Genomic DNA, 115,343 nt, shown 5'->3' on the forward strand with positions numbered 1-115,343 from the left:
AGAGCTCCGCCGACTGCACCGGAAAGCACCATCTCAGTGATCCCGCGAAATGCTGGTCTGGCTTCTTCGCCAGCAGAGAGGCCACATGGACCTGATAGGCTCTTTCGAGCAGGCGACGGCCGCGAAGTTGTCCGATCTCGAAGGAGAATAGGATCAGGAAGGCCAGGCGAGGCGGCAGAAGGTTCAGAAGGCTGGCAGCCCAAGCGTTCAGGATGCGCGCCCATCGCTGCGCCTGCAGCAGGGCCAGCTCTCTCGAACGCACAAGTCCGGCCGGCAAATCCTCTGGTGCGGGGAACAGCTCGACGATTCCGCGTCTACGCATTAGGCCCAGCAGATCAAACGACGCTTTGAAGCGCTGCATCGATACCCCAACTCCGCCTCACACGGCGCCATGTCCGCGTTCTGAAACCCACGCGGCCTGCGACAGACCAGGAGAAAGGCTATGCTGTTCGTATCCAGAACCTCTCGAATTGACGGCCAGCAACACAGGCGGCCTATCTGTTAGAACCGTCAAGTCAACCCACGACCAATGATCGTGATGACCCCATGAACCCATTCGGCGATCGGCAAGAGCCCTGCCTTGTCGACAATCAGCAGAATTGTGGACCACAAAGCCAGCCACTCGAGCACGATCCGGCCAAGCCCCACCGAACTGAAGACGAAAGCCGTAAATCCCGCCAGCACGGAGTTGAGGAACCCTGCGCCGGCCGCAAGAAGAACAAAGAAGAAGACCGTACTCACGCAGATGATGCGCAAGATCGACCTTAGGACTTGAACCATATCTTTCACACCGGTGCCCCCCTCTTACCAACGTCAAATTATGTAACGAAACAGTTGTCGGTAAACGCTCCCAAGTATCGTGTGCAGCATCTCACCTAAACGGATGTACGATCTGAATCGGGAAAGCTCCGAGTCGCCGGTCCGATTCGGGACAAGCTCATGCGAGCGTGATTTTCGCATCGGGCCATTACGGTGCAACCCAAAAGTGAGTTCCTTCGTGCAGCGAATTCGACGTCCGCGTCCCCTCGCCGCGGCACTTCTATCCGCTCATTTCGATCCGAAGCTGCACCAGCTGCTGTTCCCAGGCCGCCAACATTCGCCGAATGGCATTCCAGAAGGGGCAAATCTTGGCTATCAGCGAGCACTCGCGCGAAGTTCATAGACGACGCGGATTTCTGTCCTACCTACACACCCGTTCGCGTCTGTTGCAGGCCGAATATTTTACGTTGTATTGTTCCCAAGTACACTGCTATTGCGGTTGCCTGCGGATGGCAACATCCTTTGCGCGGCCGGCGCCCTGGATACAGTGGCGACCGAGCCAGTCTTTTTGTTCGAGCAATCCAGCTGAACCATGCCCACCCGATCATCGTCCAGCTGCCGACTGTGCGGTCAGCCGATCACCACGCAGGCGCTTTCGTTCAGCGCCCTCCCAGTCTGCAACCGGTTCACGCCTGACGGCCGCGTCGAACACCGGATGACACTCGACATCGTCGAATGCGACACCTGCCGGCTCGTCCAGCTCCGCGAGGCCCCGCCCTCAGATACGCTGGTCCCGACGGTTCCCTGGATCCGATACCGCGAGCCGGAAGGCCATCTCGATGTATTGGCCGGCGAACTGCTCGCGCTGCGGCCTGAGGCCCGCAACGTCCTCGGCACCGGTCCGTTCGAGCAACCCCTGTTGTCGCGGCTCGGTGCACGCGGTCTCGCCGCAAGCGCGCTGGCGCTCGACCTTCCCGCCGTCGAAGGCCGTTTTCCTTATCTGGAAAGCTGGCAGGCCATGCTCAACGGTTCCGACCTCGCAGCTCGCGCGGCGCAGCTCGGCACCTTCGACATCGTCTCCTGCCGCTACATCCTCGAACACGCGCCGGAACCGGTTCGCGCACTCCAGGCGCTGAAGCAGCTGCTTTCCAACAATGGGCTGCTGCTGATCGAAGTCCCGGACAGCAGCAAGTTCGTGGCCGCTCGCGACTACTGCTTCCTGTGGGAAGAGCACAGCAGCTATTTCGTCGAGGAAACTCTGCGCGACCTGGCCGCGGTCAGCGGCTATCGGGTGGCGGCCCTGCTGCGCTACCCGGGGGTGCTGGAGGATGCCTTGGTGGCCGTCCTGGAGAGAGCGGATACGGCCGCCCTGCCGCCAGCAGCCCGCGGCCCCTCCGCCCTGTTTCAGGTCTACCGTGACAATTTTGCAACCACCCGGGCGCAGCTGCGCAGCAGGCTGTCCGCCTTTGCTGGTCCGGACCGGACCGGCATCGCCCTGTTCGGCATCGGCCATCACGCCATCATGTTCGTCAACGCCTTCGGCCTCGCCGACCTGATCGCGCTGGCGGTCGACGATGATGCGGATAAGTCCGGCTTTTTCCCCCCAGGCTTCCACAGGCCTGTGGTAGGCTCCGAACGGCTGCTGGCCGACGAACGGATCAAGCTGTGCCTGTTTGCGGTCGCTCCGCATATCGAAGGCAAGGTGCGCGACAAGCTCGCCCCTCTTGCCGCCAGGGGCGTGCAATTCCGCTCGATCTACGCCGCGCTCGACAATTCGATCCTGAAGGACCCCGCATGACGCTCGTCCAGAAATCCCCCGAGGTCTTCCTCGCCGAGGGCCCGATTGCCGCCGTGGGGCCGGCCGAGATCGAGACGCTGAAGGCCGCAGTCAAGGCCAGCCCGAAGCGGCGGGCGCGGATCAATGCGCACCCGGACGGCGAAGACACGCTGCATGAGATGATCATCGCGATCGACGCCAGCTCCTACATCCGGCCGCACAAGCACCCCGGCAAGAGCGAGGCCTTCCACATCGTGGAGGGCGAGGTCGACATCGTCGTATTCCGCGACGACGGCGAGATCGACCGCGTCGTCGAACTCGGCGCCCCCGGTGGCCGCCGGCCGTTCTATTACCGGATGTCGAATGCGTTCTTCCACACCCTGATCATCCGCAGCGATCTTCTGGTCGTGCACGAGATCACCAACGGTCCGTTCCGCCCTGGCGCGTCGGTGTTCGCCGATTTCGCGCCCGAAGACAGAGACACCGCCAAGGCTGCGACCTATCAGGCCGAGCTGGTCCGGCGGGTCGCGGCCCTGCAGGACGCCGCGGCATGACCCCGCATGCCGTCGTCGTCGGCGGCACCCGGGGTCTTGGCCGGGTGGTGGTCGAACGTTTCTTGGCCCGCGGCTGCGCGGTCAGCGTGGTGTCGCGGCAGCGCCCCGCGGACTTTCCCGATCAGGCCGGACTGCGCCACTTCCCTGCCGACCTGGAACGCAGCGAGGGCTTCGCCGGGTTGTGGGACCGGGTCGCCGAGGCCGGTGGCCCCATTCGCTATCTGGTGTTGAGCCAGCGCTTCCGCGGCCAGGGCGACCCCTGGGCCGGCGAGATCCAGGTCGGCCTCACCGCATCGCGCGACCTGATCGAGGGCTTCGCCAGGCATTTTGCCGATGCGGGAGACCGCGGAATCGGCGTGGTCAGCTCGGTCTATGCCGAATTCGTCGGCAGCTCGCAGCCGGTCGGCTACCACGTGGTGAAGGGCGGCCTCAATGCGATGGTCCGCCATTATGCCGCAACCCTCGGCCGGCGCGGCATCCGCGTCAACGCCATCATGCCGCTGACCTATCTGAAGCGCGAATCGCGGGTATTTTACGAGCAGAACGAAAAGCTGATGGACACCTATCGCCGGCTGGTGCCGCTCGGCCGGCTCGGCACGGCCGAAGAATGCGCCGATGCGCTCGATTTCCTCTGCAGCGAGCGCGCCTCCTTTATCAACGGGCAAAGCCTGTTTCTGGACGGCGGGGTCTCCACAGTCTGGCAAGAAGAGGTCGCCAAGAGCTTCGCGGGCCTGTAAAAGCGGCCGCGATTTTGCTTCGGCCGACCGTCCCTTGCCTCTCAAGGGATCGCCAACCAAGGACACGACATGCAGCACGTCAAGCACAAGACCGATTGCCGCCTGTGCGGCTCGACCCAGCTCGAACATGTGCTGCCGATCAGGCCCTCAGCGATCGGCGACGCCTTCGTCACCGCCGAACGGCTGAGCGAGAAGCAGGATCTGTATCCGCTCGACTGCTACCTCTGCCTCGACTGCGGCCACCTGCAGAATCTCGACGTCGTCGATCCCGACATCCTGTTCCGCGACTACACTTATCGCACTTCGGTCTCGTTGGGCCTGGTCGAGCATTTCAAGCGCTATGCGCAATCGGTGGTTTCGACACTCGGCATCCCCAAGGGCAGCCTCGTGGCCGAGATGGGCAGCAATGACGGCTCGCTCCTGAAAGCGTTCAAGAACGAAGGCATGCGGGTCCAGGGCGTGGACCCCGCGCGCGACATCGCCGCGGCCGCCACCGCCGACGGCATCCCGACGATTCCCGACTTCTTCACCAGCGCACTGGCTGCCAAGATCAAGTCCGACCAGGGCGAGGCTAAGCTGTTCTGCGCCAACAACGTATTCGCGCATATCGACAACATGTCGGATGTGGTGAAGGGCATCCGCCTGCTGCTTGCCGACGACGGCGCCTTCGTGTTCGAGGTCTCCTACATCGTCGACATGATCGACAACATGGTGTTCGACACCATCTATCACGAGCACGTCTCCCATCACGCGCTGATCCCGCTCGAGACCTTCCTGAACAAGCACGACATGACGCTGTTCCAAGTCGAGCGTACCGCGACCAAGGGCGGTTCGATCCGCGCCTTCGCGCAGCCGAAATCGACCGGCAAGCGCCCGCGCTCGGCGGAGCTGTCGAAGCTGATCGCCGAGGAAGAGCGGCGCGGCATCACCAAGCCCAAGATCTACCAGGACTGGTTTGCGGCGATCGAGCAGTGCAAGCGCAGGACGCTGGCCTATCTCGACAAGGCGATCGCCGAGGGCAAGCTGGTCGCAGCCTATGGCGCCTCGACCACCACGACCACCCTGCTCTACCACTTCGAGCTGGAAAGCCGCGTCAAGTTCATCGTCGACGACAATCCGCTCAAGCAGGGCCGCTACAGCCCGGGCGCCCATATTCCGGTGCTGCCTTCGACAGAGCTTGCGACCAGAAAGCCCGATATCGTCGTCATTCTCGCCTGGATCTACGCCGACCCGATCCTGAAGCGGAACCAGGCCTATCTGGAGGCCGGCGGCCGTTTCCTGGTGCCCCTGCCGGAGCCGCGGGTCGTCGAGGCATCCGGCTCGGTCGCGATCTGAACCGCTTGGCAAGCGCTGCGCCCCCCGGGCCGCCGCGCTTGCGCACGCTTCGCGGAACGGTTGACAGTCTCTCCGGAACATGGTCCAGCAAGCGCCGTGGCAGCGCCGCCGGCGAGACTCCGGGTTTGGCATTTTCGCCCGGCCAGCCAAAGACTTACGACACTTGACGAGGTAGCAGGATGACCTCCGTGACCGATGGACAGGTCGAACGGTTTGTGGTCGCGGAAAGGCCGCGCTTTTCCTGGGCGCGCTGCCGCGCCGATATTGCCCCTATCGTGACCCGTCACGTCACCTGGCGGGCGCTCGCCATGGGCGACATCCGCTCCAAATACCGCCGAACCCTGCTGGGACCGTGGTGGATCACGGCCACCAACGCGATCACGGCGCTGATCATGGGCACGGTCGCCGGCCGCTTCCTCGGCGCTGACATGAAGACCTACCTTCCGCACTTCATGATCAGCATCACCATCTGGAATTTCATTTCCTCCTCGCTCAGCGAGGCCTGCTACACGATGATCAATGCCGGCGGCATGATCAAGGCAGTGGATATGCCGATCGTGATCCACGTGATGCGCATGGTTCAGCGCAACCTGATCATCTTCCTGCACAACATCGCCATCATCCCATTCATTTGGCTCGTCTTCCCGTGGTCGATCGGCTTTGCGAGCCTGCTCAGCGTGTTCGGGCTGGCGCTGGTCTACGTCTTCATCGTCAGCGCATCGATCATCGTTTCCATGATCTGCGTGCGCTATCGCGATGTGCCCCCGGTGATGGCCGCCGTGCTGCAACTTCTGTTCTTCATCTCACCGATCATCTGGGAGCCATCGCGAATCCAAGGCGGCGATCTGATCGTCGGGATCAACCCGATCGCCTACCTGCTGGCGATCACCCGCGATCCCCTGATGGGCACCGTCCCGAGCCTGACCAGCTGGGCCGGCGCCGTTGGATTCATCGCTGTACTGACCGGTGCCATGGTCTACATCTACACGCGCTATCGCGCGCGCGTCGTCTACTGGGCCTGACCCGCCCGCGAGGATTGTTGGACTCGTCTATCATGACCTTGATTGAAGCCAAGAATATCGGCATCGAGTTTCCGGTGGCACCGCCGAACGCGCGTTCGTTCCGCCACCTCGCCATCAAGGCCGCCTCGCGGGTCGGCGGCAAGGTGTCGAAGAACGAAGGTTCGTTTCAGTTCGTGCAGGCCCTCGACGACATCAGCTTTACCCTGAAGCAGGGCGATCGTCTCGGGCTGGTCGGCCATAATGGCGCCGGCAAGACCACCCTGATCCGAGTGCTGGCCGGAATCTATGAGCCGACGCGAGGATCGTTACGCGTCGTCGGCCGCAATGTCCCGATGTTCGATATCGGGCTCGGCATGGACGAGGAGGCATCCGGCTACGAAAACATTCGCACTCGCGGGCTCATCCTCGGCCTCAGCCCGGAAGAGATCGAGGAGCGCGTGCCGGAGATCGTCGAATTTGCGGAGCTCGGCGACTATCTCGAACTGCCGATTCGCACCTATTCCTCCGGCATGCTGCTGCGGCTGGTCTTTTCGATCGCCGTCTCCATCCACGGCGATATCATCCTGATGGATGAGTGGATCGCAGTGGGCGATGCGCAGTTCCGGAAGAAGACGCATGAGCGGCTGCAGGACATGACGATGCGCTCCGGCATCGTGGTACTGGCTTCGCACGATCACAGCCTGTTGCGCGACACATGCAATCTCGGCCTCTATCTCGAGGGCGGACGGCCGCGCGCCTTCGGGGCACTCGAAGACGTGTTGAAGGAGCTGCCGGCTGCCTGAGCAGTCCAACGCCTGAACGATGCGGCGGGATGTGACGTGATGACCACCAGGACTGCATCGCTGTCGCCTCCGCGCGTCATGCTCGTCGTTCCAAATTACAATCACGCGCGATATCTGCCGGAATCCCTCGGCAGCATCGCCAGACAGACCCGGGCTCCCGATCGCGTCCTGATTATCGACGACTGTTCGACCGATGACAGCATCGCCGTCATCTCGCGATTCCTGGTGGACAATCCGACCTGGCAGCTCATTCGGCACCAGACGAATCAGGGTGTGGTGCGTGGCCAGAACGAAGCCCTGGCCATTGCGGATACCGACTGGATCGGTTTTCTCGGCGCCGATGATGCCCTGCATCCGAGCTATCTGGAGAAAGCGCTGGCGCAGGCAACGCGCTTCCCCGAGGCCGGCCTGATCTGCGCCTGCTGCGAAATCATCGGGCCTACAGGAGCGTCGGATGCCCGCATGCTGCGGCCGATCATGCTGCCGGCGCCGCAATCGACGATGCTGCAGCCGGCTGACGTCCGGCGCATTCTGCTCGCGGGTGACAATTATTTCTCCGGCACCGTGTCGCTTTACCGGCGCGAGGCGCTGCAAGCACTCGGCGGCTTCGACGTCAGCCTCGGCTCCTTCTCCGACGCGTTCCTCGCGCGCCGGCTCGCCCTCACCTATGGCTTCTATTTCATCGCGGAGATCCTCGGCTACTGGCGGATCCATGGCCAGAACTACTCGACGGCTACCGCAACCGATCCGACTGCTCTGGAAACCAAGCTGGCCGAGATCAGCGCCCGCATCTCCGACAGCATTCTGTTCCCGCCCGGCTACGGCGCGCTGTTCGCGCGCCGCAATCGCTTTGGCGCGGTACGGATGGTGCTGGGGACGGATGCGCCTGCGTCTGCCAAGGCGGCGCATGCGGCCGCCCTGCTCGATGGCGGCCCGTTTGATGCGCATCTGCTGCGGCTTCTGCTCGGCTTGGGCTCTCCCGGCCGCCTCGCCGCGTTGGCTTGGGCCACGCTCCGGACCCGACCGATGTCGCTGATGCGCCTGCTCGCCCAACGCGCGAGGCGCAGTGCGATCGTCGCGGCAACGCCGGCCTATCGTGCCCCATGACCGCGCGGGCCCCCATCGGCACTCTCCGGCATCGCCTCACCAGGCTCCAAACGAGCCACGCCGCCGCCGAGCCAGGCCCGGTCATGCCAAGTTCGCCCGCTCAGACCGACGAGAGACAAGGCAGACGATCGACCAAAGCTTGGCTGACGGGGCTTGCCTTTCGCTTCTACGGCTTTCTGAGCGCACGCCGGCGGCAATTGCTGCCGCTCACGATTCGTGCGGCCAACGTCATCGATCGCAGGATGATCGCGGCACCTGCAGGCCCAGCCCTTTTGCGCTTCACGGAGCACAGGCTGGCGCGTGGCTCTCGGGTGGGCACGATCGCCGCACGGCTGATTCTCATAGCGCTGGCGGGCGCGGCCCAGATGCACCTTGCGGCCAGCCGCAAGCCGAGCGCGCTGCGCGCGGTGCGGCTGCTCAACCTGATCTTCCGCGCCCAGGTCCGCGCGCGGCGCGGCCTCGGTACCCAGGCCTATTTCACAACGCTCGCGCTCTGCAGCGCCTACGACCGCATCGTCCGCGAGGTCCCGCATGTGGAGGAGATCGACAGCTTTGCGATCAATTTCGCCGTCGGCGTCGCACACATGTACCGCGGTAATTATCCGGTCGCGGAGCATTTCCTGAAGCGAGCGGCGGCCTCGGGCGACAGCAACGCCCTGCGCAAGCTCGGCTGCGTTTATGTGCTAATGCACGATCATGCGAGCGCGGCCGAATGCTTCGCCGCGTCGGTGAAGCGCGATCCCCACTCGGTCATGGCGCATCAAAACTATGCGGGCGGCTATGATCCATCGGCTTACACGCCAAGCACCTGGGAGCTACAGCATGCCGGCGAGCTCCTGATCTATGACAATCTGATCCAGCTCGGCGAAAACTTCTATCATCAGGGCCGCTACGAGGACACCTTCCGCTGCTATCAAGCCGCGCTCGACCATCAGGACACGCTGGCTCAGAGGTGGTCGATTCCGGACGAACTCCTGGAGCGGATCAAGGGCGTAAGCATCAACTTCAAGCCCAACCTGCCGGTGCGACTGCTCGGCTACGAGTGGGTGACCTTGATCGGCCATATCGGCTTCATCGACTGCCATCTGCGTATGGCCGAGCTCGGCATCGTGCCGGCAGCCAATTACGTGCTGCTGGCGCCTCCGGCGAAAGTCATCAATCAAGCGTTCCTAAGCCTGTTCGCCCCGCATCTGACGATCATCGAAGATCCCGCGCTGGTCGATGACCTGCTTCCCTATCAGCGTCTGGTCGGCGATCAGTTCATCGCAGTGCGGGGCGAAGATGGTCTCGCCGAGCCTTGGGCGCATGCGGCGGCGCGTGCTCAGGTCGCCTGGGCGGAACAGCGGCGCGCTCCAATTGTCACAGTCCCGCAACACCTTCGCGAGGCAGGTCGTGCCAAGCTGCGCAGCGCCGGTGTCACCGCCGACTGGTTCGTTGCGATGCACATCCGCGAGGGCGGCTATCACGGCGACGGACCCGGCACCACACGACAGCATCGTTCAGCCAATGTCGGCGATTATCTGGAGGCCATCGGCCACATCACCTCGCGCGGTGGTGCGGTGGTCAGGCTCGGCGACCGCAGCATGACGCCGCTGCGCGGCCTGCCCGGCGTGTTCGACTATGCCCATAGCGACATCAAATCGGCCGAGATGGATCTTTTTCTCTGTGCGGAGGCACGCCTGTTCGTCGGGACCACCTCAGGCCTCACCACTGCTGTGCAGGCGCTCGGCACACCGATGCTGCTCGTCAACTGCATCTCCAATGACTGCCAGTTCTGGCACGAGAAGACGGATTTCACCCTGCGGCCGGTCTACGACCGCCGGGCGCGACGTTATCTCTCGCTGCGGGAGACCTATCGTCAGCCGTTGCAGGCGCTCCTGATCGATACGGGCGTGCTGGCACGGCACGGGCTTGAGATCCACGCCAACCGACCCGAGGACATCACCGCCGCCGTCCGTTACAAGCTTGATTGTCTGGACGGAAGCACGCGGCCCTTGCGCGAGGGCGGCGCGCTGCTCGATCGGTATCTCGTTACACTTGCCGACAATCCCTACAATTTCGGCGCTGCACTTCCGGTGCCGGCCTTCCTCGCGCGGATACCGGAGTTGCTGGACCCAATCGGCTAAATCCGCATAATCGGCCGGGTGGGGATCAGGGGTGAGAACCAGACTTTAATTTCTCGAAAAGACTCTCCCTCTGGTAGGTAAGGGCACGACGGTGCGATTTATTTTGCTTCACCCGTGATCGTCGGGCGCAAATGCGCCCTCATCATGCGTGAGCTTTGCGAGCATCTGGAACCAGAGCGATGACGGGGCTGACTTCTGCAGACAACAGCACGGCCGACATGCCTCCAAGCACGCCGGTCAACCTTCCGGAAGAGGCCGTCCAGGCTCAGCCTGCGCAAGGCAGTTTCGGCGGTATCGGTTCCGTGGTTGCCGTCACATCCGGCGGATTGACCATCAATCTGCTTTTCGATGCGGCCGCGATGGCTGCTCCTGCCGCGTTCCGCGCCGGAATCCAGCAGGCGGCCGCGATCCTGAGTTCAACCATTTCCGACCACATCACGGTCAATCTCAAGATCGATTACAGCGGCACTGGTGGCGGCGCGGGTGCGACCCCAGACGTCGGGCAGTGGCAGACCTATTCGAACGTCCGAGCCAATCTAATCAATAATGCAAGTCTCGGAGATACGACGTTCAACGCACTGCCATCAGGATCGACCTTCCAAGGGCAATCCTACGTTGCAGTTTGGAACTCGCAGCTGAAGCTGTGGGGAGTTCTTGGCGCCAACGACACAACGACGGACGACGGCAGCGCCACCTTCGCCACCGATATTGATCCGAACCTTCTCGTCGGCGTCGCACTGCATGAGCTGACCCATGCGTTCGGCCGCGTGCCCTACGGATCGCAGCCTGACATTTTCGATTTCTATCGGTTTTCGAGCCCAGGCGTGGCGCTGCTCACGGGCGGCGCAACCGCTTCGCCGGCCTATTTTTCCCTCGACGGCGGCTACACCAAGCTTGCCGACTATGGTCAGAACTCCGACGCGAGCGACTTCCTCAACAGTGGCGTGCAGGGCCCAAACGACCCGTTCAACGAGTTCTACACGGGCAGCACCCTGCAGATGCTGACCGCGGTCGACCTGAAGCAATTGGACGCGCTGGGATTTCATCTCACCTCCGCTACGCCGGTGACGATCGAATCCTTCGGGTCAACCAGCTTGCTGCAGTCCAGCTTTGGCTATTTCCTCAATCCTGTCGCCGGCGGCACCGGACCTCAGCTTAAGTTCGGCGGCAGTGCCTTGGCCCCAGGGCAACTGGGTGGTTGGACACCGATCGGCGCGGAAATTACGGGCAGCGGCTACCAGATCGCATGGAAGATGGCCGGCGCCGACCTTTATACGATCTGGAATACCGACAGTAATGGCAACTACACGGGCAATGCGATTGGCGCAGTTGCGGGTGGCAGCGCTGCTCTGGAAGGATTCGAGACCAGCCTCCATCAGGATCTAAACGGTGACGGCATCATTGGCGTTACGACGACCGTGATCGAATCCTTGGGGTCGACGAGTCTCGTTCAAGTGGCCAATGGCTATTTCCTCGATCCGGTCGCCGGTGGCGCCGGACCGCAGTTGAAATTCGGCGGGGCCAACTTGGTGGTCGGCCAGCTTGGTGGCTGGACTCCGATCGCCGCCGAGACGACGGGTAGCGGCTATCAGATTGCATGGAAGATGGCCGGCGCCGATCTCTATACGGTCTGGAACACCGACTCCAACGGCAATTACATCGGCAATGCGATAGGTGCTGTCCCGGGCGGCGACAGTGGGCTCGAGGCGCTGGAGACGACGTTTCATCAAGACCTCAATGGCGACGGCACCATCGGGGTAGTCAGCACCGTGATCGAGGCTCTGGGCTCAACAAGCTTGGTACAGGCGGGCTCGAACTATCTTCTTGACCCGGTCGGCGGCGGCAGCGGTCCGCAGATCAAGTTCGGCGGGTCCGTGCTCTTGGCTGGGCAGCTAGGTGGATGGATGCCCATCGGCGCCGAGATCACAAGCAGCGGCTACGAGGTCGCCTGGAAATTTCAGGGCTCGGATCTTTATACCGTCTGGAACACCGATAGCAGCGGCGCATACACCGGCAATGCGATCGGCGCTGTCAGTGGAAGCAACGCGTCTTTAGAGGCGTTGGAAATCAGCTTCCATCAGGATCTGAATGGCGATGGCGTTATTGGCATTCCAACCACCGTCATCGAAAGCCTTGGTGCAACGAGCCTCGTCCAATCAGGCACGACATATTTTCTGAACCCCGTCGGCGGCGGCACCGGCCCGCAGATCAAATTTGGCGGTTCTGCCGTGGTCGTTGGCCAAATGGGCGGCTGGATGCCGATCGGCGCAGAAGCTGCTGGCAGCGGCTATCAAGTCGCTTGGAAGATGACGGGCGCAGATCTGTATACCGTCTGGAACACGGACAGCAGCGGAAATTACGTTAGCAACGCCATCGGCGCAGTGCCCGGAGGCACCGCTTCGCTGGAAACGCTGGAGACGAGCTTCCAGCAAGATCTCAATGGCGACGGCACGATCGGGATCCCCGCCCATACTGTCATGGCCGCCGTGCAATCGGCAGCAGCTGCTTCCCCTGGCGCCGCACTGCCGTTCGTGCAACCTGTCGCTCAGGATAATTTCCATTTCGCAGGCGATGGCGCAAGCGGCGCGCTTGAATACGGGACAGCAGCATCCGGGCCGACGATCAGCGGCAGTGCTCCCCAGAACTCCATCTCTGCAGCAGTGTTTGCATCCCTTCCGACTCCCGCGCATTTCGGCCAGATCGCCGAATTTAATTTTGCCTCCACGGGCAATCCGACCATGTCAGCGACTCAGCCGGCCCCACTTCCGACCCTTAGCCACGACATGGCGATCGCGGTGATATCGCATGCGGTGCATGACGCGATCACGATCGAACCGATGACGACAGCAGAACTGCTCGCGCATTTCTCGAATTTCCATTTGCTCTGAGCGGGCCGATCCCCCTCGCCGAACGCACCGGCTTGCCGTATATGGCGCCTCCGAGCACCGTTATCGTGAACCGAATGCCCCCGCCCACCCCTATCCCGCCGCGACGGCTCCTCTATGTCGCGAACGAGGATTACGCGTTTCTGATGCATCGCCTGCCGATGGCGCGCGCCGCGCGCGACGCCGGCTACGAGGTGCATGTCGCCACCAATGTCAACGCCGGCGCGGGCGCGATCGAGGCCGAGCGCTTCGTCCTGCATCCGATCCCGTTCCAGCGAGGCGGCCTGTCGCCCTCGGCCGCACTTCCGACGGTCCGGGCGATCCGGGCGGTTGCGACAAGGGTCAAGCCCGATGTCGTTCACCACTCCGGCCTGCAGGCGAGCGTGCTCGGCTCGCTGGCGGCGCTCGGCAGCTCTACCCCCGCGGTCAATGCCATCACCGGGCTGGGCTATGTCTTCACCTCGACCACATTGCGCTCGCGGCTGATGAAGCAGGCCATGGTGGCGTTGCTGCCTCGCCTGATGAACCGGGCATCCAGCGTCGTGCTGGTGCAGAACCCGGACGATCGCGATGCCTTGCGCGCACTCGGAGTCCGGACGGACAAGATCACCCTGATCCCGGGTTCCGGCGTCGATACCGATCGCTTTCAGCCACTGCCCGAGCCGGAGGGACCGATCAGCTTCGGCTTTGCCGGACGCCTTCTGACCGACAAGGGTGTCCGCGCCCTGGTCGCGGCGCATAGGCTCCTGCACTCCGAAGGCCTCGATTTCAACCTCCTGATCGCCGGCAGCCCCGACCCGGCCAATCCAGCCTCGGTCTCGCCCCAAGAGATCGAGCAATGGCAGCGAGAGCCTGGGATCACGCTGCTCGGCCATGTCAACGACATCGCCACATTATGGCGGCGCTGCCATATCGCCGTGCTGCCCTCGCACCGCGAGGGCCTGCCGGTGAGCCTGCTGGAGGCGGCTGCCTGCGGCCGGCCGCTGGTCTCGACCGATGCGCCCGGCTGCCGTGAGATCGCGATCAATGGCGAGACAGGATTATCCGTGCCGATCGAGAATCCGGCCGCGCTGGCGCAAGCAATGAAACAGCTGGCGCAATCGCCGGAGCTGCGGGCGCGCTATGGCCAGGCTGCGCGGCAGTTGGTCGAAGACAAGCTTTCAGCCAAGATCATCGGCCGCTCGGTCGTCGCACTCTACGACCGGCTGACGTCCCGCTCACCGGTTGCATCATGACAGCCGGTCTTCCTGCCCTTCTCGTCGTCGCGCTGAGCGCAGCCGCGATCTGTGCGGCCCTGATCGTCCTGCTGCGCCCGCTGCTCCAGCGTTACGCGCTTGCCCGGCCGAACACCCGCTCCTCACACAAGGTGCCGACGCCACAAGGTGCGGGAATCGCCGTGATCGCGGCCACGCTTCTGATCGGAGGCGGCTACGCGTGGACGACCGGCGCCGCTCCGCCCGTACTGCTGCTTGCCGCCACGCCGCTCATCGCCCTGGTCGGGCTGGTCGATGACATCAGGCCGATACCCGTGCTGCCGCGCTTGCTCTTGCAGGCGATCGCGGTCGGCCTCGTCGTTCTCATGGCTCCGAGCGAGCTCAGGCTCGTGCCCGTCTTGCCGCTCGCACTGGAGCGCGCGGTTCTGCTGATCGCCGGGCTGTGGTTCGTCAACCTGGTCAATTTCATGGATGGGCTCGACCTGATGACGGCGGCCGAGGCGGTGCCGATCACGGCGGCACTCACGGCGCTCGGCGTGTTCGGCCTGATGCCGTTGCCGGCCACGCTCGTCGCGGCCGCGCTGTGTGGCGCCCTGCTCGGATTTGCGCCGTTCAACCGGCCGGTGGCAAAGGTGTTTCTTGGTGATGTCGGCAGCCTCCCGATCGGGCTTCTGCTCGGCTGGTGCCTGCTGGAGCTCGCCTGGCGCGGTCATATCGTGGCTGCACTGTTGCTGCCGCTCTATTACCTCGCGGACGCGACCCTCACATTGCTGCGGCGGATGCTGCGTGGCGAGCCATTCTGGGCGGCGCACCGCACGCATTTCTACCAGCGCGCGACCGACAACGGCTTTACGGTCGCTCGCGTGGTCAGCGACGTCTTCGCGCTCAACCTCGTGCTCGCTGCTCTCGCGGGCCTATCGGTGGCACTCGCATCATGGACGGCAGACGTTGTGCTGTTGATGCTCGGAGCCGGTGCGGTCGCCTTCGCGCTGCACCGGTTCGCGCGACCGCGGGCGATGGAAGCCTCACGCCGCGGTTGACCCGAACTCCGGCACCGCGTCCTTCAGGATCGCCTTGATCGCCACAGGATCATGCTGACCGATCGCCTGATCCAGGCTCGCGATCCACGCCTTCAGCACCTGCATCGGCGGCTCGTTCGGTTTGGCGGCCATGATGCCGGCCACGCCGATCTCGACCGGCGGCTCCTCGCTCGCGAACAGGATTTCGTTCAGGCGCTCGCCGGGCCTGATCCCGGTGAAGACGACCTCGATGTCATAGCCGGGCTGCAAGCCCGAGAGCCGGATCATGCGTTCGGCGAGTTCGACGATCCGCACCGGCTGGCCCATGTTGAGGACGTAAACCGAGACGCCCGGCCGCTCCGGCGCGAGCGCATGCGAAGCCGCGGTGATCACGAGATCGCAGGCTTCGCGGATCGTCATGAAATAGCGCACCATGTCCGGATGGGTGACCGTCACCGGGCCGCCGGCCTCGATCTGCGCCTTGAATTTCGGCACCACCGAGCCGTTCGATGCCAGCACGTTGCCGAAGCGGACCGAGATCAGCCGCATCGGCGACCTGCCGCCGTGCCGCTCGGCCAACTCGCGGTCCAGCGCCTGGCAATACATTTCGGCAAAGCGCTTGGTGAGCCCCAACATCGACACCGGCTCGATCGCCTTGTCGGTCGAAATCATCACCATCGCTTCGGCGCCGGCCGCCACCGCCGCATCGGCGACGTTGATCGAGCCGAAAATGTTGGTCTTGACGCCCTCGCTCCAATCGCGCTCGAGGATCGGCACGTGTTTCAGCGCCGCGGCGTGGAAGACGAGTTCCGGCTTGAACTCGGAGATCAGGCGGAAGACCCGTTCGCGGTCGCGGATATCGGCGATGCGGCCTTCCACGGCGGCATTGCCTTCGTTCGCGGCGGCGAGCGCCTCGGTGATCGCATAGAGCGCCGGCTCGGAGTTCTCCAGGATCAAGAGCCGCGCCGCGCCGAAGGTGACGGCACGATGGCAGATCTCCGAGCCGATCGAGCCGCCGCCGCCGGTGACGACGACAGCCTTGCCTCTCACCAGCGCTTCCAGCCGCGCATAGTCGATCTTCTCGCTCGGCCGCAGCAGGAGATCCTCGACCGCCACTGGCGCGAGCCGCGGCGCATCGCCGCTTTCGAGCGAGGGCAGCCGGCTCACGATCAATCCAAGCCGGCGCGCCCGCATCAGAAAGGTTTCCGGGTGCAGTTCCGGCTCGAACGCGGACGGTGCCATCAGGGCGCGTGCGATCGGCTTGCCGCGCCGGGCGAAATCGGCCGCAACATCCTCGATGTCGTCGATCCCGCCCAATACCGGAACGTTGCGGATGATCTGGCCGCGATCGGAAACCGCCGGCGACAAGATCCCGATCGGCCAGATTCGCTTCACTGCGCCGCTTTCGATGCCGCGCAGAACCACCTCGGCATCTGCCGTGCGCCCGACCAGGAGCGCGGGCGCGGCATCGTCGGTCCTGGCGTGATGGCGCACACGCGTGTAGCGGAAATAGCGATAGGCAAAGCGCAACGCGCTGAGGGCAAAAATCTCCAGAAACCAAAACAGGATGATGGTGAGCTTGCCGAGGAAGAACGTGCCGCGCACGTTCGGGGCGACAATGACGTAGTCGAGCACCAGGAGCGCAAGCGTCAGCACGGTGGCGACACGGACGATGTTGAGCGCATCGGGCAGCGAGATGAACCGCCATTTGGTGGTCATCAGCCTGGAAACATAGAAGACGATGAAGCTGAAGACGACGAAATAGGGTACGATCTGCAGAAGCAGCGGAGCCCGGTCCCAGAACGCGCTGGCGCCCTCGAAGCGGATGTAGAATGCAGCGAACAACGCCGCCACGCTGGCCAACAGGTCATGCGCCGCAATCAGGATGTTGCGATACGTCAGATGGGACAGACGTGTCATGCCGTGACCGACCCGTGAATCAAACCCTGCGTCATGCCGCGGCACTCTTCGATGACGTATCCTGCAGCCGGGCTTTCAGCATCATGCCGCCGGCAACCCCCACCCCCATGACATACATCCAGCCCTCGTGGAAATCGAAGATGTGCGAGTTGAACAGCGAGGTGAAGACGTTCTGCACCACGACCAGAAGACCGATCCAGGCGACGAGCCCGTCGCCCCGGAACAGCAGCAGATGCGACAGCCACATCGCATAGAGGATAATGATGCCTAGCAGGCCCCATTGCACGGCGACGTTGAGGGTCTGATTGTGCGGATTGCTGATCACCTGCCCCGAGGCGAGATCGGAGCGCCCGCTGGCCGCCAGCTCGAACAGATGCCGCGTCGATCCGCTGCCGTGGCCGATCACCGGGGCCTCCGCAAAGAAGTGCAGCGACTTGCGCCAGAACTCGAGGCGCTCGCCGATCGAGGTGGTGGCACGGTCTTCCTTATAGGCCTGGTATTCGCTCGTGAAGGTCGCGACCTTCTGCCTGAGCTGCGGTGAAACCGTCCAGGCGGCAGCGCCGAGCGCAACCGCTCCCAGCAGGATCAAAAGGTTTGCTCGCCACCTCAGATGCATGAGGCCGAAGACTGCGAGCATGATCGGAATCGTCACCAGCGCGGTGCGTGAGGTGACGACGAAGAGCATGTTGGCGAGGAAGGCCAGCATGAGCACGAGCATCAGCAAGGCAAGGAGCCAGCGCTTCTCGCCGACGAAACGCGCCATCGGATAGGCCAGCGCCACCGCGCAGAGCGAGAATTCCTGGCTTTGATCGATATAATTCTTCACGAAGATGCCACGATCCGCGTTCGGCTTCAGCGCCAGTGCCGGATCGAACGCGACCGCGGTCGACATCACGACCATCAGCGCGCAGGAGCCCAGGAAGGCGACAAAGACCCAGACGCCGCGCTCCGACCGTTCGAAATGATAGAACAGCGCCGGCAACACCAGGAGCTTGGCCGCGGGGCCTACCGCATAGAGGCGCGCCCCCCAGGGGACGTCCGACCACAAGGTCCCGACCAGCGCGAGCCCGAACAATGCAAGAGGTGCGATCGAGATCGGCCGCCGCAGCGAGCGCCAAAAGGCGTCGCGATCGAGATGCGGCAGCATCGTGATCACCATGACGACGCCAAGGATGGACACCAGCGAGGTCGACCAGGGCAGCGCGGCCGCGAGCAGGACCGCGACCACATCCACCGTGGTCCGCCAGGCGGCGGGATCGCGCCAGCGCCGCAAGGGCAACACGGCTGCGGAATGGCTGGTCAGCGCCGTCATCGCTTGGTGCCCCGGGCGCGATCGACCAGGGCGGTCGTCGAAAAACCTCTGACGATATCGACCAGCATGACGTGGCCGCCCGCGGCCTCGACGATTTCGTGCCCGACCACCTGCTCGCGGGTGTAGTCGCCACCCTTGACCAGGACGCTCGGCTTCACCAGCTCGATCAGGCGGATCGGCGTGTCCTCACCGAAGATCGCCACCGCATCCACCGCCTCCAAAGCCGCCAGCACTTCGGCGCGCGCACGTTCATCCTGCACCGGGCGGTCCTCGCCCTTCAGCCGCTTCACCGACGCATCGCTGTTCAGGCCGACGACAAGGCGGTCGCAGGCAGCACGCGCGGCCGCGAGCACCTTGACGTGACCGGGATGCAGAATGTCGAAACAGCCATTGGTGAAGCCGACCCGCAGGCCCTGCTCCCGCCACGCCGCAAGCCGCCTCTCCAGATCGCCGTCGTCGCGAACGATCTTCTCCTCGGCCGCCAGATAGGCATGCGGCAAGACCTTTCGCCGGAGTTCGGCAGCCGTCACACTGGCTGTGCCCTGCTTGCTCACCGCAACCGCTGCTGCGGCGCTCGCCATCCGCAGGGCGTCCTCCCATTCAGCCCCCGCCGCGAGCGTTGCGGCCAGCACCGCAACCACCGTGTCGCCCGCGCCCGAGACGTCGCACACTTTCACCGGATAGGCCGGCACGTGCACGGGCGCGCCGTCGCGCGGCACCAGGGTCATGCCGCGCTCGCTCTGGGTGACCAGGATCGCTTCACAATCTGCGAGCCGGATCGCATCCTGTGCCGCAGAGGCGATCTCCTGCTCGGTGTCGGCGCGGCTGCGCGTCGCTTCCGAGAACTCCTTGCGGTTCGGCGTCAGCAGGCTGACGCCGCGATAGATCGCGAAGTTCGCGCTCTTGGGATCGACGATCACGCGCTTGCCGGCTTTGCGCGCCGCGTCGATCGCGTGGCGGATCACGCGCGCGGTCAGCACCCCTTTGGCATAATCGGACAGCAGCACGATATCGGCACGCTCGATCAGCGGCAGGATCGCATCGATCAGCTGCTGTTCGATCGCGGCGGACGCTGGCGCCGCGCGCTCCCAATCCGCACGCAGCATATGGGTCGAGAAATGTTCGGACACGAAGCGCACCTTGCGCGTGGTCGGCCGCGACCGATCGGCGACCAGCACGCTCTCGATGCCGGCTTCCCGCGCCAGCTCGGCCCGGAGCTGCTGACCGGCCTCGTCGTCACCGATCAGCCCGACGAAGATGCAGCGCGCGCCGAGCGAGGCGATGTTGCGCGCGACATTGCCGGCCCCTCCGATATTGATCTCGCTGCGCTCGACCGCGATGACGGGCGCCGGCGCTTCCGGCGAAATCCGCGACACCTCGCCGTAGACGAATTCGTCCAGCATCAGGTCGCCGACGCAGAGCACGGTCTGGCGGGCGATCGCTTGCGACAGGGCATCGAAATCGAACATTGCTTGGCGTCTTCTGTACCGGAATCAGCGGAAGCGATCGGTCGCGTCGAGGTAGCCTTTGACGTAATGGCCAACGGCATCTTCGAGCGGCGTGAAGCCGCCGTTATAGCCGGCCGCAAGCAGCCGATCGACCTCGCTCTGGGTGAAATACTGGTAGCTATCGCGAATCGCCTCGGGCATGTCGATGTATTCGATATTGGCCGTGGTGCCGAGCGCCGCATAGGCCGAGAGCATGAGGTCCTTGAAGCTGCGCGCTTGGCCGGTCCCCACATTGAACAGGCCGGACACCGAGGGCGTGGCGAGCAGCCACACGATCACCCGGACGACGTCGTCGACATAGATGAAGTCGCGCCGCTGGTCGCCATCGGCGATGCCCTCGCGATGCGACTTGAACAGCTGCACGGGCCGGCCAGCCTTGATGTCGTCGAAACGACGGGCCAGCACGCTCATCATCGAGCCCTTGTGGTATTCATTGGGCCCGAACACGTTGAAGAATTTCAACCCGACATGCTGCGGCGGCAGTTTTTCGTGCCGCTCGGTACGGGCGGCGATCACCATGTCGAACAGGTGCTTGCTCCAGCCGTAGAGATTCATCGGGCGCAGGGGCTTGAGCGCGTCAAGCGACGGTTCGTCTTTAAAGCCCTGCGCGCCATCACCATAAGTGGCGGCCGAGGAGGCGTAGATGAACGGCGTTGCGTTGGCGGTGCACCAGTCGAGCAGCCGCAGCGAGAAGCGGAAATTGGTCTCGATCACCAGATCGCCATCGATCGCGGTGGTCTCGGAGATCGCGCCCATGTGCAGGACGGCGTCGAGCCGCCGCCCCTTCAGCCATTCCGGCAGGTCGGCCGGCGGAATGAAATCGGCGAGCTGCCGCTTGGCCAGATTGCGCCACTTGCCCTCTTGGCCGAGCCGGTCGCACACAACGACGTCGGTCCGTCCGGCATCGTTGAGCGCGGCGACCAGATTTGACCCGATAAACCCCGCCCCGCCGGTCACCAGCAACATTCTTCACCCGTCCCGCAGTCAATGTCCCTTGTAAGGCCCCTTGCCGTAGCGCATGCGTGGGCAAAGTGTAAGCGGTTTGCGCGACGGCTTTACCTTGCGCAGCCGAGCGGCTACCAGCGCAGCCGGAGTGCAAGCGAACAAAGAATGAATCTCAATTCTAAAGAGATGAACATTGCAGCGGAACCGGGCGAGACCGGCCCGATCCTCATCATTCCCTACATGTGGATCGGCGATTTCGTCCGTGGCCATACCGTCGTGCGGGTGTTGAAGGAGCGCTGGCCGAATCGGCCGGTGGATTTCCTGACCACCTCGCTTTGCGCACCGCTCATCGATTACATGCCCGGCGTGCGCGCTGGGGTTGTCTGGAACCTGCCGCGCAGCCGGCTGGCATTGGCGCAGCAATGGCGACTCGCCGCCATCCTGCGGGAGCGACGCTACCAGACCGTCCTGATCATGCCGCGTACCTGGAAGTCGGCGATCGCACCCGCGCTGGCCGGTATCCCGGAACGGGTAGGCTTTGTCGGCGAATTCCGCTTCGGGCTGCTCAATCGCTGGCGCTGGGGTGAAAGAGCCCTGCCCCGCCTGATCGACAAGAACGCCGCCCTGGCGCTGCCCGAGGGCGCGCCGCGGCCACCGGAATGGCCGGTGCCGCAACTGCGCGTTCCGCCCGAGGAGGTCGAGCGCTGGCGGCAGGCCAATGGCGTCGGCAACGGCCCCGCCGTCGCGCTGGCGCCCGGCTCCGTCGGTTCGGGCAAGCGCTGGCCCTATTATGGCGAGGCGGCCCGCCTGCTGGCGGAGCAAGGGCTCGACGTCTGGGTGGTCGGCGGCCCCGGCGAAAAGGGGCTGGCCAACGAGATCGTGGCGACCGGGGGCCCGCGGGTGCGCGACCTGACCGGGACGGACCTTCGCAACGGCGTGCTGGCGCTGGCGGCCGCACGCGTCGCGATTTCCAACGATTCGGGGCTGATGCATGTCGCCGCGGCCCTGGGCACGCCGACCATGGGGATTTTCGGTCCGACCAGCCCGCAGCTCTGGGCGCCGCTCAATGAGCTTGCGGCGATCGTGCAAACCAAGACCCACGTGCCCTGCCAGCCCTGCCATCGCCCGGTCTGCCGCATGAACGATCATCGCTGCATGCGCGATATTCCGGCCGCCGAGGTCGCGGAAATCGCCACGCGCGTGCTGTCGGAAGTTGGCGCGCGCGCCGCGCGCTGAAAAGGTCGAGCATGTACGGACGAGAGAGCCAAGAGCATGGGTGAGATCAGCGCGACGCACAAACCCGCCGCGTTTCTCGATCGCGATGGCGTCATCAACTACGACGACGATTATATCGGCACGCGCGAACGCATCCGCTGGATGCCGAACGTCGCCAAGGCGATCCGGCGGCTCAACGCGTCGGGCTATCACGTCTTTCTCTTCACCAACCAGTCCGGCGTCGCCCGCGGCCTGTTCACCGAAGACGACGTCGTGACCCTGCACGACTGGATGTGCGCCGAGCTCGCCGCGCAAGGCGCTGTGATCGACGACATCCGCTACTGCCCGCATCACACCGAGGGCACGGTCGAGCGCTATCTGCAGCCGCATCCCTGGCGGAAGCCGTCGCCGGGCATGATCCTGGACCTGATGGCGCATTGGCCGGTGCGGCACGAGGGCAGCTTTGTGATCGGTGATCGCGCCTCCGACATGCAAGCCGCACAGGCGGCCGGATTACCTGGCTTCCTATTCGCAGGCGGCGATCTCGACGCTTTCGTCGCCGACGTCATCGCTCAAACCAGCGTACGGTAGACGGCTGCGATCTTGTCGGCTTCAGCCTCAAGGCTGAACCGCGCGACCACGCGCGCGCGGGCGCGCTCGCCCATCGCCTGCGCTGCGGCGGGATCGCGCATCAGCGGCTCGAGCGCGGCCACGAGCGCGTCGACGTCGCCCGGCGGGACCAGCACGCCCGTGACGCCATCTTCGACCACGATCTCCGCCGCACCGGCACGTGATGCCACCAGCGCCGCACCGACCGCCATCGCCTCGATCAGCGTGAGGCCAAAGCCCTCGTTGCGCGAGGTGAAGGCATAGATCGTGAGGCGCTGATACCAGCGTTGCACCTCGGCGATCTCGAGCTCGCCGGTGATGACGATGCGTTCGTTAAGGCCCGCTGCGACGATCTTCTTCTTCAACTCGTTTGCAAACGGCATCTGCTCCGGCGTCACCGCGCCCACGAGGACGGCTGAGAAGTCGGGATAATGCGGCAGCAGCCGGCACATCGCCTCCACGAAGACGTCGCTGCCCTTCTGCGCGCGGACCCTGCCAAAACATCCGATCGCGTAAGCGCCCGGCAACCCACTCTCGGCAAAAGCCGCCGCACGATCAGTCGGCGGCGCATAGACGTCGGTGTCGACGCCATGCGTGATCACGGTCGCCTCGCGCTTGAGGTAAGAGGCGGAGATGTCGCTGGTCGCGATGATCGCGTCCATCTGCCGGATCAGCCAGCGCGTGATCCAGGTGTGGTGGCGCTGCGCGGCCGAGGTGAAAACGAGCTTGAGCGGCCACCCCAACGCGCGCAACAGCACGCCCACGATCATCTCGTTGTTGCGCCTCGCATGCCAGATCAGCGGCCGCCGGCGGCCCCACAGCCGCAGCAGATCCGCCAAGCCCATGCGCGCGATGCCCTCGGGCGCATGGGAACCAAACCACGCCGCACTGCAGCGCATCGCCAGTTTCGGTGCAACCATGCGATTGGTCGCCGTGACTCCGGAATAACGCCTGTGCAGATTTGGCACGATGACGTCGACATCAGCCGACGAAACGGGTTTTGCGGGCACGTTGAGCTCCAATTCGGCAAGGCCCTATACGCAAGATTAAGCATAGAAGCCAGTTCGCGGCTCTCGAAACCCCTCCTTCACCGCGCAAGCGTTAGTTTGCGGCAAAACAACAGGGATCGGGTCAAACAATGACCGTGCTCGTGACTGGCGGCGCCGGCTATATCGGCAGCCACACGGTGCTCGCGCTGGTGGAAGCCGGCGAAAGCGTCGTGGTGATTGATAATCTCTCCACCGGCTTTTCCAACTTCGTCCCGGACGGGGTGCCGCTGTTCATCGGCGATTGCAGCGACGAGAATCTCGTCGATGGCGTGATCGGCCAGCATGGCATCAGCAGCATCATCCACTGCGCGGGGTCGGTCGTGGTGCCGGAATCGGTGCGCGACCCGCTGCTCTATTATCGCAACAACACGATGACGACACGCAGCTTGCTCAACGCCGCCGTGCGGCGCGGCGTCGGCCGTTTTGTCTTTTCGTCAACGGCCGCGGTTTACGGCGATCCGGACCAGGTGCCGGTTCCGGAGACGGCACGGACGCGCCCGACGTCGCCTTATGGATCGTCTAAATTGATGGCGGAGATCATGCTGCACGACGCGGCCGCCGCGTATGAGTTGAGTTACGTCGTGCTGCGCTACTTCAATGTGGCCGGCGCCGATCCGATGGGCCGGATCGGCCTCGCCACGGTGGGCGCGACGCATCTGTTGAAGGCTGCGGTGGAGGTGGCCACCGGTCAGCGGGCGAAGATCGACGTCTATGGGACGGACTACCCGACTCCCGACGGCACCTGCATCCGCGACTTCATCCATGTGGCCGATCTTGCGGATGCGCATCGTGCGGCGCTGGCTTATTTGCGCGGCGGTGGCGGCTCAGTGACGATGAACTGCGGCTATGGCCGCGGCTATTCCGTGCTGGAAACCATCGAGGCCGTCAGGAGGGTCTCGGGCCGCAACATCCCGCTTCAATACGCATCGCGCCGCCCCGGTGACGTCATGACCATGGTTGCCGATCCCAGCCAGATGCGGCAGCACTTGGACTGGGCCCCGCGTTACGACAATCTGGACACGATTGCGGCCCATGCCCTCGCCTGGGAGGAGAAACTGCTCCGCGAGCGCAACGGCGAGGTCCAGCATCTGGTCTCCGCGTAAATTGACCGCCCGCGCAAGCCCTTATTGGGCTTGAAAAAGCCGTCCCAAGCGGGCATGCAGCCCGTTGCTGCCCCGGCGATTTGCCCGGGGCAGCGAGGGACCAGAATGGCCGAATTTCCGAAGAAGATCACCGACGATCCCTATGGCGCCGCGATCCTGATCCGCCGGCTGATCATGGAACAAGGCGTCGCCTATTGGCGGCGTTATCTGGCTGCCTTCTCGCTGATGGCGATCTCGGCCGGCGCGAGCGCGGGCGCCGCCTACATCCTGGGACAGGTGATCAACAAGGCCTATGTCGACAAGAGCATTCCCGGTATCGCCGTGCTCTCCGGCGTTACCGTACTTCTGCTGTTCGTCAAGGGCGTGACGACCTACGGCTACGCGGTCATCCTGTCCAAGATCTCCAACGCCATCCTCGCCAACAATCAGCGGCGGCTGTTCGGCAAGCTGATGAACGAGAGCATCGGATTCTTTTCGGAGCGGCATTCGTCCGAATTCCTGGCCCGGCTGACGGCTGGCGCGAAATCGATCACCGACGTGCTCAACATGCTGATCAACGCGATCGGCCGCGATCTTTTGCTCCTGATCAGCATGATCGCCGTGATGGTGGCGCAAGACCCGCTGATGTCGTTTTTGGGATTGGTCGCGGTGCCGCCGGCCATGCTGGTGCTGCGCAAGCTGGTCAAGCGCATCAAGGGGCTGGCCTATCACCAGTTCACGGGCACCGCCGACATTCTCGAGACCATGCAGGAATCGCTGCAGGGCATCCGCACCGTCAAGGCATTCACCCTGGAAGAGACGATGCGCGCGCGCATCGACGAGAACATCGCCGTCGTCGAGCGTAACGCGAACAAGATGGCGCGGGTGTCCAACCGCTCCAATCCGCTGATGGAGATGCTCGGCGGCTTCGCAGTGGCCGGTTGCCTGATGTATGGAGGTTATGCGGTCGTGGCGCTGAACGCCACACCGGGCCAGTTCTTCTCCTTCATGACGGCATTCCTGATGGCGACCGAGCCGGCCAAGCGGCTTGCCCGGCTCAACATCGATCTCAACAGCCAGTTGGTCGGCGCCCGCATGCTGCTCGAGGTGGTCGACAGTCCCGCGACCGAGCAGCCCGACGACGACAAGCCGGTGCTGAAACTGACGGAAGCCCGGATCGAGCTGCGCGACGTCAGCTTCGCCTATCGCAATAAGGAGCCCGTGCTCAACCGCATGAGTTTCGTTGCCGAGCCGGGCAAGGTCACGGCCCTGGTCGGCCCATCCGGCGGCGGCAAATCCACCGTGCTGGCGCTGTTGTTGCGCTTCTACGACGTGGCCGAAGGCGAGATCCTAATCGACGGGCAGTCGATCTCGCAGGTATCGCGTCGCTCGCTGCGCGAGCAGGCTGCCTATGTCGGTCAGGACGTCTATCTGTTCCGCGACACCATTCGCGCCAATATCGCCTTCGGCAAGCCTGGCGCGACCGAAGCCGAGATCATCGAGGCGGCGAAGGCGGCCTGCGCCCATGACTTCATCATGGGCTTCCCGCTCGGCTACAACACGCCGGTCGGCGAACTCGGCACCCAGCTCTCCGGCGGCCAGCGCCAGCGCATCGCGGTGGCGCGGGCGCTGATCCGCAACGCGCCGATCATCCTGCTCGACGAGGCCACGGCGGCGCTCGATTCGGAATCCGAACGTCAGGTGCAGGAAGCGATCGAGCATCTCTGCCGGAACCGCACCACGATCGTCATCGCCCATCGGCTGCACACGATCATGCATGCCGATGCCATCCTGGTGGTCGAGGCCGGCGAAATCGTCGAGCGGGGCCGGCATGACGACCTGTTGCGCCGGGGTGGCCGCTATGCTTCGTTCTTCCGCCTGCAGCAGCGCGACATGGGACCGAACGTGATCCCGTTGAGCGCGACCTCCTGATCGTCCGTTCCACCGCACCGAGATACTCCCATGAGCGCCACGTATGTCATCCCGGCTCTGCCGCAGCCGTCCCTCTCTGTCGCCGGCGAGACCGGCGCGTTTCCTGTGCGCCGCATCTGGTGCGTCGGCCGCAACTATCTCGAGCACATCCGCGAGATGGGCAATGACGAGCGCGACCCGCCCTTCTTCTTCGCCAAGCATGCGGACATGCTGGCGCCCGACGGCGCCGTGATCCCCTACCCGCCTCTGACCAAGGACCTGCATCACGAGGTCGAACTCGTGGTCGCCTTGAAGAGCGGTGGCCTCAACATTCCGGCCGAGAAGGCGCTCGATCACGTCTATGGTTACGCCGTCGGCATCGACCTGACCCGGCGCGACCTGCAGCTCGCCGCGCGCAAGAAGGAGCGTCCCTGGGAGGTCGGCAAGTCTTTCGACCACTCCGCGCCCTGCTCGGCCGTGCTGCCTGCCGCGAAGATCGGCCATCCCGCCAAGGGCAAGATCTGGCTCTCGGTCAACGGCACCGAGCAGCAGAAGGGCGACCTCACCGAATTGATCTGGAGCGTGCCGGAGATCATCTGGAAGCTGTCGCAGCAGGTCGAACTCGGCGCCGGCGACATCATCATGACGGGCACGCCGGCCGGCGTTGCGGCCGTGGTGCCGGGCGACAAGATCGAGTGCGGCGTCGACGGCGTCGGCACGCTCAAGGTGTCGATCGGCGAGCCAGCCTGAGCGGCAGACGGACTCAAACAAAAGGGCCGCGCGGATACCGCGCGGCCCTTTTGCTTTGATCGGTTCGCTGCGAGGTCAGCGAAACGCCGACGCCACGATCAGCCCGACGATCGCCACCGTCAGCGTGTACTTCACGGCGTAGTAGACCGTCCGATTCCATTCCTTCGCCTTGCGGGTGGCGAGGTGGAATTCGTAGAGCTTGCCGAACACCTTGTTCAGCACACCGACATGCTCGCCATCGACATTCTGCGTCGCCGAGGCCTTGACGATGTGATGGCTGACCCAGCGGTTGATCGCGGTCATGAAACCATATTTCATCGGACGCTCGACGTCGCAGAACAGGATGATCCGGTTCTGGTCGGTCGCGTTCTCGGCGCTGTGGATGAAGGTCTCGTCGAACATGAAGGCTTCGCCGTCGCGCCAGACGCAAGGCACGCCGTCGACCAGGATCCGGCACTTGTCCGAATTGGGCGTCACCAGTCCGAGGTGATAGCGCAGCGAGCCGGCGAATGGATCGCGGTGGGCGCCAAGCTTGCCGCCCGGCGGCAGCATCGCGAACATCGCGCCGTGTACGCTCGGGATCGAATTCAACAGTTCAACCGTCTTCGGACAGAGCGTGCGCGCCGACGGAAGAAAGTCGTCGTACCATTTGAGATAAAAGCGTTTCCAGCCACTCTTGAAGAACGAGTAGAAGCCCCAATCATTGTTCTTGGCCGCCGCGCGGATGAAGCCCTCGTCGAACAGGCGCACCGCCTCCTCGCGAATCGTCTCCCAATTGTCGGTCAGCTTCTGCAGCTCCGGAAACTGCTGGACCGAGATGACGGGCTCGTTCGGCACGGCGGAACCGGCATACATCAGCACGTTGTAGGGCGCGAGGTAGGTCGAATGGTCGCCGAGCTGGCGGGCGAAGCGCAGCCGCTGCTTGCCCCGGAAATGTACATAGATCGTCGAGCCGATGAGGATGTAGAGGGCTATGAGCTGTGGCGCGAAAAGTTGTTTCAGCATGTCCGGTTCCATCAACCGGCCGGCTCAGAGCGAGGAGCAGGACCCAATCCGCTCCAAACGGGGGTGATCTGATGCTGGCCGCGAGGCGCAACATAGCCGGAAGCGCGGAGTCCTGCACCCCCTGGGGAGCGTCTTGTGATCACGGAAGCCACGCAAAACTCCCAGCGCGTGCCCTCAGGGCAACAGCTCGCCCCTCGATTGACGCCGGCCCGGCGCGTCGCTCAGCCGCGCGCCAGTTCCTGCAGGCCCTTGAAAGTGAGTCGCTTGGGGTCCCTGACACCGGCCAGATACAGCCGGCGAATGAAAGCGGCGACCGCCTCGCGTTCGCAACCGGTCAACGCGACGACGGCATCCACCGCGGTCTTCTGAGCGTCCATCGCAGTTCTCCTGCCGTGGGCACCCGGCAGGCCAAGGTTTCACGATTCGCTTAATGCGGCGTTAACCATGTGCATGAGGCTCCCCACCTCGGCGTCAGAGCGTGCGGAACTCTTCGCCACGTCCCGTCGGCTCGTGATCCGCGACATACAGCTTCGACCGTCTCGGACGCCACGGTGGCGTGATCACCCGCCGCTCGAGATCACCCATGTTGCCCATGCGCTCCGCGAACCTGACGGCAAATCCGTCCGGAAACACGCGGGTGACACGCCCCACGCAGCTGCCCACCGCAAGCGGGGTTCCGATCGGAGGCTGCAATTCGGAGGACACTGCGGCACCCGATAGCGAGGCATCGATCACGAAACACGGCACACTGCTGCCATCGGCCAGCGTCAATGCGGAGTGCGGCGAGTTCGGCACAAAGCGCGCGTGCCTGCGCGCGTCTTGGATCGTCGGGTCCTTCTGCTTCTTCTCCAGCCAGACCAGCTTCTCGGCGAACTTGGCGCGCTGAGCGCGCGTCATCTCCAGTTCGAGCAGGAAGCCGCCATGAATGGTGTCGCTGATCTCGCCGTCGAATTTTCCGAAATCGCGGAAATACGAACTCAAGCGATCGCCGATCTTGCCGACCACGGGAGCATCGAGCAGCATGCGAAACGGCGACACGCGCGTGGTACGACAGGCGAAGCTCCGCGGCTTCCCTTGCGGATCATACCAGTTTCCCAATGTGTAGGAGCCTGCAGCCTGAAGCCTGACTGCACGCTGTTTAAGGAATCGGGCAACCGACATTGCGCCCCCTCGCCTCGCGAAGAACTGGAATGGTTTCCTTCCGTCAACGCGCTGTCGCTTGCTGCTTGCGGGATGGCTTGCTGCGCGATGGCGACCACGGCCCGCGCCGAAGACATTCGGGATGGGACTGCATTGACGCGCAGATGCTGCGCGCAAAATACTAACGTACGCTGAAAATGAAGATTCAGATTTGCCCCATGGGATCATACGTTCGATCCCTTTCCATTTCCTGAAAATCAGGCTCCGTTCAACTACGGATTCGCGAACTTTGGCGATCTGCAATCCGTCTCGCCAGGAAATGGCGTCACATCCCTGAACGCTGCACAGGCCGGCACCGCACATCGATAAGCGCTGCTTGCGTCGATAGCGCCGGACTCATTCTCTCGTTGAGTATCTGCACTGAGATGAGAACGCCACAACCTATGAAGCGCTCGCGCCGGCGCATCACCTACCCAGACGCGCAGTTACAAATTAGCACAACTAATAACACGCTCACATGGCTGTACGGGCCCTCGGAAATAACGCCACGTTCACCATCGCTGCAATCGCCATGAGTGGCAACCTCGGTCGGTCCAGGATTGCAAGTTCGCTTATACTATTGGCCCTTAGTCCTACGAAAAGGGGGCCGTCAGCCGGCTTGGTCGCATCCCCGGCGCAATGAGTTAAGAGTAGTAACGCGTATGATGACCGCACGCATCGTGGTGCTGACCATCGCCCTCGGCGCGGGCGGCATAGCGGCTTACCTCGTCAGTAGTGCCGATAAGCAGCAGGAGCCGCCGGCCGCACCCGTCGTGCAACTGCCGACCGTAGAAGTACTGGTCGCGAAGGCCGATATCGGATTAGGCCAAGCGATCAAGCCCGGCGATCTGGTCTGGCAGACTTGGCCGGAAGCCGCGAGCAACATCTTCATCCGTCGCAGCGACCGTCCCGATGCGGCCAACCAATTGGTCGGCGCGCTTGCGCGCACTCCGTTCCTCACGGGCGAGCCCATCCGCGAGCAGAAACTGGTGAGGGCCGATGGCTCCGGCTTCATGGCCGCGATCCTGCCCGCCGGCATGCGCGCGATCTCGACCGAGATATCGCCCGAGACCGGCGCGGGCGGCTTCATCCTGCCGAACGACCGCGTCGACGTCATCCTGTCCAGGCGCGACCGGACCCCAGACCGTCCCGGGGCCGAGTCGGTCAGCTCAGAAATCATCCTCTCCAACGTCCGCGTGCTCGCGATCGACCAGGCGCCGAAGGAAAAAGACGGCCAGAACACGGTCGTCGGCAAGACCGTCACGCTCGAATTGAAGCCTGACCAGGCAGAAACGCTCGCCCGCGCGCGCCAGTCCGGCACGCTGGCGCTGGCGCTGCGCAGCATCGCCGACGTCAACGCGACCGACGTCGGCCCAGACACCAAGGCACCGCGCCGCGGCGCAAGCATCGAGATCGTGCGTTACGGCATCCCAAGCTCGCAAACGGCACAGAAGTGACCGAAAGGAAGCAACAGATGAACTGCGGGCAAATTCCCTCGAAGCTGCGGGCCGCAATCGCCCGCGCTTTCGCCGCCTCCGCCATCGTCGGCTTGACCCTCAACCCGGCGCTCACGCCGGCCATCGCTGCGGACGAGCATGCGGATGCGCCGGTCGTTTCGGCGGGATCGTCGAAGGTGCGCTTCCTGTCACTCGGGATCGGCAAGTCGATCGTGATCGATTTTCCGCAGGACGTGAAGGATGTGCTGGTCGCCGATCCGAAGATCGCGAATGCGGTCGTACGCTCGGCACGGCGCGCCTACATCATCGGCGCCGCGGTCGGCCAGACCAACGTCGTGTTCTTCGACGCCGACGGCCAGCAGGTCGCCGGCTACGATATCGCGATCAAGCGCGACCTCAACGGTGTACGCCAGGCGCTCAGTCAGAGCGTGCCGGGCGTCAAGATCGACGGCGTCGGTGACGGCGTGATCCTGACCGGCTCGGTGGCGAGCCCGGTGGAGGCGCAGCAGGCCGGCGACATCGCCGCAAGGCTGGTCGGCGGCGCCGACAAGGTCGTCAACTCGATCGTCGTGCGCGGCCGCGACCAGGTCATGCTGAAGGTCAACGTCGCCGAAGTCCGCCGCGAGATCGTCAAGCAGCTCGGCATCGATCTCAGCGCCAGCATGACCTACGGCACCGCGGTCGTGAATTTCAATAACAGCAATCCGTTCACCGCCTACGGCAAGTCGCTGGTCAATGGGAATGGCTTGAACGTCGCCGGCGGAGGCCTGTCCTCGGTCAGCGCGACCATGCGCGCCATGGAGACGGCCGGCGTGGTCAGGACATTGGCCGAGCCGAACCTGACCGCAATCTCCGGCGAGTCCGCGACCTTCATCGCCGGCGGCGAATTCCCGGTTCCGGGCGGCTATGCCTGCGACCCCAACACCCGCGTCTGCACGACGCAGGTCACCTACAAGAAGTTCGGCATCTCGCTGAATTTCACGCCGGTCGTGCTCAGCGAGGGCCGGATCAGCCTGCGCGTGATGACGGAAGTCTCCGAACTGTCGAACGACAATGCGATCACCGTCTCCTATGCGCTGACCCCGAGCCAGACGTCGTCAGTGACGATCCCCGCCCTTCGCACCCGGCGCGCTGAAACGACGCTTGAGATTCCGTCAGGCGGCTCGATGGCGATGGCCGGCCTGATCCAAAACCAGACCAAGCAGGCCATCAATGGCCTGCCGGGCGTCGATCAGCTGCCGGTGCTGGGTCAGCTGTTCCGCAGCCAGGACTATGTCAACGACGAGACGGAGCTGATGGTGCTGGTGACGCCCTATGTGGTGCGCGCCGTCGCCCAGAACGAACTGTCGCGTCCTGACGACGGCTTCGCGCCGGCGACCGACTCGGAGTCGGCGCTGCTCGGCCGGCTCAACCGCCTCTACGGCGTCGCCGCGCGGATCGAGCCGGTCTCCGGCCGCACCGCCGGCTTCGGCTTCATCATCGATTGAGATTGACGGCTTGAGGGGACGGGGGATCCACCATGTCGAAACCAGCAGCAAGCACAGGCCATAGGACCTTGCGCCTGGCCGGCAGCCTTGGCGCAATTGCTCTCGCGCTCGGCGCCTGCACCTATACGGGCAATGAGGTCGTCGCGACGATCCCGGATGACTACAAGATGCGGCATCCGATCGCGATCGAAGAAGGCCAGCATGCGATGGTCGTGTTCGTCGGGAGCGGCCGCGGCGGGCTGACCGCACCGCAGCGCAACGACATTGCGGGCCTCGCGCGCTCCTGGCGCCGCGAGGGCACCGGCGCCATCGTCGCCGATGTTCCGGTCGATACGCCCAACGCGCGCGCCGCCGCTGACACCTATCGTGAAATCCACGCGATGCTCGCGGCCGGCGGCGTTCCCGCCCACGCCATCAAGCTGCACCACTATCAACCTGACGACCCACGCCTGCTCGCGGCGATCAGGTTGAGCTATCCGAAGATCCGGGCGGTTGCCGGCCCGTGCGGATTGTGGCCCGACGATCTCGGGCCGAACTTCAACAATCCCGGCTACAGCGACAACCTGCATTATCAGAATTTCGGCTGCGCCACGCAGCGCAATCTCGCCGCGATGATCGACAACCCGGCTGATCTCGAACAGCCGCGTTCCGAGAGCGCCGCCTATACGCCGCGGCGCTCGGCTGCGTTCGAGAAATATCGCAAGGGCGAGCCGACCGGGATCACCTATCCGGATGCCGAAAAGGCAAAGCTGAGCGACGTAGGCAAATGATCAACGCTTCCCATCAAAGCCAGGATGAGCGGCCCGGCTCGGCCCATCCGGCCGCCGACGATCACATCGCACCGGTCCCGCGCGTCTCCGTGCAGGCCTTCTGCGAGACCGAGCAGACCTCGGCCGCAGTTCAGGCCGCAAGCCAGGATCGCCGGCTCGGCAAGGCCCATATCACGATCAAGATGGGCGGCATCGCCCGGGCCATCGAGACCTATCACTCGCAACCGACACCGAACGTGATCGTGTTGGAGACCCGAACAGGCGGCGACATTCTCGGCGGCCTCGACGAGCTCGCCGGCGTTTGCGACCCCGGCACCCGTGTCGTGGTGATCGGCGGCCCCGACGATACAGTCGCCTATCGGGAGCTGGTCCGTCGCGGCGTCAACGATTATGTGGTCGGGCCGGTCGAGACGCTCGACATCATTCGCTCGATCTGCAGCCTGTTCTCGGCCTCCGAAGCCGTGATCACCGGCCGCATCGTCGCCGTGGTCGGCGCCAAGGGCGGCGTCGGCGCCTCGACGGTCGCGCACAATTTGGCATGGACGATGGCGCACAATCTCGCGCTCGATTCGGTCGTGATCGATCTCGACATGGCGTTCGGCACCGCGGGGCTGGATTACAACCAGGACCCGTTGCAAGGCATCGCCAACGCGGTGTTCCAGCCCGATCGGCCGGACACCGCGCTGATGGAACGGCTGCTCGCCAAATGCACCGAACGTCTGAGCCTGCTTGCGGCACCAGCGACGCTCGAGCGTGTCTATGATTTCGGCGCCGAGGCGTTCGATGCGATCTTCGACACGCTGCGCATGACCCAGCAATGCATCGTGCTCGACGTCCCGCATCAATGGTCGGCCTGGACGCGTCACGCGCTCATCAACGCCGACGACATCCTGGTGGTCGCCGAGCCTGATCTGGCCAATCTGCGCAACGCCAAGAATCTCTTGAGCGTGCTCCAGGCCTCGCGCCCGAATGACCGACCGCCGCTTTATTGCTTGAACCAGGTCGGCATGCCGAAGCGCCCGGAGATCGACCTCAAGCGCTTTGCCAAGACGGTCGAAGCCGAACCGGTGGCGACCATTCCGTTCGACTGCAAGCTGTTCGGGACCGCCGCCAACAACGGCCAGATGATCGCGGAAATCGCGGCGCTCAGCCGCACGCCGAAACTGTTTCTCGGCATCGCCAACCGTCTGACCGGCCGTGTCGATCCGAGGCCGGCACGTGGCTCGCTGCTCGCGCCGATCGCAAAATTGCTCGGCGCCAAATAGCTCAGTCGGTACGACTGAGCATCTTGGCCAGCTCCTTGTCGGGCTGGCTCGCCACAGGCCCCTTCGCGACCGCCTTCTGCGCCGTCTGCTTGCGGGCGAGCAGTCGCTTCAGATAAGTCACATTGGCGTTCGCCTGCTCGGCCGGTACGCCGGCCCGCATGATGTCTTCAGCTTCGCTGACCCGCCCCTGCAGGCCGACCACCACGGCGAGGTTGGTCCTGACCCGCTGATCGGCGTCCGGGCGAGCGTAGGCCTTGCGCAGAGTCTCCTCCGCCCTCGGCAAATCGTTGGAGAGCGCATAGGAAAGGCCAAGATTGGATAGCACGGACGGATCGCCGGGCGCGATCTTCAACGCGGTCTCATAGTATTGCCGCGCTTCCTCCTGCCGCCCGAGCTGATCCAGCACGGCGCCCTGCGCCGACAGGATGCGCCAGTCCGGATCATCAGGCGAATGCGCCCGGCTTAACACGTCGAAGGCCTGTTGGAAGTCGCCGTTGTCGGCGAGCGCGCGGCCATAACCCGCGAGCAGCGCCTTGTTGGCGGGATTGGCAAGGGTCGCCTGCTCCAGCACCGCGACCGCCTGCGAGCGCTGGCCGGTGGCACGCAAGGCACTGCCATATTTCAGCGCGATCTCAGGATCGCGCGGATTGCTGCGGTAACGCTCGCGATAGAGCTCGACGTCGGCCCGCGGATCGGAGCTGCTACTCTTTTCTGCATTGCCTCCGAGCGATCCCGTCACCTCGCCGAGATCGACGGTCTGGCAGGAGGCAAGACCCAGCAGCACGACCGCGAACGCCGTCGCAAAGACGGCCGGTCTGACCAGATGTTCGGAGCGGAGCGGCCGTGAGCGCATGCGACTGATCAATCGAGGACGACAGGTCAGGCACGCTCACATATTAACCCTAAGGGCTCGTTAAGATGTTCCGGGATGGCCAGCCCATCCCGGGTCTAATCGATGAACTCGGCCCCGAACTCGCAGCCGATCCGCCACGCCAGCCGGCATTTGCGCGAATGATCCGGCCCGAAGATGATCGTAAACTGCGGCGGCACCTCGACGAATTCGGCGATGACCTTGACGCCGCCGTTCGAAATGTCGGTGATGGTGCAATCGCGCGGCAGATTGCCCGTCCCCCAATGGATCTTCGCAAGCCTTCTGCATAGACGGCGTTCGCTCCTGCGACGGTTCGCCAACATCTCGATCTCTCACCCGCTCACCAGTCCATCCGATGACGACAGTTTTAGGAGCGAAACGTTGGGATCTCGCTAGCGTGATGTCGCGGAATGCAGCCATCGGCTTCGTATCTTGTTTACCATCGTGATCGGCTAGTCACCTCATTGCATGAAGCGGTCGAAATAGGCGGCGAGCTCATGGTGAGTGTCGAGCGGCAGCACGTGGGCGACATACTGGTCCGGCCGGACCACCACCATGCATCCCGCCTGCCGCGCGATACCGCGCATCGCGAAAATATCCTGGCCGCTCTTGAGGTCGGGGCAGAACATCTTCTCGTAGTCGCGTAAGCCGTAGCGGCCCTTGCGCGGCAGCAGCAGCGCCGGCATCGCCTCGATCGCGAGTTCGCGATGGCCTTGCTGGAACACAGCGCGAAGATCGATTACGGCATCAGGATCGGCACCGGCCGGCGTGTATCTCTTGATCGGCGACTCCGGGCTCTCGCTCAGGAACGCGCACAGCGCACGGATCGCCGAATTGGGCGCGGTCGGATCCTCCGTGCCGGCAAAGGCGAAGATGCGGAAGCGCCCGTCGGCTTCGACGACATGGCCAAGCTGCACCGGCTTGGCGTCACCGAGCCGGATCACCGGCGCGGAATGGAAACGCTTGCCGATCACAAATCCTTCGGCGAGGCGCTGATAGGTCGCCTCACCCGTGAGCAGTGAAGGTCGATAATGCGTCGCGGTGCCGGCCGTATAGCGCCCATGACGTACGAAATAGCTCTGGGTCTGCGCCGGGTCGAACCCGCCGCCCTTGGCGGCCGAGGCGAGAATTCCAGCCCATTCGCGGTCGAAATCGATCAGCTCCTTTGCGATCGCCTGACGTTCGGCGGAATAGCTGTGCAAGAGCTCCGGCTTGGCACGCTTGCGCAGCACGGCAGCCAGCTTCCAGCCGAGATTGAAGGTGTCCTGCATCGAGACGTTCATCCCCTGCCCCGCCTTTGGACTATGCGTGTGGCAGGCATCGCCGGCGATGAAGACCCGCGGAAGCCTGGTCCCAACCTCCGCATCCGGCACGTCGTCGAACTTGTCGCACAGGCGCTGGCCGATCTCATAGACCGACCACCAGGCCACCTCCTTCACCTCCAGCGTATAAGGCTTGAGAATCCGCTGCGCCTTTGCGATCAGATCCTCGACGGTGATGTTGCGGTTGGCAACGCGTTCGCCGACGTCGAGCTTGGCCAATTCGACATAGAGGCGGACCAGATAACCGCCTTCCCGCGGGATCACCAGCAGGCTGCCGTCCTTGGCCGACTGGATCAGCGACTTGAATCTGATATCCGGGAAGTCGGTGACGACAAGCACATCCATCACGCCCCAGGCGTGATTGGCGGAATCGCCATGCAACTCACGCCCGATCGATTTGCGCACCGTGCTGCGCGCCCCGTCGCAACCGACCACATAGCGCGCCTTCACCGTCTCGCTCTTGCCCTCATGGGCGGGATCGATCCGCTCGAACCGAACGGTGACGGCATGGTCGTCCAGGCCGACGGCCCGGTCGGTGGAAAGATCGGCGAGCCGCCTGGAGTAGTAGGGTTCGAGCTTGGCCGCTGAGCGGCGCATCACCTCGAGAAAGAAGTCGTGCACGCGAGCCTGGTTCAAGACCACATGTGGCATCTCCGACAGCCCGTCCTCGACGTCCTGGACCCGCCCGCTGCGGGCGATGTGCTCGCTGCGCACCTCATCCGGCTTCCAGAACGTGGTCTCGTTGATCCAGCAGGCTTCCTTGAGCACCCGCTCGGCAAAACCATGGGCCTGGAACATCTCCATGGTGCGGCAGGCGATGCCGTCGGCCTGGCCGAGCTGCAAAGGACCGGCCTTCTGCTCAACGATGCAGGTCTTGATGTCCGGAAACGCCGCGAGCTGGGCGGCGAGGTTCAATCCTGCCGGCCCGCAGCCGATGATCAGCACGTCGACCTCGTCGGGGATCGCGCCGGCTGCGCCGGGCGCTGGAATACGCGCAGCGGGATCGGCAATTTCCGGGTCGCCCGGCTGGAATCCATTGAGATGAAACTGCATGAGACGTTCCTCCCCGCCTTCCGATATTGATCAGTATGCTGATCATCAGTATACATGTCAACCAGCTCCTGGAGAGATCAGGTGACAGACACAAACGACATGCCCGGCCACCTGGCCCGCCGCTTCCAGCAGATCGCGGTGGCGGTGTTCCTGAACGAGGTCGAGCACGCCGGCTTCGACCTCACCCCGGTGCAATATGCGGCGCTGGCCGCGATCCATGCCAATCCGGGCATCGACCAGATCACCCTGGCCGGCCTGATCGCCTATGACCGCACCACGATTACCGGGGTCATCGACCGCCTGGTGCAAAAGGGGCTGGTACTGCGGCAGGCGTCCAGCCGCGACCGTCGTGCACGCGAGCTCAAGATAACCGACCAGGGTGCGCGGACCTTTCGCGCCATCACGCCGGCGGTCGAAACCGCGCAGCAGATCATGGTGCGCGGACTGACCGGGGCGGAAGCCAAGGAACTGGTCCGCCTGCTGCAGAAGGCGATTGCCGCCGGCAACGAGCTCAGCCGCGCGCCGCTGCGGGAGGGATCGGGAGAACAGAGCTGACCGGGCTGCGCCAGAAGCTCGAGTTCCAGGTGACGGTATCTGGAGCGAACGTCATGAATACCGCATCACGCCGTCATCGACCTTGCCGAAGCGTAGCGAGACGATGTCGAGCGCGTAATTCTGATAGAGCCGCCACGGCCGTTTCGAGCCCTGCTTCGGCAGCTTCGCGATCGAGCGCTGCACATAGCCGGAAGTGAAATTCAGCGACGGCATCGGCTCGACGGTGGGATCGTCATTGTGCGGCCGGCACTGCTTGTAGCCGTGACGGTCCATGTAGTTGAGAAGGCGACAGACATAGTCGCAGGTCAGATCGCATTTCAGCGTCCAGGATGCGTTGGTATAGCCGAGCGCGGCAGCGAAATTGGGCACATCGGAATACATCATGCCCTTGTAGTTCAGCGTATCAGCGAAATCGACCTTGCGCCCGTCGACCACGACCTCGATGCCGCCCAGCACCTGCAGCACCAAACCGGTCGCGGTGACGATGATGTCGGCCTCGAGCTCGCTTCCGTCCTGCAGCCGGACGCCCTTCTCGGTGAAGCCATCGATCTCGGCCGTGACGACAGAGGCCCGCTTGTCCCGGATCGCCCTGAACAGATCGCCGTCCGGCACCAGGCAGAGCCGCTGATCCCAGGGATTGTAGCGCGGCGTGAAATGGGTGGCGATGTCGTAGTCGGGCCCGAGCGCGGCGCGCACGCCGCCCAGGATCAGCTCCTTCACCTGGTGCGGCTTGCGCCGGCTGAGCTGGAAGAAATACATCGAGAACAGCACGTTGCGCCAGCGGATCAGGTGGTAGGCGAGGCTCGCCGGGAGATTGCGGCGCAATCTGTTGGCGAGCGGGTCCTGTGCCGGGCGCGACACCACATAAGTCGGCGAGCGCTGCAGCATGGTGACGTGGGCGGCCGTTTTCGCCATCGCCGGGACCAGCGTCACCGCGGTCGCGCCTGAGCCGATCACGATCACGCGCTTTCCGGCGTAATCGAGATCCTCCGGCCATTGCTGCGGATGCACGAGGCGGCCTTTGAAGTCCACAGTGCCTTTGAACTCCGGCAGATAGCCGGCCTCATATTTGTAATATCCGGCACACATGAACAGGAAATTGCAGGTGAAACGCACAATCTCCGGAGCGCCCTCCCCTGCACTGCGCTCCGCCTCGACGGTCCAGCGCGCCTCCTCCGACAACCAGGTCGCGCGCGTGACGCGATGATTGAAACGGATCTTCCGGTCGGCGCCGGTCTCGGTCGCGGTTTCGCGGATATAGTTCAATATCTGCGGGCCGTCGGCGATCGCCTTTGACTCTTTCCAGGGCTTGAACGAATAGCCCAGCGTGAACATGTCGCTGTCGGACCGGATACCGGGATAGCGAAACAGGTCCCAGGTGCCGCCGATTGCGCCGCGCCCTTCCAGGATCACGAAGCTCTTGGCCGGGCATTTGTGCGTGAGGTGATAAGCAGCACCGATGCCGGACAGGCCGGCGCCGACGATCAGCACGTCGAAGTGCTCTGCGGACATGGGGTTTCCTTTGGGGTTTCCTTCAGGTTTCAGGCTGTTCTGCCCTTGTTTGCCGTCAGACTGACGATACGCATCCGTCCTGTCAAATCGGCGAGCGAGGCCATTCGTATTCGGTCAACCCTCCTGATCTATGGATGGCGTGTCCGATGGCTTTGCGCAGGACTGGAGCTGAGATCGTGACGAATGAGGCTGATCGGCCCGAGAAAGCACGCGAGGCTCGCGAGCGCGAGCTTGCACGGTCGCAGCGGCTTGCTGCCGGATCGACGGTCGCAGCGATCCTGATCGCGCTGGCCTCGCTGTTCGGACCGCAGCCCGATGGCATTCTGCTTGCGCTCCTGGTCGCGCTGCCCCTGATCGCAGCGCTGCTCGTGGTCGCATGGCGCGACCGGTTCCGGATCGGGCTCGGCACCGGCTCCGCACAGGCCAACCTGGCCGGGGCCTGTGCCGTAGCGGCCGGCGCCCTGTTCGCCCGCACCTGGCTCGATCTCAATCTGGTGAGCTGGCTGCCGCTGATCGCCTTTGCATTCGCGGTCGCGGTGATCTTCCTGCTCGCCGCCGCTCGCTTCGAGCCCAACCTGGCACGGCGCTGGTGGCGCCTCATCGCCGCCGCGGCCTTCGTGGCGGCCTACGCCTTCGGCATGCTCGGGCAATTCAATCAGCGGCTCGACCGCTCGCCGCAATCGGTGTTGCGCAGCCAGGTGCAGGGCAAGCATCTCGGCCATGGCCGGATGGCGACCTATCATCTCACGCTGGCGCCCTGGGGACCGTTCGCCAAGCCCAACGACGCCACGGTGTCGCAGGATCTCTACGCGCGGCTGCAAATCGGGGATTCCGTCTGCATCAGAGAACGCGACGGCGCGTTCGGGATCGCGTGGTTCACGGTCAGCGCGTGCCGCTAGGCGCAATTGGAGAGGAGCTTTCGATCAACGAGACTCCACGATAGCCAGCCTGGCCGCGAACCCGCCGAGGCCGGTTCGGATGAACAGCGGCCGGTCCGCCTCCTGCGATCGGAAGGAACGGACCGCCGTCAGAGAGTCCTATTTCAGCGGCAAGAACAACTCCGCGACCGTCTCATGCTCAGGCACCTCCGGGAAGAAGCTCAGCCGCTGACAGTAGATCGGGAAGTCGCGTGCTTCCTCGCCGCTAGCCGGAAGCCAATCGCGATAGAGGTAGAGCGCGGCGGGCTCCAGATTGTCGGTGTTACCAACGACGCGCAACACCGCGCAGCGTCCGCCAGGAATCTCGCCCGCCTTGATGGGCTCGCCGTTCGCTTCGATTGTTTGATCCGTCCCCACGCAAAGATCCACGCTATAATCGGCAGGCGACGCCGGACGCCGCTCGGAACGCCAGACATTGAAGGTCGGGTGGCTCTTTGGATGCAGGCCAGCGGCTGTACGCCACGCGATGAACCGCTGGATGGTGGCGCCGAGCATCGCCGGGTCGCCCCGATGTTCCATGATCGCCACCGGCGTCGTAGGCACATCGCGAATCGTCACATCGTCAGCGGTAAACGTCTTCTGCATGAGCTTGCTCCTTGCATTGTCGAGAGGCCCGAAGGCGGCAAGCCACGGCTCCCAGTCGGGAGACTTCCGGAACGATGAAGGCGATTGCCCGAACCTTTGCCGGAAGGCGCGGGCGAAGGCGTCCGGCGCGTCGTAGCCGGCATCCATCGCGATGTCCGTGACGCTTTCGGCATCCCTATAGGCCAGCCGATATGAAGCGCGCTTCAGGCGGGCGAGCTGGATGTAGCGATGCACGGACAGTCCGAAGGTTGCCGTGAACTGCCGGTGGAAGTGATACTTCGAGTAGGCAGCGACACTGCTCAGCGCGTCCAGGTCCAGATCGTCATCCAGATGCCGGTCGATGTGATCGAGCACCCGCTGCATCCGAGCATGGTAGTTTTGAAGCGCCGCCTTCATCTTCCATCCTCCGTGGCAGCACCAGCTAAGCGGATGCAGACATGACGCGCCCGACCGATCTTGCGGTTTTGTCATTGCGGTCGCAGGCCGTCACCAGGGGCGTTTGCGGGCTGGTGCCTTCATATCGTTCCGGACAAGGAGAATGACCGCCGAGCCGAGTCGTGCAGAGCTGCGATCAGGCGTTGCATTTCGGCAACGGTTCCCCGAAAACGCCGGCTGGGGCTAGCCTGTGCTATTGCGCCCCCCTTCCGTGATCCAAACAATCGACCCGCATCGCAGGCTCGGCTTGCGAGTCTGGCCCATGTAGCCCTCAGGAGGCTGGGATCATGAACGCACGATTTGCGGCGGTTGCGTTGACGTCTTGCCTGTCGGTCCTGCTCGCTAGCCAACTTTTTCCGTTGCCGACCTTGATGAGCTTGATGGATACCAGCGAGGGAGGCGAGGCACCAATCCCCGGCCGCAGCACATCGACACTGGACAGTGCGGCCACGTTTGCTCTGGCGCTGCAAGCCAACGCCGCGCCGCAGGCGAGCGATGCACCCCAACTCATAGAACCACTGCGGGTCATTGATGCACCGAGGGCTGTCGATGCTCCGCGCTCCGCAGCAGCACTGCAATCGGTCGGCGTAGCGACCGCCGCCGCAGCACCGCAGTTCGGGGCCGCAGAGGTCGGCGAGATCGCGTCAGCAACCGTGACGCCCCCGGTTGTCATGGACCGCCATGCCGGCACAACATCCGCGGCACCGGTCGCGGCGGCTGTGGATGTGGATAATACAGCCACCGCGGAGCAAGGACGCACGCCCGAGCCCGCAGGATCGCTCCGAATGGCCTCCGCCGATCCGAGTGAGATGCTGCCAGCCGAGACCGCGGCGACGCTGGACACGCCCGCCAGCGTGCGGGACCATACGCCCGAGACCCCGACGGCTGACGACCGCACAGCAAGCGTAAACGCGACGGATGTCGCCGACGAGTGCTTCATCATCGAGACCTGCGTCGACCGCTATCTGTGGGCGCTGTATCAGCGCGCGCCCAAGGAGGACTCGATCAAGGTGCATGAACGCCGCAGCGTGACGGTCAAGCGGAAGGGCCGGACCGTGACCGTCGCCAGGACCTTCACCAGGCTGGTCGACGAAGACTTCACGTGGAAGGACCCCAAGGCGGCGGACAAGGCCAGCCTGTCGCTGATGGACTACGTGATCGGCGGCATGGACCGCGGCTTCAAGCTGAAACTGTTCTACACGCTGCACGCCGCGGAGGCCGCGGGCCTCTCGCCCGGCATCACCAGCGCCTTCCGTGACGACTACCGGCAGTCGATCGCCAGCGGGCTGAAGGCGGCCTCCGACAGGTCCTATCATGGCGGCAGCTTCCGTGGCGGCTATGGCCATGGACTCGCGGCGGATATCGTCAGCGTCAAGGGCGCAACGCGCGCAGAGCGCTGGACTTCGACCGAACAGCTCTGGAAGTGGATCGACGTGCACGGGCAGGAATTCGGCATCGGCCGGCCCTATCTCGATCGCGATCCGCCCCATGTCGCCCCGATCGACGGCCAGGAATATGCCTCGCATCGCGGACCGGCCGTTCGGCACGTTGTCGCCGAGGCGAATAGACGCAAACATCTCGCCGCGCGTCGCGAGCACGGTGCAGGTAAGCATGTCAGAGCGGCAAGAGCGACCGCCATCCGATCCGCGCGGGCGGCGCGCTCCCGCGCGACCTAGAGCGGTTTGCGATCGAGCTGAATCGAGAGGGATTCCCAAATTGGCTCTGGTCTGCTTCAAATTGCTTGCAGGCAAAGGAGGCAGGCAAGCGATGGCAGGCTCTTGCTCGGTCGATCTTCGGAAGCGGGTTGTCGCAGCGGTCAAGGGCGGCATGTCGCGGCGGCAGGCAGCGGCCCATTACCAGGTGAGCGCATCAAGTGCGATCCGGTGGGTCGCGCAGGGAGAGGAAACTGGCGATGTCGCGCCAAAGAAGCTGGGCGGCGATCAGCGTTCGAAGGCGATTGAGGCGCAGGCCGATGTCATTCTGGCGCTGGTTGCTGACAAGTCCGATATGACGCTGGAGGAATTGAAGATGGCCCTCGTGGCCAAAGGGCACAGCTTCAGCGTCTCTGCACTGCACCGCTTCTTCGCCCGTCGAAAAATCACGTTTAAAAAAAGACAGCGCACGCCGCCGAGCAAGAGCGGCCTGATGTCCTGAGCAAGCGGGAAGAGTGGGCGTGCAAGCAGACCGAATTGAGCGCCACCAAGCTTGTCTTCATCGACGAGACCTGGGCCTCGACCAATATGGCTCGGACCCGCGGTCGCGCCCCTCGCGGCGAGCGCCTGCGGGCTTCAATTCCACATGGTCATTGGAAGACGACGACCTTCGTCGCTGGCCTGCGTCAATCGGGAATGACGGCACCGATGGTGCTCGATGGCCCGATCAACGGCGAGGCTTTCCAAGCCTATGTCGATCATGTTCTCGTTCCCGAATTGCAGCAAGGCGACATCGTCGTGATGGACAATCTCAGCAGCCACAAAGGCGCGGGCGTACGAGCGGCGATAGAAGCCGCCGGAGCGCACTTGCTCTATCTTCCGCCCTACAGTCCGGACTTCAATCCCATCGAAAATGCCTTCTCCAAGCTCAAAGCGCTTCTCAGGGCGGCCGCAGAACGGACTGTTGATGGCCTATGGGACGCCATCGGGCGCTGCCTCGACTGCTTCAAACCAGCCGAATGCGCCAACTACTTCAAAGCTGCAGGATACGAACCAGCTTGATCGAAAAATGCTCTAATGTCCCGCGCCGGCAGTCGTATCAGTTTGCGGCCGGCTCATTTGCGAATGTCAGTGCCTTGCCCGCCTGCCGTTGCGCGCGATCGTACCCCACGGCCAAGCGGACCAGCAGCGCGAACACCGGGATCAGAAATGGCGGGCCGAAGGTCAGGTCGGTGTTCTTGCCGATCGAAGCTGCGACCAGCGGCAGCAGCAGCACCGCGGCCATGGCCGCCCGGATCCAGGCTACCGGCGCCTGCGGCCGCCTCTCCTCCGTGTGCAGCCAGACCACGACGAAGGCGCCGACCACCAGATCGTAGTGCTGCAGATAGGGAATCGCGAGCCAGGTGCCGACGATCAGCAGGGCGTAGCGGATATGCCGCGGATGGTCGCGCCACCATGACCATGCCACGACGCTTGTCGCGATGATGGCGGAGACGGCCTGACAGCCGTAGGCGAGTTCGAGGCTTGCGCCGAAGCGGCGCGCGAAGACAAACACCGAGACCATCAGGCGCCAGATATCGGTGCTGTCCTCCAGGATTGCGACGCGCAGGATCGGCAGGTTCCTGAGATAGTCGGTCCACGGTTCCAATCCGAATGCGATCACGCTCGCGGCAACGAGCATCAGCACGGTGACGCCGCTGGACACGAGCGCGCGCCATTGCCGACCAGCAAGCAGCGCCACCGGCAGCATCAGCGCCAAATGCGGCTTGAAGGCGAGCAGGCCGAACAGCATGCCCGCCAGGACCGGCCGGCGCTCGAGCAGCACCAGCCCGCCACCCAGCAGCGCGGCGGTCAGGGCGCCGTTCTGCCCGAGCATCGCGTTGATGAATACCGCGGGCGTCGCCAACGCCAGCAGCAGCACGCCCTCGCCGCTCGCGGCCTTGAGCGCGCGATAGAATGCGTACCAGGTGCCGATCAGCCACAGGCCCAGCGCCGGCACGTAAGGCAGCAGCGCCAGCGGCAAGGTCAGCAGCAACATCACCGGCGGATAGGAATAATGATAGAGGTCGAGCGTGGGCCCCACCACGGACTGCTCGAAGGCATGGAAGCCCAGGAAATCGTAAGCCCTGGCCGCATGGCCTTGCAGCGCCACCGCCGCACCGGACCAGTAATTGATGAAATCGTCGCCTAACGGGCGCTGCACGCCGTCGGTCAGACCGAGGCGTGTTTGCCGCAACAGGTCGACGACATAGACGACGCTGGCCGCAGCGATCCATACGCGCGCGAGGCGGCGCAGCCGGTTGAGATCGCCCAAGGCTCCAGCGGCCTGCGGCGCCCCGTGAGCCGAATAGTCGAGCGAACTCATGGCCGTACTCCCGAGCGATTGACGCTGAGGAGCCATGCTAGCGTGAGGGTTTTAGGAGTCCCTTAACTTGGTGGGCGAAGGCGTGGCGCGCGAACGCCGACACGCCACCGATCAACGCGCCGGCACCGCTTCGGCCGAGATCTGATCCCTGACCGCAGCCTCGAACCGGCTGGCGGAGGGGGCAAACGTCACGCGTGTCTCTTCGTGGAACGAGGAGAAGATGCCGATCACTGCAATGGTTCCGTCGATATCGGCCAGGATTGGCGAGCCGGAATAGCCATGGTTCGCCAGGCAGTGGAGGATCAACAGCCGCTCGTCATTAGTGATGTCGGCGCGGCAATTGCGCTGCTCGGTCGGCGAGTAACGCCGTTCCTCGCCGTAGCCGATCTCCGAAATCCTCCCGGCCTCGGCCACGGTGCGCAGCTGCTCTCGCGTCAGCGCCTTCACGGCAATGGGCCGCGACGGCAGCGCCTGTTTGAGAACGATCAACGCCCAATCCGCCGGGGCTCGATCCAATGTCCACTGGTCCAGCGGGGTCGGAACGAAATCCCTTGCGACGATCAGCCGCTCTGCCGCCGCCGACGCGGCCGGCGTCCCCTTGTCCATGCCGAGAAGAAAATGGACGTTGCCGGGACTGACCGGCGCGGTGCCGTTGAACAGGCAGTGCGCGGCCGTCAGCACCAGCCGGGGCGCCACCAGCGTGCCGGTGCACCAGGCGCCGTTCGAATAACGGGCCACCGTGACGACGCCGATCGCGGATGCCGGCCAGGCGGTGGGATCGACGATCGCGCCGAGATGCCGGTCTAGGCCGAGCAGATCCTCACTGCGCGGACTGGCGATGCTCGCGACGCTCGATTCGAGCTTCGGCTTCCATTGCGTCATGATGTCCTGGGCCTGCGCGCGCTCGGCTTCGGTCAAGGCGAGCCGCTGTACCGCGCGGCCGGCCGTGCGCACCCCGGCCTGGCCGGCCATGACGACATAGGCATAGCCATGGACCACATCCTTGGACACGCCGCGGCCATCCAACAGCATCAGACCGAGCATGTATTGCGATTGGGCAAATCCCTGTGCGGCCGCGCGTGCGAACCAGCGCGCAGCTTCCGCGTCATCGATCCGCACGCCTTCGCCGTTCACATAAGCCAGGCCAAGGAAATGCTGGGCGATGGCAAGCCCCTGCTCCGCGGCCTTGCGATACCAGCCGGCCGCCACGGTCGGATCGCGCGGTAGGCCCCAGCCATTGGCCTGCATGAAGCCAAGATCGAACTGCGCGCGCGCATCACCCTTTTCGGCCAGCGCCGACAGGACTTTCAGCGCGGGCGCATAGTCGCCGCCGTGGGCCGCAGCCACGGCAACGTCGAGCTCGGCGGCGTGCACTGGTCCGACGAGGCCGAGAAACAAGATGAGGAGTGCGAGAGCCCTGTTCTTCATATTGCCTACCAGCCGAACACACACCTTTCTCGGCACCGAGATTGACCAGTTCATGTCAATGCGAGGCGACTTGCAATCGATGGAGGAAGATTATGTGAATCCGGGCACCAAGGACACCGATACGGCGGCGCAGCGGCGCCACCGCCACGCCTATCACGCCGCGCCGCCTGGCCGCATTGCGCATGTCATCGGCCGATAGCTCTGCTCGCCGGGATGGAGCTGCGCCAGCCAGCCGCGCGTCATTCCACGGCCGCAGCTACATCGCGATTGCGACTTATTTGCAATCGTCCCATGACGCTCAGCTTCACCTGGTTTGCACATGAGGTGAAGCTACCTTCACTGTGGCAGAATTGATCCACCGGCACAGGAGTCCACGAAGCCTCGCGTGCTCCATTGCCAATTCGATGCGCGCTCCTGTAGGAAAATTCGAAGGGGGAGCGTCAGTCAGTGGCTCGACGGGGGCGTCAACTACACAGGATCGAAACAGTGAGGCGCAAGGCACGCTTGCGCACGCTGTGGCGTCGCGAGTTGGTCGCGTCCGCTCTCGCGCATATTTCGATCCTACGAACGGCGCGATCGCGGCTGTGCAGTTCACTCGTATGGTTCGCGGCATGGGCGCTGATCTTCCAGTCGACCCTGGCGTTCTGCGCGATGAGCGCGGCCGTTTCGGGCCCCGACGTCACCGCCGCAATCATTTGCCAGAGCAGCGCTGATCATTCGGCGGCCGACGATAGCGATGCAGCCGCCAAGCAATGTGCGAGCTGTCCGTTTTGTGCGCTCGGACGCAGCGTCACGCTCCCTCAAGCCTCGATCATCGCTCTGCCGATCCCGGTTGTGGTGGCGATTCTGGTCGGGCGCATCGATGTCATATCGCCGCTCCCGCCTGCGCATGACCTGCCTGTCGCCCGCGGGCCGCCGGCGACCGCCTAGGCTGTCTCTTCCACACATCTGAACGCGTGACGATGCGGCCGGCATCAGCCGGACGAGCTGACTGCTGCTGTCTCGCGGCAAGCTCGGCCATGCCTGCAGCCGCGATGTCGCGACCACTTTTCACGAAGGCCACAACGCGCCTGCCGCCCTGCGCCTTCCTATCCGGAATCCGAGATCCCATCATGCACCACCGTTCCACACCCGCCCGGCGCCGATTGCTCCGTTCGACCGCCGTGCTGACATCGCCGGCACTGCTGGCCTTCGCCATGCCGTCCCCTGTGCTTGCGCAAGACGAACCGCGGGGTCGCGCCGCCGCGACACTGCCTCAAGTGATCGTCACAATGCCCCAGCACGGCCCGGCCCGCCGACCGGCGATCCGCCGCCGGGGCGCGCATGCCACAGCAGCAAACCCGGCGAGCCAGCCCAATCCGACACCGCCGCCCGCGGTCTCGCCCGACGGCATCGCCACCCCACCCGGCAGCACCTCGGTTGCAGCGGGCGACATCCTGGCGAAGCGCGCCACGACGAACGACACCGCCGCCCTGTTCGCGGACGTACCGGGCGTCAGCCTCTACTCGGCGGGCGGCGTGTCGAGCCTGCCCGCGATCCATGGCCTCGCCGACGACCGGCTGCGCATCAAGGTCGACGGTATGGACACCATCGCCTCGTGCCCCAATCACATGAATCCGGCGCTGTCCTACATCGATCCGAGCCAGATTGCCGCAGCCAAGGTCTGGGCGGGCGTCACGCCGGTGAGCGTCGGCGGAGACTCGATCGGCGGCACCGTGGCCGTCACCTCGCTCGGGCCAGCCTTCGCCGCGCCAGGTCAAAGCCTGCTGACCAAAGGCAGCATCGGGACGTTCTACCGCAGCAACGGCAATGTGCGCGGCGCCAACCTGTCGGCGACCATGGCGACCGAGAACTACAGCGTCAGCTACAGCGGCGCTGCCGTCAAAGCGGACAACTACACGGCCGGCGGCAACTTCAAGAACTTCGTTCTGAGGAGCTCCATCACGCCCGTGCTCCCCCTCGACCAGGTCGGCTCATCCGCCTACGAGACCCGGAATCACCTGCTGGGGATCGCCTGGAACAAAGACGGTCAGCTGATCGAGTTCAAGGCCGGCATACAGGAGGTTCCCTACCAGCTCTATCCGAACCAGCGCATGGACATGCTCGGCAACGACGCCTACAGCTTCAACCTGCGCCATCTCGGCAGGTTCGACTGGGGCGATCTGGAGACCCGGATCTATCACCAGTCCGTCCATCACTACATGGATTTCGGCGGAGACCGGCTGTTCTCGTACGGCACGCTAACGCCGCCGAACACGACCGGCGCGTCCTACCCGGTCAATGGCATGCCGATGTACACGCGGACCAAGACCAACGGCGCATCGTCCAAAGCCGACATCGAGCTGTCGCCCCGCGACGTGCTCCGGGTCGGCGTCGATCTGCAGACCTATCGTCTCGATGACTGGTGGCCGCCGGCGCCCGATTGCGGCGTGGGCAACTGCATCGGCGGGATGGCGCCGCTGACGTTCTGGAACATCAACAACGGCAAGCGGGACCGAGCCGGCGTCTTCAGCGAGTGGGAAGCCCGATGGAGCCCGGCCTGGCTCTCGCTCCTGGGCGTCCGGTTCGAGCGGGTCGAGAGCGACACCGGCCCCGTCGTCGGCTACAACACCAGCAGCACGCCGCTGACATCCGGCTTCATGTCCGGCATGTATGAGACGAGTTCGGTCGGCTCGCGCGCGGCGTTCAACGCCATGGATCGTGCCCACAAGGACAACAATGTCGATCTGACGGCTTTGCTCCGGAACACGCCGAACGCCAATCTCACCTTCGAGTTCGGCGCGATGCAGAAGACACGTTCGCCCAACCTCTATGAGCGCTATTCGTGGTCGCGCAACGTGATGGCGCTGGAGATGAACAATTTCGTCGGCGATGGGAACGGTTATCTCGGCAATCCCTATTTGAGGCCGGAGGTCGCCCACACCGTGAGCTTCACGGGCGCCTGGCACAGCGCCGACCACGAGGCCGAGATCCGGTTCACGCCTTACTACACCCATGTGCGCGACTACATCGACGCCGTCCAGTGGAGGACCGCCACGAATACCGCCGCCGTACCTGCCGTCGCCAATCAGTTCGTGATCCTGAAATATATGAACCAGCAGGCGCGCCTGTACGGGTTCGATCTGTCCGGCAAGCTCCCGCTCGGCCGGACTGAGATCGGCGAGTTCGGCCTGAAGGGGGTCCTCAGCTACACGAACGGCAGGAACCTCGATACCGGAAGCGGCCTCTACAACATCATGCCGCTCAACAGCAAGCTGACGCTCACGCACCGGCTCGACGGCTGGGACAATGGTGTCGAGCTCGTGATGGTGAGCAGCAAGTCCGACGTGTCAACCGCCCGCAACGAGCTCAAGACCCCGGGCTACAGCCTGGTCAACCTGCGCAGCAACTACACCTGGCAGAAGCTGCGCATCAGCTTCGGCGTCGAGAACCTGTTCAACAAGCTCTATTACCTGCCGCTCGGCGGCGCTTATCTGGGCGAAGGCGCATCGATGTCGTTCAACAGGGAGGCCGGGACTGTCGGCCCTAGCGGCGGCGGTGTATCGGGCACCGCGAGCATGTGGGGCACTGCCGTTCCCGGTCCTGGCCGGTCGTTCTATCTGGGTGCGAACCTGGAATTCTGACCTGACCATTCGGACCAATCCGGACCGTTACCGTCACGGACCTGACAGAACCGAATGAGATCGGCAAAAACGCCGATGGCCGGGACGAGCCCGGCCATCGTGAGAAATCGTTCCGGGGTCGCTTCGCGCCCCGGAACGACGATCACCTGATCAGTAGCGATAATGGTCCGACTTGAACGGGCCTTCCTGCTTGACGCCGATATAAGCCGCCTGGTCGGGGCGCAGCTCGGTGAGCTTGACGCCGATCTTGGCGAGATGCAGCCGCGCCACCTTCTCGTCGAGCGTCTTCGGCAGCACGTAGACCTTCTTCTCGTACTTGCCCTGGTTGCAGAACAATTCGATCTGCGCCAGCGTCTGGTTGGTGAAGGAGGCCGACATCACGAAGGACGGATGGCCCATGGCGTTGCCGAGGTTTACGAGGCGGCCTTCGGACAACAGGATCATGCGCTTGCCGTCGGGGAAGGTGATCTCGTCGACCTGCGGCTTGATGTTGGTCCACTTCAGGTTCTTCAGCGAGGCGACCTGGATCTCGTTGTCGAAATGGCCGATGTTGCAGACGACGGCGCGATCCTTCATCGCGCGCATATGCTCGATGGTGATGATGTCCTTGTTGCCGGTCGCGGTGACGAAGATGTCGGCGCGCGGCGCGGCGTCTTCCATCGTCACGACCTCATAGCCTTCCATCGCCGCCTGCAGCGCGCAGATCGGATCGACCTCAGAGACCAGCACGCGGCAACCGGCCTGGCGCAGCGAAGCGGCCGAACCCTTGCCGACGTCGCCGAAGCCCGCGACCATCGCGACCTTACCCGACATCATGACGTCGGTGCCGCGGCGGATGCCGTCGACCAGCGATTCGCGGCAGCCATAGAGATTGTCGAACTTCGACTTGGTGACGCTGTCGTTGACGTTGATCGCCGGGAACAAGAGCGTGCCGGCCTTCTCCATTTCATAGAGGCGATGCACGCCCGTGGTGGTCTCCTCGGAGACGCCCTTGATGTTCTTGGCGATCTCGGCGAACCAGCCCTTCGGCTTTTCCTTCAGGAGCCGCTTGATCAGCGCGTAGAAGATCTCTTCTTCTTCTGAGCCCGGCTTGTCGAGGAAGGCGGTGTCGCCCTTCTCGGCGCGCAGGCCGGCATGCACCAGCATGGTGGCGTCGCCGCCGTCATCGAGGATCATGTTGGGCGTGCCGCCGCCGTGCCAGTCGAACAGCTTGGCGGTGTAGTCCCAATATTCGGTGAGCGTTTCGCCCTTGACCGCGAACACCGGAATGCCGCGTGCGGCGATCGCTGCCGCGGCGTGATCCTGCGTCGAATAGATGTTGCAGGAAACCCAGCGGATGTCGGCGCCGAGCGCTGCCAGCGTCTCGATCAGCACCGCAGTCTGGATGGTCATGTGCAGCGAGCCCGCGATGCGCGCGCCCTTGAGCGGCTGCTTCGGGCCGTATTCTTCCCGCGTCGCCATCAGACCGGGCATTTCGGTCTCGGCGAGCGAAATCTCCTTGCGGCCGAATTCGGCGAGCGAAATGTCCTTGACGATGTAGTCGGTGAAGGCGGTCATGTGGGTTCCCTATATTCTTCCGAGCGGCTCTTGCTGCGCGACCGGACTGCAATCCGTTCTCGTCATGCCCGGCCTTGTGCCGGGCATCCGCGTCTTGGCTGCAACAGAAGAAAGACGTGGATGGCCGGGACAAGCCCGGCCATGACGGCTTAGGTGTGTTGCAGCGGTCTTCTCAAACGACAAAGTCACAACTGCGCTTCCTGCAACCCTCCCCACCGGGGAAGGGTCGCAGCGCGAAGACTTACACCGCGCGCTTGAACGGCTCGACGAGGTCGGTCTTCTCCCAGGAGAAGCCGCCCTCATTGTCGGGCGTGCGGCCGAAATGGCCGTAGGACGAGGTGCGCGCGTAGATCGGACGGTTGAGATCGAGATGGCTGCGAATGCCGCGCGGCGTCAGATCCATCACCTGCGCAGCCGCCTTCTCGAGCTGATCCTCGGAGACCTTACCGGTGCCGTGGGTGTCGATATAGATCGACAGCGGCCGCGCCACGCCGATCGCGTAAGCGAGCTGCAGGGTGCAGCGTTCGGCAAGCCCGGCGGCGACGATGTTCTTGGCGAGATAGCGCGCGGCATAGGCCGCGGAGCGGTCGACCTTGGTCGGGTCCTTGCCGGAGAAGGCGCCGCCACCATGCGGGGCCGCACCGCCATAGGTGTCGACGATGATCTTGCGGCCGGTGAGGCCGGTGTCGCCGTCGGGACCGCCGATGAAGAACTTGCCGGTCGGGTTGATGTGCCAGATCGTGTCCTTCGTGATCCAGTCCTTCGGCAGCGCCTCGCGAACGTAAGGTTCGACGCGCTCACGCACCTGCGCCGAGGTCATGTCCTCGACCAGATGCTGGTGCGACACCACGATCTCGCGCACGCCGACGGGCTTGCCGTTCTCGTAGCGCACCGTGACCTGGCTCTTGGAGTCCGGCCCCAACACCTTCTCAACTCCGGAGTGACGCGCTTCGGAGATCAGGCGCAGGATCTTGTGGGCGTAGAAGATCGGCGCCGGCATCAGATCCGGCGTCTCGTTGCAGGCATAGCCGAACATGATGCCCTGGTCGCCGGCGCCCTCTTCCTTGGCTGCGCCCGGCTGCAGCGCGTCGACGCCCTGCGCGATGTCGGCCGACTGCGGATGCAGGAGGATCTCGATATCGCAGGTGGCGTGATGGAAACCTTCCTGCTCGTAGCCGATGTCCTTGATCGCCGCGCGCACCACGCCCTCGATCTGCTCGTTGGTGACGGACGCAGGCCCGCGCGTTTCACCCGCGATCACGACCTTGTTGGTGGTGGCGAGCGTCTCGCAGGCGGCGCGGATCTGCCACGGATCGATGCCGGCCTTCGGCCCCTCGCGGTAGAACAGGTCCACGATCTCGTCGGAAATCCGGTCGCAGACCTTGTCCGGATGGCCCTCGGAAACCGACTCCGAGGTGAACAGATATGACGCGCGCATCAAGCAACCCCTTCTTCGCCGCCCACGGCGGTCATTGATATTGATCCCGAACCGTCAGTCGCGACGCCGCGAGATGACGTAGGACTCGTCGTAGAACCACAACCCGTTATGCTTCCGCAGCACCTCCCTGGCGGCATCGAGCGCACGCGCGCTATTGGCGATCTCCGTCAGGCGGTCTTCCTCGATCTGGGCGACATACACCGCCGCGTTCCAGGCTGCAAAGGCCGTCGAGGTTCCGATGGCGCCGGTGACCTCGTTGGGCAGAGCTTCCATCTCATACCTGAAAATCGAGCGATTGTCCGCATAGGCATTAAAATTTAAGTCTCGCCCACTGGACCCCAGCTCGTATTTGACCGCCCGCAGCAGTTCATGGCGGCTGACCGAGAAAGGATTTTCTCCGGGCCACACCGCCTGGATGATTTCCAGGCCCGGATCCTGGCCATGGGAGTGGATTCCGATCAGCCGGCCGCCCGGTTTCAAGGCACGCGCCAAGGGGGCGATGATCCTTTTGGCGCGGAAGTTCACCGAGGACCGGGCGCGATAAGGCTGCGAGGCGATGACGAGGTCGAAATTGGCCTCGACCCGGCCGGCGCGCGGGACGATGGCATCGAGCAGGAAGCGATGGTCCTCGCGATAGAGCACCAGCGCCACCGGGCGCTCATAGATCGGCATGCCGGTGCGCGGCGACACCGAGGCGCGCCAATTCTGCTCTAGAAACGGCTTCAGCGCCGCGATCTGGGCTTCGAATTCGCCTGACGAATCGCCCTGCAGCACGACTTCATGCCAGATCATGCTGGCTGCCATCGCCGGCGACTTCGGGGTCAGCCACGGCGCCTCGGCGTAGTTCATGTTGGTGAACACGAACACGCTGGCGGGATGCTCGTACAACCGGTCCGGCACCTTCTCCAGCGTCAGCCGGACATCCTCCAGGCTGAGCTCCTTGCCGGCGACATAGAATGGAATGTGCGGAAAGCGGCCATGCATGGTCCGCAGCACCTTGGACAGCACGGTGCCGTCGCCGACGCCGGCGTCGAACACCCGCAAAGCCGGCGGCCGCGGGTGGATGCTGGCAAGCTCGAGCCCGACCCGCTCGGCCACCACCCGCTTCTCGCTGCAGGTATGGACGAACAGCAGGTATTTCTGCCGGTTCTCGAAGAAGCGGAAATTGCTACGCGGATCGCGCTTCTCGGCCACGACCTCGAGCCGCGGTGGCGGCAAAGTGCCGGTCGAGGCTGCAATATAGGCCTGGATGCGATCCAGCGTGTCGATGGTGATGCGCTTGCCCTCGCGCAGGCGATGCACCAGCTTGCCATCGTTCACCGCGCGCCGGCCGAACGTCGATTCCGCCATGTCGGACTGGCGGCAGAACTCCGAAATCTGGGCGAGCAGCTGGTCGTTCTTCATCGGCCGGAGGCGTGGGATTGGAGAGTGGGCAACGCCCGATCAAGTCTGCGTCCTAGCACCTTCTGCCCACCGAGGGAATGGCTGATTCCGACCCATCCAGTCCTGCAGACAGCCCCCTTAGGGAGACACTAGGGCGCGGCTTGGGCCGCCCTCCAAACAAAAGCGGGACCGGAGAAATTCCGGTCCCGCTCGGGTCTCAGATGCGGTCGGGTGATCAACGCGGGTTTACCCGCCGATCACTTCCCTGCCGATCACTTGCCCCAGATTTCCTCGGCAAGCTCGACGCAGAGGCGCAGCTTCGCCCACTGCTCTTCCTCGGAGAGGATATTGCCTTCCTCGGTCGAGGCGAAGCCGCATTGCGGCGACAGCGCGAGCTGCTCGAGCGGCACGAACTTGGCCGCCTCTTCCATGCGGCGCTTGATGTCGTCCTTTTTCTCGAGCTCGCCGACCTTCGACGTGACGAGACCGACCACGACCACCTTGTTGCCCTTGGGCAGGAAGCGCAGCGGCTCGAAGCCGCCGGCGCGCTCGCTGTCGTATTCCAGGAAGTAGCCGTCGTAATTGGTGTTGGCGAGCATGGTCTCGGCCACCGGCTCGTAGCCGCCGGAGGAGATCCAGGTCGAGCGGAAATTGCCGCGGCAGACATGGGTCGTGATCACCATGTCGGCGGGCCGCTCGGCGATCGCGTAGTTGATGATGCGCGAATAGATCTGCTGCAGGCCGTCCGGATTGTCGCCGCGCTCGCGGGCCTTCTTCAGCTCGTCCTGCGAGCACAGATAGGCCCATACCGTGTCGTCGAACTGCAGATAGCGGCAGCCGGCGTCGTAGAACGCCTTCACCGCCTTGCGATAGGTCTTGCCGAGATCCTCGTAGAACGCGTCGAGATCGGGATAGACATCCTTGGAGATCGACTTGCGGCCGCCGCGGAAATGCAGCACCGCCGGGGAAGGAATCGTCATCTTCGCCGTCACATGCGCAGTGTCGGCGTGCTTCTTCAGGAAGCGGAAGTGGTCGAGCATCGGATGATCGGCCGGGAAGTCGAGCTTGCCGATCACACGCACCGCGTCGTGCCGGGTCTGGACGCCCGTGAACTGGATGCCGGCATCGGGGTGGAACAGCTCGCAACCCGTCAGCTTGGCGAGGAAGTCGAAATGCCACCAGGAGCGGCGGAATTCACCGTCGGTCGCCAGCTTCAGGCCGGTCGAGGCCTGGCGGTGCACGACCTTTTCGATCTCCATGTCCTCGATCTTGCGCAGCTCGTCGGCGGTGATTTCGCCCTTCTCGAGCTTGGCGCGGGCGTCCTTGATCTTCTGCGGGCGCAAGAGGCTGCCGACCTCGTCGGCGCGGAATGGGGGCTTTGTGCGTTGCATTTGCTCACTCCTTGGAAAGGTCGACGCATTGATATGATTATTGGATCGGCCGACTGATCTGTCTTTGATCCATGTTGACGTTGCGTCCCCAGGTCCGGCCGCCGGCCATCCCCGGGCTGCGCCATCACCTACCGCGTATCCGTTCGGTATACAATTCCGTTGAGAGAGAATGGCCAAGCGGCTCCGGCATACCGAAGGCCCCATTGGGCGCGGTGGGTGATTCCGCCAATTCTGCTGCAGGTTCGACCATTGCGACGCTCCCTGCCTGACCCAGCGACCGGTGAGAGAGCCCTCACCTAGCCCGCGACAATGATCGCCTGAATACCGAATGCGGCAAGTTGCGTCGACACCGGCGCAATCAATGCACGGCGGCGCCGGCCACGCCGAGATGCCGCTCCAGCGGCGCCGGGTCGGCCTTCAGCGCGCTCGATGGCGCATCATGCACGATCATGCCGCGCTCCAATATCACGACGCGGTCGGCGAGCCCCAGAATCTTCTGCGCATGCTGCTCGACGATGATCGAGCACAGTCCGCCGGCGCGGCTGATGGTGCCGATGGCGGCCAACAGCTCCTCGACGATGATCGGCGCCAGCCCTTCGGTCGGCTCGTCCAGCAGCAGCACTTTCGGATTGAGCGTCAGTGCGCGCCCGATCGCCAGCATCTGCTGCTCGCCGCCGGAGAGCTGGTTGCCGTAATTGCTGCGCCGTTCCTTGAGCCGCGGGAACATCCCGTAGACCCTCTCGACCGTCCAAGGTCCCGGCTGCGCCACGGCGGTCATGTTCTCCTCCACCGTCAACGAGTGGAAGATATTGCGCTCCTGCGGCACCCAGCCGATGCCGCCGCGGGCGCGCTGGTCGGCGCGCAGACTAGTGATGTCTCGGCCGGCGAGCGCGATTCGGCCCGAAAAGCGCCGGGTAACGCCGACGATGGAATTGATCAGCGTGGTCTTGCCGGTGCCGTTGCGCCCGAGCAGCGCGAGCACCTGGCCTTCCGGCAGCTTCAGCGACATGTTCGGCAGCACCACGGCCTGGCCGTAGCCGGCGCGCAGATTCTCGATGGCAAGCAGATCACTCATTCACGCGGCCTCGCCGAGATAGACCGCCTTCACCTGCGGATCGCGCGCGACCTCATCCGGCGGGCCCTCGACCAGCAACGCGCCCGAGACCAGCACTGAGATGCGGTCGGCAAAGGAGAACACCAGGTCCATGTCGTGTTCGATCAAAAGTACGGTGACGTCGCGCGGCAGCGCCGCGACCGCGGCCAGGATGTCCTTGCGTTCGCCCTCGGGCACGCCGGCGGCGGGCTCGTCGAGCAGCAAGACGCGCGGCTTGGCCGCGATCGCGACCGCGATCTCGAGCAACCGCTGCTTGCCGTAAGGCAGGGTCGAAGTCTTGTCGTTCATGACGTCGAGCAGGCGAAAACGCCCCAGGGTCTCGGCGATCTCGGCCGTGACGTCGTCGCGCGTTCCCATCCGCCGCCACCAGTCGCCGCCGCGGCCGAGCCGTTCGGACACCGCAAGCCCGATCGTCTCGAGCGGCGTCAGGTCGGGATAGAGCTGATTGATCTGGAATGTCCGGGACAGACCGCGCAGCACGCGCTTGTGCACCGGCAGGTCGGTGATATCGGCGCCCTCCAGCAGGATGCGCCCCGAGGTCGGCTGCAACACGCCGGTGAGCTGGTTGATGACAGTGGTCTTGCCGGCGCCGTTCGGCCCGATCAACGCATGGCGGGCGCCGGTTGCGATTCGGAGCGACAGATCGCGGGTGACCCGCAAGCCTCCGAAATTCTTCTCCAGATTCCTGGTTTCCAGCGCGATGGTCATGGCGCCTCGTTGTCGGACAGAGCGACCACGGCCTTACGGCCAGCGAGCTGCTTGAGCACCAGATTCGGCACATATAGCGCGGCAGCATGAATGCGCTGGCGTCCGACCAGCACGATCACCACCAGCACGAGCCCGATCCAGAACATCCAATATTGCGGCGTGATGGTCTGGAACACCTCCTGCAGGATCCTGAACACGACCGCGCCGATCAACCCGCCATAGAGATAGCCGGCGCCGCCGATCACCAGCACCAGCATCAGATCCGCCGACTTCTCGAATGCGAACACGTCGAGCGAAGCGATCGCAGTGGTTTGGGTAAACAGGGCACCTGCAACGCCGGCATAGAACGCCGCGACCGTGTAGATCGCGATCAGCCGGCGATTGACGGGAATGCCGACCGCCGCAGCCCGCAACGGATTGTTCTTGATCGCGCGCAGCGACAGGCCGAACGGCGAATGTACGATCCGCCGCGCGAGCAGAAACAGCACGAACAGCACGGCCAGCGCATAGAAGAAGCCGGTCCTGCCGAACATGTCGAACTCGAACAGGCCGAGCAGCGGCTTGATGTCGATGCCCTGCAGACCATCGGTGCCGCCGGTGACGTTGGAGAAGCGCTCGGCCAGCGCCTCCAGGAGCAGCGCGATGCCGAGCGTGACCATCAGCCGGGTCAGGTCGGCGCCGCGGATCACCAGGAAGCTGGTGACGAATCCCAGCAGCATCGTGACGAGCCCCGCGACGATCAATGCGAGCAGTGGCTCATCGATCAGGCCGTGGGCCGACAAGAGGCCGGCGCAGTAGGCGCCGACGCCGAAGAACGCCGCGTGTCCAAGCGAGACGATGCCGGCATAGCCGAGGATCAAGTCGAGCGAGAGCGCGAACAGCGCGAGCCGTACGACCTCGGTCATGATCAGGTAGCGCGACGGAAAGGCCAAGGCGCAGGCCAGCACGACGACCCAGAACGCAACTTCGCTCCAGTGCCAGCGGCCATGCTGGCGCGCGTGATAGGCGACATCGGTCTGTGCGGTCATTTCAAATCACCGCGCAGCGGTGCGGCCGAACAATCCGTTCGGGCGCCAGATCAGAATCACGATCATCATGGTGTAGATGACGAAGGGGCCCATCTTGGGCACGTAATATTTGCCGGCAACGTCGCCGATGCCGAGCAGCAGCGAGGCCAGGAACGGGCCTGTGATCGAGGAGGAGCCGCCGACGGTGACCACGATCAAGAAGTAGATCATGAATTTCAGCGGGAAATACGGATCGAGCCCGAGAACCTCGGCGCTGAGGGCGCCGCCCAGGCCAGCGAGCCCGCAGCCGAAAGCGAAGGTGAAAGCGAACACCTGCGGCACGTTGATGCCGAGCCCGCTTGCGGCGCGCGGGTCATCGACCGCGGCGCGCAGGCGGCTGCCGAAGCGGGTCTTGGCCAGAACGAGTTGCAGGAGCACCGTGAGCAGACCGCAGATCAGGACGATCATCAGCCGGTAGCGGCCGATGCCGACGCCGAACACGTCGAACTGGCCTTCCAGCACCTCCGGCAGTTTGATGAAGATGCGGGACGACCCCATGATGTAGTCGACCGCGGCGACCGACATGAACACGAGCCCGATCGAGAACAGTACCTGGTCGAGATGGCTGCGCGTATAGAGATGGCGATAGAGCGTGCGCTCCAGTGCCGCGCCGATCACCGCACTCGCGACGAATGCCAGCGGCAGCGCGGCGAAGAACGGCCAGCCGGTCTGGTTGACCAACACCGCGCAGACATAGCCGCCGGCCATCGCAAAGGCGCCGTGGGCCAGATTGACGAAGTTCATCAGGCCGAGCGTCACGGCGAGGCCGCAGGCCAGCACGAACAGCAGCATGCCGTAGGCGACGCCATCGAACAGATTGGTGAGAACAGCGGTCATGGCGTCTAAATTCGGTCCCCGGTCTCACCCCTTCCTCTGAAGGGCGCGCATACCATGCTTGCTCGGTCCAGCCTCCCCCGCCTGCGGGGAAGGTCGCATCGTATCGAAGATTCGATGCGGGTGGGGGAAGTCTCTCCACCCGGGCAGCGTGCCGTGTGGCGCCCCCACCCCAGCCCTCCCCCGCAAGCGGGGGAGGGAGCGCACCGTCCGTGCGCCCCGGGATGACGCCCTTCGGCGTCACTTCTTCGCTTTACCCGGATCCTTGACCGCGTTGAAGGTCTCGAACTCGACGTTATAGAGCTGGCCGTTCACCTTCTCGACCTTGCGGACATAGACGTTCTGGATGATGTCACGCGTCTCCGGATCGATCGAGATCGGGCCGCGCGGGCTCTCCCAGGCCATGCCCTTCATCGCCGCGAGCAGCGAATCGCCGTCGGTCTTGCCGCCGTCCTTCTTCAAGGCCTCGTAGATCAGGTGGATGCCGTCGTAGCCGCCGACCGCCATGAAGCCCGGACGGCTGCCAAACGCCTTTTCATAGGCCGCGACGAACTCCTTGTTCTTCTCCGAGGGATGCGCCGCCGAATAGATGTGCGCGGTGACGGCACCGAGCACGGCATCGCCCATGTCCTTGAGCAGGTCGTCGTCGGTGACGTCGCCCGGTCCGATCACCTTGATGCCGCTCTTGTCGAGCCCACGCTCGGCATATTGCTTCATGAAGTTGCCGCCCTGTCCGGCCGGCACGAACACGAAGATCGCGTCGGGCTTGGCATCCTTCATGCGCTGCAGAAACGGTGCGAAGTCCGGATTGGCGAGCGGCACCTTGACTTCCTCGACGATCTGGCCGCCGCCGGCAGTGAAGTGCTCCTTGAACGAGGCCAGCGCGTCATTGCCCGGCGCGTAGTCCGAGGTCAGGGTCGCGACCTTCTTGATGCCGTTCTTCGCCGCCCAATCGCCGATGATGGTAGAGGACTGCGGCAGGGTGAAGCTGGTGCGCACGATATACGGCGACTTCTCGGTGATAACGGAGGTGCCGGCCGCCATCACCACTTCCGGGATCTTGCCCTGAGTAGCCAAGGGCGCCGCCGCAAAAGCCGCAGGTGTCACGCCGAAACCGGCGATCACATTGACCTTGTCGTTGACGATCAATTCCTGCGCCAGCCGCTTGGTGTTGTCGGGCAGCGCGGCGTCATCCTTGAGGATGATCTGGATCTTCTTGCCGGCGACCGTATCGCCGTTCTGCTGCATGTAGAGCTTGATCGCATTGTCGATCTGCTTGCCGGTCGACGCCTGGCCGCCGGTCATCGGCACGATCAGCCCAATCTTGAAGACGTCCTCGGCCCGCGCGGCGCCGCAGGCGACCGCCGTCCCGACCAAGGCCGCACTCGCCATCGCCAGTAATTTGCCTCTCACAAACATACCCAATTCCTCCCTGGGTCGTTCAGGACCCAACGGTCCCCGGCCATTCTTGTCTGCTCACCTTGACACCACGCACGATGTCGGGCGCATCGCTGCGGAATAGCCGCGACATTGTCAATGGCGACAATAGGGGAAGCCTGCGACCAAGTGGGGCACAGCGCCGAGGCCTTGCCAAATAGTGGTAAATCGTTACCAAACTCACGAAGCGGCGAATTGACCGATCAAGGCGGAGCCTCCAGGGTTCGGCGCGCAACCCGCCACGCGAAGGATTCTCGACTGCATGCCGGCCCGTCTTCAGTTCGTTGCCAAGCTGTTCGCATCCGCACTGCTCGCGGCGAGCGTCGCCGGCTGCGCCTCCGTCAACGAGAAGGTCTCGGCCGGCATGGGCGATTACATTCCGCAATGGGCCGGCGGCCTGCCGCGCGATGCCCCACCGCGCCCGGGAACCCCGGAATACGATCAATTCATCAAGGAGCGCGAGCGGCGCCGGCAGACTCCGGCCGCCGAACGAGACAAGGAGACGCAGTCAAACCCCAACGCGCAGACCGCAACACCCGCGCGGTAACACAACCCGTACTGCACTTCCCTCCAGAATGCTCTCATTATTGGCTTCAATGGGAACACCCGTTCGCCTTCGCGCCTTGACTTCGCCCGGCTCGGAAGCCACGCAAGGTCCTGTGGAAAGACACATCGAGCAACAACAGAGAAGCCTGGTCATCGGCGGCAGCGGCCTTGTCGGCAATTATTTGCTCGACCAGTTGATCGCGCGCGGCGAGCGTCCGTTGACGCTCATGCGCTCTGCCCCCGCCAGATCCGATGTCGGTTACCTGCCCTATGATCTGGAACGGCCGGCACAGGCCGAACCGCCGCCATTCGACACGCTCTATTGCACCGCGCGCGCGACATTGCTGGCTCCGGCACTGCCCCATTTCATACGTCCCGGCCTGCAACGGCTGGTCGTGCTGAGTTCGACCAGTATCTTCACCAAAGCGGACAGCGAAGAGCAGAGCGAGCGCGACGGCTGGCGCTCACTCATGGAAGCCGAGCGCCAGATCGCCGCGACCTGCACGCAGAGCGGGATCGGTTGGACCATCCTGCGCCCGACGCTGATCTACAGCGAAGGCCGGGACAAGAATATCACGCCGTTGTCGAGGCTTATCCGGCGATTCGGCGTAATGCCGCTGGTCGGTGGCGGGAGGGGCCTGCGCCAGCCGGTCCATGCCGAGGACCTTGCAAGCGGTATGATTGCAGCTGCGGCGGCGCCCGCCGCAACCGACAAGATCTACGCGGTGCCCGGCGGCGAAACCCTGACCTACCGGGAAATGATCGGCCGCATCTTCGATGGGCTCGGAGTGCCCCGGCGCACCCCGTCCGTCCCCGCCCCGCTCTGGCGCACGATGTTCCCGCTGCTCAAGCCGCTCTTTCCCGGCGCGAATGTCGCGATGGGCCTGCGCATGATGCAGGACATGGCGTTCGACGCCACGCCGGCGATCAGGGATTTCGGCTGGAGCGCACGCGACTTCCGCCCACTGTTCGATTAATCCACGAACACCACGGTCTTGCGGCCGTTCAGGATGACACGATCGTCGAGATGATAGCGGATGGCGCGCGCCAGCACGCGCCGCTCGATGTCGCGGCCCTTGCGGACCAGATCATCCGGCGTGTCGCGATGGCTGATGCGCTCGACGTCCTGATCGATGATCGGACCTTCGTCGAGATCGCGCGTGACGTAATGGGCGGTGGCGCCGATCAGCTTCACCCCGCGCTCATAGGCCTGGTGATAAGGCTTTGCGCCCTTGAAGCCCGGCAAGAAGGAATGATGGATGTTGATGCAGCGGCCTGAGAGGCTCGCCGACATCTCATCGGAGAGAATCTGCATGTAGCGCGCCAGCACCACGAGGTCCGTCTTGGTCTCCTCGACCAGCTTGAGGATCGCCTGCTCCTGCTCGCGCTTGGTCTCCCTGGTGACCGGCATGTGGTGGAAAGGGATATCGCCGAAGTCGATACCGGCGTAGGTCTCACGGGGGTGGTTGGAGACGATTGCGGTCGGGACCATCGGAAGATCACCGGTGCGCCAGCGATAAAGGATATCGACCAGGCAGTGGTCGAATTTCGACACCAGAAGCATCACCCGCCGCTTTGCGGCGCGATCGCGCAGCTGCCAGTCCATGTTGAACCGCTCGGCGATCGCGGCAAAGCCGGTCTGCAGCGCCGGCAGGTTGACGGCGAGATCGGCGGCGGTGAACACCACGCGCATGAAGAAATGACCGGTCTCGAGATCACCGAACTGCTGGGCGTCGAGGATGTTCTGGCCGTTATGGGCGAGGAAGGTGGAGACGGCCGAGACGATGCCCGGGCGATCCGGGCAAGACAGGGTCAGGACATATTGATGGTCGGGCATGGCGACGGGGTGACCAGGATGACGTGAGGGATCAGGCAAGGGCGGCACCCTCGCTTTCGCGCCCTGCTCTATCACCGACCCTGCCCTTGCGCCAACGCCCCAACAGGGGTCAAGATGAACAAACCGTGCTGCATTTTGTTCGAGCTCCATCATGGCTGACAGGCTCACCGGCTACCGCATCCTGATCCTCGAAACCCGCGAGGAGGCGCAGTTCTCCCGGCTGCTCGCCGAACAGGGCGCCGAGGTGCTGCAATGTCCGATGTTCACGATCCATGACGCGCCGGATCCGGCGCCGATCGAAGCCTGGATCCACCGCTTCATCGCCAAGCCCTGCGACGATCTGGTGCTGATGACCGGCGAAGGACTGCGCCGGCTGATGACTGTGGTGCGGCGGCTCCAGGTCGAGCCGGCCTTCGTTGCCGCGCTTGGCGGCGCCCGCAAATTCACTCGCGGCCCCAAACCTGGCCGCGCCTTGCGCGAGCTCGGGCTCGAGCCGCAGGTCACGACCGAGAAGCCGACCTCCGAAGGCGTCGCAGAGCTGCTGTCAGGCTACGACTTGAAGGGCCATCGTGTCGGCCTGCAGCTTTATCCCGACAAGGACCACAGCGCGCTGATCGGCGCCATTACGGCGCGCGGCGCCGAGGTCGATGCCGTGCTGCCTTATGTTTACGACGCCAAAGCCGCGGATGCCAATATTCTCACCGCCGTGGAGGAGATGGCCGTGGGACGGATCGACGCGATCGCACTGACCAGTTCCGGCCAGCCGCGCCGGCTGTTCGATGTCGCCAAGGCGCATGGCGTCGAAGACCGCTTGCGCGAGGGACTGAAGCGGACGCCCGTCGCATCGGTCGGCCCTGTCGTCACCGAGGAGCTCCAGGCGCATGGCGTCACGCCCGCCATCACGCCGGCCGGCGAGGCCTATTTCATGAAGCCGCTGATCTCGGCCATGGCGGCGGCGCTAGGCGCGAAGCCGCCGCGCAACGCGACCTCGACATAACTGCCGTCATTGCGAATAAAAGCAATCCAGACCGCCAGCGAAGACTGGACTGCTTCCACGCCGACGCGCGTCGCAATGACGTTGCCCTACTCCGCCGCCTGCCGCGTCTCCTGCAAATAGGCCTGATACGCGCGCCTGATCCCGTCCTCCAGCGCGGTCGACGCGCGCCAGCCAAGGCTTGTCAGCCGCGAGACATCGAGCAGCTTGCGCGGCGTGCCGTCGGGCCGCGACGGATCGAACGCAATGGCCCCGGTATAGCCGACCGCTGCCGCCACGACGCGGGCGAAGTCGGCGATGCTGATGTCCTCGCCGGTGCCGATATTGACCAGCTGTGGATCGGAATAGGTCTTCATCAGATGGACGCAGGCGTCAGCCATGTCGTCGACATAGAGGAATTCGCGTCGCGGCGTGCCGGTACCCCAGACCACCACTTCCGGCGCGCCCGCCACTTTGGCTTCGTGAAAACGCCGGATCAGCGCCGCCACCACGTGGCTGTATTCGGGATGATAATTGTCACCGGGACCGTAGAGATTGGTCGGCATCACGTTGATGAAGTCGCAAGCGTACTGGCTGCGATAGGCCTCGACCATCTTGATGCCGGCGATCTTGGCGATCGCGTAAGGCTCGTTGGTCGGCTCCAGCGGTCCGGTCAGCATCGCATCCTCGCGCAGCGGCTGGGCCGCGAGCTTCGGATAGATGCAGGAGGAGCCGAGAAACATCAGCTTCTCGACGCCGTTGAGATGCGCGGCGTGGATCACGTTGGCGGCGATCGCGAGATTGTCATAGATGAACTCGGCACGCAGCGTGTTGTTGGCGACGATGCCGCCGACCTTGGCGGCGGCCAGAAACACCACCTGCGGCTTCATCCTGGCGAACCAGGCGAACACGGCGGCCTGGTCGCGCAGATCCAGCTCACTGCGGCCGGCCGTGATCAGTTCAACATCCTCGCGCGAAAGCCGCCTGGCCAGCGCACTGCCGACCATGCCGCGATGGCCGGCGACGAACACCGTCTTGCCGGTGAGCTCAAATGGTATTGCTGCCATAGCTCATGCTGCCAAGGGCCACCTCTCGCCGGGCGGCTGCCAGATCGCTCGCCACCATTTCCCTGACCAAGTCGGTGAAGCTCATCTTCGGCTTCCAGCCGAGCTTGTCGCGCGCCTTGCTACAGTCACCGATCAGCAAATCGACCTCGGTCGGACGGAAATAAGTCGGATCGATCCGCACTACCGTCTTGCCGGATTTACGATCGATCCCGATCTCCTCGACGCCCTCGCCGCGCCAATCGATGCAGCGATCCACCTCGGCGAAGGCGAGCTCGACCAACTCGCGCACTGAATGCGCCTCGCCGGTGGCCAGCACGAAATCGTCGGGCGCATCAGCCTGCAGGATCCGATGCATGCCCTCGACATAGTCGCGGGCGTGGCCCCAATCGCGCTTGGCCTCGAGATTGCCGAGATAAATGCTCTCTTCGAGCCCGACCTCGATGCGGGCGACGCCGCGGGTGATCTTGCGCGTCACGAAAGTCTCGCCGCGGATCGGGCTCTCATGGTTGAACAGGATGCCGTTGGAGGCGAACATGCCATAGGCCTCGCGGTAGTTCACCGTGATCCAATAGCCGTAGAGCTTCGCACAACCGTAAGGCGAGCGCGGATAGAATGGCGTGGTCTCCCGCTGCGGGACCTCCTGCACGAGCCCGTAAAGCTCCGAGGTCGAGGCCTGGTAGAACCGCGTCTCCTTCTCCATGCCAAGGATGCGGATCGCCTCCAGCAGCCGGAGCACGCCGAGGCCATCGGCATTGGCGGTGTATTCCGGGCTCTCGAAGCTGACGCCGACATGGCTTTGCGCCGCGAGATTGTAGATCTCGGTCGGACGGATCTGCTGCACCAAGCGGATCAGATTGCTCGAATCCGTCATGTCGCCGTAATGCAGCAGGAATGGCACATTGTCTTCGTGCGGGTCCTGGTAGAGGTGGTCGACCCGGGCCGTGTTGAAAGATGACGACCGCCGCTTGATACCGTGAACGGTATAGCCGAGGCCGAGGAGATATTCGGCGAGATAGGCGCCGTCCTGCCCGGTCACCCCGGTGATCAGCGCAACACGTCCCTTGCAGTCAAGCGCCATGCCCTCTCCAACCGCTTGTGCCGGCACCTCCGCCGGTCGCTCTTGGGACCGCCCCTTAGCATCCGGAGCCCGCCAAACGTAACCTCGAACTTATCAGTATCAGCGCTTTAGGTATCGGAATAGAGGCTGATTGTTACTCACCGTAACCGCGCAGCCGGTTCAGATCCAGGATCGTGACGCCGCCATATTCAAGCCGCAACAGGCCTTCCCGCTCCAGCATTTTCAGGCATTGGTTGGCATTCTGCCGGGATAGGCCGGAGAGCGCGCCGACCTCCTCCTGCGTGATCTCCAGATGCCGGGTCGTGTTGGGGTAAAGGATCGGGTTGAACAGCGAGGCGATGCTGCGCGCCAGCCGCGCCGTGGCATCCAGCGTGCGGCCATATTCGACGAGGCCGATGAACTGGCCAAGCCGCTCGTTGAGCTGGGTGACCAGGAACCGGTTGAAGCCGACACTGTTCTCGAACAGGCGCATGAAAGTGCCGCGGTCCATCAGCGCAAGCCGGGTGTCGCGCAGGGCCACCACGTCGTAACGGCGCGGCTCATTCTTGAGCATGCTGCCCTCACCGAACCAAGCCCCCGCGGTCATGCCCGTGAAAGTCGTCGCCTTGCCGCCGCGGGACACGATGCTCATCCGCGCGAGCCCGGAGACGATGCCGGTCCAATAATCGAAATGGTCGCCGCGCAGGAAGATGTGTTCGTTGGCCGCGAACGAGCGCTCGACGATGCCGCCGCAAGCGGCCTCGATCTCCTCTGGCTTCAGATATCGCGACCACGGCGCGATGCGCTCAAGATAGTCCTGACCAATCAAACCTTCATCTCGTCAATTCGGAGCCTGTTTGACCATCTTGCTGCAACGCAGCAGGGCTGCGGCGATTTTCACCAGGCAATTGTCGGGCGCAAGACATTTCCCAGCCGCGCTTTCCTCTATTCACGACCGTGTGCGTCGTTGATGCGGATCAGCGCGCGGCCGATCCTTCGTCGGATAGCGTTCGACCGGCGGCCGGGCTAGGATCACCGGCAACGCGACAAGAGCACAAGGACCCAAGAGCGCGGCAAGCGCCGGGGAGCCTCGGGAGGAACGATTGGACTATACGTTGGAAGCGCGCGCGGTGTCGCTGCGGTTCGGCGGCGTACGGGCGCTGACCGATGTCAGCTTCGGCGTGCGCGAGGGCGAGCTGTTCTCCATCATCGGCCCGAACGGCGCCGGCAAGACCTCGATCGTCAATTGCATCTCCGGCCGCTACAGACCGACCGAGGGCCGGCTGTTCCATCGCGGCCGCGACATCACCTCGCTGCCGCCAAATGCGCGGGCGACGCTCGGCATCGGCCGCACCTTCCAGAACCTCGCTTTATTCCACCACATGAGCGTGCTCGACAACATCATGGTGGGCCGTCATCACCTCTTGAAGAACAACTTCCTCACGGGATCGCTGTACTGGCTGACCGGCGCGCGGCGCGAGGAGCTCAAGCACCGCGAGAAGGTCGAGGAGATCATCGACTTCCTCGACCTGCAATCGGTTCGCAAAGCCACCGCCGGCACCCTCTCCTACGGCCTGCGCAAGCGCGTCGAACTCGCCCGCGCCATGGCGCTGGAGCCGCATCTGATCCTCCTCGACGAGCCGATGGCCGGCATGAACTTCGAGGAGAAGGAGGACATGGCGCGCTACATCGTCGACCTCAACGAGGAATACGGCATGACGGTCGTCATGATCGAGCACGACATGGGCGTCGTCATGGACATCTCCCATCGCGTCATGGTGCTCGATTTCGGCCGCAAGATCGCCGACGGCGATCCGGCCGCGGTGCTCGCCGATCCCCATGTCAAACGCGCCTATCTCGGCGAAGAGGACGAGCTCCTGGTCGATCCCGACGACGTCGCCGAAGTCGCGGAGAACGCGGCATGATGGATTATGCTGCCAGGGTCGCACAGGCCGACACCTATCCCAAACTGCTGCGGCTCAATGCGCGCGAGCACGGCAAGGCGGTCGCGCTGCGCGAGAAGGATCTCGGGCTGTGGCGCGTCTTCACCTGGGCGGACTACCAGAGGCGCGTGCGCGACTTCGCGCTCGGCATGGTCGAGCTCGGGCTCGGCAAGGACGACGTGATCGGCATCATCGGCGACAACCGGCCGGACTGGGTCGCGGCCGAGATCGCCACTCACGCGATCCGGGGCTTGAGCCTCGGACTGTATCGCGACGTGCTGGACGAGGAAGCTGCCTATCTCCTCAACTATGGCGAAGCGCGGCTGGTGTTTGCCGAGGACGAGGAGCAGGTCGACAAGCTGTTGAACCTCGCCGACCGCGCGCCGAAGCTGAAGCATATCGTCTATTCCGATCCGCGCGGGATGCGGAAATACGACGATCCCAGACTGATGCCGGCCGCCAAGCTTGCCGAGCTTGGCCGTAGCAGGGCAGCGCGTGACCCCGATCTCTACGACCGCCTGGTGGATGCGACCGATGGCGAGGATTGCGCGATCCTCTGCACGACGTCGGGCACCACCTCGCACCCCAAGCTTGCGATGCTCGCGGCTGGCCGTGTGCTGCGGCATTGCGCGACCTATCTCAGCTTCGATCCCAAGGGGCCGGACGACGAATATGTCTCGGTGCTGCCGCTGCCCTGGATCATGGAGCAGGTCTATGTGCTCGGCAAAGGGCTGCTCTGTCGGATGAAGGTCAACTTCGTCGAAGAGCCCGAGACGATGATGAACGATTTCCGCGAGATCGCGCCCACCTTCGTGCTGTTCGCACCGCGGGTCTGGGAGCAGATCGCGGCCGACGTCCGCGCCGGCGTGATGGACGCGACGCCCCTCAAGCAGCGGCTGTATCATCTCGGCATGTCGACGGGACTCGCGGCGCTTGAAAAGGGCCAGCATTCGCGCTTTGCCGATCTCGTGCTGTTCCGGAGCTTGCGCGACCGGCTCGGCTTCACGCGGCTGCGCTCGGCGGCAACCGGCGGTGCCGCGCTCGGCCCTGACACCTTCAAGTTCTTTCGCGCCATGGGCGTGCCGCTGCGCACGCTCTATGGCCAGACCGAGCTGCTTGGCGCCTACACGCTGCATCCGGACGACAAGGTCGATCCCGACACCACCGGCGTGCCGATGGCGGCGGACATCGAGATCAAAATCAATGCGCCCGACAGCCAGGGCATCGGCGAGATCGTGGTGCGCCATCCCAACATGTTCCTGGGGTACTACAAGAGCCCGGACGCCTCGGCTGCGGATATCAAGGACGGCTGGATGCATTCCGGCGACGCCGGCTATTTCAATGCCGCCGGGCAGCTCGTCGTGATCGACCGCATCAAGGATCTCGCGGAAACCTCGCGCGGCGAGCGCTTCTCGCCGCAATATATCGAGAACAAGCTGAAATTCTCGCCCTATATCGCCGAAGCCGTCGTGCTCGGCGCCGGCCGCGACCAGCTCGCGGCGATGATCTGCATCCGCTATTCGATCATCTCGAAATGGGCGGAGAAGAACCGCATCGCCTTCACCACCTACTCCGATCTCGCCTCGCGCAAAGAAGTCTATGCGCTGCTGCAGAAGGAAGTGGAGACGGTCAATACGACGCTGCCGCCGGCGCAGCGCATCGCGCGCTTCCTCTTGCTCTACAAGGAGCTCGATGCCGATGACGGCGAGTTGACCCGCACCCGCAAGGTGCGCCGCAGCGTCATCAACGAGAAATACGCCGGGATCATCGACGCAATCTATCGCGGCGAGCCGCGAATTCCGGTCGATACCGTGATCCGCTTCCAGGACGGCACCACCCAGCGCATCCGCACCACGTTGCGGGTAGTCGACATGTCGGGCTACGGAACAATCGCGGAGGCCGCGGAGTGAGATTGCATCAACAAAGCAAGGTGCGCTTTGCTGCGCCCTCCCCCCTTGCGGGAGAGGGCAACTCCGCTGCCTACCCCAAGCTTGGTCGGGTGAGGGGTCTCCATCCTCTTGCTCGCCAGCCGAGAGAACCCCTCACCCGGCTGCGCTCCGCGCAGCCACCCTCTCCCACAAGGGGAGAGGGCTGCAGCGCGCCCGCACGATCATGAACACTTCCTTCCTCATCCAGCTTCTCGTCAACGGCCTCGTGGTCGGAACGCTCTACGGCGTGGTCGCGATGTCCTTCGTGCTGATCTACAAGGCGACGCAGGTCGTCAATTTCGCGCAGGGCGAATTACTGCTGGTCGGCGCCTGGGTGTGCTGGGCACTGCTGACCAAATTCCAGGTGCCGTTCTGGGTCGGTATGCCGCTGACGCTCGTCTTCATGTTCGTGTTCGGCATCGCGATCCAGGTCGTCATCCTCCGGCCGATGATCGGCGAGCCGATCATTTCCGTCATCATGGTCACGATCGGGCTTTCCACCGTATTCCAGGCCGCGCTGAAATGGATGTTCGGCGTCAACCCGCAGCCGTTCCCGCCGGTGTTCGCGAGCACGGCGATCGACATTTTCGGCCTGCAGATCCAGACCGTCTATGTGATGAGCCTTGTCGTGTCGCTCCTGATGATGCTCGGCATGGCCTGGTTCTTCCGTGCCTCCAAATACGGCCTCGCCATGCGCGCCACCGCCTTCAACCAGCAGGTCGCACAATCGCTCGGCATCTCCGTGAAGAACGTGTTCGCGATGGCCTGGGCGATCTCGGCCACCGTCTCCGCGGTCGCCGGCGTCGTCGTCGCGGTCGTCAACGGCGTCTCGTCGGGGCTGTCCGCCTATGGCATCAAGGTGTTTCCCGCGGCGATCCTCGGCGGGCTCGATTCGATCGGCGGCGCCGTGCTCGGCGGCATCATCATCGGGCTTCTGGAAAACGTCGCCCAATATGTCGACAGCCAGTATCTGCACTGGGGCAATCTGTACGAGATTGCGCCGTTCTACGTGCTGATCATCATCCTGATGATCAAGCCCTACGGCCTGTTCGGCACCCATGACATCGAGCGGATCTGACTCATGGTAGTTCGTTCAACGATCCCCGCCGGTGACTACCGCACCTCCTACGCGGCGGACACCACCATTTTTCCCACCCGGACCAGCCGCAATTTCGCGATTGCGGGCGTGGCGCTGCTGTGTTTCGCGCCGCAATTGTTCTCCGAATACTGGCTCTCGATCTCGATCCAGATCGGGATTTTCGCGATCGCGGCGCTCGGCCTCAACATCCTGGTCGGCTTCACCGGGCAGATCTCGATCGGGCACGCCGCCTTCTTCCTGCTCGGCGCCTTCACCTCGGCCTATATCAACAACACCTATGCGATCCCGGTGTTCTTCGCGATTCCGCTCGCCGGTGTCGTCACCGCGTTGGTCGGGCTGATCTTCGGCATTCCGGCGGCACGGCTGAAAGGTCTTTATCTCGTCATCGCCACGCTTGCCGCCCAATACATCCTGCTCGACTTCTTCTCCCGCGCCGAGTGGTTCTCCGGCGGCTCGGTGCCCGCCTCGGCCAACCCGTTCTCGATGTTCGGCTACACGCTGCGCGGCGACCGGCAATATTTCTATGTCGTGCTCGCCTATCTCCTGGCCAGCTACATCCTGGTCACCAATCTGATGCGCACGCGCGACGGCCGCGCGCTGGTCGCGATCCGCGACCACTATCTCTCCGCCGAGATCATGGGCATCAACCTCACCAAATACCGCACGCTGTCGTTCGGTCTTGCGGCCTTCTTTGCTGGCATCGCCGGGGCGCTTTACGCCCATTACCAGCTCGTGATCTCGCAGGAGGGCTTCGGCATCGAGCGCTCGATCCTGTTTCTCGCCATGATCATCATCGGCGGGGCCGGCTCGATCATGGGCACCCTGATGGGCACCGCCTTCGTGGTGCTGTTGCCGGAATCGATGGAGTGGATCAGCCTGCTGCTGAAGGGCAGCGCCATCGATCATGCGCTGGCGCTGAACAACAACATCACTTTCCTGCGCGAGATCGCGATCGGCCTCATCATCATCGGCTTTCTGATGTTCGAGCCGGACGGGCTCGCGCATCGCTGGCGGCAGATCAAGGCCTATTGGAAGCTCTACCCGTTCTCACACTAACAAGGGACCGGCGACAATCCGGCCCGCATATCAGGAGGAAGCGATATGACGATTAAATCTCTATTGAGCTCGGCGGCGCTCGTGCTTCTGGCAGGTACGTTCGCATCGCAGGCGCAGGCCGAAAGCGGGCAGATCGCGATCGGCCATCTCGAGGATCTCTCGGGCGGCACCTCGGACGTCGGCACGCCCTACGGCCAGGGCGTTGCCGATACCTTCGCCTGGATCAACAAGAATGGCGGCATCGGCGGCAAGCAGGTCGCGGTCGACAGCAACGATTATGGCTACCAGGTGCCGCGTGCGATCGCGCTGTACAAGAAATGGTCGGCGCCGGATAACAAGGTCGCGGCGATCATGGGCTGGGGCACCGCCGACACCGAGGCGCTGACCGGCTTCCTCGCCAACGACAAGATCCCGGACATGTCCGGCTCCTATGCCGCGGCGCTTACCGATCCCGAAGGCGCCAGCGGCAAGGCCAAGCCCGCGCCGTATAATTTCTTCTATGGCCCGAGCTATTCGGATGCGCTGCGCGCCGAGCTGACCTGGGCCGCCGAGGATTGGAAGGCCAAGGGCAAGCCCGGCAAGCCGAAGTTCGTGCATATGGGCGCCAACCATCCCTACCCGAACGCCCCGAAAGCGGCGGGCGAAGCGATGGCGCTCGAGCTCGGCTTCGAGGTCCTGCCTCCGCTGGTGTTTGCGCTCTCGCCCGGCGATTACAGCGCGCAATGCCTGAGCCTGAAAAGCTCCGGCGCCAACTACGCCTATCTCGGCAACACCGCCGCCTCCAACATCTCGGTGATGAAGGCCTGCAAGAACGCCGGCGTCGACGTGCAATTCCTGTCCAACGTCTGGGGCATGGATGAGAACGCGGCCAAGACCGCGGGCGATGCCGCCGACGGCGTGATCTTCCCCTTGCGCACCGCGGTCGGCTGGGGCGGCGATGCACCCGGCATGAAGACGGTGATGGAGATCTCGAAGATGTCCGATCCGTCGGGCAAGATTTATCGTCCCGTGCACTATGTCGCTGCGGTCTGCTCCGCGCTCTACATGAAGGAAGCCATCGACTGGGCGGCGAAGAACGGCGGCGCCACCGGCGAGAACGTCGCCAAGGGCTTCTATCAGAAGAAGGATTGGGTCCCCGCAGGAATGGCGGGCGTCTGCAATCCCTCGACCTGGACCGAGAAGGACCACCGCGGCACGCTGAAGGTCGATCTGTATCGCGCCAAGGTGACCGGGCCGACCGACGGCGACCTCAACGACCTGATGGCCAAGGGCACGATCAAGCTCGAGAAGGTCAAGACCGTCGAGCTGCCGCGCAAGCCGGAATGGCTGGGGTGGTAGTTTGCGACTGAGTTGGCTCAGTGCTGACCACAACAAAAGTCGTCATCCCCCGCGCATGCGGGGGATCCAGTACGCCGCGGCTTCTCAGGCGATCCCCGGCGTCTCTGGAATACTGGATCGCCCGCCTTCGCGGGCGATGACAGCGAGAATCATCGGACATGGTTGAAACCCTCGACAGGCCCAACGCAACACCGCCCTCTGCCGCGGCGCCGCTCCTTTCCGTCCGCAACATCGAGGTCGTCTATGACGACGTCATCCTGGTGCTGCGCGGCTTGAGCCTCGACGTGCCGAAGGGAGCCATTGTCGCGCTGCTGGGCGCCAACGGCGCCGGCAAGTCGACCACGCTGAAGGCGATCTCGGGCCTGCTCAAGACCGAGGACGGCGAGGTTACGCGCGGCGAGATCATGTTCGAGGGCGCGCGCATCGACGGCATCGATCCCGAAAAGATCGTCCGCCGCGGCATCTTCCAGGTCATGGAAGGGCGCCGCATCATCGCCGACATGACCTCGCTCGAGAACCTCAAGCTCGGCGCTTTCACCCGCAGCGATCGCGAGGTCGCCTCCGACATCGAGATGGTGTTCAACTATTTCCCGCGGCTGAAGGAGCGCACCGGGCTCGCCGGCTATCTCTCGGGCGGCGAGCAGCAGATGCTGGCGATCGGCCGCGCACTGATGGCGCGGCCGAAGATGATCTTGATGGACGAGCCGTCGATGGGGCTGTCGCCCCTGCTGGTGAAAGAAGTCTTCGCCATCATCAAGGAGATCAACCGCGACCTCGGCGTGACCATTCTCCTGGTCGAGCAGAATGCGCGCGCGGCGCTGTCCGTGGCAAGCCACGGCTACATCATGGAACAGGGCAAGGTGGTGCTCGACGGCACCGCGGATAGCCTGCGCGACAATGAGGACGTCAAGGAGTTCTACCTCGGCGGCGCCGGCGACCAGCGCAAGAGCTTCAAGAACCTGAAAAGCTTCAAGCGGCGGAAGCGATGGCTGTGAACGAGATGTCTCAACATCGTCATGGCCGGGCTTGACCCGGCCATCCACGCCTTGAAGCACGCAGGACAGACGTGGATGCCCGGGACAAGCCCGGGCATGACGGCACAATATCTGAGGACCGGATATGCCCCCCCATTACGACGCCCTCGAAACCCGCGATCCCGACGTGCGCGAGCAGGACCTGTTCACGCGCCTGCCCGCAGTGCTGCGCGCGGCGATGCAGGCGCCCGCCTATGCCGAGCGGCTCAAGGGGATCGATCCCACCGAAATCACGGACCGCGCCGCACTGGCGCTGCTGCCGGTGCTGCGCAAATCCGAGCTGCCGGCCCTGCACAAGGCAGCGCCGCCCTTCGGCGGTTTTGTCGCCCCGGCGCCCGGAAGCTTCGCCCGCCTGTTCACCTCGCCGGGTCCGATCTTCGAACCGGAGACGAACCAGTGCGATCCCTGGCGCGGGGCACGTGCGCTCTACGCCACCGGCTTTCGCCGCGGCGACGTCGTGCTCAACACGTTCAGCTATCATCTGACGCCCGGCGGCTTCATCTTCGATGCATCAGCGCGCGCGCTCGGCTGCGCGGTGATCCCGGCCGGCCCGGGCAATACCGAGGCGCAGTTCGAATTGATCGAGGCCTACCGCCCGATCGGCTATAGCGGCACGCCGGACTTCTTGAAGATTCTCCTCGACGCGGCCCAGAGCGCCGGTCGTGACGCCTCCTCGATCAAGCGTGCGCTGGTCTCCGGCGCGGCGTTTCCGCCGTCGCTGCAGGCCGAGATCAAGGCGCGCGGCATCGACGCCTATCAGGCATTCGGCACCGCCGATCTCGGCATCGTCGCCTACGAGACCGCAGCGCGCGACGGCCTGGTGGTGAACGAGGATCTGATCGTCGAGATCGTGCGTCCCGGCACCGGGGATCCCGTGGCCCAAGGCGAGGTCGGCGAGATCGTCGTCACTTCGCTCATATCAGAACATCCCCGGATTCGGCTGGCGCTCGGCGATCTCACCGCCGAGCTGTCCGGCCTCAGCGCCTGCGGACGCACCAATATGCGGATCAAGGGCTGGATGGGTCGCGCCGATCAGACCACCAAGATCAAAGGCATGTTCGTGCGGCCGGAACAGGTCGCCGAGATCGGCAAGCGCCATCCAGAGCTCGGACGTCTCCGCCTGGTGGTGACGCGCAGCGGCGAGACCGATCTGATGACGCTGAAGGCGGAATGTTCCACGCCGAGCGAGGCGTTGCAGACCGAACTCACCGCGACGTTGCGCACCGTAACGAAGCTCGGTGGAACCGCCGAGCTGGTCGCGAGCGGCTCGCTGCCCAACGACGGCAAGGTCATCGCCGACGAGCGGTGAGTGAACTCGCGCGGCGCACTCCCTTTCCTCGCACGCGGCGCGAGGTTGAACCGAATTCGCAGGAACCTATTAGGAACGCTCGCTGCCCAGCCCTGCACCAGCAACATAGGCGTTCGCGCAGGCATCGCTCCCCGGCAATTGCCGAGCCCGATACCCTCTCCTATACAATCCGGTCTCGCGTCTTCCGGAGTCCTCGTCCATGGCTTTCCCGCGCGCTTCGCAGGCCCTGTCCCGCTTCACCGTGCTCGACCTGACCCGGGTCCGCGCCGGTCCCACCTGCGCGCGGCAGTTCGCGGACTGGGGCGCCAATGTCATCAAGATCGACGCGATGATGGAGAATGGCGGCGAGTCCATGGGCGGTCCGCGCCAAGGTGCCGATTTCCAGAACCTGCACCGCAACAAGCGGGCGATGACGCTGAACCTGAAAGATCCTCGCGGGGTCGAGGTGTTCATGCGCCTTGCGGCGAAAGCCGACGTCGTGATCGAGAACTACCGGCCCGACGTGAAGACCAAGCTCGGCATCGATTACGAGAGTGTACGCAAGGTCAATCCGCGCATCGTCTATGGCAGCATTTCCGGCTTCGGCCAGGACGGCCCTTATCACAAGCGGCCGGGCTTCGATCAGATCGCGCAAGGCATGGGTGGGCTGATGTCGATCACCGGCGCCCCGGGCCAAGGCCCGATGCGCGTCGGCATTCCCGTCGCCGACCTCACGGCCGGGCTGTCCTGCGCGATGGGCATCCTCACCGCGCTGCTGGAGCGCGATGTCTCCGGCGAAGGTCAATGGGTGCAGACCTCGCTGCTGCAGGCGCAGATCTTCATGCTGGATTTCCAGGCCGCGCGCTGGCTGATGGAAAAGGACGTCGCGCAGCAGGCCGGCAACAACCACCCGACCAGCATCCCGACCGGCGTGTTCAGGACCTCCGACGGCTACATCAATATCGCCACCACGGGCGGCCGGATCTGGGAGCGCTTCTGCCAGACCCTCGGCGCGCCGGAGTGGATCGACAATCCCGATTTCGCCACCGCGCCCGCGCGCTCGAAGAATCGCGACGCGCTGAACGCTGCGATCGATCAGCACACGGTGACGAAATCCACCGAGCAATGGGTGAGCGAACTCAATGCCGCCGGCGTCCCCTGCGGCCCGATCTACTCCATCGATCAGGTGTTCGAGGACGCACAGGTGAAGCACCTCGGCATGGCGCAGCCTGTGCCGAATGAGGAGGGCCGCGACATTACTTTGGTCGCGCAGCCCTTCACGCTGTCGCGCACGCCGAGCCGGATGGCCGCTCGCCCGCCGGAATTCGGCGAGCAGACCGAAGACGTCCTCTCGGAATTCGGCTTCACCGATGGCGAGATCGCCGACCTCAGACTGCATCGGGTGGTCTGAGCGGCTGCAATGTGACGAAAAGCGGGCCCGCTTCCCGCTGTGGCCCGAATGTCACCACGCCCGAACTTCAGAGTTGGCCAGATTGAGGTCGTTCCGGGACCGCGATATGCTCTTTTCGTCAATGGAGCCGGCCACAATCGATGGCTGGCTCCGCCCGGGAGCCGGTCCATGAGCGCAACAGAACTGAAGGATTTTCTCGCGGCAATGGACGCGGCCCGTCAGGCCAACATGGCTGCGCTGGAAGCTGCCGGCGGACTTCTTGAAGATAACTTCGACGAGGACGTCAGCCCTGCTATTTTCTGCCGGCCCGCGACCATCCACTAGGCCTGGGCCGAGCCGCCTTACGGCGGCTGCTTTGCCCCTCGACAATTCTACGACGAATTACGCTTCAACCTTCGCCGCCGGATTCCGCATCTTGAGGCCGGCGACCAGGCGATCGATCAGCGGCCAGAACAGCAGCAGGATCGCGAGCGTCGTGATGGTGCCGACCAGCCCGTTCGACCAGAACACGCGCATGTCACCGCTGGAGATGATCATCGATTGCCGGAACGCGTCCTCGGCGCGGCTGCCGAGCACCAGCGCCAGCGTGAACGGCGCCAGCGGAATCTTGATCTTCTTGAAGACATAGCCGACCACGCCGAAGCCGAGCATCAGCCAGACATCGAACATCGCGTTCTGGATCGCATAGGCGCCGATCGCGCAGGACACCACGATCATCGGCGCCACCGCCGCGAACGGCACCCGCAGGATCGAGGCGAAAATCGGCACCGTGGTCAGCACCAGCACCAGGCCGACGACATTGCCGAGATACATCGAGGCGATCAGGCCCCAGACGAAATCCTTATGCTCGACGAACAGCAGCGGTCCGGGGTTGAGGCCCCAGACCATCAACCCGCCGAGCAGGATCGCGGCCGTGCCGGAGCCGGGAATGCCGAGCGCGAGCATCGGCAGCAGCGCCGAGGTGCCGGACGCGTGCGCGGCGGTTTCAGGCGCAAACACGCCCTCGATGCGGCCTTTGCCGAAGCTTGCCTGATCCTTTGAGAAACGCTTGGCAAGATTGTAGCCCATGAACGACGCGGCAATCGCGCCGCCCGGCGTGATACCGAGCCAGCAGCCGATCACCGACGAGCGCAGCAGCGTCATCCAATATTTCGGCAGATCCTTCCACACCGACAGCACCGTGCGCAGCGAGATCGAGGCGGCATGGCCATGCAGCGCCAGCCGCTCCTCCATCGTGAGCAGGATCTCGCTGATGCCAAACAGGCCGATCACCGCGACCAGGAAGTTGATGCCGCGGAGCAGATCAGTCGAGCCGAACGTCATCCGCAGCTGTCCGGACACGGTGTCCATGCCGATGCCGGCGAGCAGAAGCCCGAGCGACATCGAGATCACCGTCTTGTGCTTGTCCTCGCGGCCGAGGCCGACGAAGGAGCAGAAGGTGAGCAGATAGACCGCGAAGAATTCCGGCGGCCCGAAGCGCAGCGCAAAGGAGGATATCCACGGCGCCAGGAAGGTGATCAGCAGCACCGCGACCAGCGAGCCGATGAACGACGAGGTGAAGGCCGCCGTCAGCGCTTCCGCCGCCCGGCCCTGCTGCGCCATCGGATAGCCGTCGAAGGTGGTCGCCACCGACCAGGCTTCACCGGGGATATTGAACAGGATCGAGGTGATGGCGCCGCCGAACAGCGCGCCCCAGTAGATGCAGGACAGCATTACGATGGCCGAGGTCGGATCCATCGTGAAGGTCAGCGGCAACAGGATCGCAACACCGTTGGGTCCACCGAGCCCCGGCAGCACGCCGACAAAGATGCCGAGCACGAGCCCGACCATCATCAGGAGAAGCGTCTTCCAGGTCAGGAGGACGGCGAACCCATGCAGCAGCAGGCCTAAGGCTTCCATTCAGAATTTCCACTTGCCCCGTCATTGCGAGGAGCGAAGCGACGAAGCAATCCAGGAGTTGTTCGCCTCATTTCTGGATTGCTTCGCTTCGCTCGCAATGACGGTTGGTGAGAGTATTGGTTAATACCCGAACATCGCTTCCAGCGGTCCCTTCGGCATGATCACGTCAAATACAACATCGAACGTCACGAACATCACCGCGCTGAAGACGAAGGCCGTGAGCAGCGACTTCCACCAGGCGATCTTGCCGACCAGCCGCATGAAGCCCGCTATCAAGAGAAAGCTCGCGACATAGAGCCCGAGATACTGCATCGCGATGCAAAACAGGAGCGTCGGCACGAACACCGCCAGCACGCGCCGCAGCTGGGCCCGGGTGACGAAGGTCTCGCCCGCTTCCTTGCGCGACAGCACGGCGGCGACTATTCCATACAGGCTGGCGCCGCCGAGGATCACCGAGAGATAGAACGGGAAATAGCCGGGCTCCGGCCCCGTTGCGTCCCAGGACGCGCCGGTGCGCCAATTGTCGTAACCGAGCGTGATCGCGAGCGCGAGCAGAAGCAGCGACACGCCGATGTCGACGGACCGGTTCGAGGTGACGGCAGGCGAGCCCTCCTCCGGCGCGGTCGGATCGTCGACGTCGATTTCAATGTCGATCTCGGTGTCAGACATTGATCAACTCACACGGTCATCGTCCGCCACCGGGTGGCGCTCCGGAGCATCACTTCGCCACAAAGCCGGCTTCCGTCATCAGCTGCTTGTTGAGCGCGCCGTCATCCTCCAGGAACTGCAGCATATCCTTGCCGGTGAGGAACACCGGCTTCAGCGCCTGCTTCTCCATGTAGTCCCTGTATTCCGGTGTCTGGACCAGCTTGTGGAACAGGTCCACATAGAACGCCTGCTGCTCCGCGGTGACTTTGCCCGGCAGGAACATCGCGCGCAGCATCAGATACTGCACGTCCAGCCCCTCTTCCTTGCAGGTCGGGATGTCGTGCCAGGACTGCGTCTCCGTGACCTTGGCGGTGTAGGAGATGCGCTCCTTGTCGAATACGCAGAGCGGACGCACCTGGCCGGCCCGCCAGACTTCCAGGTTCTCGGAGGGATTGTTGACGTTGGATTCGGTGTGCTCGCCGACCAGCTGCGTAGCCGCCTCGCCGCCCGACTTGTAGGGAAGATAGGCGAACTTGGCGCCGGTCTTCTGCTCGACGAACATCGTCAGCACATGATCCTCGCGCTTGGAGCCGGTGCCACCCATCTTGAACGGCGTGCTCGAGGCCTTCGCGGCGGCGATAAACTCCTTGACCGTCTTCGGACCGGAGACATTGTCCCACAGCACGAACTGGTCCAGCGCGATCACGGCGACCGGGGTGAGTTCATGCCAGTCGAACGGCAGCTTCGCCGACAGCGGCAGCATGTAGATCAGCGAATAGGCGATGATGATCTTGTTCGGATCGCCCTCGCTCGACTTCATGTACATCAGCGCTTCGGCCCCGGAGGCGCCGCCCTTCAGCGACACCACGACCGGCTGCTTCATCAGATTGTTCTTCTGGATCGCGGCCTGCATCATCCGCGCCATCTGGTCGGAGGCGCCGCCCGCACCGGCGGCGACCACGATCTCGACCGGCTTGGTCGGCTCCCAGCCGGCCGAAGCCGGCACAGTTGCGAACAATGCGGCGCTCAACGCCGCGATCGTGACGATCTTGCGCAAATGTTTCATCCCCGGTTCGAGTCCGCTTGCACCCTGCTCGGATACTGCGGACTTATTTTGATTAGTTCAAGCCGGCTTGCGGTCTGCAACCTCGCGACTTTCGCATAAGGTTGCAGACCGCCTTTGTACTACTTCCCTTTCCAGTTCGGCGTCCGCTTGTTGAGGAATGCGTCCATACCTTCGCGGAAATCCTCGCTCATATAGGCGCGCAGGATCAGGTCCTCGCCTTCGTCACGCGACAGGGTGCGGCGGATGCGGCGCACCGCCTCCTTGGTCACTTCGAGCGTGATCGGCGCATGGCCTGCAACCAGCCGCGCGGTTTCCAGCGCGCGCCGCTGCAGCGTCGCGACATCGGGCACGATCTCGTTGAGCAGGCCGAGCGCAAGCGCCTCCGGAGCCTCAACCAGCCGCGCCTTGAAGATCAGGTCCTTGGTGCGGGCGGGACCGATCAGCGAGACGACGCGCGAGATGTTCGACATCGACAGGCAATTGCCGAGCGTGCGCGCGATCGGAAACCCCATCCGCGTGCTTTCCGTGCCGATGCGAAGATCGCAGCACGCGGCGATACCGGCGCCGCCGCCGGTGCAGGCGCCCGCGATCGCCGCGATCACGGGCACGCGGCACTGCTCCAGCGTGCCTAGCACGCGATCGATCCGCGCCTCATAGTCGAGCGCATCCTGCGCGGTCTTGAAGGCGCGAAATTGGGAGATGTCGGTGCCGGACGCGAACGCCTTGTCGCCGGCGCCGGTCAGGATCAGCGCCTTGATCGACCGGTCGCCGTTGATGCTTTCGCAGATCGAGGCCAGCTGCTCGTACATCGCGAACGTCATCGCGTTGCGCGCCTGCGGCCGGTTGAAGGTGATCTTGGCGATGCCGTCCTCGACGGCGTAAAGCAGATCCTCGGTGGCAGTGACGGGAGCGTTCATCTCAAGACTTCCTGCTGTGATGCGGAGCAGAACGGCTTTAGGATGGATCGCCGCTCCGTTCCACGTCGATGTTCGGGCATCTGCTTTGCGCGGATTACGCGACCTTCGGAATCGCCGTGACCTCGCGCTTCTTCAACACATCCATCGCAGCCAATACGCCGCCGGCGCGATGCGGCACCTTGGCAAGCTCGAGTCCCATCTCGACCCCCGAAAGCGTCCCCATCAGCATCAGATCGTTGAAATGGCCGATATGGCCGATCCGGAACACCTTGCCCTTGATCTTGTTCAGCCCGGTGCCGAGCGACATGTCGAAATTCTCCAGCACCACCTTGCGGAAATGATCCGCATCGTGCCCCTCGGGCATCACGACGCCGGTCAGCGCCGGCGAATGCGCCTGCGGATCCTGGCACTGGGTGTCCAGCCCCCACACCTTGGTCGCGGCGCGGGTAGCCTCGCCATGCCGACGATGGCGGGCGAACACGTTTTCATGCCCCTCCTCCTCCAGCATCTTGAGGGCCTCATTGAGGCCCATCAGGAGATTGCAGGCCGGTGTGTACGGGAAGGTGCCGAGCTTGTTGAAGTTGATGATCTCCTGCCAGTCCCAATAGGAGCGCATGCCGGCATTGGCCTTGGCCGCGGCGAGCGCCTTTTCCGAGACTGCGTTGAAGCCGAGCCCCGGCGGCAGCATCAGGCCCTTCTGGGAGCCGGCAACCGAAACGTCGATGCCCCAGGCGTCGTGCTCATATTCCATCGAGCCAAGCCCTGAGATGGTGTCGACCATCAACAGCGCCGGATGCGAGGCGCGGTCGAGCGCCTTGCGCACCTGGAGCGGCGGCGTCACGCAGCCGGTCGAAGTCTCGTTATGGACGATGCAGACCGCCTTGATCTGGTGCGCCTTGTCGGCGGCAAGCCGCTGTTCGATGGCCGCGATGTCGGCGCCATGGCGCCAGTCACCGGGGATGAAATCGATGTCGAGCTTGAACTTGTCGGCGATGCCGCGCCACAGCACCGCGAACTGGCCGGTCTCGGCCATCAGCACCTTGTCGCCGGGCTGAAGCGTGTTGACGATCGCCGCCTCCCAGGCGCCGGTGCCGGACGACGGGTAGATGATGACGGGCTGCCTGGTCTTGAACATCCGCTGCATCGCGGCCAGTACGGCAAAGCCGAGTTCGGCGAATTCCGGGCCGCGATGGTCGAGGGTCGGCATGTCCATCGCGCGCAACACGCGGTCCGGCACGTTGGTCGGCCCCGGAATCTGAAGAAAATGCCGTCCCGTATGCAGAGTCATAGGCGTCCTTCCCGGTCTTTGATTTGATTGGGCGGCTGGCATACCACCATTCGCCCTGCTTGTCCTCCGCCTTGGCGGCGGCGTCAACCCAAAGACCGGGAGGGATGACCGTTTCAATTCCTCCTCACTCCGCCGGAACCGGACTCGGCGCGCCGACCGCATGGTCGGCTTCCGCGAACCTCTCCTCGGGCCGCATGAAGAAGGCCGATACGCCGCCGATCAGAAGCACCCCCATCAGCATCAGGAACGGCAGGTCCCAATTGCCGGTGAGATCGATCACCCAGCCCGCCACCAACGGCGAGGCGATCGCAGCTCCGGCCGACCCCATGTTCATGATCCCGGACGCCGTGCCGGAATATCGCGGCGCAATATCCATCGGCACCGACCACATCGGCCCGATCACCAGCTCGGCGAAGAAGAAGCCGCTCGACAGGCACAGCGCGACCAAGGTGAGATCGTGGATGAACAGAATCGGCAGGAGCGAGGCGAGCGCACCGGCAAAGCCGGCCACCGTCACCGACAGCCGCGCCAATCGGACGTTGCCGCTGCGCTTCAGAATGGCGTCGGAGAGCACGCCACCGGCACTGTCGCCGATCACGCCGGCAAAGAACACGCCGGCAGAAAACAGCGCCGAGTTCTTCAGATCCAGGTGGAAGTTGTTCTTGAAGAACAGCGGCAGCCAGTTGAGGTAAAGCCACAGGCCCCAGCCGTAACAGAAATAGGTCAGGGTCACCGGCCACATCCGCTTAAGCAGCGGCCCCCACGGCACCGGCGGCTTGGCGCCGCTCGGCCGCGGTGGCAGCGCGGCAAGCTCGGCCTCGGTGATGTGGCGATGGTCCCGCGGCTCGTTGCGGAAGTAGCAGACCCAGACGACGCCCCAGAGCAGGCTGACGATTCCGAGCACCACGAAGGAGCCACGCCAGGTCAGCCACACCGTCAACGCCGCGACCATCGGCGGCGTGATCGCGTTGCCGAGCCGGGCAAAGGCATGGGTCAACCCTTGAGCAAAGCCGCGGCTGGTCGCCGGCGTCCAATATTGCATCGCGCGCGTCGCGGTCGGGAATGTCGCCCCCTCGCCGAAGCCGAGCGCGAGCCGCGCCATGAACAGCGTGGTCAGGCTGGTGACGAAACCGGTCGAGATCGTCGCGAGCGCCCAGATCATGCCGCACCAGAACAATGTCTTGCGCGGCCCGAAATGATCGCCGACCCAGCCGCCGATCACCTGGAACATGAGGTAGGGATAGGCGAAGGCGGAGAACACGAGACCGAGCTGGGTGTTCGAAAGCGACAGCTCCTTCTGGATCTCGCTTGCGGCCGTACCGATATTGACCCGGTCGATATAGGTGATGAAGTACATCACGCACAGCATTGCCAAGACGACATGCGTGGCCTTGAACCGCAGTCTCATGTTCTCTCCCGACTTGTTGATTGTATTTTTGAAGGCGCACTAGAAAAGCGGCGCCGGAGACCGGCGCCGCTGGAGTCCGGTCAGGTGCCGACGGCCTTGAGATGCGAGCCCGCATTGCCTTGGGGACGCTCTTCCAGCAGCTTCATCGCGGCATCGACGCCGCCGGAGCGGTGCGGCACGCCGGCGACGCGAAGCCCCATCTCGACGCCGGTCAGCGCCGCCATCAAGGTCAGCGCGTTGCATTCGCCGAGATGGCCGATCCGGAACACCTTGCCGGCAACCTTCGACAGGCCCGAGCCCAACGACATGTTGTAATTGTCGAGTACGACTTTCCGAAACTGGTCGGCGTCATAGCCCGGCGGCATCTGCACCGCGGTCAGCACCGGCGAGAAATCCTTCGGCTCCTGGCACAGCACCTCCAGACCCCAATGGTTGACCGCGGCGCGGGTGGCGGCGGCGAGCCGCTGGTGCCGTGCGAACACCTGGTCGAGCCCCTCTTCAAGCAGCATCGCAATGGCTTCGCGCAGGCCGTAAAGCAGGTTGGTCGCGGGCGTATAGGGAAAGAAGCCGTTCGCATTCGGCTTCAGCATCTCCTCCCAGTCCCAGTAGGAGCGCGGCATCTTGTTGGTCTTGGCCGCGGCGCGCGCCTTGGCCGAGATCGCGTTGAAGCCGAGGCCGGGCGGCAGCATGAAGCCTTTCTGGGAGCAGCTAACCGCGACATCCACCTGCCATTCGTCGAAGCGGAAGTCGGCCGAGCCGAGGCCGGAGATGGTGTCGACCATCAGCAGCGCCGGATGCTTGGCCCGATCGATCGCCGCGCGCACCTCTCCGATCCGGCTGGTGGCGCCAGTCGAGGTCTCGTTGTGCACGACCATCACGGCCTTGAAGGCGTGCGCCTTGTCCTGAGTGAGCTTCTCCTCGATCACGGCCGGATCGACGCCGCGGCGCCAATCGCCGGGGATGAAGTCGACCTCGACGCCCCAGCGCGCCGCCATCTGCCGCCACAGCGTGGCGAAGTGGCCGGTCTCGACCATCAGCACCTTGTCGCCTGGGGACAGCGTGTTGACGATCGCGGCCTCCCAGGCCCCGGTCCCCGAGGACGGGAAAATGATGACGTCGCTGGAGGTCTTGAAGATCGCCTTCGACCCGTCCAGCACGGCCTTGCCGAGCGCGGCGAATTCCGCGCTGCGATGGTCGATCACGGGCATATCCATGGCCCGCAGCACTCGCTCCGGCACCGGGCTTGGACCCGGAATATTGAGGAAATGGCGGCCTTGATGACGGGTCACGGGCAAGTCTCCTGGGGTAGCGGCGTTCCGATGCCCCAAGATTGCATTCATTTATTATCACTACAAGCCATGAATGAATTCATTTCAATGGTCGACGATGACCGGAACTGCCGCTAGAATTTTGGCCAATGAGCACCACGATTCCAGAAGATGCGGCACCGGCCGCCGCCGCGCCGGACCGGACCGACGCGCCTGCGCGCGACGAGATGTCCTTGCATGACGAGATCTTGTCACGGCTGCGCGATTACATCGTCGAAGGCCATATCGCCGATGGAGCCAGGATCTCGGAGCGGCAACTCTGCGAGATGCTGAAAGTGTCGCGCACCCCCCTGCGCGAGGCCCTGAAGGTGCTCGCTGCTGAAGGGTTGGTTGAGCTCCTGCCCAATCGCGGCGCACGGGTGCGGCCGCTCGGCGCCCACGACATCGCCGAATTGTTCGACCTGATGGGCGGGCTCGAGGGCCTTGCAGGCAGGCTTGCCTGCGAGAAGATTTCGGATGAAGAGATCGCAAAAATCGAGCAACTTCATCATGATATGTATGGCTTCTACATCCGCCAGGACATGCAGGGCTACTTCCGGATGAACCAGTTGATCCATCGCGCGATCGTGCAGGCCGCAGGCAATGCGATGCTGTCGGCGAGCTATGAGAACCTGGCCGGCCGGATCCGCCGCGTGCGCTACTCCGCCAATTTCGCCCGCAAGCGCGAGCGCTGGAGCGAGGCGATGCGCGAGCATGAGGCGATCCTGGACGCGCTGCGCCGGCGCGCCGGCAGCGAGCTTTCCGACATCCTCTTCCTGCATCTCCGCAACAAGGGCGCCGCCGCCATTGCCTATCTCAATGAGGCCGCCGCAGGCGCGGGCGCGGCAACCGGGGCGTCGACCAGACTCGCGCCAGCCGGATGATCCAGCCCTCCCGCGCTAGATTTGCATGCAATTTTTATTTACGTCTCGTCATAAATGAATGACATCGGGTTGGTGTCGGAGCCAGCCCGGACGAGACCAAACGACAAGGCCAGGGCCGACCAGGGACACCGCATGCCGCACGCGAAAGCCGGCCCATCGAAGCTCGAACAGAGGCTGCGCGCCGAAATCACCGGCGACGTCTTCTTCGATCGCTTCAACCGCGGCCGTTACGCCACCGACGCATCCTTCTACCAGGTAATGCCGGCCGGCGTGGTGGTGCCGCGCACGGTCGAGGAGGCGCTGCAAACCTTGGCGATTGCCCGCGACGAGGGGCATATCGTGACGCCGCGCGGCGGCGGCACCTCGCAATGCGGACAGACCGTCAACAGCGGCATCGTCGTCGACGTCTCCAAGCACCTCAACCGGCTGCTCTCGCTCGACGTCGAGAACCGCACCTGCGTGGTCGAGCCCGGCATCGTGCTCGACGACCTCAATCGCCAGCTCAAGAAGCACGGGCTGTGGTTTCCGGTCGACGTCTCCACCGCCTCGCGCGCCACCATCGGCGGCATGGCCGGCAACAATTCCTGCGGCGGCCGTAGCTTGCGCTACGGCACCATGCGCGACAACACCATCGCCATCGATGCCGCGCTCGCCGACGGAACGCTGCTGCATTTCGGCGAGGTGCCGCGCGATCTCGCCCAAGTCAGTTCGCCGGAGAGCGGCCTTGCGCTATTCCGCGACATGCTGGCGCTCGGCACGCGCGAGGCCGCCGAGATCGCCGACAAATTCCCCAAGGTGCAGCGCCGGGTCGGCGGCTACAATCTGGATGCGCTGACCCCGCGCAACGCCGCCAACAACATGGCGCATCTGTTGGTCGGCTCCGAAGGCACCCTCGCCTTCTCCACCCGGATCGAGCTGAAGCTGTGGCCGCTGATCCGCAACAAGGTGCTCGGCGTCTGCCATTTCGGCAGCTTCTATGAGGCGATGGATGCCGCCCAGCATCTGGTCAAGCTGAAGCCGATCGCGGTCGAGCTGGTCGACCGCACCATGATCGCGCTCGGCCGCGACATCGCGATGTTCCAGCCGATCATCTCTGCGGCCGTGCGCGGCGATCCCGATGCCATCCTGGTGGTCGAGTTCGCCGAAGAGACGCAGGAGGAGAATCTCGCCAAGCTGAAACAGCTCACCGCGCTGATGGGCGATCTTGGTTTCTCCTGGGATCGCGAACCGCGCAAGTGGGGTGGCGTGGTCGAGATCGTCGAGCCGAGCTTGCAGACCGGCATTGCCGAATTCCGCGCCGCCGGCCTCAACGTGATGATGTCGATGAAGGAAGCCGGCAAGCCGGTCTCCTTCGTCGAGGACTGCGCGGTGCCGCTGCCGCACCTCGCCGACTATACCGCGCGCCTGAACGAGGTGTTTGCCAGGCATGGCACCCGCGGCACCATGTATGCGCATGCTTCCGAGGGCTGCCTGCATGTCCGTCCCGTGCTGAACCTGAAGCTGGAGAAGGACGTGCGCGCGATGCGCGCCATCGCCGAGGAAGCCTTCGCCATGGTGCGCGACTACAAGGGTTCGCATTCCGGCGAGCATGGCGACGGCATCGTCCGCTCCGAATTCCATGAGCAGATGTTCGGCGCACGCATCGTCGCCGATTTCAAGGAGGTCAAGCTGCGCTTCGACCCCGACGGCGCGCTCAACCCCGGCCGCATTGTCGATCCGCCCAAGATGGACGACCGCGCGCTGTTCCGTTATCCGCCGGACTATCGCGTCGGCGAGCTGAAGACGATGCTGGACTGGTCGGCCTATCCCGGCCAGGGCCGCGGCTTCCAGGGCGCGGTCGAGATGTGCAACAACAACGGCGCCTGCCGCAAGCTGGAAGGCGGCGTGATGTGCCCCTCCTACCGCGCCACCCGCGAGGAGAAGGACGTCACCCGCGGCCGCGCCAATACGCTGCGGCTCGCGATCTCCGGCCAGCTTGGCCCGGACGCATTGTCCTCCGACGAGATGATGGAGACCTTGAAGCTCTGCGTCTCCTGCAAGGCCTGCCGCCGCGAATGTCCTGTCGGCGTCGACATGGCCAAGATGAAGATCGAGGTGCTGGCGGCGCGCGCCACGACCCACGGCCTCACTCTGCGCGACCGCCTGGTCGCATTCCTGCCGCGCTATGCCGACCTCGCCGCGCGTTTTGCTCCGCTCGCCAATCTGCGCAACGACAGTGCGCAGCTGCGATCGGTGATGGAGCGCTTCGCCGGCATCAGCGCCAAGCGCAAGCTGCCGGCCTTCCGCCGCGACATCTTCCGCCTCGGCGTCGAGGCGATGGGACCAGAGAACGGCCGCGAGGTCGTGCTGTTCACCGACACGTTCAACCGCATCTACGAGCGCGAAAATCTCGAGGCTGCGCTGCGGGTGCTGACCGCCGGCGGCTATCGCGTCTACATTCCCAAGCCGGCCGGTGGCGGCCGGCCGCTGTGCTGCGGCCGCACCTTCCTCTCGGCGGGTCTGGTCGATCAGGCCAAAGGCGAGCTCGATCGCCTGGTCGAGACCTATGCCCCGTTTGCCGCGCGCGGCGTGCCGATCATCGGGCTCGAGCCGAGCTGCCTGTTGACCCTGCGCGACGAGCTGCTGTCGCTGCGCACCGATCCCACCGCAAAGACCATCAGCGCGCATGCGCTACTGCTCGAGGAATTCCTGGCGCGCGAGGCCGAGCACGGCCGGCTGCAATTGCCTCTCGGCCCCCTGCCGGGCAAGGCGCTATTGCATGGCCACTGCCACCAGAAATCCTTTGCCGCCTTCAAGCCGGTCGAGCAGGTGCTGCGACTGATCCCTGAGCTCGAGGTCGAAACCGTCGAATCCTCCTGCTGCGGCATGGCCGGCGCGTTCGGTTACGGCGCCGACACCTACGAGGTCTCGATGCAGATGGCCGAAGCCTCGCTGCTACCAGCCGTGCGCCAGGCGGATGCAGCGACCTACATCGTCGCCGACGGCACCTCCTGCCGCCACCAGATCCAGGACGGCACCGAGCGCGCTGCCATGCACGCCGCGCAACTTCTGGCGATGAGCTTGGATCGTGCGCAACCGCGTTCGTAGTTCACGAGTTTGAAAGCCGCGGAGCGCGATCTCAATGTTCGTCATTGCGAGGAGCGAAGCGACAAAGCAATCCAGAGTTTCTTGTTAACCCCTCGATTGCTTCGCTTGCAATGACGGGTAAGACCAACCTCATCATTCGTCGAAACACAAAGGACACCGACATGACCGACCTCCCCCTCGACACCGCCCGCAAGATCCTCGATGCCACGCTTGCGAAGGGCGTCGAAAAGAAGCTCAAGCCGCTGGCGGTGATGGTGCTCGACGCGCGCGGCTGCATCAAGGCTGCGGCCGCGCAGGACGGCACCAGCCTGATGCGGGGTGAAGTCGCACACGGCAAGGCCTACGGCGCGCTCGCGCTCGGCCTCGGCTCCCGCGCCCTGTTCCAGCGTGCGCAGGAACAGGCCTATTTCATCGATGCCGTGAACACGCTGGCCCAGGGCCGCCTCGTGCCCGTGCCCGGCGGCGTGCTGATCATGGATGGCGCGACGCTGCTCGGCGCCGTCGGCGTCTCCGGCGACAGCTCCGACAATGACGAGACCTGCGCCATCGCCGGCATTGAGGCCGCGGGCCTCAAGCCGAATGCTGGCTGACGCCGTTCATCTGACCGCAACAGCAACCTTTTCGCGTCTTGCGGCTTCCTCGGGGTTCATCATGCCCACGAGGAGGCCGCGCGTGAATCAGATCCCCCTGCCGGCATCGGCCGAGGCCGAGAACCGCGACGCCGATGCGGCGCGCGACGATGGCGTGCGCGAGATCGCACCCCATGTCGCCTATCGCAGCTCGCGAGCGTCAACGTCGTCTGCTTCGGCCCGGCCGACGCCGGCGACGACCATTGGGTGCTGATCGACACCGCCGGAGCAGCCCGCGCGGGACTTCGACGACATCGCGGTTCCCAAAGCTGGCCGCTACGCACCGTCATAAGGCCTACGGCCTACGCCATCGGCACGAGCTTACCGAAGATTCAGCTGCGCCAGTCCGCGCGCGCGAAACATTGACGGCCGATCCACGTTTGTCGTCGGGGCGCTTGGAGACGAAACATGCCTCGAAATCGACCTCGCACCGTGATTATTACCGGCGCGTCCGCCGGCATCGGCCGCGCCATCGCCAAACGGTTCGGCCAGGCAGGCGATCGCATTGGACTCATCGCCCGAGACGAAGACGCGCTGAAGGATGTGCAGCGCGAGCTGCAAGGCTGCTTCGCACACGCAGAGTACGAAGCGGCCGATGTCGCCGACCCGGAGGCGCTGTTCGCCGCCGCTGAAAGGCTGCAGGAGCGGCTTGGCCCGGTCGACATCTGGATCAACGATGCGATGGAGACCGTGTTCTCGCTCGTGGCCGACATCACGCCGGACGAATTTCGCCGCGTCACCGAGGTTACCTATCTCGGCTTCGTCTATGGCACCATGGCGGCCCTGAAATCGATGCGTCCGCGCGGCGAGGGCCGCATTATCCAGATCGGCTCGGCACTCGCCTATCGGGGCATTCCCTTGCAGGCCGCCTATTGCGGCGCCAAGCACGCCATCCGCGGCTTCACCGACTCCTTGCGCACCGAGCTGCTCAACGAGCGCTCCGCCGTCTCGATCTGCATGGTCGACCTGCCCGCGGTGAACACGCCGCAATTCGACTGGGCCCGCGCCCATATTCCCCACACGCCACGGCCGATGGGCCAGCCGGTCGAACCGGAAGTGATCGCCGATGCGGTCTATCGCGTCGCCGATGGCGGCTTCCGCGAATATTGGATCGGCTGGCAGACCATGCTGACCATTCTCGGCAATGCGGTCGCGCCCGCCTATCTCGACCGCTATCTCGCCCGCAAGGCGGTGCGCGGACAGCAAACCGACGTGCCGCTGGTACCGGACCGCACCGACAATCTCGACCGTCCCGTGACGCGGCTGCATCGCACCCGCGGCTCCTTCAGCCGGGAATCCGCGCAGCATGCCATGCTCATCCCCGGCGACCTCGCGCGCGCCGCGACGGTTGCGCTCGGCGCCGCCGTCTTCTTCGCCCTTGGCGCGGCAACTCTGCGCGCCAGGCCACAACGCTCGCGAAGAGGTTCGTTTTCAATGCGGAACGCCCCGGTCAGCCGAGTTCGAAGCTGGTGACGCCAAACACCCGCTCCGTCCGCAACTCGCGGATCGCACCGGTGTACATGCGCGCGGTCTCGAACACAGGTGCGAGACCGAGACCTTCCGCGAAGGCAACCGCCTCGCGGTTGATCGCGGGCACATCGAGGAAGACTTCGACCTTGCCGATCTCTGCCAGCAAGGCCGACAGCACCGCCTCGGCGGCGGCGCGATTGTCGGCCACCAATGGGCCGATCTTATAACCTCGCCGGCATGGCCGGATCACGCCCCAGCCGGCGAGTTCGCCGTTCCGCATCAGCGCGCGGCAGACATGGCCGGATGCGTTGATCCAGGAACGCAGGAAGCTGCTGCGCGGCGCCGGAAACACGGTCGCGTCTGAGGCTTCGATCGCGCTGAAAGGCATAGTCGTCAGCGGGACGACGCCGGCTTGCGATACGGCCCTAGTCGTGACCGTGCCGCCGTAGCGAATATTGGCATAAGCATAGTGGAAGCCGGATTTTATGTAATTGTCCTGCTGCGCGACTACACCGTCGAGCCCGACCACGCGGGCCCCCGCATGCGCCATCGCGGCGTTCCAGATGCGCAGGCCGTAGCCGTGGCCACGCAGATCCGGGCGCACGATGTAGAAGCCGAGAAAAGCGAAGCGCGCATCGTAGTTGACGCAGGAGACGGTCGCGACCGGCGCTCCATCGAGCTCGGCAATGATGAAGCCCTCGGGATCGACCGTCCCGAAGCAGGCGGCATCGGCAAGGCCGGGATTCCACCCCTCGGCTGCCGCCCAGTCGATCGCGAGCCCGATCTCGTCCGGCCGCATCGGCCGGATGAGCAGGCGGTTAGCGTCAGGATGTTCGCTGGATCGCGTCACGGTCCCCTCGATCGGACTACGGCGTCACGCCTCGCGCGTGGTCGTCGCAGATGCGTGCTAGAATTGAATTTTTATGTGCCCCTCGACAGAGTGATCCTGGGCGCTCGTCGAAAGATTGCCGCGATAGGATACTCCGATAACAGCATTCGCGCTTGTGCGGAGATCCAGTGCGGTCTGCACCAGGGCGGCGTCCCGGGCGAGTGGCAGCCCGGCGACGTCGAATCCAGCACCCGTGCTTCTGAAACGCAGGTCATCTTCCGGCTTGAGCTGGCCGAATCCGTGTTGCCAAGCAAGCGACGCTGAAGGCTTGAGCGCCGTGCCGTTCGACAACACGATCACCGCCGACGCGCGCGCTCCGATCGCGGAGTAGCCCACATCCTCCTCGCGGGACGAGCCGGAAAGTGCGGCAACGCCACCGACCTCATCGAAGCCATTGGCATGGAGATGAATCCATGACCAACCTGCGAATGGCTCCACAAGAACATCCGCGAGATTTAGACCATACCCGATCTCACCAAATAATTGTGAGCTGAGCGCGCCATAACGCCCGGTCGCCTGTTCGAGAAAACCCGGATAGCTGATCGCGCGAGCGCTCCCAATCGTGCTGAAGCTCAGAAGTGCCCCTGATCGGATCTTCCAGGCACCCACGCCGAAACCTGAATAGACGCCCAGATATGCGCTATCGACATCGGCCGAGCTCGCACGGACATCGATACTGGTCCTCGAATTGGTGTAGCCGACTGCGACGCCTGCCCGCCAGCTGTCGCCCAGCCTCCCGTCGACTCCGCTGAAGAAACCGCTCAGGCGTCGGCTCATACCAGCAGCATTCCCATCGCCGCGAAGCGCGCCCCAAGCCCCCACTCCCTGGGCCCACCAGGCAATGTCCCGCGATGTGGACGCGTTGGCCAACGACGGAATGCTGTCGGCCCGGAAAACGCGCCTGCCCGTATCGGCGTAGGCCAGATCTTTCGACGAGGATGGATCGAGGTCGCCGTAGGCCACCGCCGGACCTTCGGAGCCGAAACTCGCAAACGGCCCAAAACGGTCCTCGAAGGAAGTTTGACGCAAGCGACCGAGGACGGCGTCCCGGGCGTAATAACCGTCTTCGACAACGGACGTCCGTGCGCTGGCGTGAAGTTCGCCCGACAGCGCGTCGAACGCCTGCTGCGCGCCGGCCGTCGTCTGGAAGATCACGCTGCCGAAAAGCGGGCTGTCCGGCGAACTTTGCTGGAGAGCCGTGGCTACGGCCATTTGGTTTGCCGTCCGCGCGACGCTCGGAAAGAACGTCGACTGGGTCAACGAAAGGAACACGTTGTTGGCATCATAACTCAGGCTGGGAAACAGGAACGCAAAATTGCTGCTCACCCCAGAGAAGGCACCACTGATGCCATTGGCTGCACTGAGGATGGTGTAGGTGGTACGGAAGGCATAGGTACCGGTTTGCGGCAGGACGACGACATTGCCATTGAGGCTTGCCGCGCCGGTCGCCACGATCCGATCTGCGACCCCGCTGGCGTTGGCCTCGACTTCGTAGGTGGAGCCCGAAGCAAAGGATACGTTGCCGGAGACATTGAGCGTTCCGATCGAGTTGCCTGGAGCAACGACTCCGCTGCTTGCGACACCGAGGCCACCGATCGTGCCACTGCCCATGAGCCGAGCCCCGGAGTTGACGAGCACGGACGATGCAAGCTCCCCGGTGACGTCCAATATCCCGCTGTTGACCAGCGTCGGACCGGTATAGCTACTGTGTCCGTTCAGGATCAGCGTCCCGCTGCCGTTTTGCTCGACGGCACCCGAGCCCGAGATCGATCCGCCGAAGGTGTAGTTGTCGGAACGATTGAAGGCCAAGATACCGTTGTCGGTCACGTCACCGACGATCGAGCCGCTGGTGCCGCCATTGCCGAGTTGCAGCGTTCCGGCGCTGACGGTGGTGCCGCCCGTATAAGTGTTCGAGCCGGTGAAGATGGTCGTGCCGGAGCCTAACTGTTGGAATGCTCCGGTCCCGGAAGCGACACCGCCGAAGGTGTAGCTGTCGGAACGATTGATCGCAAAAATGCCGTTGTTGCTGACGTTGCCGCCGATCGAACCGCTGGTGCCGCCATTGCCGAGTTGCAGCGCGCCGCTATTCACGGCGAATGAGGCGTTTGGCATGTCACCATCGACCTCGAGCAGACCACCATTCACGCTGAAGCTGGAAATGAGAGAGTTAGTGCCGGTAAGGGTCCAGTGGCTGCTGCCCTCCTTGAGAAACGTCCCAAAGCCCTGATATTGCAGGCTGGAGCCGATCGCTGCGACGTCGAAGCTCGCGGTGCCGGTCCCGCCCAGCGCGAGGGTATCGCTGCCGCCGCCGAGAACGTTGCCGTTGATCACAGCGGTTGGATCAAGCTCTAACCTGTTCCCCGAACCGTGAAATCGAACTGCACCAGCAGCACCGCCATTAAGCGTACCAGCCACGGTCAGAGTGGTGGGGCTGACGACGAGACTCGACGTATCAATGGCGAAACTATTCGCCCCCGTACCATTGGAGGTCACGTGGCTTCCGGCATTGACCGTAATCGCAATCGATCCGCCTGTTCCACTTCTCGCATAGATGCCCCGGGCATTGCTTCCGGTGACGTCGCCGGCGACAGTAATGTCTACTGCGCCGTTGCCATCACTCTGCGCAAATATCCCGGTCTCCTGGCTGCTCACGGTCGTTCCGGCGGCTGTTGTCACCGTGACATTTGCGTTCCCTCTCGCGAGGAGGGCGAAATCGGTGCCCGTCGTGCCGACAGCCGTGACGTCGCCATTGGCCGTCACTGTCGTCGATCCCGTTCCGTAGTTGCGGCTCAGAATGCCGTATCGGGCGCCACTGACGTTGGAGCCTGCGCCGGTCGTCACGCTCAGATCGGTGCCGAAATTGATCGCCACGATTCCGCGCGATACCGCGGTTGTACCCGTGCTGACGACATCGCCATTGGTCGTGATGCTGAGCGCGCCGGTACCCTGGTTGCGGCCCCGAATGCCGTAATTGAGGGCGGTGATATTGCCGTTGGTGTTGACTGTGATGCTGCCCGGAACGCCGGCTGTCGTCGTCATATTGAGTCCGTTACCGTTGGTCGCGGTAAACGGAGAGAAGTTCGTATCGGTGTATGAAAGGTCGCCGGCGCCAGTGATCGTCAGGGCATTCGAGGAAACGGTCGTAATGCGGAAGCCCGACAACGCAGTCACGTGAGCGTTGGCGCCCGAAATCGTCTGGGCGGTGCTGGCCCCCGAGCATTCCCAATTGGAGCCGCCCACGTTGGCGCAAGCAGAGTAGGCCCGGCGACTATAGCCGAAGACTGCGCCCATCAGCATCGAAGACGACAGCACGAACTGCCGGCATAGAGACCGATCGGACAAGCGCCGCCCTCCTCCTTTGGGGTGGGAAATTCAACCTTTATATGTCAAAACTAAATAGACAACCAGTAGACGATTCCATATCGACCAGAGGGTCTTGAGCGGTCCCGCCTTTTCGAGGCGCTCACCTTGGACGCGCTGAAGAGGCCCTATCTCTTGTCGGGGTTCACTGCCGTTTGGAGCAGCGTCCATGGGCCATCGTGACGATACACCGACATTCGAATCAAACGAGATTCTGCCCGCCGATCGCGCTCCCGCGGACCAGGGCCAAGCTGGCACGCAGGCAATTCGGTATTCCATGTCGCCCGGACTGCCCGACTTTCTCGGTTCTCACCGCATCGCCATCGCAGGTTCGTCCTATCAATCCGGCAAGTTCTATCTGCTTGGCCAGAACGCCGACGGCGGGCTCTTGGTCCATGAGCGCCTCTTTCACAAGGCCATGGGACTCTGCATCGCGGACAGAGACACGATCCTGCTCGCCACGATGTTCCAGATCTTGAAGTTCAAGAACGTACTTGCGCCCGGGCAACGGATCAACGATCTGCACGATGCCTGCTATGTCCCGCGCCAGATCTTCACCACCGGCGAGCTCGATGCTCATGACGTCGGGGTGCTGAGCGATGGCCGCATCGTCTTCGTCAACACGCTTTACAACTGTCTTGCCTCTACATCGGAACGGCACAGCTTCACGCCGATTTGGAAGCCTTCCTTCATTTCGAAGATCGTCAAGGAGGACCGATGTCACCTGAACGGACTTGCCATCGAAGACGGCGTCCCCCGCTACGTTACGGCGATCAGCAGGTCGGACACCGTCGATGGCTGGCGCGACCGCCGCGCCGATGGCGGCATCGTTGTCGACGTGCATTCCAATGAGATAGTGATCGGCGGTCTCTCGATGCCTCACTCTCCCCGCCTTTATCGCGGGAGGCTATGGGTGCTTAATTCGGGTACCGGCGAGATCGGATGGATCGAACGATCAGCAGCAGGCGCAAAGTTCCACGTCCTGGCGTTTTGTCCCGGCTTCGTGCGCGGGCTCGCGTTTTTCGGCGACTACGCCTTCGTTGGCTTATCGAAGCCTCGCTACGAGCGTTTCGAGGGTCTCGCACTGGATCGCAGGTTAGCCGAGACCGATTCCGAACCATGGTGCGGAATCCAATTGATCAATCTCGACACCGGTACCTGCGAGAACTGGTTTCGAATCGATGGGGCAGTAACCGAATTCTACGATCTAGGCGTGGTGCCGGACGTGGTACGACCAATGGCGATCGGCTTCGCCACCAATGAGATCCTCGACTTCATCACCCACGATCCGATTGATCCCGCTCAGCGCGCTTAACCCACCGCCGAAGCGACCGCTTGGGATTGGGTCCTCGCGCCACGCATCAAGTTGCGAGCCAGCCGGGAACGCGCGCTGGCCGAAGATGGCGCGCAATTTTGCCCGTCGTGCCAATGTGTCGCACGATTTTCGAGTTGCGTCGTCGGGCAAATCACCGGCAGATTCTCCTGCGTCTCGGCCCTTTCAAGAGGGGCGCATCGCGATCGTCACGAGTGTTGGGTCCGGGATGCGATGGCTGCCGTTTCATCAGGCGCATTTGCGCAAGACGACTGATGCGACGGCGGACGGCGAAATCGTGTGGTCCTGATACCCCGACGCTGGTATCCCGCCCAACGCGCCTCGCGCGTTGTCGCGGACGCGACGAAGCTTTGCTTCGCGCGGATATGGTGGCCAACAAGCCCGGCGCACCAGGGAGATCACGTATAAGCCGTAAGCCCATCGCGCAGGGAAGGCCGGAGCATCGGCTGAAACCTGTGGTGACCGCCGCGTGCATTTTCTTTCGCACGCGGGCCATGGGTATCAGCGGATACCCGGCCTTCCCTGCGCCCTCTTCATTTCAGAGGGCGATGACGACCAGCACGGCTCGGACATTTGTGTCGCGAGATCGTGGACGTGCGTCTGCTCGGCTGTTTGACAATTGAAATCGCAACATTGATTGCTCGTCATTGCGGGGAGCGAAGCGACGAACAATCCAGATTATTTGCTCGGCCTCGATTGCTGCGCGTCGCCCGCAATGGTGATGCTCTCACTTCCCTGTCCACACCGGCTTGCGCTTCTCGGCGAAGGCCTTCAACCCTTCCCTGGCGTCCTCGGTCATCGCCAAAAGCGCGATCTGGCTTTCGGTGTAGGCGATCGCTTCGTCGAACGACATCGCGGCGATCGCGCGCATGGCATATTTTCCGCGGCGGATCGCGGTCGGCGACTTGTCGACGATGCGGGAAATCAGCCACTCCACCTTGGCATCGAGTTCGGCCGCAGGCACGACGTAATTGAGCAGCCCCGCGGCCTGTGCCGTCCTCGCATCGAACGGCTCGCCGGTCAGCGCCCATTCGTTGATCAGGCGCGGCGGCGCGATCCGCTGCAAAAGGCTCAAGACCTGCATCGGGAACACGCCGACCTTCACCTCGGGCAGGCCGAAGACGACGTTGTCGGCAGCCACCGCCATGTCGGTCATGCAGAGAAGACCCATGCCCCCGGCCATGCAGACGCCGCCGACCCGGGCGATCGCCGGCTTGGTCGCATTCTGCGACAGCCGCAAGAGGTCGGCGTAGTCGACATTGGGCCGGGAGAAATCCATCGCGAACGCCGCACCGGAGTTCTGCAGATCGGCGCCGGCGCAGAACGCCTTCTCGCCCGCGCCGGTCAGGACGATGATGCGGACGTCCGGATCGTCATGGGCCTGGCGATAGCCTTGCGCGATCCCGGTGATCACCTCGCCGTTGAGCGCGTTGCGCTTGTCCGGACGATTAATGGTGATCCAGAGAGCCTGTCCGCGCTTGTCGAGGATCACGCTTGGCGTGTCGGTCATGGCCTTGCCTATCTGCTGCTATCCGGAAGCGGAATTGTCGCCGGATAGCGACATCGAGCAAGGAAAACTTGCGCCAGGTCGCCGCGGGCCGGCCGATCTCGCGCTGGCCGGCGCGCCAGGTCGGGCGGCCGCGCTCGAACCGGCCGTCGCGCAGGAACGCGATCGTCTGCCGGAGCGCGGCCGGGTGCAGCAGCAGGCCCATATGCGAGGCCTTGACCGTGGTGTGGTCGGCCATGTCGGCGAGCTTGCAGCTCTCCACCGACACCCGGCCGTCATTCGGCCAGGGCAGCAGGAACAAGGCCGAGATCGGATCGAGAAAACGGTTACCGGCGATGACGCCGACCTCGTAGTCGAGCGGCGGCAAGGAGGCCAGGGTCACGTGCTGGGTGGTCAGCAACTGCAGGCCGGCGGGGCCGAAATATCTGCGATAGAGCGCGATGTCCTTCAGACGATCGGCGATCTCGCTGCCGCCATTCGGAGTACCGAGCATGACCACGCGGCCGAGCCGCGCCGGCCGGTGCCTTGCGATGTAGACCCGCGCGAGCAGCCCGCCCATCGAATGGGTGACGAAATGAACGGGCCCGCGCAGGTTCGCCGCAAAGCCTGCGATCGCCGGATGGATGTCCTCGGCGAGCTCTTCGAGCGGCTTCTTACGACTCTCATAATCCAGATTGAGTGTCGCAAAGCCCGCGCGCTGCAACGCTCTTTCCAGCCGTCGGAGCATCAAGGAGCGGCCGGCGATGCCATGCAGCAGGACCACCCCCGCGGTGCAGGGGCTCTCCTGTCGATCTCGTCGGCGCAATGATGCCATTGATGCCATCAGGCGACTTCCCGCTCCACCGGCTCAGGCGTAGCGCTGCCTGCAGCGGACTCCGCGAGCGCCTTCGCCGCAACATAGTCGGTCTTGCCGCTCCCAAGCAGCGGCACCTTGTCGACCACCATCACAGTTGCGGGAACGGCGAGCTCGGGCGCGCCTTGCGCCTTGGCCTGGCGTTGCATCGCGCTGCGCTCGGCTTGCTTCTCCGTGGTGAGCAGCACGATGCGCTCGCCCTTGCGCTCATCGGGAATCGACACCGCGACCGAGATCGCCTGCGGCCACACCGTGGCAGCGATCTGCTCGACCACCGACAGCGACACCATTTCGCCCGCGATCTTGGCAAAGCGCTTGGCACGGCCCTTGATGGTGATGAAGCCCTGCGCATCGATGGTGACGATGTCGCCGGTGTCGTGCCAGCCTTCGGGCAGAGCTTCCAGCACGCCGGGATTTTCGGCGCGCAAGTAACCGAGCATCACGTTCGGACCTCGCACCGACAGTCGGCCGCCCTCCTCGATCCCTGGCACCTTGTCCAGCCGGTATTCCATCAGCGGCGACAGCCGGCCGACGGTGCCGACGCGATTGGCCATCGGCGTGTTCATCGCCAGCACCGGCGCGGTCTCCGTGACACCATAGCCTTCGAGCACGCGAATGCCGTAGCGCTCCATATAGACCTGCCGGGTGCGGTCCTTGACCGGCTCGGCGCCGGCGATCACCAGCCGGAGCGTGCGGAAATCGTAGGAATGCGCCGAGCGCGCATAGCCGGTCAGGAACGTGTCGGTGCCGAACAGGATGGTGGCGCCGGTCTGATAGATCAGCTCTGGCACGATCCGGTAATGCAGCGGCGATGGGTACATATAGATCGGGATACCCGCCAAGATGGGCATCATCATGCCGCCGGTGAGGCCAAAAGAGTGGAACACGGGCAGCACGTTGAAGACGAGGTCGGTGGCGTTGGCATCGACGCGGGCGAGCGCCTGCGCCGCATTGGCCAGGATGTTGCGGTGGGACAGCACGACGCCCTTCGGCGTGCCCTCCGAGCCCGAGGTGAACAGGACCACGGCCGGATGGCTGGCATTGCGGGCGACGCGCGGATGAATGCCGTCGGCGAAACCCTTGATCTTGTCGAGGAGACCGACCGAAGCTCTGATGTCCTCCAGATAGACCAGCCGCGCCTGGCCTTCGATCGCGGCGATCAGCTTGTCGAGCTTGCCCTTCTCGATGAAGGCGCGCGAGGTCAGCACCGTCGTCACCTGCGCCGCCTTCATCGCGGCGAGCACGTTCACGGGGCCCGCCGAAAAGTTCAGCATCGCGGGCACCCGGCCGATCGATTGCAGCGCCATGAACACGACTGCAACGCCCGCCGAGTTCGGCAGCAGCACGCCGACATTTTCGCCGACGATCGTCCCCTGTTCCAGCTTCCGGCTCAGCACCTGGGCGCCGAGCAGCAGCTTGCGGTAGGTCAGCTTGGTGCCGAGCGGATCCTGGATCAGCACCTTGCCGGTGTCGCGGTCGCGATAGGCATGCGCCAGCGCCTCGAACAGCGTCTGGTCGAGCATCGCGTTCTTGACCATCGCATCGATCATGACGTCCTGCAGCGCAGCTCCTGCCGCATTGCGCCGGGTCTTTCCTTTGAGAGACTCGTCGACCTCGAGCTTCACCGGCGGCAGGATCGTAACGGTCACCTTCGGGAACCAGGAGCGTTTAATCTGGCCGTGCTTGAGATAGCTGAGATGCGAGCGCTGCGCGCCCTCGATGCGCACCGGCACGACCACCGCATCCGCCTTGTCGGCGATCATCGCGGTGCCATCGTAGACCTTCATCAACGAACCGGACACGGTGATGCGCCCCTCTGGAAAGATCACCACCGGCTCGCTCGCTGCAACCAGCTTGATCAGATCGCGCGCGCCGAGCGGCTTGGTCGGATCGATGGTGATGTGACGGACCATCTTCAGGAAGATCTTCGCCCACCATGCCTGCGCAATGCCCGTGTCCACCGCGAAGGTGGCGTCGATTGGCAGGATGGCGTGCAAGAGCGGCCCGTCGATCAGGCTGACATGATTGGGCGCGATCAGCATGCGCGTTCCCGCGGCCGGCAGGTTTTCCAGGCCTCTCACCTCTGTGCGAAACAGCGTCCGGAACAGCAGCGCGCCGAAATCGCGCACGCCTTCCTTGCCCCATTTGTTCAGCACGAACCAGACCGAGCCGAAACTGGCCAGTGCCAATCCGAAAAAGATCCAGGCAATCGAGAGGCCCGCTGCCTGCAGACCCGCGACGAACAGCGAGCCGACCACCATGAACGCCGCCTGCAGGATATTGCCCGCAGCGATCACCCGCGCGCGTTCGGAGGGCGCCGACCAGGCCTGCACGGCCGCGAACGCCGGCACCACGAACAGGCCGCCGCCGAAGGCGAACAGCGCGAAGTCGATCACCATGCGCAGGCCGGCCCAGGAGCCGATGAAGGCGAGCGGCGTGATGTCCTTCGCGGTTTCGGTCGTGCCGATGGCCCAGGACAGGTCGAGCCCGAGCACGCCCATGATGATGGCGCCGATCGGCACCAGCGCCAGGTTCGGCCTGACATGGCTGAGCTGGGCGGCAAACAGCGAGCCGATCGCAATGCCGATCGCGAAGATCGCAAGGCAGAGCGTGACGACGCCCTCCGTGCCGCCGACGACACCCTTGATCAGCGCTGGCAACAGCGACAGCACGACCGCGCCGGCAAGCCAAAACCAGGACACGATCACCATGCCGTCCCACAGCCGCGGCTCGGCATAGAGCGACTTCAGGAGGTGCGAGGTCGACGTCCACGGATTGGCGGTGACCCGCAACTCGGGCGCGGACGGCGCGGTGTGCGGGATCTGCGCGGCAGAGGCCCACGAGATCAGCGCGAGGCCGATGACCGCGAGCGACACCCAGCCCATATGCGAAGATCCGGAGACCAGCTGGCCGCCGGCGATGGTGCCGATCAGGATCGCGAGGAAGGTTGCACCCTCGACCAGCGCGTTGCCGGTCGCCAGTTCGCCGACAGTGAGCTGATCCGGCAACATCGCGTATTTCACTGGCCCGAACAGGGCGGCGATGATGCCGAACATCCCGAGCGCGACGAACAGAAGCGGGACCGAGTGCATGAAGAAGCCGAGCGCCGCGAAGCCGGCAGCAAAGATCTCGGCGAACTTCAAACGGCGGGCCACGACGCCCTTGACGTATTTGTCCGCAAGCTCACCGCCGAGACCGGACAGGATGAAGAAGGGGAAGATGAAGACCGCACCCGCGACCGTGACCAGCGCATCGCCATGCGCGGCGACCGCGCCATAGAGCAGCATGATGACGAGCGCATTCTTGAGGACGTTATCGTTGAGCGCCGAGCAGAACTGCGCCCAGAACAACGGGGCAAAGCGACGCGACGACATCAGCTGCTTGATCATTGTCATTTCCTGGTGTGCTGCGGGCGACGCCGCGAAACGGGATGCTGTGAACGTTGATGATCAAAGGAACGACTTTCCGGGCTTACAATGCCCGGGCTCGATGACGGACGCGCAAGCAAGCCGGGCTCGACGATGCCACGAAGCGGTGTGCGAAAGCCTTCGCCGCGGCCCGCGAACTGCTCAGCGGGCGCGGGATGTGGGGACATGGTAACCGGTTGTTTGCGCATGAGAGATGGATTTGAAGTTGTCAGGTCAGTTGGCTCAGATAGTGAAAGCAGCCCGACCGAGCGCGGCGGCGGGATCGGTGCCCGTCCCGAGCCGCGGCTCGATACAGCCCTGCGCCAGCCTGCCGGTCGGCGCGCCGCGCGGCCATGAGACCGGCGACATCGCAGGCCTCGGCGACCCGCTCGATCGGAGCCGTCACAATGTGAGACACGATCCGGCTGAAACCGTTCACCAGAGCGAGGGTATCGGCTGCAAAAAGATGCGGGATGCGGACGACACGGGTTTGCATCGTGGGAATCTCCAGATTTGAGCGCTGCTCAAATCTATTTACCGCGAAATTGAGCAACGCTCAAGAGATTTGTTTCTGCAATAGAAGATCGCCTAGCATGAGCGCGGCTCAGCGCGCAGGCGCCGGACGAAGTCGAGCCAAGCCGTTGAATAGAAACTATTTTTTTGAACTAGAAGTGACGAGCCTTGCTAAATCACCGCCTTGCGCAGCCAGACCTTGTTGTCGTGGAACGCCGCACCGCCGATCGGGGCGACCGTATCGGCTCCCGTAAGGCTATTGATGCCGCGGCCGCCGATATGAGCGCGATTGGGGTGAATCGATTCTGCGATCAGCACGCCGCGTCGTACGCCCTCAAACAGGCGCGCTGTCAGCGTGGTCTCACCCCGGGCGTTGCCAAGCCTCACCGCCTCGCCGTCGGCGATGTCGAGCGCGGCCGCGTCCAGCGGATGGATCATCACCGAGGGCGCCCCTTCCCTCGCCTGCGAGGACGGCGTTTCGTTGAAGGTGGTGTTGAGGAAGGAGCGCGACGGGCTGGTCGCTAGCCTAAACGGATGGTCCGCATCGGTCTCCTCGGTCACCGCCCACTGGTCCGGCAACGACGGCATCCGTTCCGGGTTGCCCATGATCCGGCCGACGGGCGGGCGCGTCCAATCCGCCCTGAAATGGAACTTGCCGTCCTTGTGCGCGAAGCCGTCGAGATAATGCGAGGTGCGAAAATCCGGCTGCAGATCGCGCCAGATGTCGGCTTCGAGCCCGGCGATATCGCCGTGTCCGCTCTTCTTCAGAGTCACGTCGATCAATTCGCGCGGCGTCATCTCAAAACCAGGATGAACGGCCCTGAGCCGCCGCGCCAGCCCCTGTAAGACTTCGTGGTTCGAGCGGCACTCGCCGGGCGGCTCGATCAGCTTCGGACCGACCGAAATGTGCTGATGGCCGCCGCCGTAATAAAGATCGTCGTGCTCCATGAACATCGTCGCCGGCAGCACGATGTCGGCCATCTGCGCGGTCTCGGTCATGAACTGCTCGTGGACCGCAACGAACAAGTCTTCGCGTGCAAAACCCTGCCGCACCAGGTTCTGCTCGGGCGCGACGGTCACCGGATTGGTGTTCTGGATCAGCATCGCCCTGACCGGCGAACCGCCGCACAGCGCCTGGCTGTCGCCGGTCAGAATGCGCCCGACCAGCGACTGATCCAGAATGCGCGTTCCGTGATCGATCGCATCATGGCCTTCGATGATGGATTCGTCGAATCGCCAAAGCGCGGCGTTGTTGAAGAAGGCGCCGCCGCCCTCATATTGCCACGCACCGGTCACCGCGGGGATGCACGACGCCGCATGCATCTGCGTGGCTCCATTGCGGCTGCGGGTGAAGCCATAGCCCAGCCGGAAGAAGGTGCGCTTGGTCTCGCCGACCGCGCGTGCAAACGCCTCGATCTCCGCCACCGGCACACCGCAAATGGAAGAGGCCCATTCCGGCGTGCGCGTCTTCAAATGCGCTTCGAGTTCTGCCGGACAGTCGGTGTAACGGTCCATATAAGCGCGATCGGCATAACCGTCGCGAAATAGTACGTGCATGACGCCGCAGGCAAAGGCGCCATCGGTGCCCGGACGCAGAATGATCTTGATGTCAGCCTGCTTCATCGTGTCGTTGTCGTAGATGTCGACGGCCGCAATCTTCGCACCGCGCTCCTTTCGGGCGCGAGAGGCATGGGTCATGACGTTGACCTGCGTGTTCACGGGATTGGTGCCCCAGATCACGATCAGATCGGAGACACCCATCTCCCGCGGATCGACGCCGGCGATCTTGCCGGTGCCGACGGCAAAGCCGACGCGTGCGACATTGGCGCAGATCGTCGAGTAGAAGCGCGAATACTTCTTCACATGGGTCAGACGGTTGATGCCGAGCCGCATGACCAGGCCCATCGTGCCGGCGTAGTAGTACGGCCATACGGATTCCGCGCCGAAACCGCGCTCAGCTCCGATAAAGCGTGCTGCAATCTCGTCCAACGCCTCGTCCCAGGAGATGCGCGCGAACTGGCCGGAGCCCTTCGGACCAGTGCGCCGCAGCGGATGCATCAGCCGCTCGGGATGGTGGATGCGCTCGGCATATCGCGCAACCTTGGCGCAGACGACACCGGCCGTATAGGTCTGCCGCTTCGAACCGCGCACCCGACCGATCGTGTTCCGATCGAGCACCTCGACGTCGAGTGCACAGGCCGACGGACAATCATGCGGACAGGTCGAATGACGGATCTGAATGCGAGGCTGCTGGTTCATGCCGTGATTGTTAACACCGAATTTCGTCTCGACCGAGTGCATTCGCGAGGCACTCGCATGAACAAAACGCAGGCGTCGTCGCGCCTACGACTCGGAACCTCGAACGAGGACATGTAGCGCGGGAGCGTACATCGATCATTGCGTCGCAGCGTCCAAGTCGGCGAACTGGTCGAGCGCTCTCCGGCCACCTCAACGCCCAACGCGCTGCCGATCACACATTTCGTGGTGCCAGAGGCAAGCTGCACAAGCCTCGGTCGACGCGCAGAGCGGACATCGAGCATGGCCTCCCGTCGAGCAAGGCTTCCCGAGACTGGAGCCGACGGTGCACATAGCGCCAAGCACGACTCGATTCTCCCAGAAATCGAACAGCCCGCAGCCGTCGGCTCCCATTCCCTCCAGCCCGCAAGGGTGGTGATTTTCGTTGCCAAGCGAAATTCATATACTAATATATCAATTGAGGAAACGCACATGATCGCCCGAGCGCCAAGGAAATTGGCCCCTGCCCCACGACCGATATCCGCCCGCGTGCGCCGCAACGAGCGGCCGCGGGGAACGAGGGCATCGTCCCAGATCTACTCCGATCTGAGGGCAGAATTGGTTTCGCTTGCCCGCCGCCCGGGCGAGATCATCTCGGAATCCCAGATCGCGACGGCCTATGGCGTCAGCCGAACCCCCGTTCGCGAGGCGATCCTGAAGCTTGCGGACGAGGGACTCGTCGAAATCTTCCCACAATCCGGCATTTTTGTCTCACGCATTCCGATCGCGGCGCTGCCGGAGGCCATCATCATTCGGAAAGCGCTGGAGGAAACCACTGCGCGGATGGCTGCCGAACGCGTGACCTCGAGTCAGTTGTTGAACCTGCATGCGATCCTCGAGCGACAGCGCGAGGCCGACACAGCGAGAGATCGCGAAGCATTCCACCAGGCAGATGAACTCTTTCATGCGGCCATTGCAGAGATCGCCGGCTACCCCGGAATCTGGACCCTGATCCAGCAGGTCAAAGTCCATGTCGATCGCTATCGCAGGCTTACGCTGCCTCAGGCAGGCCGCATGACCGAGGTGATTGCGGAACATGAGCCGATCCTGACCGCAATAGAAGCTCGCCACCCGAACGCCGCTCAGCTTGCGATGGCGCGCCATCTGGATCGTCTGCTCGGAGATATTTCCGCCATCCAGACGGTCAATCCGGAGTTTTTCGACCGATCGACGTAAGTCTCACGTGCCGAGAACCGCGAATCCAATGATTGCGGCTCAAACACCATAGTCCTGGGAGGGACGCCATGAAACGACGCGACTTCATCAAGCTGAGCGTTGGACTGACCACTGCAGCCACGCTCCCCCCACTTTCATCCGCGCTGGCGCAGTCCAAGGCGATTCTCAAGACCTCCGACGTGCAGCCTCCCGGCTATCCCACCGTCGCCGCAACAGAAAATCTCGGAAAGAAGCTGGCAGCCGCGACCAACGGCCGTCTGTCGATCCAAATGTATCCGTCCGCTCAACTCGGCGGCGAGAAGGAGACCATCGAGCAAACCCAGATCGGCGCGATCCAGATGTTACGCGTCAGTGCGGGCGCGCTCGGCCCCATCGTCGACGAGATCAACGTCGTCAACATGCCCTTCCTGTTCAAGAGCATCGAACATTCCGAGAAGATGATGGACGGCCCGGTCGGACAGGATCTTCTCGACCGGATCAGCGCCAATCCGAGCGCAAATCTCGTGGCGCTGTGCTGGATGAATTCGGGCGCGCGGAGCATCTACAACACCAAGCGGCCGATCAAATCGATCGAGGATATCAAAGGACTGAAGATCCGCGTGATCGGCAATCCGATCTTCATCGACATGATGAATGCCCTCGGCGGCAATGGCATAGCCATGGGATACGATCAGGTCTTCAGCGCATTGCAGACCGGCGTCATCGATGGCGCCGAGAACAACCCGCCCAGCTATGTCTTCTCCAACCACTATACGGCGGCGAAGTATTACTCGCTCACCGAGCATCTCGTCATTCCAGAAGTGCTCGTCTTCTCCAAGAGAGCGTGGACCTCGCTCTCCCCCGACGATCAGACCCTGATCAAAAAATTCGCCCGCGAGGCCCAGATGGAAGAGCGCGAATTATGGAAGGCCTATGAGCGTCAGGCCATGGAGAAGGCCAAGGCCGCCGGCTGCGAGATCAACGAGATCCCGGACAAGGCGCCGTTTCAGGCCGCGGTGAAGCCGGTGTGGGACAAATATGGTCCCAAATATCAGGAGATGATCAAGCGCATCCAGGCGATCGCGTAAGGCAACGCGGGCATTGTTTGCCAAAAAGACAAACAAGGAGAACGAGCTATGGCCGCTCTATATCGGCGGGCAATGGATGCACTTTATCTCGCCTGCGTGATCGTCGGTGCCACGGCATTGGTGCTGATCTCGGCTGTCATCCCGTATGCGGTTTTCACCCGCTACGTTCTGAACAGCGCCGCGTCATGGCCGGAGCCTTTGGCCGTGTTGCTGACGATCCTGTTGACTTTCATCGGCGCGGCGGCGGGCTACAGGCTCAATCTGCATATGAGCCTGTCCTACTTTGCCGATCAGCTGCCGACGCCTTGGCGTCGGGGTCTCGACATCATCGTGCAACTACTGATGGCCCTCATTGCGATCTTCATGATCGTCTGGGGCGAGCGGCTCGTCGAGGTCACCTGGCAGAACACCATCGCCGACTTCCCGTTCCTCTCGGTCGGCGTGACCTATCTGCCTATCCCGATCGGAGGGCTCTGCCTGCTCTTCTTCATCATCGAGCGGATATTCATCGGCATTCCGCCCGATCCGATCCCCCATAGCGATCGCGCGTCCTTCGATTAGGTCCGCAGAGAGAGATCCATGGATATTTTCATCCTGCTCGCGACGATGCTGGTCTGCTTCTTGATCGGAATGCCCATTGCGTATTCGCTCGCGCTTGCGGCCATCGTCGGCGCGCTCTGGATCGGCATTCCGCTCGAAGCGGTGATGCTGAAGGTCTCCGATGGCGTCAGCAAGGTCGCCATGCTGACAATTCCGTTCTTCGTGCTGGCAGGCGCCATCATGGCGGAAGGCGGCATGGCACGGCGGCTGGTCGCGTTCGCCGACGTGCTGGTCGGATTAACGCGACTTCGCGGCGGATTGTCGATCGTGAACGTGCTTGCGACCACATTCCTGAGCGGCATTTCCGGATCTGCGGTGGCAGATACGTCTGCGATCGGCTCGGTGATGATTCCTCAGATGGAGCGCTCCGGCTATCCGCGGGTGTTTGCCACCAATCTCACCATCAGTTCGTCCGTGCAGGCGCTGCTTGTGCCGCCAAGCCACAACGCCGTGCTCTATTCACTCGCAACCGGCGGCACGATCTCGATTAGCGCGCTGTTCGTGGCAGGCGTCTTTCCGGGGCTGCTGCTCGGCTTCTCGCTGATCCTGCTCTGCCTCGTGATCGCCTACCGCGAGCGTCATCCGACCGGGCATGTGGTGGCCACAAAGGATGCGATCAGGATCACGATCGACGCCGCCTGGGGGTTGATCACTCTGGTCATCATTCTTGGCGGCATCCTCGGGGGCGTCTTCACCGCGATCGAGGCCGGCGCGGTTGCCTGTCTCTGGGCTTTCTTTGTCACGATGTTCATCTATCGCGATTACCGCTGGCGCGATCTACCGGTTCTGCTCCACCGGACCCTACGCACCATCGCGATGGTCATGACCCTGATCGCCTGTGCCTCCGCCGTCGGCTACATCATGGCGCTCACCCAGATGCCGGCGAAGATGACGCAGTTCTTCCTGTCGATTTCGAGCAACAAATATGTGATCCTGTTCCTGATCAACATTCTCCTGCTGCTGCTCGGCACTTTGGTCGACATGGCGCCATCGATCTTGATCGCCACGCCGATTCTGCTTCCGGTGATGCAAAATTTCGGCGTCGATCCGGTTCATTTCGGAATGATCATGCTGCTGAACCTCGGGATTGGCCTGTGTCACCCGCCTGTCGGAGCCATCCTGTTCGTCGGCTGTGCCGTCGGCAAGGTGAGCATCGAGCAGGTCATGCGCCGGATCTGGCCATTTTACGCCGTGATGTTCCTGGTGCTGATGGCGGTGACCTACATCCCTCAGATATCGCTGTGGCTGCCGCGGCAGGTGCTGCACTGACACTGTGGCTCAAGATATCGCGACCATGTTGCGGGCGCCTTGCTGGCAGCATCGTCTCGGCCTTAGTGTCGCTCCCGATACTGCCTGAAACAAAACGCTGACGGCCGGCGCCGAACGCACGCGAGGGGCAGTGGTGCCGATAGAGCTTAGGGCGGTTCGATGGCCCGCAGACCGATCGACACGTCGGGCCGTTGCAGAACGATGTGCGAACCGGCCCGCCCGCCATCCATCCGAAGATCCGACACGTTGATCAGCAGCAGGGCCTCGCGGCCATAGATTATCGGGGGTTAAGTTCTGCTCACGGCCGAGGTCGGTTGCGCTGCGGCAATTTCCGTGACGCTTGCTGATCTCGCAAGCGGCGCTACAATGAAGAAAAACAAGTGAAATTCCAGGGAGAGAAATATGACGAAGGTTTCCCGCATTGCATTATCGTGGTCGGGGTGCGGCTTGCTCGCGCTGAGTGCAGCTGGTTTTCTGGGCGCGGCCTTGAGCCCTGCCAGGGCAGCCGATGCGCTTAAAATCGGCGTGATCGCAGAAGCGCAGGCCATCGCCGGCGCGTCCATCCCGCAGGCGGCGCAGATGGCGGCCGATGAGATCAACGCCAAGGGCGGTGTCGATGGGCGGAAGATCGAGATCGTCACTTATGACAATCACTCCTCCTCCGCCGATTCGGTTCGCGCGTTCCAGCGCGCGGTCAACGAAGACAAAGTCAATATCGTCATCGCAAGCTATATCAGCGAGGTGGTGCTGGCACTTGAGCCCTGGGCGTCCCGGCTGAAAACGCCGTTCATTACGCCGGGCGCGGCATCGAACGAGATCAGCAAGAGCGTGCATGCGGACTACGAGAAAAACAAATATACCTTTCATGGGTACCTGACGTCTGCGGCACTCGCGCAGTCCGTTTGCGACGCGGCCAAGGAACTCCTGGTCGACGGCAAGCACATGACGTCGGCCGTCATCATGAGCGAGGACGCCGCCTGGACCAAGCCGCTCGACGTTGGCTACGAGGAATGTCTACCGAAGATCGGGCTGAAGGTCCTTGACCACATCCGCTTCTCGCCTGACACCACCGACTTCACGCCGATCTTCAATAAGATCGAAGCGGCCAAGCCGGACGTGATCATCACCGGCATCTCTCACGTCGGCGTCCAACCCACCGTGCAGTGGAAGAATCAGCAGGTTCCGATCCCGATGTTCGGAATCAGCTCGCAGGCGACCAACTCTACCTTCGGCAAGGACACCAATGATGCCGCCAACGGCGTGCTCTATCAGGGTGTTTCCGGCACCGGTGTGGCCGTCACCCCGAAGTCCGTTCCCTTCTCGGAGGGCTTCAAGGCCAAATACGGCAACTACCCTTCTTACGCCGGTTACACGGCCTATGACGAGGTCTACTACATTGCCGACGCGGTCAAGCGGGCGGGCTCGACTGATGCCGACAAAATGGTCGAAGCGCTGGAGAAGACCGACTGGGAGGGGACGATCGGCCGCGTGCAATTCTACGGCAAGGATGATCCGTTCACGCATTCGATCAAATACGGCAAAGGCTTGATCACCGGGCTGATGCTGCAGTGGCAGGACGGACAGCAGGTTGCGGTCTGGCCCAAGGAGATCGCGAAGTCACCCATGAAGTTCCCGAGCTTCATCAAGGTCACCTCGAACTGATATCCAGCGCTATCCCGCTCCGATCGGGGCGGGACATTTTTGCCTCTCCTCTTGAAGACAGCTCTGCTGTCTCAGCCCAGGTCCATGCGTGCACTCCAGATCCTGATCGACGGCTTTGCCGTCAGTGCGCTCTATGCGCTAGGCGCAACCGGATTCACCCTGATCTTCGGTGTATCCGGGGTGCTTAACCTGTCCCACGGCGCCATCATGGTGCTCGCTGCCGTGGCGGCCTGGGCCGCCGCGAGCATTCTTCATACCGGCACCTACGCCGGCGCATTGATCGGCATCTTGGCCGCACTGATCGCGGCCTTCGCCACCTATTTTGCGGTCGTGCAACCAATCCAGCGGTCTCGGCGCATTCCGAATGAAGAGAAGGAGATCTTTGTCCTGACCGGGACCCTGCTCTGGGGCATCATGATCCAGGAGCTGATTGCCTATTTCTTTACGAACAATGCCAAAACCGTGTTGCCGATCGTCGAGGGCGTGGTCGATATCTTGGGCGTACGAACACCCAGCAATGAGATCTTCACCGCCATCGTCTGCTGTCTGGTCATCGCGCTACTCTGGGCGTTGGTGAATCGGACCCGCACGGGAAAGGCTGTGCTCGCGGCGTCCATGAATCCGCGCGGCGTGACGCTGCTCGGTCTCGAACTGACCAACATCTATATCGTGGTCTGGGCGATCTATGGTGTGCTGGCCGGCATCGCCGGCGTGCTGCTGGGGATGTTTCTTGGCGTCAGTTCCTATAGCGTCGGTCCGTTGACGGCGAGCGCCTTTTCGATCGTGGTGCTGGGTGGGCTCGGCAGCGTATCGGGATCCTTGATCGCCGCTTTCGTCGTGGGTTATCTCGAGACCTTGACGGCCTACCTGGTCTCGCCCGCTTACCGCACCATCCCTGCTCTGCTGCTCCTCGTTTTCGTGATGTATATCCGGCCGCAAGGCCTGCTCGGGAGGCGATGAGCATGTCGGGATTCTTCACATCACGCCTGTTCGTGATCTCGCTCGTCGTCGTTCTCGTCGCAGCAACCTTGCCGCTCTACGTCTCCGGCTACGTACTTGGCCTGCTGACCGTCGCTTATTACTTCGGCGTTTTCGCGATGGCTTGGGATCTGCTGTTCGGCTTCGCCGGCGAGGTCAATTTCGGCCCGACTTTCCTGATCGGCGTCGGCGCCTATACTGCCGGCATCGTCAACAACCAATATGGCTGGTCGGTTTACGTGTGTATCGTGCTGGGAGCCATCGCATCGGTCATCGCGGGATTTGTCCTGGCGCTGCCGGCGCTGCGAGTCCGCGGTCCCTATTTCGGCCTAACGACCCTGGTTGCCGTGCTGATGCTGCAGAATTTTGTCGTAGTGTTCGCCGACCTTACCGGCGGTGAGATCGGCTTGACGATCCCCGACGTCATTACCATCAGTGCCAATGCCAATTACTGGATCGCTCTCGGATTCATGACGATCAGCGCGGCGATCCTCTATGGACTGTCGCAATCGCCGCTCGGCCTGGTGCTGCAGGCCAGTGGACAAGACCCTGTTCAGGCGGGCGCGCTCGGCTTCAATATCGTGAAGCACAAGCTGTTCGCCTTTATCGTCAGCGCGTTCTTTTCCGGCCTATCAGGTGCGCTTTTGGTGTTCTACTTCGGCACCGCCTCGGTCGGAACCGTGGTCGACGTCGCCGTCGGCGTCAACGTGATTGTCGCCGCAGTGCTTGGCGGCCGACGGACCGTTCTGGGAGCCGCGCTCGGGGCAATCTTCCTGATCGTCGCCGGCGAGTTTCTGCGACCAACAGGAGAGCTCGCAACCTTTATCGTGTCTTTCGTGGCGCTGCTGGTCGTCCTGTTCTTCCCGGGCGGCTTCCTCGGCGCGGCCCTGTCTCGGGAGGCGCGCTCGTGACGGATGCAGGCACAACTTCGACGGCGCCCCTTCAGGTACGCGGCCTCGTGAAGCGCTATGGCGGATTGACCGCGGTGAAGAACCTCAATTTCGATCTGCATGCCGGACAGATCCTGGGGCTGATCGGGCCGAACGGCTCCGGCAAGTCGACGGCAATGAAATCGATCATGGGGATCGAACGGCCGACCGCCGGTGAGGTCATTTTCCAAGGAGAGAACGTCGCGGGTTTGCCGGCGCACAAGATCGCGCGAAAAGGCTTCGGCACGGTGTTCCAGCATTCGCGACCGCTGAACC

95 protein-coding genes and 1 pseudogene (2 of these 96 cut by a window edge) are annotated in these 115,343 nt (G+C 63.7%); 53 read left to right on the forward strand and 43 right to left on the reverse strand.

What is annotated here, in order from left to right; genetic code table 11:
• Positions 1-322, reverse strand: the 5' end (the start) of a protein-coding gene (locus QX034_RS03195; RefSeq protein ID WP_315729590.1) for a TIGR04372 family glycosyltransferase. It extends 1,733 nt beyond the left edge of the window; the window shows 322 of its 2,055 coding nt (coding positions 1-322); its start codon is at positions 320-322; its stop codon lies beyond the left edge, outside the window.
• A 188-nt stretch (positions 323-510) separates the two neighbouring features.
• Positions 511-756: a hypothetical protein gene (locus tag QX034_RS03200; protein WP_315727736.1), complete on the reverse strand. Its 246-nt coding sequence runs from the start codon at positions 754-756 to the stop codon at positions 511-513.
• A 595-nt stretch (positions 757-1,351) separates the two neighbouring features.
• Here QX034_RS03200 and QX034_RS03205 point away from each other — a divergent pair.
• From QX034_RS03205 to QX034_RS03255, 11 genes are all read left to right on the forward strand, one after another.
• The gene (locus tag QX034_RS03205) at positions 1,352-2,557 is read left to right on the forward strand and encodes a class I SAM-dependent methyltransferase (protein ID WP_315704418.1); all 1,206 of its coding nucleotides are present in this window, start codon (positions 1,352-1,354) and stop codon (positions 2,555-2,557) included.
• Positions 2,554-3,090 carry a WbuC family cupin fold metalloprotein gene (locus tag QX034_RS03210; RefSeq protein ID WP_315704419.1) on the forward strand — a complete coding sequence of 179 codons (537 nt, stop codon included), beginning with the start codon at positions 2,554-2,556 and terminating at the stop codon, positions 3,088-3,090. The genes QX034_RS03205 and QX034_RS03210 overlap by 4 nt, the downstream gene beginning before the upstream one ends.
• Entirely contained in the window at positions 3,087-3,827 is a 741-nt protein-coding gene (locus QX034_RS03215) for an SDR family oxidoreductase (protein ID WP_315704420.1), read from the forward strand. The genes QX034_RS03210 and QX034_RS03215 overlap by 4 nt, the downstream gene beginning before the upstream one ends.
• Positions 3,828-3,896: 69 nt before the next feature.
• On the forward strand, positions 3,897-5,162 hold the full coding sequence (locus tag QX034_RS03220) for a class I SAM-dependent methyltransferase (RefSeq protein WP_315704421.1): 1,266 nt from the start codon (positions 3,897-3,899) through the stop codon (positions 5,160-5,162).
• A 179-nt stretch (positions 5,163-5,341) separates the two neighbouring features.
• Positions 5,342-6,184: an ABC transporter permease gene (locus QX034_RS03225; protein ID WP_315704422.1), complete on the forward strand. Its 843-nt coding sequence runs from the start codon at positions 5,342-5,344 to the stop codon at positions 6,182-6,184.
• 32 nt (positions 6,185-6,216) lie between these two features.
• Positions 6,217-6,966 (forward strand): ABC transporter ATP-binding protein, encoded by a 750-nt coding sequence (locus QX034_RS03230; protein ID WP_315704423.1) that lies wholly within the window; start codon positions 6,217-6,219, stop codon positions 6,964-6,966.
• Between the two features lie 39 nt (positions 6,967-7,005).
• Complete coding sequence (locus tag QX034_RS03235; protein ID WP_315704424.1) at positions 7,006-8,073, forward strand: glycosyltransferase family A protein; 1,068 nt, start codon at positions 7,006-7,008, stop codon at positions 8,071-8,073.
• Between the two features lie 83 nt (positions 8,074-8,156).
• Positions 8,157-10,199 (forward strand): TIGR04372 family glycosyltransferase, encoded by a 2,043-nt coding sequence (locus QX034_RS03240; protein ID WP_315704425.1) that lies wholly within the window; start codon positions 8,157-8,159, stop codon positions 10,197-10,199.
• Positions 10,200-10,378: 179 nt separating this feature from the next.
• Positions 10,379-13,087 carry an NF038122 family metalloprotease gene (locus QX034_RS03245; protein WP_315704426.1) on the forward strand — a complete coding sequence of 903 codons (2,709 nt, stop codon included), beginning with the start codon at positions 10,379-10,381 and terminating at the stop codon, positions 13,085-13,087.
• 74 nt (positions 13,088-13,161) lie between these two features.
• Complete coding sequence (locus tag QX034_RS03250; RefSeq protein WP_315704427.1) at positions 13,162-14,319, forward strand: glycosyltransferase family 4 protein; 1,158 nt, start codon at positions 13,162-13,164, stop codon at positions 14,317-14,319.
• Positions 14,316-15,338: a glycosyltransferase family 4 protein gene (locus QX034_RS03255; RefSeq protein ID WP_315704428.1), complete on the forward strand. Its 1,023-nt coding sequence runs from the start codon at positions 14,316-14,318 to the stop codon at positions 15,336-15,338. Before QX034_RS03250 ends, QX034_RS03255 begins: the two co-directional genes overlap by 4 nt.
• Here the strand turns inward: QX034_RS03255 and QX034_RS03260 are convergent.
• The 4 genes from QX034_RS03260 to rfaD are packed head-to-tail and all read right to left on the reverse strand — an operon-like array spanning position 15,324 to position 21,023.
• Entirely contained in the window at positions 15,324-17,237 is a 1,914-nt protein-coding gene (locus QX034_RS03260) for an SDR family NAD(P)-dependent oxidoreductase (protein ID WP_315704429.1), read from the reverse strand. The genes QX034_RS03255 and QX034_RS03260 overlap by 15 nt on opposite strands.
• 31 nt (positions 17,238-17,268) lie before the next feature.
• Positions 17,269-18,549, reverse strand: a complete 1,281-nt coding sequence (locus QX034_RS03265) for an O-antigen ligase family protein (protein WP_315704430.1) — start codon at positions 18,547-18,549, stop codon at positions 17,269-17,271.
• The gene (gene rfaE1 / locus QX034_RS03270) at positions 18,546-20,018 is read right to left on the reverse strand and encodes a D-glycero-beta-D-manno-heptose-7-phosphate kinase (RefSeq protein WP_316195001.1); all 1,473 of its coding nucleotides are present in this window, start codon (positions 20,016-20,018) and stop codon (positions 18,546-18,548) included. The genes QX034_RS03265 and rfaE1 overlap by 4 nt, the downstream gene beginning before the upstream one ends.
• A gap of 24 nt (positions 20,019-20,042) precedes the next feature.
• Complete coding sequence (rfaD, locus tag QX034_RS03275; protein WP_315704432.1) at positions 20,043-21,023, reverse strand: ADP-glyceromanno-heptose 6-epimerase; 981 nt, start codon at positions 21,021-21,023, stop codon at positions 20,043-20,045.
• 144 nt (positions 21,024-21,167) lie between these two features.
• Between rfaD and waaF the strand changes: the two genes are divergently transcribed.
• Both waaF and QX034_RS03285 read left to right on the forward strand, forming a co-directional pair.
• Positions 21,168-22,238: a lipopolysaccharide heptosyltransferase II gene (gene waaF, locus QX034_RS03280; RefSeq protein ID WP_315768535.1), complete on the forward strand. Its 1,071-nt coding sequence runs from the start codon at positions 21,168-21,170 to the stop codon at positions 22,236-22,238.
• A 36-nt stretch (positions 22,239-22,274) separates the two neighbouring features.
• Positions 22,275-22,808 (forward strand): HAD family hydrolase, encoded by a 534-nt coding sequence (locus QX034_RS03285; RefSeq protein ID WP_315704434.1) that lies wholly within the window; start codon positions 22,275-22,277, stop codon positions 22,806-22,808.
• Here QX034_RS03285 and QX034_RS03290 read toward each other — a convergent pair.
• Positions 22,790-23,836: a glycosyltransferase family 4 protein gene (locus QX034_RS03290; RefSeq protein WP_315704435.1), complete on the reverse strand. Its 1,047-nt coding sequence runs from the start codon at positions 23,834-23,836 to the stop codon at positions 22,790-22,792. The two genes, QX034_RS03285 and QX034_RS03290, sit on opposite strands and share 19 nt — an antisense overlap.
• Before the next feature lie 128 nt (positions 23,837-23,964).
• On the opposite strand from QX034_RS03290, the gene galE reads away from it, so the two are divergent.
• The 3 genes from galE (at position 23,965) to QX034_RS03305 (ending at position 27,618) form a co-directional block, all read left to right on the forward strand.
• Positions 23,965-24,978: a UDP-glucose 4-epimerase GalE gene (gene galE / locus QX034_RS03295; protein ID WP_315704436.1), complete on the forward strand. Its 1,014-nt coding sequence runs from the start codon at positions 23,965-23,967 to the stop codon at positions 24,976-24,978.
• 105 nt (positions 24,979-25,083) lie between these two features.
• The gene (locus tag QX034_RS03300; RefSeq protein WP_315704437.1) at positions 25,084-26,889 is read left to right on the forward strand and encodes an ABC transporter ATP-binding protein; all 1,806 of its coding nucleotides are present in this window, start codon (positions 25,084-25,086) and stop codon (positions 26,887-26,889) included.
• A gap of 30 nt (positions 26,890-26,919) precedes the next feature.
• Entirely contained in the window at positions 26,920-27,618 is a 699-nt protein-coding gene (locus QX034_RS03305; protein ID WP_316195003.1) for a fumarylacetoacetate hydrolase family protein, read from the forward strand.
• A 75-nt stretch (positions 27,619-27,693) separates the two neighbouring features.
• On the opposite strand, the gene QX034_RS03310 is transcribed toward QX034_RS03305, so the two are convergent.
• The 3 genes from QX034_RS03310 to QX034_RS03320 form a co-directional block, all read right to left on the reverse strand.
• Positions 27,694-28,623, reverse strand: a complete 930-nt coding sequence (locus QX034_RS03310; RefSeq protein ID WP_315704439.1) for an aspartyl/asparaginyl beta-hydroxylase domain-containing protein — start codon at positions 28,621-28,623, stop codon at positions 27,694-27,696.
• 221 nt (positions 28,624-28,844) lie between these two features.
• Positions 28,845-29,000 (reverse strand): hypothetical protein, encoded by a 156-nt coding sequence (locus QX034_RS03315; RefSeq protein ID WP_316189119.1) that lies wholly within the window; start codon positions 28,998-29,000, stop codon positions 28,845-28,847.
• 94 nt (positions 29,001-29,094) lie between these two features.
• Complete coding sequence (locus QX034_RS03320; RefSeq protein ID WP_316196042.1) at positions 29,095-29,784, reverse strand: PilZ domain-containing protein; 690 nt, start codon at positions 29,782-29,784, stop codon at positions 29,095-29,097.
• A gap of 680 nt (positions 29,785-30,464) precedes the next feature.
• Between QX034_RS03320 and cpaB the strand changes: the two genes are divergently transcribed.
• Genes cpaB through QX034_RS03340 form a run of 4 tightly spaced genes read left to right on the forward strand, consistent with a single transcriptional unit; the run spans position 30,465 to position 34,781 of the window.
• Positions 30,465-31,259, forward strand: a complete 795-nt coding sequence (gene cpaB, locus QX034_RS03325) for a Flp pilus assembly protein CpaB (protein ID WP_315704441.1) — start codon at positions 30,465-30,467, stop codon at positions 31,257-31,259.
• Between the two features lie 17 nt (positions 31,260-31,276).
• Positions 31,277-32,746, forward strand: coding sequence for a type II and III secretion system protein family protein (locus QX034_RS03330; RefSeq protein WP_315806474.1), 1,470 nt, complete (start codon positions 31,277-31,279; stop codon positions 32,744-32,746).
• A gap of 32 nt (positions 32,747-32,778) precedes the next feature.
• Positions 32,779-33,516 (forward strand): CpaD family pilus assembly protein, encoded by a 738-nt coding sequence (locus tag QX034_RS03335; protein WP_315704443.1) that lies wholly within the window; start codon positions 32,779-32,781, stop codon positions 33,514-33,516.
• Entirely contained in the window at positions 33,513-34,781 is a 1,269-nt protein-coding gene (locus QX034_RS03340) for a CpaE family protein (RefSeq protein ID WP_315704444.1), read from the forward strand. Before QX034_RS03335 ends, QX034_RS03340 begins: the two co-directional genes overlap by 4 nt.
• 1 nt (position 34,782) lies before the next feature.
• Here the strand turns inward: QX034_RS03340 and QX034_RS03345 are convergent, their stop codons facing one another.
• From QX034_RS03345 to QX034_RS03355, 3 genes are all read right to left on the reverse strand, one after another.
• Entirely contained in the window at positions 34,783-35,634 is an 852-nt protein-coding gene (locus tag QX034_RS03345) for a tetratricopeptide repeat protein (RefSeq protein WP_315704445.1), read from the reverse strand.
• 95 nt (positions 35,635-35,729) lie between these two features.
• A complete protein-coding gene (locus tag QX034_RS03350; protein ID WP_315704446.1) occupies positions 35,730-35,975 on the reverse strand; it encodes a PilZ domain-containing protein in 246 nt (81 codons plus the stop codon).
• Between the two features lie 138 nt (positions 35,976-36,113).
• The gene (locus QX034_RS03355; RefSeq protein WP_316195005.1) at positions 36,114-38,027 is read right to left on the reverse strand and encodes an FAD-binding monooxygenase; all 1,914 of its coding nucleotides are present in this window, start codon (positions 38,025-38,027) and stop codon (positions 36,114-36,116) included.
• A gap of 99 nt (positions 38,028-38,126) precedes the next feature.
• Here QX034_RS03355 and QX034_RS03360 point away from each other — a divergent pair, with 99 nt between their 5' ends.
• Positions 38,127-38,582, forward strand: coding sequence for a MarR family winged helix-turn-helix transcriptional regulator (locus QX034_RS03360; protein WP_409977584.1), 456 nt, complete (start codon positions 38,127-38,129; stop codon positions 38,580-38,582).
• Positions 38,583-38,633: 51 nt separating this feature from the next.
• Here the strand turns inward: QX034_RS03360 and QX034_RS03365 are convergent, their stop codons facing one another.
• Entirely contained in the window at positions 38,634-40,094 is a 1,461-nt protein-coding gene (locus QX034_RS03365; protein ID WP_315763292.1) for an NAD(P)/FAD-dependent oxidoreductase, read from the reverse strand.
• A gap of 176 nt (positions 40,095-40,270) precedes the next feature.
• On the opposite strand from QX034_RS03365, the gene QX034_RS03370 reads away from it, so the two are divergent.
• Complete coding sequence (locus tag QX034_RS03370; protein ID WP_316195007.1) at positions 40,271-40,993, forward strand: hypothetical protein; 723 nt, start codon at positions 40,271-40,273, stop codon at positions 40,991-40,993.
• A gap of 138 nt (positions 40,994-41,131) precedes the next feature.
• Here the strand turns inward: QX034_RS03370 and QX034_RS03375 are convergent, their stop codons facing one another.
• The gene (locus tag QX034_RS03375) at positions 41,132-42,013 is read right to left on the reverse strand and encodes an AraC family transcriptional regulator (RefSeq protein ID WP_315747652.1); all 882 of its coding nucleotides are present in this window, start codon (positions 42,011-42,013) and stop codon (positions 41,132-41,134) included.
• Positions 42,014-42,339: 326 nt separating this feature from the next.
• Between QX034_RS03375 and QX034_RS03380 the strand changes: the two genes are divergently transcribed.
• Complete coding sequence (locus QX034_RS03380) at positions 42,340-43,728, forward strand: hypothetical protein (RefSeq protein WP_410050937.1); 1,389 nt, start codon at positions 42,340-42,342, stop codon at positions 43,726-43,728.
• A 91-nt stretch (positions 43,729-43,819) separates the two neighbouring features.
• A protein-coding gene (locus QX034_RS03385; RefSeq protein ID WP_315727984.1) for an IS630 family transposase occupies positions 43,820-44,766 on the forward strand; the annotation gives its coding sequence in 2 pieces (ribosomal slippage) (positions 43,820-44,168 and positions 44,168-44,766; 948 coding nt in all).
• Between the two features lie 37 nt (positions 44,767-44,803).
• Here the strand turns inward: QX034_RS03385 and QX034_RS03390 are convergent.
• Together QX034_RS03390 and QX034_RS03395 are read right to left on the reverse strand one after the other, a co-directional pair.
• A complete protein-coding gene (locus QX034_RS03390; protein WP_315729596.1) occupies positions 44,804-46,069 on the reverse strand; it encodes a glycosyltransferase family 87 protein in 1,266 nt (421 codons plus the stop codon).
• A 111-nt stretch (positions 46,070-46,180) separates the two neighbouring features.
• A complete protein-coding gene (locus tag QX034_RS03395) occupies positions 46,181-47,497 on the reverse strand; it encodes a trypsin-like serine protease (RefSeq protein WP_315729597.1) in 1,317 nt (438 codons plus the stop codon).
• Positions 47,498-47,983: 486 nt separating this feature from the next.
• Here QX034_RS03395 and QX034_RS03400 point away from each other — a divergent pair, with 486 nt between their 5' ends.
• The gene (locus QX034_RS03400) at positions 47,984-48,427 is read left to right on the forward strand and encodes a DUF2946 family protein (RefSeq protein WP_316195009.1); all 444 of its coding nucleotides are present in this window, start codon (positions 47,984-47,986) and stop codon (positions 48,425-48,427) included.
• Between the two features lie 341 nt (positions 48,428-48,768).
• A complete protein-coding gene (locus tag QX034_RS03405; RefSeq protein ID WP_316189114.1) occupies positions 48,769-51,120 on the forward strand; it encodes a TonB-dependent receptor in 2,352 nt (783 codons plus the stop codon).
• A gap of 150 nt (positions 51,121-51,270) precedes the next feature.
• On the opposite strand, the gene ahcY is transcribed toward QX034_RS03405, so the two are convergent.
• The 9 genes from ahcY to QX034_RS03450 form a co-directional block, all read right to left on the reverse strand.
• Positions 51,271-52,677, reverse strand: coding sequence for an adenosylhomocysteinase (gene ahcY, locus QX034_RS03410; RefSeq protein ID WP_315727725.1), 1,407 nt, complete (start codon positions 52,675-52,677; stop codon positions 51,271-51,273).
• 241 nt (positions 52,678-52,918) lie between these two features.
• Entirely contained in the window at positions 52,919-54,115 is a 1,197-nt protein-coding gene (gene metK / locus QX034_RS03415; RefSeq protein ID WP_315704457.1) for a methionine adenosyltransferase, read from the reverse strand.
• A 54-nt stretch (positions 54,116-54,169) separates the two neighbouring features.
• Positions 54,170-55,519 (reverse strand): hypothetical protein, encoded by a 1,350-nt coding sequence (locus tag QX034_RS03420; protein WP_315704458.1) that lies wholly within the window; start codon positions 55,517-55,519, stop codon positions 54,170-54,172.
• 251 nt (positions 55,520-55,770) lie between these two features.
• Positions 55,771-56,889: a cobalamin-independent methionine synthase II family protein gene (locus tag QX034_RS03425; RefSeq protein ID WP_315704459.1), complete on the reverse strand. Its 1,119-nt coding sequence runs from the start codon at positions 56,887-56,889 to the stop codon at positions 55,771-55,773.
• Between the two features lie 358 nt (positions 56,890-57,247).
• Positions 57,248-57,964: an ABC transporter ATP-binding protein gene (locus QX034_RS03430; protein WP_315704460.1), complete on the reverse strand. Its 717-nt coding sequence runs from the start codon at positions 57,962-57,964 to the stop codon at positions 57,248-57,250.
• Complete coding sequence (locus QX034_RS03435; protein ID WP_315704461.1) at positions 57,965-58,711, reverse strand: ABC transporter ATP-binding protein; 747 nt, start codon at positions 58,709-58,711, stop codon at positions 57,965-57,967. It abuts the gene before it with no gap.
• Positions 58,708-59,739 carry a branched-chain amino acid ABC transporter permease gene (locus QX034_RS03440; RefSeq protein ID WP_315704462.1) on the reverse strand — a complete coding sequence of 344 codons (1,032 nt, stop codon included), beginning with the start codon at positions 59,737-59,739 and terminating at the stop codon, positions 58,708-58,710. The genes QX034_RS03435 and QX034_RS03440 overlap by 4 nt, the downstream gene beginning before the upstream one ends.
• A gap of 6 nt (positions 59,740-59,745) precedes the next feature.
• Positions 59,746-60,615 carry a branched-chain amino acid ABC transporter permease gene (locus QX034_RS03445; RefSeq protein ID WP_315729601.1) on the reverse strand — a complete coding sequence of 290 codons (870 nt, stop codon included), beginning with the start codon at positions 60,613-60,615 and terminating at the stop codon, positions 59,746-59,748.
• Positions 60,616-60,852: 237 nt separating this feature from the next.
• Positions 60,853-62,031 carry an ABC transporter substrate-binding protein gene (locus QX034_RS03450; RefSeq protein WP_315704464.1) on the reverse strand — a complete coding sequence of 393 codons (1,179 nt, stop codon included), beginning with the start codon at positions 62,029-62,031 and terminating at the stop codon, positions 60,853-60,855.
• A 280-nt stretch (positions 62,032-62,311) separates the two neighbouring features.
• On the opposite strand from QX034_RS03450, the gene QX034_RS03455 reads away from it, so the two are divergent.
• Positions 62,312-62,596, forward strand: coding sequence for a hypothetical protein (locus QX034_RS03455; RefSeq protein ID WP_315704465.1), 285 nt, complete (start codon positions 62,312-62,314; stop codon positions 62,594-62,596).
• 112 nt (positions 62,597-62,708) lie between these two features.
• Positions 62,709-63,572: an NAD-dependent epimerase/dehydratase family protein gene (locus QX034_RS03460; RefSeq protein ID WP_315729602.1), complete on the forward strand. Its 864-nt coding sequence runs from the start codon at positions 62,709-62,711 to the stop codon at positions 63,570-63,572.
• On the opposite strand, the gene purU is transcribed toward QX034_RS03460, so the two are convergent.
• Positions 63,569-64,432 (reverse strand): formyltetrahydrofolate deformylase, encoded by an 864-nt coding sequence (gene purU / locus QX034_RS03465; protein ID WP_315704467.1) that lies wholly within the window; start codon positions 64,430-64,432, stop codon positions 63,569-63,571. The genes QX034_RS03460 and purU overlap by 4 nt on opposite strands.
• A 151-nt stretch (positions 64,433-64,583) precedes the next feature.
• On the opposite strand from purU, the gene QX034_RS03470 reads away from it, so the two are divergent.
• A complete protein-coding gene (locus QX034_RS03470; protein ID WP_315729603.1) occupies positions 64,584-65,429 on the forward strand; it encodes a uroporphyrinogen-III synthase in 846 nt (281 codons plus the stop codon).
• A gap of 86 nt (positions 65,430-65,515) precedes the next feature.
• Here QX034_RS03470 and QX034_RS03475 read toward each other — a convergent pair whose 3' ends face one another.
• The 3 genes from QX034_RS03475 to QX034_RS03485 all read right to left on the reverse strand — a co-directional run bounded on the left by QX034_RS03475 (position 65,516) and on the right by QX034_RS03485 (position 68,358).
• A complete protein-coding gene (locus tag QX034_RS03475; RefSeq protein ID WP_315729604.1) occupies positions 65,516-66,472 on the reverse strand; it encodes a GDP-L-fucose synthase in 957 nt (318 codons plus the stop codon).
• The gene (gmd, locus tag QX034_RS03480; RefSeq protein ID WP_315730621.1) at positions 66,453-67,550 is read right to left on the reverse strand and encodes a GDP-mannose 4,6-dehydratase; all 1,098 of its coding nucleotides are present in this window, start codon (positions 67,548-67,550) and stop codon (positions 66,453-66,455) included. Before gmd ends, QX034_RS03475 begins: the two co-directional genes overlap by 20 nt.
• A gap of 133 nt (positions 67,551-67,683) precedes the next feature.
• Positions 67,684-68,358: a Crp/Fnr family transcriptional regulator gene (locus tag QX034_RS03485; protein WP_315704471.1), complete on the reverse strand. Its 675-nt coding sequence runs from the start codon at positions 68,356-68,358 to the stop codon at positions 67,684-67,686.
• Between the two features lie 274 nt (positions 68,359-68,632).
• Between QX034_RS03485 and QX034_RS03490 the strand changes: the two genes are divergently transcribed.
• From QX034_RS03490 to QX034_RS03530, 9 genes are all read left to right on the forward strand, one after another.
• Positions 68,633-69,454, forward strand: coding sequence for an ABC transporter ATP-binding protein (locus QX034_RS03490; protein ID WP_315729606.1), 822 nt, complete (start codon positions 68,633-68,635; stop codon positions 69,452-69,454).
• On the forward strand, positions 69,451-71,382 hold the full coding sequence (locus QX034_RS03495) for a long-chain fatty acid--CoA ligase (protein ID WP_315704473.1): 1,932 nt from the start codon (positions 69,451-69,453) through the stop codon (positions 71,380-71,382). The genes QX034_RS03490 and QX034_RS03495 overlap by 4 nt, the downstream gene beginning before the upstream one ends.
• A 202-nt stretch (positions 71,383-71,584) precedes the next feature.
• Positions 71,585-72,478 carry a branched-chain amino acid ABC transporter permease gene (locus QX034_RS03500; RefSeq protein ID WP_315704474.1) on the forward strand — a complete coding sequence of 298 codons (894 nt, stop codon included), beginning with the start codon at positions 71,585-71,587 and terminating at the stop codon, positions 72,476-72,478.
• A gap of 3 nt (positions 72,479-72,481) precedes the next feature.
• Complete coding sequence (locus tag QX034_RS03505) at positions 72,482-73,555, forward strand: branched-chain amino acid ABC transporter permease (RefSeq protein ID WP_315704475.1); 1,074 nt, start codon at positions 72,482-72,484, stop codon at positions 73,553-73,555.
• Positions 73,556-73,600: 45 nt separating this feature from the next.
• Positions 73,601-74,893, forward strand: coding sequence for an ABC transporter substrate-binding protein (locus QX034_RS03510; protein ID WP_315704476.1), 1,293 nt, complete (start codon positions 73,601-73,603; stop codon positions 74,891-74,893).
• Between the two features lie 158 nt (positions 74,894-75,051).
• Entirely contained in the window at positions 75,052-75,888 is an 837-nt protein-coding gene (locus tag QX034_RS03515; protein ID WP_315727722.1) for an ABC transporter ATP-binding protein, read from the forward strand.
• A 124-nt stretch (positions 75,889-76,012) separates the two neighbouring features.
• Entirely contained in the window at positions 76,013-77,236 is a 1,224-nt protein-coding gene (locus tag QX034_RS03520; protein WP_315727720.1) for a phenylacetate--CoA ligase family protein, read from the forward strand.
• Positions 77,237-77,435: 199 nt separating this feature from the next.
• Entirely contained in the window at positions 77,436-78,626 is a 1,191-nt protein-coding gene (locus QX034_RS03525) for a CoA transferase (protein ID WP_315704479.1), read from the forward strand.
• Positions 78,627-78,794: 168 nt separating this feature from the next.
• A complete protein-coding gene (locus tag QX034_RS03530) occupies positions 78,795-78,950 on the forward strand; it encodes a hypothetical protein (RefSeq protein WP_315704480.1) in 156 nt (51 codons plus the stop codon).
• A 57-nt stretch (positions 78,951-79,007) separates the two neighbouring features.
• Here the strand turns inward: QX034_RS03530 and QX034_RS03535 are convergent, their stop codons facing one another.
• From QX034_RS03535 to QX034_RS03565, 7 genes are all read right to left on the reverse strand, one after another.
• Positions 79,008-80,525 carry a tripartite tricarboxylate transporter permease gene (locus QX034_RS03535; RefSeq protein WP_315704481.1) on the reverse strand — a complete coding sequence of 506 codons (1,518 nt, stop codon included), beginning with the start codon at positions 80,523-80,525 and terminating at the stop codon, positions 79,008-79,010.
• Positions 80,526-80,645: 120 nt separating this feature from the next.
• A complete protein-coding gene (locus QX034_RS03540) occupies positions 80,646-81,194 on the reverse strand; it encodes a tripartite tricarboxylate transporter TctB family protein (RefSeq protein WP_315704482.1) in 549 nt (182 codons plus the stop codon).
• Positions 81,195-81,243: 49 nt separating this feature from the next.
• Positions 81,244-82,239 (reverse strand): Bug family tripartite tricarboxylate transporter substrate binding protein, encoded by a 996-nt coding sequence (locus tag QX034_RS03545; RefSeq protein ID WP_409977578.1) that lies wholly within the window; start codon positions 82,237-82,239, stop codon positions 81,244-81,246.
• Between the two features lie 119 nt (positions 82,240-82,358).
• A complete protein-coding gene (locus QX034_RS03550) occupies positions 82,359-83,156 on the reverse strand; it encodes an enoyl-CoA hydratase/isomerase family protein (RefSeq protein ID WP_315704483.1) in 798 nt (265 codons plus the stop codon).
• Between the two features lie 94 nt (positions 83,157-83,250).
• Positions 83,251-84,444, reverse strand: a complete 1,194-nt coding sequence (locus QX034_RS03555) for a pyridoxal-phosphate-dependent aminotransferase family protein (RefSeq protein WP_315704484.1) — start codon at positions 84,442-84,444, stop codon at positions 83,251-83,253.
• 124 nt (positions 84,445-84,568) lie between these two features.
• A complete protein-coding gene (locus QX034_RS03560) occupies positions 84,569-85,852 on the reverse strand; it encodes an MFS transporter (protein WP_315704485.1) in 1,284 nt (427 codons plus the stop codon).
• Positions 85,853-85,932: 80 nt separating this feature from the next.
• Positions 85,933-87,141: an alanine--glyoxylate aminotransferase family protein gene (locus tag QX034_RS03565; protein WP_315704486.1), complete on the reverse strand. Its 1,209-nt coding sequence runs from the start codon at positions 87,139-87,141 to the stop codon at positions 85,933-85,935.
• A gap of 128 nt (positions 87,142-87,269) precedes the next feature.
• Here QX034_RS03565 and QX034_RS03570 point away from each other — a divergent pair, with 128 nt between their 5' ends.
• From QX034_RS03570 to QX034_RS03590, 5 genes are all read left to right on the forward strand, one after another.
• Positions 87,270-88,043: a GntR family transcriptional regulator gene (locus QX034_RS03570; RefSeq protein WP_315704487.1), complete on the forward strand. Its 774-nt coding sequence runs from the start codon at positions 87,270-87,272 to the stop codon at positions 88,041-88,043.
• Between the two features lie 132 nt (positions 88,044-88,175).
• Positions 88,176-91,130, forward strand: coding sequence for an FAD-binding and (Fe-S)-binding domain-containing protein (locus QX034_RS03575; protein WP_316195011.1), 2,955 nt, complete (start codon positions 88,176-88,178; stop codon positions 91,128-91,130).
• Positions 91,131-91,291: 161 nt separating this feature from the next.
• Positions 91,292-91,720, forward strand: a complete 429-nt coding sequence (locus tag QX034_RS03580) for a GlcG/HbpS family heme-binding protein (RefSeq protein ID WP_315704489.1) — start codon at positions 91,292-91,294, stop codon at positions 91,718-91,720.
• Between the two features lie 82 nt (positions 91,721-91,802).
• Positions 91,803-91,973, forward strand: a complete 171-nt coding sequence (locus tag QX034_RS03585) for a hypothetical protein (RefSeq protein ID WP_315704490.1) — start codon at positions 91,803-91,805, stop codon at positions 91,971-91,973.
• A 194-nt stretch (positions 91,974-92,167) separates the two neighbouring features.
• Positions 92,168-93,232 carry an SDR family oxidoreductase gene (locus QX034_RS03590; RefSeq protein WP_315768550.1) on the forward strand — a complete coding sequence of 355 codons (1,065 nt, stop codon included), beginning with the start codon at positions 92,168-92,170 and terminating at the stop codon, positions 93,230-93,232.
• Here QX034_RS03590 and QX034_RS03595 read toward each other — a convergent pair.
• Together QX034_RS03595 and QX034_RS03600 are read right to left on the reverse strand one after the other, a co-directional pair.
• Positions 93,210-94,028, reverse strand: coding sequence for a GNAT family N-acetyltransferase (locus QX034_RS03595; protein WP_316196045.1), 819 nt, complete (start codon positions 94,026-94,028; stop codon positions 93,210-93,212). The genes QX034_RS03590 and QX034_RS03595 overlap by 23 nt on opposite strands.
• 108 nt (positions 94,029-94,136) lie before the next feature.
• Positions 94,137-97,460 carry an autotransporter domain-containing protein gene (locus QX034_RS03600; RefSeq protein ID WP_316195012.1) on the reverse strand — a complete coding sequence of 1,108 codons (3,324 nt, stop codon included), beginning with the start codon at positions 97,458-97,460 and terminating at the stop codon, positions 94,137-94,139.
• 187 nt (positions 97,461-97,647) lie between these two features.
• Here QX034_RS03600 and QX034_RS03605 point away from each other — a divergent pair, with 187 nt between their 5' ends.
• Positions 97,648-98,793 carry a TIGR03032 family protein gene (locus QX034_RS03605; RefSeq protein WP_315704493.1) on the forward strand — a complete coding sequence of 382 codons (1,146 nt, stop codon included), beginning with the start codon at positions 97,648-97,650 and terminating at the stop codon, positions 98,791-98,793.
• Positions 98,794-99,538: 745 nt separating this feature from the next.
• Here the strand turns inward: QX034_RS03605 and QX034_RS03610 are convergent.
• The 3 genes and pseudogenes from QX034_RS03610 to QX034_RS03620 all read right to left on the reverse strand — a co-directional run bounded on the left by QX034_RS03610 (position 99,539) and on the right by QX034_RS03620 (position 104,560).
• Positions 99,539-100,321, reverse strand: coding sequence for an enoyl-CoA hydratase/isomerase family protein (locus QX034_RS03610; protein WP_315704494.1), 783 nt, complete (start codon positions 100,319-100,321; stop codon positions 99,539-99,541).
• Positions 100,322-100,397: 76 nt separating this feature from the next.
• Positions 100,398-101,132 (reverse strand): annotated as a pseudogene (locus QX034_RS03615) (esterase/lipase family protein); the annotation flags it as partial.
• 8 nt (positions 101,133-101,140) lie between these two features.
• Entirely contained in the window at positions 101,141-104,560 is a 3,420-nt protein-coding gene (locus QX034_RS03620) for an acyl-[ACP]--phospholipid O-acyltransferase (protein ID WP_315704495.1), read from the reverse strand.
• A 232-nt stretch (positions 104,561-104,792) separates the two neighbouring features.
• Here QX034_RS03620 and QX034_RS03625 point away from each other — a divergent pair, with 232 nt between their 5' ends.
• Entirely contained in the window at positions 104,793-105,095 is a 303-nt protein-coding gene (locus tag QX034_RS03625; RefSeq protein WP_315704496.1) for a hypothetical protein, read from the forward strand.
• A gap of 167 nt (positions 105,096-105,262) precedes the next feature.
• Here the strand turns inward: QX034_RS03625 and QX034_RS03630 are convergent, their stop codons facing one another.
• On the reverse strand, positions 105,263-107,350 hold the full coding sequence (locus tag QX034_RS03630) for a molybdopterin oxidoreductase family protein (RefSeq protein WP_315704497.1): 2,088 nt from the start codon (positions 107,348-107,350) through the stop codon (positions 105,263-105,265).
• A 525-nt stretch (positions 107,351-107,875) separates the two neighbouring features.
• Between QX034_RS03630 and QX034_RS03635 the strand changes: the two genes are divergently transcribed.
• From QX034_RS03635 to QX034_RS03670, 8 genes are all read left to right on the forward strand, one after another.
• Positions 107,876-108,562, forward strand: a complete 687-nt coding sequence (locus QX034_RS03635) for a GntR family transcriptional regulator (protein WP_315704950.1) — start codon at positions 107,876-107,878, stop codon at positions 108,560-108,562.
• A 68-nt stretch (positions 108,563-108,630) separates the two neighbouring features.
• Positions 108,631-109,629: a TRAP transporter substrate-binding protein DctP gene (gene dctP / locus QX034_RS03640; protein WP_315727712.1), complete on the forward strand. Its 999-nt coding sequence runs from the start codon at positions 108,631-108,633 to the stop codon at positions 109,627-109,629.
• Between the two features lie 48 nt (positions 109,630-109,677).
• Positions 109,678-110,190, forward strand: coding sequence for a TRAP transporter small permease (locus QX034_RS03645; RefSeq protein ID WP_315704499.1), 513 nt, complete (start codon positions 109,678-109,680; stop codon positions 110,188-110,190).
• A gap of 18 nt (positions 110,191-110,208) precedes the next feature.
• A complete protein-coding gene (locus QX034_RS03650; RefSeq protein ID WP_315704500.1) occupies positions 110,209-111,498 on the forward strand; it encodes a TRAP transporter large permease in 1,290 nt (429 codons plus the stop codon).
• Positions 111,499-111,900: 402 nt separating this feature from the next.
• Positions 111,901-113,160 (forward strand): ABC transporter substrate-binding protein, encoded by a 1,260-nt coding sequence (locus tag QX034_RS03655; protein ID WP_315704501.1) that lies wholly within the window; start codon positions 111,901-111,903, stop codon positions 113,158-113,160.
• Positions 113,161-113,244: 84 nt separating this feature from the next.
• Positions 113,245-114,120 carry a branched-chain amino acid ABC transporter permease gene (locus tag QX034_RS03660; RefSeq protein ID WP_315704502.1) on the forward strand — a complete coding sequence of 292 codons (876 nt, stop codon included), beginning with the start codon at positions 113,245-113,247 and terminating at the stop codon, positions 114,118-114,120.
• A 2-nt stretch (positions 114,121-114,122) separates the two neighbouring features.
• Entirely contained in the window at positions 114,123-115,049 is a 927-nt protein-coding gene (locus tag QX034_RS03665; protein ID WP_315704503.1) for a branched-chain amino acid ABC transporter permease, read from the forward strand.
• Positions 115,046-115,343, forward strand: the 5' end (the start) of a protein-coding gene (locus QX034_RS03670) for an ATP-binding cassette domain-containing protein (RefSeq protein WP_315704504.1). The gene runs 1,187 nt beyond the window's last position; 298 of the gene's 1,485 nt are visible here — the first part of the coding sequence; the start codon lies at positions 115,046-115,048; its stop codon lies beyond the right edge, outside the window. The genes QX034_RS03665 and QX034_RS03670 overlap by 4 nt, the downstream gene beginning before the upstream one ends.

This window comes from Bradyrhizobium sp. SZCCHNR3119, assembly GCF_032487775.1.
Taxonomy (GTDB): Bacteria; Pseudomonadota; Alphaproteobacteria; order Rhizobiales; family Xanthobacteraceae; genus Bradyrhizobium.

Coding starts and splice junctions, on each gene's coding strand:
- QX034_RS03205 (WP_315704418.1), top strand. CDS start 1,352: ATGCCCACCCGATCATCGTCCAGCTGCCGACTGTGCGGTCAGCCGATC.
- QX034_RS03210 (WP_315704419.1), top strand. CDS start 2,554: ATGACGCTCGTCCAGAAATCCCCCGAGGTCTTCCTCGCCGAGGGCCCG.
- QX034_RS03215 (WP_315704420.1), top strand. CDS start 3,087: ATGACCCCGCATGCCGTCGTCGTCGGCGGCACCCGGGGTCTTGGCCGG.
- QX034_RS03220 (WP_315704421.1), top strand. CDS start 3,897: ATGCAGCACGTCAAGCACAAGACCGATTGCCGCCTGTGCGGCTCGACC.
- QX034_RS03225 (WP_315704422.1), top strand. CDS start 5,342: ATGACCTCCGTGACCGATGGACAGGTCGAACGGTTTGTGGTCGCGGAA.
- QX034_RS03230 (WP_315704423.1), top strand. CDS start 6,217: ATGACCTTGATTGAAGCCAAGAATATCGGCATCGAGTTTCCGGTGGCA.
- QX034_RS03235 (WP_315704424.1), top strand. CDS start 7,006: ATGACCACCAGGACTGCATCGCTGTCGCCTCCGCGCGTCATGCTCGTC.
- QX034_RS03240 (WP_315704425.1), top strand. CDS start 8,157: ATGCCAAGTTCGCCCGCTCAGACCGACGAGAGACAAGGCAGACGATCG.
- QX034_RS03245 (WP_315704426.1), top strand. CDS start 10,379: ATGACGGGGCTGACTTCTGCAGACAACAGCACGGCCGACATGCCTCCA.
- QX034_RS03250 (WP_315704427.1), top strand. CDS start 13,162: ATGCCCCCGCCCACCCCTATCCCGCCGCGACGGCTCCTCTATGTCGCG.
- QX034_RS03255 (WP_315704428.1), top strand. CDS start 14,316: ATGACAGCCGGTCTTCCTGCCCTTCTCGTCGTCGCGCTGAGCGCAGCC.
- QX034_RS03260 (WP_315704429.1), bottom strand. CDS start 17,237: ATGACACGTCTGTCCCATCTGACGTATCGCAACATCCTGATTGCGGCG.
- QX034_RS03265 (WP_315704430.1), bottom strand. CDS start 18,549: ATGACGGCGCTGACCAGCCATTCCGCAGCCGTGTTGCCCTTGCGGCGC.
- rfaE1 (WP_316195001.1), bottom strand. CDS start 20,018: ATGTTCGATTTCGATGCCCTGTCGCAAGCGATCGCCCGCCAGACCGTG.
- rfaD (WP_315704432.1), bottom strand. CDS start 21,023: ATGTTGCTGGTGACCGGCGGGGCGGGGTTTATCGGGTCAAATCTGGTC.
- waaF (WP_315768535.1), top strand. CDS start 21,168: ATGAATCTCAATTCTAAAGAGATGAACATTGCAGCGGAACCGGGCGAG.
- QX034_RS03285 (WP_315704434.1), top strand. CDS start 22,275: ATGGGTGAGATCAGCGCGACGCACAAACCCGCCGCGTTTCTCGATCGC.
- galE (WP_315704436.1), top strand. CDS start 23,965: ATGACCGTGCTCGTGACTGGCGGCGCCGGCTATATCGGCAGCCACACG.
- QX034_RS03300 (WP_315704437.1), top strand. CDS start 25,084: ATGGCCGAATTTCCGAAGAAGATCACCGACGATCCCTATGGCGCCGCG.
- QX034_RS03305 (WP_316195003.1), top strand. CDS start 26,920: ATGAGCGCCACGTATGTCATCCCGGCTCTGCCGCAGCCGTCCCTCTCT.
- QX034_RS03310 (WP_315704439.1), bottom strand. CDS start 28,623: ATGCTGAAACAACTTTTCGCGCCACAGCTCATAGCCCTCTACATCCTC.
- QX034_RS03315 (WP_316189119.1), bottom strand. CDS start 29,000: ATGGACGCTCAGAAGACCGCGGTGGATGCCGTCGTCGCGTTGACCGGT.
- QX034_RS03320 (WP_316196042.1), bottom strand. CDS start 29,784: ATGTCGGTTGCCCGATTCCTTAAACAGCGTGCAGTCAGGCTTCAGGCT.
- cpaB (WP_315704441.1), top strand. CDS start 30,465: ATGATGACCGCACGCATCGTGGTGCTGACCATCGCCCTCGGCGCGGGC.
- QX034_RS03330 (WP_315806474.1), top strand. CDS start 31,277: ATGAACTGCGGGCAAATTCCCTCGAAGCTGCGGGCCGCAATCGCCCGC.
- QX034_RS03335 (WP_315704443.1), top strand. CDS start 32,779: ATGTCGAAACCAGCAGCAAGCACAGGCCATAGGACCTTGCGCCTGGCC.
- QX034_RS03340 (WP_315704444.1), top strand. CDS start 33,513: ATGATCAACGCTTCCCATCAAAGCCAGGATGAGCGGCCCGGCTCGGCC.
- QX034_RS03345 (WP_315704445.1), bottom strand. CDS start 35,634: ATGCGCTCACGGCCGCTCCGCTCCGAACATCTGGTCAGACCGGCCGTC.
- QX034_RS03350 (WP_315704446.1), bottom strand. CDS start 35,975: ATGTTGGCGAACCGTCGCAGGAGCGAACGCCGTCTATGCAGAAGGCTT.
- QX034_RS03355 (WP_316195005.1), bottom strand. CDS start 38,027: ATGCAGTTTCATCTCAATGGATTCCAGCCGGGCGACCCGGAAATTGCC.
- QX034_RS03360 (WP_409977584.1), top strand. CDS start 38,127: ATGCCCGGCCACCTGGCCCGCCGCTTCCAGCAGATCGCGGTGGCGGTG.
- QX034_RS03365 (WP_315763292.1), bottom strand. CDS start 40,094: ATGTCCGCAGAGCACTTCGACGTGCTGATCGTCGGCGCCGGCCTGTCC.
- QX034_RS03375 (WP_315747652.1), bottom strand. CDS start 42,013: ATGAAGGCGGCGCTTCAAAACTACCATGCTCGGATGCAGCGGGTGCTC.
- QX034_RS03380 (WP_410050937.1), top strand. CDS start 42,340: ATGAACGCACGATTTGCGGCGGTTGCGTTGACGTCTTGCCTGTCGGTC.
- QX034_RS03390 (WP_315729596.1), bottom strand. CDS start 46,069: ATGAGTTCGCTCGACTATTCGGCTCACGGGGCGCCGCAGGCCGCTGGA.
- QX034_RS03395 (WP_315729597.1), bottom strand. CDS start 47,497: ATGAAGAACAGGGCTCTCGCACTCCTCATCTTGTTTCTCGGCCTCGTC.
- QX034_RS03405 (WP_316189114.1), top strand. CDS start 48,769: ATGCCCCAGCACGGCCCGGCCCGCCGACCGGCGATCCGCCGCCGGGGC.
- ahcY (WP_315727725.1), bottom strand. CDS start 52,677: ATGACCGCCTTCACCGACTACATCGTCAAGGACATTTCGCTCGCCGAA.
- metK (WP_315704457.1), bottom strand. CDS start 54,115: ATGCGCGCGTCATATCTGTTCACCTCGGAGTCGGTTTCCGAGGGCCAT.
- QX034_RS03420 (WP_315704458.1), bottom strand. CDS start 55,519: ATGAAGAACGACCAGCTGCTCGCCCAGATTTCGGAGTTCTGCCGCCAG.
- QX034_RS03425 (WP_315704459.1), bottom strand. CDS start 56,889: ATGCAACGCACAAAGCCCCCATTCCGCGCCGACGAGGTCGGCAGCCTC.
- QX034_RS03430 (WP_315704460.1), bottom strand. CDS start 57,964: ATGAGTGATCTGCTTGCCATCGAGAATCTGCGCGCCGGCTACGGCCAG.
- QX034_RS03435 (WP_315704461.1), bottom strand. CDS start 58,711: ATGACCATCGCGCTGGAAACCAGGAATCTGGAGAAGAATTTCGGAGGC.
- QX034_RS03440 (WP_315704462.1), bottom strand. CDS start 59,739: ATGACCGCACAGACCGATGTCGCCTATCACGCGCGCCAGCATGGCCGC.
- QX034_RS03445 (WP_315729601.1), bottom strand. CDS start 60,615: ATGACCGCTGTTCTCACCAATCTGTTCGATGGCGTCGCCTACGGCATG.
- QX034_RS03450 (WP_315704464.1), bottom strand. CDS start 62,031: ATGTTTGTGAGAGGCAAATTACTGGCGATGGCGAGTGCGGCCTTGGTC.
- QX034_RS03455 (WP_315704465.1), top strand. CDS start 62,312: ATGCCGGCCCGTCTTCAGTTCGTTGCCAAGCTGTTCGCATCCGCACTG.
- purU (WP_315704467.1), bottom strand. CDS start 64,432: ATGCCCGACCATCAATATGTCCTGACCCTGTCTTGCCCGGATCGCCCG.
- QX034_RS03470 (WP_315729603.1), top strand. CDS start 64,584: ATGGCTGACAGGCTCACCGGCTACCGCATCCTGATCCTCGAAACCCGC.
- QX034_RS03475 (WP_315729604.1), bottom strand. CDS start 66,472: ATGGCAGCAATACCATTTGAGCTCACCGGCAAGACGGTGTTCGTCGCC.
- gmd (WP_315730621.1), bottom strand. CDS start 67,550: ATGGCGCTTGACTGCAAGGGACGTGTTGCGCTGATCACCGGGGTGACC.
- QX034_RS03495 (WP_315704473.1), top strand. CDS start 69,451: ATGATGGATTATGCTGCCAGGGTCGCACAGGCCGACACCTATCCCAAA.
- QX034_RS03500 (WP_315704474.1), top strand. CDS start 71,585: ATGAACACTTCCTTCCTCATCCAGCTTCTCGTCAACGGCCTCGTGGTC.
- QX034_RS03505 (WP_315704475.1), top strand. CDS start 72,482: ATGGTAGTTCGTTCAACGATCCCCGCCGGTGACTACCGCACCTCCTAC.
- QX034_RS03510 (WP_315704476.1), top strand. CDS start 73,601: ATGACGATTAAATCTCTATTGAGCTCGGCGGCGCTCGTGCTTCTGGCA.
- QX034_RS03515 (WP_315727722.1), top strand. CDS start 75,052: ATGGTTGAAACCCTCGACAGGCCCAACGCAACACCGCCCTCTGCCGCG.
- QX034_RS03520 (WP_315727720.1), top strand. CDS start 76,013: ATGCCCCCCCATTACGACGCCCTCGAAACCCGCGATCCCGACGTGCGC.
- QX034_RS03525 (WP_315704479.1), top strand. CDS start 77,436: ATGGCTTTCCCGCGCGCTTCGCAGGCCCTGTCCCGCTTCACCGTGCTC.
- QX034_RS03530 (WP_315704480.1), top strand. CDS start 78,795: ATGAGCGCAACAGAACTGAAGGATTTTCTCGCGGCAATGGACGCGGCC.
- QX034_RS03535 (WP_315704481.1), bottom strand. CDS start 80,525: ATGGAAGCCTTAGGCCTGCTGCTGCATGGGTTCGCCGTCCTCCTGACC.
- QX034_RS03540 (WP_315704482.1), bottom strand. CDS start 81,194: ATGTCTGACACCGAGATCGACATTGAAATCGACGTCGACGATCCGACC.
- QX034_RS03545 (WP_409977578.1), bottom strand. CDS start 82,239: ATGAAACATTTGCGCAAGATCGTCACGATCGCGGCGTTGAGCGCCGCA.
- QX034_RS03550 (WP_315704483.1), bottom strand. CDS start 83,156: ATGAACGCTCCCGTCACTGCCACCGAGGATCTGCTTTACGCCGTCGAG.
- QX034_RS03555 (WP_315704484.1), bottom strand. CDS start 84,444: ATGACTCTGCATACGGGACGGCATTTTCTTCAGATTCCGGGGCCGACC.
- QX034_RS03560 (WP_315704485.1), bottom strand. CDS start 85,852: ATGAGACTGCGGTTCAAGGCCACGCATGTCGTCTTGGCAATGCTGTGC.
- QX034_RS03570 (WP_315704487.1), top strand. CDS start 87,270: ATGAGCACCACGATTCCAGAAGATGCGGCACCGGCCGCCGCCGCGCCG.
- QX034_RS03575 (WP_316195011.1), top strand. CDS start 88,176: ATGCCGCACGCGAAAGCCGGCCCATCGAAGCTCGAACAGAGGCTGCGC.
- QX034_RS03580 (WP_315704489.1), top strand. CDS start 91,292: ATGACCGACCTCCCCCTCGACACCGCCCGCAAGATCCTCGATGCCACG.
- QX034_RS03590 (WP_315768550.1), top strand. CDS start 92,168: ATGCCTCGAAATCGACCTCGCACCGTGATTATTACCGGCGCGTCCGCC.
- QX034_RS03595 (WP_316196045.1), bottom strand. CDS start 94,028: ATGCGGCCGGACGAGATCGGGCTCGCGATCGACTGGGCGGCAGCCGAG.
- QX034_RS03605 (WP_315704493.1), top strand. CDS start 97,648: ATGGGCCATCGTGACGATACACCGACATTCGAATCAAACGAGATTCTG.
- QX034_RS03610 (WP_315704494.1), bottom strand. CDS start 100,321: ATGACCGACACGCCAAGCGTGATCCTCGACAAGCGCGGACAGGCTCTC.
- QX034_RS03620 (WP_315704495.1), bottom strand. CDS start 104,560: ATGATCAAGCAGCTGATGTCGTCGCGTCGCTTTGCCCCGTTGTTCTGG.
- QX034_RS03625 (WP_315704496.1), top strand. CDS start 104,793: ATGGATTTGAAGTTGTCAGGTCAGTTGGCTCAGATAGTGAAAGCAGCC.
- QX034_RS03630 (WP_315704497.1), bottom strand. CDS start 107,350: ATGAACCAGCAGCCTCGCATTCAGATCCGTCATTCGACCTGTCCGCAT.
- dctP (WP_315727712.1), top strand. CDS start 108,631: ATGAAACGACGCGACTTCATCAAGCTGAGCGTTGGACTGACCACTGCA.
- QX034_RS03645 (WP_315704499.1), top strand. CDS start 109,678: ATGGCCGCTCTATATCGGCGGGCAATGGATGCACTTTATCTCGCCTGC.
- QX034_RS03650 (WP_315704500.1), top strand. CDS start 110,209: ATGGATATTTTCATCCTGCTCGCGACGATGCTGGTCTGCTTCTTGATC.
- QX034_RS03655 (WP_315704501.1), top strand. CDS start 111,901: ATGACGAAGGTTTCCCGCATTGCATTATCGTGGTCGGGGTGCGGCTTG.
- QX034_RS03660 (WP_315704502.1), top strand. CDS start 113,245: ATGCGTGCACTCCAGATCCTGATCGACGGCTTTGCCGTCAGTGCGCTC.
- QX034_RS03665 (WP_315704503.1), top strand. CDS start 114,123: ATGTCGGGATTCTTCACATCACGCCTGTTCGTGATCTCGCTCGTCGTC.